This is a genomic window from Pseudomonas sp. NFPP25 (assembly GCF_900116505.1).
Classification (GTDB): domain Bacteria; phylum Pseudomonadota; class Gammaproteobacteria; order Pseudomonadales; family Pseudomonadaceae; genus Aquipseudomonas; species Aquipseudomonas protegens.
Genome location: NZ_FPBG01000003.1, coordinates 282251 through 397593, shown reverse-complemented (window position 1 = coordinate 397593; position 115343 = coordinate 282251). Strand labels below are relative to the sequence as shown.

At 63.3% G+C, this 115343-nt stretch carries 105 protein-coding genes (2 of these 105 running past the window's edge); 57 read left to right on the top strand and 48 right to left on the bottom strand.

Translation table 11 applies throughout. From position 1 onward, the window contains the following. A protein-coding gene (locus BM382_RS13860) for a cation:proton antiporter (protein ID WP_072443100.1) crosses the window boundary here: on the top strand, positions 1 to 322 show its 3' portion. Its footprint begins 1481 nt before the window's first position; the window shows 322 of its 1803 coding nt (coding positions 1482–1803); its start codon lies off the left edge, out of view; its stop codon occupies positions 320 to 322. A gap of 69 nt (positions 323 to 391) precedes the next feature. On the opposite strand, the gene BM382_RS13855 is transcribed toward BM382_RS13860, so the two are convergent. Continuing rightward, on the bottom strand, positions 392 to 805 hold the full coding sequence (locus BM382_RS13855; protein WP_019094772.1) for an acyl-CoA thioesterase: 414 nt from the start codon (positions 803 to 805) through the stop codon (positions 392 to 394). A 324-nt stretch (positions 806 to 1129) separates the two neighbouring features. Between BM382_RS13855 and BM382_RS13850 the strand changes: the two genes are divergently transcribed. Further along, on the top strand, positions 1130 to 3256 hold the full coding sequence (locus BM382_RS13850; RefSeq protein ID WP_072443098.1) for a DUF4132 domain-containing protein: 2127 nt from the start codon (positions 1130 to 1132) through the stop codon (positions 3254 to 3256). A 58-nt stretch (positions 3257 to 3314) separates the two neighbouring features. On the opposite strand, the gene rplS is transcribed toward BM382_RS13850, so the two are convergent. From rplS to ffh, 5 genes are all read right to left on the bottom strand, one after another. Continuing rightward, positions 3315 to 3665: a 50S ribosomal protein L19 gene (gene rplS / locus BM382_RS13845; RefSeq protein ID WP_009047143.1), complete on the bottom strand. Its 351-nt coding sequence runs from the start codon at positions 3663 to 3665 to the stop codon at positions 3315 to 3317. 45 nt (positions 3666 to 3710) lie between these two features. Next, positions 3711 to 4484: a tRNA (guanosine(37)-N1)-methyltransferase TrmD gene (trmD, locus tag BM382_RS13840; RefSeq protein WP_019094770.1), complete on the bottom strand. Its 774-nt coding sequence runs from the start codon at positions 4482 to 4484 to the stop codon at positions 3711 to 3713. After that, complete coding sequence (gene rimM / locus BM382_RS13835) at positions 4466 to 5002, bottom strand: ribosome maturation factor RimM (protein WP_011059444.1); 537 nt, start codon at positions 5000 to 5002, stop codon at positions 4466 to 4468. The genes trmD and rimM overlap by 19 nt, the downstream gene beginning before the upstream one ends. Positions 5003 to 5007: 5 nt before the next feature. Continuing rightward, positions 5008 to 5259 carry a 30S ribosomal protein S16 gene (rpsP, locus tag BM382_RS13830; protein ID WP_007927680.1) on the bottom strand — a complete coding sequence of 84 codons (252 nt, stop codon included), beginning with the start codon at positions 5257 to 5259 and terminating at the stop codon, positions 5008 to 5010. Positions 5260 to 5510: 251 nt separating this feature from the next. Further along, a complete protein-coding gene (gene ffh, locus BM382_RS13825; RefSeq protein ID WP_072443096.1) occupies positions 5511 to 6887 on the bottom strand; it encodes a signal recognition particle protein in 1377 nt (458 codons plus the stop codon). Between the two features lie 218 nt (positions 6888 to 7105). Here ffh and ccsA point away from each other — a divergent pair, with 218 nt between their 5' ends. The 3 genes from ccsA (at position 7106) to BM382_RS13810 (ending at position 10755) form a co-directional block, all read left to right on the top strand. Next, positions 7106 to 7909 (top strand): cytochrome C assembly family protein, encoded by an 804-nt coding sequence (gene ccsA, locus BM382_RS13820; RefSeq protein WP_169892741.1) that lies wholly within the window; start codon positions 7106 to 7108, stop codon positions 7907 to 7909. A 9-nt stretch (positions 7910 to 7918) separates the two neighbouring features. Beyond that, positions 7919 to 9148 carry a transporter associated domain-containing protein gene (locus BM382_RS13815; RefSeq protein ID WP_011059441.1) on the top strand — a complete coding sequence of 410 codons (1230 nt, stop codon included), beginning with the start codon at positions 7919 to 7921 and terminating at the stop codon, positions 9146 to 9148. 290 nt (positions 9149 to 9438) lie between these two features. Then, positions 9439 to 10755, top strand: coding sequence for an MFS transporter (locus BM382_RS13810; protein ID WP_072443094.1), 1317 nt, complete (start codon positions 9439 to 9441; stop codon positions 10753 to 10755). Between the two features lie 77 nt (positions 10756 to 10832). Here BM382_RS13810 and purT read toward each other — a convergent pair whose 3' ends face one another. From purT to BM382_RS13785, 5 genes are all read right to left on the bottom strand, one after another. Continuing rightward, complete coding sequence (gene purT / locus BM382_RS13805; RefSeq protein WP_072443092.1) at positions 10833 to 12014, bottom strand: formate-dependent phosphoribosylglycinamide formyltransferase; 1182 nt, start codon at positions 12012 to 12014, stop codon at positions 10833 to 10835. 93 nt (positions 12015 to 12107) lie between these two features. Continuing rightward, the gene (locus tag BM382_RS13800; protein WP_015634275.1) at positions 12108 to 12575 is read right to left on the bottom strand and encodes a hypothetical protein; all 468 of its coding nucleotides are present in this window, start codon (positions 12573 to 12575) and stop codon (positions 12108 to 12110) included. A gap of 132 nt (positions 12576 to 12707) precedes the next feature. Further along, on the bottom strand, positions 12708 to 12923 hold the full coding sequence (locus tag BM382_RS13795) for a DUF1289 domain-containing protein (protein ID WP_011059437.1): 216 nt from the start codon (positions 12921 to 12923) through the stop codon (positions 12708 to 12710). Then, positions 12920 to 13444 (bottom strand): gamma carbonic anhydrase family protein, encoded by a 525-nt coding sequence (locus tag BM382_RS13790; protein WP_011059436.1) that lies wholly within the window; start codon positions 13442 to 13444, stop codon positions 12920 to 12922. Before BM382_RS13790 ends, BM382_RS13795 begins: the two co-directional genes overlap by 4 nt. Positions 13445 to 13500: 56 nt before the next feature. Next, complete coding sequence (locus tag BM382_RS13785; protein ID WP_011059435.1) at positions 13501 to 14100, bottom strand: CoA pyrophosphatase; 600 nt, start codon at positions 14098 to 14100, stop codon at positions 13501 to 13503. A gap of 147 nt (positions 14101 to 14247) precedes the next feature. On the opposite strand from BM382_RS13785, the gene BM382_RS13780 reads away from it, so the two are divergent. The 7 genes from BM382_RS13780 (at position 14248) to nagE (ending at position 22773) form a co-directional block, all read left to right on the top strand. Beyond that, positions 14248 to 14799, top strand: a complete 552-nt coding sequence (locus BM382_RS13780) for an NUDIX hydrolase (protein WP_072443090.1) — start codon at positions 14248 to 14250, stop codon at positions 14797 to 14799. Positions 14800 to 14847: 48 nt separating this feature from the next. Continuing rightward, complete coding sequence (locus BM382_RS13775; protein ID WP_011059433.1) at positions 14848 to 15351, top strand: L,D-transpeptidase family protein; 504 nt, start codon at positions 14848 to 14850, stop codon at positions 15349 to 15351. A gap of 275 nt (positions 15352 to 15626) precedes the next feature. After that, positions 15627 to 16358, top strand: a complete 732-nt coding sequence (locus BM382_RS13770) for a GntR family transcriptional regulator (RefSeq protein WP_011059432.1) — start codon at positions 15627 to 15629, stop codon at positions 16356 to 16358. A gap of 27 nt (positions 16359 to 16385) precedes the next feature. Further along, positions 16386 to 17492, top strand: a complete 1107-nt coding sequence (nagA, locus tag BM382_RS13765) for an N-acetylglucosamine-6-phosphate deacetylase (RefSeq protein ID WP_072443088.1) — start codon at positions 16386 to 16388, stop codon at positions 17490 to 17492. Next, positions 17473 to 18495, top strand: coding sequence for an SIS domain-containing protein (locus tag BM382_RS13760; protein WP_011059430.1), 1023 nt, complete (start codon positions 17473 to 17475; stop codon positions 18493 to 18495). Before nagA ends, BM382_RS13760 begins: the two co-directional genes overlap by 20 nt. Before the next feature lie 26 nt (positions 18496 to 18521). Continuing rightward, the gene (gene ptsP / locus BM382_RS13755) at positions 18522 to 21044 is read left to right on the top strand and encodes a phosphoenolpyruvate--protein phosphotransferase (protein WP_072443086.1); all 2523 of its coding nucleotides are present in this window, start codon (positions 18522 to 18524) and stop codon (positions 21042 to 21044) included. Positions 21045 to 21066: 22 nt separating this feature from the next. Further along, entirely contained in the window at positions 21067 to 22773 is a 1707-nt protein-coding gene (nagE, locus tag BM382_RS13750; RefSeq protein WP_072443084.1) for an N-acetylglucosamine-specific PTS transporter subunit IIBC, read from the top strand. 123 nt (positions 22774 to 22896) lie between these two features. On the opposite strand, the gene BM382_RS13745 is transcribed toward nagE, so the two are convergent. Then, on the bottom strand, positions 22897 to 23208 hold the full coding sequence (locus BM382_RS13745; RefSeq protein ID WP_015634269.1) for a YqfO family protein: 312 nt from the start codon (positions 23206 to 23208) through the stop codon (positions 22897 to 22899). Positions 23209 to 23213: 5 nt separating this feature from the next. Beyond that, on the bottom strand, positions 23214 to 27110 hold the full coding sequence (purL, locus tag BM382_RS13740; protein ID WP_011059426.1) for a phosphoribosylformylglycinamidine synthase: 3897 nt from the start codon (positions 27108 to 27110) through the stop codon (positions 23214 to 23216). A 287-nt stretch (positions 27111 to 27397) separates the two neighbouring features. Here purL and mltF point away from each other — a divergent pair, with 287 nt between their 5' ends. Further along, complete coding sequence (gene mltF / locus BM382_RS13735; RefSeq protein ID WP_011059425.1) at positions 27398 to 28858, top strand: membrane-bound lytic murein transglycosylase MltF; 1461 nt, start codon at positions 27398 to 27400, stop codon at positions 28856 to 28858. A gap of 66 nt (positions 28859 to 28924) precedes the next feature. Here mltF and pdxJ read toward each other — a convergent pair whose 3' ends face one another. From pdxJ to lptF, 8 genes are all read right to left on the bottom strand, one after another. Beyond that, complete coding sequence (gene pdxJ / locus BM382_RS13730) at positions 28925 to 29671, bottom strand: pyridoxine 5'-phosphate synthase (RefSeq protein WP_011059424.1); 747 nt, start codon at positions 29669 to 29671, stop codon at positions 28925 to 28927. A 49-nt stretch (positions 29672 to 29720) separates the two neighbouring features. After that, the gene (gene recO / locus BM382_RS13725) at positions 29721 to 30410 is read right to left on the bottom strand and encodes a DNA repair protein RecO (RefSeq protein WP_011059423.1); all 690 of its coding nucleotides are present in this window, start codon (positions 30408 to 30410) and stop codon (positions 29721 to 29723) included. Between the two features lie 118 nt (positions 30411 to 30528). Next, the gene (era, locus tag BM382_RS13720) at positions 30529 to 31431 is read right to left on the bottom strand and encodes a GTPase Era (protein ID WP_019094760.1); all 903 of its coding nucleotides are present in this window, start codon (positions 31429 to 31431) and stop codon (positions 30529 to 30531) included. Next, positions 31424 to 32113 (bottom strand): ribonuclease III, encoded by a 690-nt coding sequence (gene rnc, locus BM382_RS13715; protein ID WP_011059421.1) that lies wholly within the window; start codon positions 32111 to 32113, stop codon positions 31424 to 31426. Before rnc ends, era begins: the two co-directional genes overlap by 8 nt. Positions 32114 to 32329: 216 nt before the next feature. Beyond that, the gene (lepB, locus tag BM382_RS13710) at positions 32330 to 33184 is read right to left on the bottom strand and encodes a signal peptidase I (protein WP_011059420.1); all 855 of its coding nucleotides are present in this window, start codon (positions 33182 to 33184) and stop codon (positions 32330 to 32332) included. Between the two features lie 5 nt (positions 33185 to 33189). Then, positions 33190 to 34989 (bottom strand): translation elongation factor 4, encoded by a 1800-nt coding sequence (gene lepA / locus BM382_RS13705; protein ID WP_011059419.1) that lies wholly within the window; start codon positions 34987 to 34989, stop codon positions 33190 to 33192. A 168-nt stretch (positions 34990 to 35157) separates the two neighbouring features. Beyond that, positions 35158 to 36219 (bottom strand): LPS export ABC transporter permease LptG, encoded by a 1062-nt coding sequence (gene lptG / locus BM382_RS13700; RefSeq protein WP_011059418.1) that lies wholly within the window; start codon positions 36217 to 36219, stop codon positions 35158 to 35160. After that, the gene (gene lptF / locus BM382_RS13695; RefSeq protein WP_072443082.1) at positions 36212 to 37330 is read right to left on the bottom strand and encodes an LPS export ABC transporter permease LptF; all 1119 of its coding nucleotides are present in this window, start codon (positions 37328 to 37330) and stop codon (positions 36212 to 36214) included. Before lptF ends, lptG begins: the two co-directional genes overlap by 8 nt. 306 nt (positions 37331 to 37636) lie before the next feature. Here lptF and BM382_RS13690 point away from each other — a divergent pair, with 306 nt between their 5' ends. The 5 genes from BM382_RS13690 to rlmF all read left to right on the top strand — a co-directional run bounded on the left by BM382_RS13690 (position 37637) and on the right by rlmF (position 44308). Further along, on the top strand, positions 37637 to 39127 hold the full coding sequence (locus BM382_RS13690) for a leucyl aminopeptidase (protein WP_011059416.1): 1491 nt from the start codon (positions 37637 to 37639) through the stop codon (positions 39125 to 39127). A 60-nt stretch (positions 39128 to 39187) separates the two neighbouring features. Continuing rightward, positions 39188 to 39616 (top strand): DNA polymerase III subunit chi, encoded by a 429-nt coding sequence (locus tag BM382_RS13685; RefSeq protein WP_015634262.1) that lies wholly within the window; start codon positions 39188 to 39190, stop codon positions 39614 to 39616. A gap of 7 nt (positions 39617 to 39623) precedes the next feature. After that, positions 39624 to 40112: a hypothetical protein gene (locus BM382_RS13680; RefSeq protein ID WP_053156481.1), complete on the top strand. Its 489-nt coding sequence runs from the start codon at positions 39624 to 39626 to the stop codon at positions 40110 to 40112. Between the two features lie 119 nt (positions 40113 to 40231). Next, a complete protein-coding gene (locus tag BM382_RS13675) occupies positions 40232 to 43078 on the top strand; it encodes a valine--tRNA ligase (RefSeq protein ID WP_011059413.1) in 2847 nt (948 codons plus the stop codon). A 204-nt stretch (positions 43079 to 43282) separates the two neighbouring features. After that, entirely contained in the window at positions 43283 to 44308 is a 1026-nt protein-coding gene (gene rlmF, locus BM382_RS13670; RefSeq protein ID WP_019094758.1) for a 23S rRNA (adenine(1618)-N(6))-methyltransferase RlmF, read from the top strand. 94 nt (positions 44309 to 44402) lie between these two features. Here the strand turns inward: rlmF and BM382_RS13665 are convergent, their stop codons facing one another. Then, positions 44403 to 44684, bottom strand: a complete 282-nt coding sequence (locus tag BM382_RS13665; protein WP_003440137.1) for an HU family DNA-binding protein — start codon at positions 44682 to 44684, stop codon at positions 44403 to 44405. Between the two features lie 394 nt (positions 44685 to 45078). Between BM382_RS13665 and yejK the strand changes: the two genes are divergently transcribed. Together yejK and BM382_RS13655 are read left to right on the top strand one after the other, a co-directional pair. Further along, on the top strand, positions 45079 to 46083 hold the full coding sequence (gene yejK, locus BM382_RS13660; RefSeq protein WP_011059411.1) for a nucleoid-associated protein YejK: 1005 nt from the start codon (positions 45079 to 45081) through the stop codon (positions 46081 to 46083). Next, the gene (locus tag BM382_RS13655; RefSeq protein ID WP_011059410.1) at positions 46083 to 46436 is read left to right on the top strand and encodes a glutaredoxin family protein; all 354 of its coding nucleotides are present in this window, start codon (positions 46083 to 46085) and stop codon (positions 46434 to 46436) included. The genes yejK and BM382_RS13655 overlap by 1 nt, the downstream gene beginning before the upstream one ends. 79 nt (positions 46437 to 46515) lie before the next feature. Here BM382_RS13655 and BM382_RS13650 read toward each other — a convergent pair whose 3' ends face one another. The 5 genes from BM382_RS13650 to BM382_RS13630 form a co-directional block, all read right to left on the bottom strand. Beyond that, positions 46516 to 47451: a glutathione S-transferase family protein gene (locus BM382_RS13650; protein WP_072443079.1), complete on the bottom strand. Its 936-nt coding sequence runs from the start codon at positions 47449 to 47451 to the stop codon at positions 46516 to 46518. 87 nt (positions 47452 to 47538) lie between these two features. Beyond that, entirely contained in the window at positions 47539 to 47859 is a 321-nt protein-coding gene (locus BM382_RS13645; protein ID WP_072443077.1) for a GIY-YIG nuclease family protein, read from the bottom strand. A gap of 54 nt (positions 47860 to 47913) precedes the next feature. Next, positions 47914 to 48384 carry a nuclear transport factor 2 family protein gene (locus BM382_RS13640; protein ID WP_072443075.1) on the bottom strand — a complete coding sequence of 157 codons (471 nt, stop codon included), beginning with the start codon at positions 48382 to 48384 and terminating at the stop codon, positions 47914 to 47916. A 99-nt stretch (positions 48385 to 48483) separates the two neighbouring features. Beyond that, complete coding sequence (locus BM382_RS13635) at positions 48484 to 49776, bottom strand: CynX/NimT family MFS transporter (RefSeq protein WP_053156472.1); 1293 nt, start codon at positions 49774 to 49776, stop codon at positions 48484 to 48486. A 13-nt stretch (positions 49777 to 49789) separates the two neighbouring features. After that, positions 49790 to 50449, bottom strand: coding sequence for a FadR/GntR family transcriptional regulator (locus tag BM382_RS13630; protein ID WP_065364583.1), 660 nt, complete (start codon positions 50447 to 50449; stop codon positions 49790 to 49792). A 165-nt stretch (positions 50450 to 50614) separates the two neighbouring features. On the opposite strand from BM382_RS13630, the gene BM382_RS13625 reads away from it, so the two are divergent. Continuing rightward, complete coding sequence (locus tag BM382_RS13625; RefSeq protein WP_011059404.1) at positions 50615 to 50926, top strand: type II toxin-antitoxin system MqsR family toxin; 312 nt, start codon at positions 50615 to 50617, stop codon at positions 50924 to 50926. Continuing rightward, positions 50923 to 51405 (top strand): type II toxin-antitoxin system MqsA family antitoxin, encoded by a 483-nt coding sequence (locus tag BM382_RS13620; RefSeq protein WP_072443073.1) that lies wholly within the window; start codon positions 50923 to 50925, stop codon positions 51403 to 51405. The genes BM382_RS13625 and BM382_RS13620 overlap by 4 nt, the downstream gene beginning before the upstream one ends. A gap of 65 nt (positions 51406 to 51470) precedes the next feature. On the opposite strand, the gene BM382_RS13615 is transcribed toward BM382_RS13620, so the two are convergent. From BM382_RS13615 to BM382_RS13600, 4 genes are all read right to left on the bottom strand, one after another. Further along, positions 51471 to 52235, bottom strand: coding sequence for an amino acid ABC transporter ATP-binding protein (locus BM382_RS13615; protein WP_011059402.1), 765 nt, complete (start codon positions 52233 to 52235; stop codon positions 51471 to 51473). A 10-nt stretch (positions 52236 to 52245) separates the two neighbouring features. Continuing rightward, positions 52246 to 53343 carry an amino acid ABC transporter permease gene (locus tag BM382_RS13610; protein WP_011059401.1) on the bottom strand — a complete coding sequence of 366 codons (1098 nt, stop codon included), beginning with the start codon at positions 53341 to 53343 and terminating at the stop codon, positions 52246 to 52248. A gap of 10 nt (positions 53344 to 53353) precedes the next feature. Then, positions 53354 to 54535 (bottom strand): amino acid ABC transporter permease, encoded by a 1182-nt coding sequence (locus BM382_RS13605; RefSeq protein ID WP_011059400.1) that lies wholly within the window; start codon positions 54533 to 54535, stop codon positions 53354 to 53356. 65 nt (positions 54536 to 54600) lie between these two features. Further along, positions 54601 to 55629, bottom strand: coding sequence for an amino acid ABC transporter substrate-binding protein (locus BM382_RS13600; protein ID WP_011059399.1), 1029 nt, complete (start codon positions 55627 to 55629; stop codon positions 54601 to 54603). 476 nt (positions 55630 to 56105) lie between these two features. Here BM382_RS13600 and BM382_RS13595 point away from each other — a divergent pair, with 476 nt between their 5' ends. The 5 genes from BM382_RS13595 to BM382_RS13575 all read left to right on the top strand — a co-directional run bounded on the left by BM382_RS13595 (position 56106) and on the right by BM382_RS13575 (position 61326). Beyond that, positions 56106 to 56762, top strand: a complete 657-nt coding sequence (locus BM382_RS13595; protein ID WP_011059398.1) for an alpha/beta hydrolase — start codon at positions 56106 to 56108, stop codon at positions 56760 to 56762. A gap of 97 nt (positions 56763 to 56859) precedes the next feature. Beyond that, a complete protein-coding gene (rhlB, locus tag BM382_RS13590; RefSeq protein WP_015634252.1) occupies positions 56860 to 58356 on the top strand; it encodes an ATP-dependent RNA helicase RhlB in 1497 nt (498 codons plus the stop codon). Positions 58357 to 58496: 140 nt separating this feature from the next. Beyond that, on the top strand, positions 58497 to 59450 hold the full coding sequence (locus BM382_RS13585; protein WP_072443071.1) for an ornithine cyclodeaminase family protein: 954 nt from the start codon (positions 58497 to 58499) through the stop codon (positions 59448 to 59450). A 33-nt stretch (positions 59451 to 59483) separates the two neighbouring features. Continuing rightward, positions 59484 to 60623, top strand: coding sequence for an NAD(P)/FAD-dependent oxidoreductase (locus BM382_RS13580; RefSeq protein ID WP_072443064.1), 1140 nt, complete (start codon positions 59484 to 59486; stop codon positions 60621 to 60623). A 73-nt stretch (positions 60624 to 60696) separates the two neighbouring features. Next, positions 60697 to 61326, top strand: coding sequence for a helix-turn-helix transcriptional regulator (locus tag BM382_RS13575; protein WP_011059395.1), 630 nt, complete (start codon positions 60697 to 60699; stop codon positions 61324 to 61326). A gap of 94 nt (positions 61327 to 61420) precedes the next feature. Here BM382_RS13575 and BM382_RS13570 read toward each other — a convergent pair whose 3' ends face one another. The 4 genes from BM382_RS13570 to moaC all read right to left on the bottom strand — a co-directional run bounded on the left by BM382_RS13570 (position 61421) and on the right by moaC (position 63582). Further along, on the bottom strand, positions 61421 to 62197 hold the full coding sequence (locus tag BM382_RS13570; protein WP_072443062.1) for an ABC transporter substrate-binding protein: 777 nt from the start codon (positions 62195 to 62197) through the stop codon (positions 61421 to 61423). A 218-nt stretch (positions 62198 to 62415) separates the two neighbouring features. Continuing rightward, positions 62416 to 62868 (bottom strand): molybdopterin synthase catalytic subunit MoaE, encoded by a 453-nt coding sequence (gene moaE / locus BM382_RS13565; RefSeq protein ID WP_011059393.1) that lies wholly within the window; start codon positions 62866 to 62868, stop codon positions 62416 to 62418. Position 62869: 1 nt separating this feature from the next. Next, on the bottom strand, positions 62870 to 63112 hold the full coding sequence (locus BM382_RS13560) for a MoaD/ThiS family protein (RefSeq protein WP_011059392.1): 243 nt from the start codon (positions 63110 to 63112) through the stop codon (positions 62870 to 62872). Beyond that, positions 63109 to 63582 (bottom strand): cyclic pyranopterin monophosphate synthase MoaC, encoded by a 474-nt coding sequence (gene moaC / locus BM382_RS13555; protein WP_011059391.1) that lies wholly within the window; start codon positions 63580 to 63582, stop codon positions 63109 to 63111. The genes BM382_RS13560 and moaC overlap by 4 nt, the downstream gene beginning before the upstream one ends. A 230-nt stretch (positions 63583 to 63812) precedes the next feature. On the opposite strand from moaC, the gene BM382_RS13550 reads away from it, so the two are divergent. The 6 genes from BM382_RS13550 (at position 63813) to ribD (ending at position 69703) form a co-directional block, all read left to right on the top strand. Beyond that, positions 63813 to 64259 carry a DMT family transporter gene (locus BM382_RS13550; RefSeq protein WP_011059390.1) on the top strand — a complete coding sequence of 149 codons (447 nt, stop codon included), beginning with the start codon at positions 63813 to 63815 and terminating at the stop codon, positions 64257 to 64259. A gap of 101 nt (positions 64260 to 64360) precedes the next feature. Continuing rightward, entirely contained in the window at positions 64361 to 65101 is a 741-nt protein-coding gene (locus BM382_RS13545) for a class I SAM-dependent methyltransferase (RefSeq protein WP_011059389.1), read from the top strand. A gap of 41 nt (positions 65102 to 65142) precedes the next feature. Beyond that, positions 65143 to 66150, top strand: a complete 1008-nt coding sequence (locus BM382_RS13540) for a formylglycine-generating enzyme family protein (protein ID WP_170866326.1) — start codon at positions 65143 to 65145, stop codon at positions 66148 to 66150. Between the two features lie 66 nt (positions 66151 to 66216). Continuing rightward, positions 66217 to 66816: a GTP cyclohydrolase II gene (gene ribA / locus BM382_RS13535; RefSeq protein ID WP_065364588.1), complete on the top strand. Its 600-nt coding sequence runs from the start codon at positions 66217 to 66219 to the stop codon at positions 66814 to 66816. A gap of 80 nt (positions 66817 to 66896) precedes the next feature. Next, positions 66897 to 68600 carry a WD40 repeat domain-containing protein gene (locus BM382_RS13530; protein WP_015634244.1) on the top strand — a complete coding sequence of 568 codons (1704 nt, stop codon included), beginning with the start codon at positions 66897 to 66899 and terminating at the stop codon, positions 68598 to 68600. Further along, positions 68597 to 69703, top strand: a complete 1107-nt coding sequence (gene ribD / locus BM382_RS13525; protein WP_011059385.1) for a bifunctional diaminohydroxyphosphoribosylaminopyrimidine deaminase/5-amino-6-(5-phosphoribosylamino)uracil reductase RibD — start codon at positions 68597 to 68599, stop codon at positions 69701 to 69703. The genes BM382_RS13530 and ribD overlap by 4 nt, the downstream gene beginning before the upstream one ends. Here the strand turns inward: ribD and BM382_RS13520 are convergent. Further along, positions 69682 to 70608, bottom strand: a complete 927-nt coding sequence (locus tag BM382_RS13520) for a LysR family transcriptional regulator (protein WP_011059384.1) — start codon at positions 70606 to 70608, stop codon at positions 69682 to 69684. The two genes, ribD and BM382_RS13520, sit on opposite strands and share 22 nt — an antisense overlap. Positions 70609 to 70654: 46 nt before the next feature. Between BM382_RS13520 and BM382_RS13515 the strand changes: the two genes are divergently transcribed. The 3 genes from BM382_RS13515 to BM382_RS13505 are packed head-to-tail and all read left to right on the top strand — an operon-like array spanning position 70655 to position 75309. After that, the gene (locus BM382_RS13515; RefSeq protein WP_011059383.1) at positions 70655 to 71068 is read left to right on the top strand and encodes a VOC family protein; all 414 of its coding nucleotides are present in this window, start codon (positions 70655 to 70657) and stop codon (positions 71066 to 71068) included. Positions 71069 to 71098: 30 nt separating this feature from the next. Then, positions 71099 to 72250, top strand: a complete 1152-nt coding sequence (locus BM382_RS13510; protein WP_015634242.1) for an efflux RND transporter periplasmic adaptor subunit — start codon at positions 71099 to 71101, stop codon at positions 72248 to 72250. Next, positions 72247 to 75309: a MexW/MexI family multidrug efflux RND transporter permease subunit gene (locus tag BM382_RS13505; RefSeq protein WP_072443060.1), complete on the top strand. Its 3063-nt coding sequence runs from the start codon at positions 72247 to 72249 to the stop codon at positions 75307 to 75309. Before BM382_RS13510 ends, BM382_RS13505 begins: the two co-directional genes overlap by 4 nt. Positions 75310 to 75368: 59 nt before the next feature. On the opposite strand, the gene BM382_RS13500 is transcribed toward BM382_RS13505, so the two are convergent. Further along, positions 75369 to 76763 (bottom strand): PhoH family protein, encoded by a 1395-nt coding sequence (locus BM382_RS13500; RefSeq protein ID WP_011059380.1) that lies wholly within the window; start codon positions 76761 to 76763, stop codon positions 75369 to 75371. Between the two features lie 346 nt (positions 76764 to 77109). Continuing rightward, positions 77110 to 78234 carry a polysaccharide deacetylase family protein gene (locus BM382_RS13495; RefSeq protein WP_015634240.1) on the bottom strand — a complete coding sequence of 375 codons (1125 nt, stop codon included), beginning with the start codon at positions 78232 to 78234 and terminating at the stop codon, positions 77110 to 77112. A 211-nt stretch (positions 78235 to 78445) separates the two neighbouring features. Between BM382_RS13495 and yaaA the strand changes: the two genes are divergently transcribed. The 13 genes from yaaA to BM382_RS13430 all read left to right on the top strand — a co-directional run bounded on the left by yaaA (position 78446) and on the right by BM382_RS13430 (position 96805). Next, entirely contained in the window at positions 78446 to 79225 is a 780-nt protein-coding gene (gene yaaA, locus BM382_RS13490; RefSeq protein WP_011059378.1) for a peroxide stress protein YaaA, read from the top strand. Positions 79226 to 80038: 813 nt separating this feature from the next. Next, positions 80039 to 81355: a nucleotide sugar dehydrogenase gene (locus BM382_RS13485; protein WP_011059377.1), complete on the top strand. Its 1317-nt coding sequence runs from the start codon at positions 80039 to 80041 to the stop codon at positions 81353 to 81355. A 139-nt stretch (positions 81356 to 81494) separates the two neighbouring features. Beyond that, the gene (alg8, locus tag BM382_RS13480; protein WP_170866329.1) at positions 81495 to 82979 is read left to right on the top strand and encodes a mannuronan synthase; all 1485 of its coding nucleotides are present in this window, start codon (positions 81495 to 81497) and stop codon (positions 82977 to 82979) included. 35 nt (positions 82980 to 83014) lie between these two features. Beyond that, entirely contained in the window at positions 83015 to 84184 is a 1170-nt protein-coding gene (locus BM382_RS13475) for an alginate biosynthesis protein Alg44 (RefSeq protein ID WP_011059375.1), read from the top strand. An 83-nt stretch (positions 84185 to 84267) separates the two neighbouring features. Next, positions 84268 to 85707 (top strand): alginate biosynthesis TPR repeat lipoprotein AlgK, encoded by a 1440-nt coding sequence (algK, locus tag BM382_RS13470; protein WP_011059374.1) that lies wholly within the window; start codon positions 84268 to 84270, stop codon positions 85705 to 85707. Between the two features lie 161 nt (positions 85708 to 85868). Beyond that, positions 85869 to 87326 carry an alginate export family protein gene (locus BM382_RS13465; protein WP_036996876.1) on the top strand — a complete coding sequence of 486 codons (1458 nt, stop codon included), beginning with the start codon at positions 85869 to 85871 and terminating at the stop codon, positions 87324 to 87326. A 26-nt stretch (positions 87327 to 87352) separates the two neighbouring features. Continuing rightward, positions 87353 to 88942: a mannuronan 5-epimerase AlgG gene (algG, locus tag BM382_RS13460; protein WP_065364591.1), complete on the top strand. Its 1590-nt coding sequence runs from the start codon at positions 87353 to 87355 to the stop codon at positions 88940 to 88942. 11 nt (positions 88943 to 88953) lie between these two features. Next, positions 88954 to 90414 carry an alginate O-acetyltransferase gene (locus BM382_RS13455; protein ID WP_011059371.1) on the top strand — a complete coding sequence of 487 codons (1461 nt, stop codon included), beginning with the start codon at positions 88954 to 88956 and terminating at the stop codon, positions 90412 to 90414. A gap of 8 nt (positions 90415 to 90422) precedes the next feature. Then, on the top strand, positions 90423 to 91538 hold the full coding sequence (locus tag BM382_RS13450) for a mannuronate-specific alginate lyase (RefSeq protein WP_072443056.1): 1116 nt from the start codon (positions 90423 to 90425) through the stop codon (positions 91536 to 91538). A gap of 186 nt (positions 91539 to 91724) precedes the next feature. Beyond that, entirely contained in the window at positions 91725 to 93290 is a 1566-nt protein-coding gene (locus BM382_RS13445) for an MBOAT family O-acyltransferase (protein ID WP_053149125.1), read from the top strand. An 11-nt stretch (positions 93291 to 93301) separates the two neighbouring features. Continuing rightward, positions 93302 to 94477, top strand: a complete 1176-nt coding sequence (locus BM382_RS13440; protein ID WP_072443054.1) for an alginate O-acetyltransferase — start codon at positions 93302 to 93304, stop codon at positions 94475 to 94477. Positions 94478 to 94492: 15 nt separating this feature from the next. Next, the gene (locus BM382_RS13435; protein WP_011059367.1) at positions 94493 to 95161 is read left to right on the top strand and encodes an alginate O-acetyltransferase AlgF; all 669 of its coding nucleotides are present in this window, start codon (positions 94493 to 94495) and stop codon (positions 95159 to 95161) included. A gap of 192 nt (positions 95162 to 95353) precedes the next feature. Beyond that, positions 95354 to 96805 (top strand): mannose-1-phosphate guanylyltransferase/mannose-6-phosphate isomerase, encoded by a 1452-nt coding sequence (locus tag BM382_RS13430; protein ID WP_011059366.1) that lies wholly within the window; start codon positions 95354 to 95356, stop codon positions 96803 to 96805. A 302-nt stretch (positions 96806 to 97107) separates the two neighbouring features. On the opposite strand, the gene BM382_RS13425 is transcribed toward BM382_RS13430, so the two are convergent. The 3 genes from BM382_RS13425 to BM382_RS13415 form a co-directional block, all read right to left on the bottom strand. Beyond that, on the bottom strand, positions 97108 to 97380 hold the full coding sequence (locus BM382_RS13425) for a DUF3077 domain-containing protein (RefSeq protein WP_019094742.1): 273 nt from the start codon (positions 97378 to 97380) through the stop codon (positions 97108 to 97110). Between the two features lie 388 nt (positions 97381 to 97768). Continuing rightward, positions 97769 to 98353 (bottom strand): putative adenosine monophosphate-protein transferase Fic, encoded by a 585-nt coding sequence (locus BM382_RS13420; RefSeq protein ID WP_065364593.1) that lies wholly within the window; start codon positions 98351 to 98353, stop codon positions 97769 to 97771. Further along, positions 98346 to 98825, bottom strand: a complete 480-nt coding sequence (locus BM382_RS13415) for a YhfG family protein (RefSeq protein ID WP_011059363.1) — start codon at positions 98823 to 98825, stop codon at positions 98346 to 98348. The genes BM382_RS13420 and BM382_RS13415 overlap by 8 nt, the downstream gene beginning before the upstream one ends. Before the next feature lie 422 nt (positions 98826 to 99247). On the opposite strand from BM382_RS13415, the gene BM382_RS13410 reads away from it, so the two are divergent. The 3 genes from BM382_RS13410 (at position 99248) to BM382_RS13400 (ending at position 101778) form a co-directional block, all read left to right on the top strand. Then, positions 99248 to 99712: a hypothetical protein gene (locus BM382_RS13410; RefSeq protein WP_015634229.1), complete on the top strand. Its 465-nt coding sequence runs from the start codon at positions 99248 to 99250 to the stop codon at positions 99710 to 99712. 36 nt (positions 99713 to 99748) lie between these two features. Next, positions 99749 to 100573 carry an SDR family oxidoreductase gene (locus BM382_RS13405; RefSeq protein WP_015634228.1) on the top strand — a complete coding sequence of 275 codons (825 nt, stop codon included), beginning with the start codon at positions 99749 to 99751 and terminating at the stop codon, positions 100571 to 100573. 176 nt (positions 100574 to 100749) lie between these two features. Next, positions 100750 to 101778 carry an SEL1-like repeat protein gene (locus BM382_RS13400; RefSeq protein ID WP_065364594.1) on the top strand — a complete coding sequence of 343 codons (1029 nt, stop codon included), beginning with the start codon at positions 100750 to 100752 and terminating at the stop codon, positions 101776 to 101778. An 82-nt stretch (positions 101779 to 101860) separates the two neighbouring features. On the opposite strand, the gene BM382_RS13395 is transcribed toward BM382_RS13400, so the two are convergent. Genes BM382_RS13395 through BM382_RS13380 form a run of 4 tightly spaced genes read right to left on the bottom strand, consistent with a single transcriptional unit; the run spans position 101861 to position 106652 of the window. Beyond that, the gene (locus BM382_RS13395) at positions 101861 to 102721 is read right to left on the bottom strand and encodes an efflux RND transporter periplasmic adaptor subunit (protein WP_011059359.1); all 861 of its coding nucleotides are present in this window, start codon (positions 102719 to 102721) and stop codon (positions 101861 to 101863) included. 10 nt (positions 102722 to 102731) lie between these two features. After that, positions 102732 to 102932 carry a DUF1656 domain-containing protein gene (locus tag BM382_RS13390; RefSeq protein ID WP_007930063.1) on the bottom strand — a complete coding sequence of 67 codons (201 nt, stop codon included), beginning with the start codon at positions 102930 to 102932 and terminating at the stop codon, positions 102732 to 102734. Further along, positions 102922 to 105129: an FUSC family protein gene (locus BM382_RS13385; RefSeq protein WP_019094736.1), complete on the bottom strand. Its 2208-nt coding sequence runs from the start codon at positions 105127 to 105129 to the stop codon at positions 102922 to 102924. Before BM382_RS13385 ends, BM382_RS13390 begins: the two co-directional genes overlap by 11 nt. Before the next feature lie 11 nt (positions 105130 to 105140). After that, complete coding sequence (locus tag BM382_RS13380) at positions 105141 to 106652, bottom strand: efflux transporter outer membrane subunit (RefSeq protein WP_015634223.1); 1512 nt, start codon at positions 106650 to 106652, stop codon at positions 105141 to 105143. 274 nt (positions 106653 to 106926) lie between these two features. Here BM382_RS13380 and BM382_RS13375 point away from each other — a divergent pair, with 274 nt between their 5' ends. Together BM382_RS13375 and BM382_RS13370 are read left to right on the top strand one after the other, a co-directional pair. Continuing rightward, positions 106927 to 107895, top strand: coding sequence for a LysR family transcriptional regulator (locus BM382_RS13375; protein WP_011059356.1), 969 nt, complete (start codon positions 106927 to 106929; stop codon positions 107893 to 107895). A gap of 327 nt (positions 107896 to 108222) precedes the next feature. Next, positions 108223 to 109197 carry a 2-hydroxyacid dehydrogenase gene (locus BM382_RS13370; protein WP_011059355.1) on the top strand — a complete coding sequence of 325 codons (975 nt, stop codon included), beginning with the start codon at positions 108223 to 108225 and terminating at the stop codon, positions 109195 to 109197. Between the two features lie 89 nt (positions 109198 to 109286). Here BM382_RS13370 and BM382_RS13365 read toward each other — a convergent pair whose 3' ends face one another. Beyond that, positions 109287 to 110234 (bottom strand): DMT family transporter, encoded by a 948-nt coding sequence (locus BM382_RS13365; RefSeq protein WP_072443052.1) that lies wholly within the window; start codon positions 110232 to 110234, stop codon positions 109287 to 109289. A gap of 154 nt (positions 110235 to 110388) precedes the next feature. Here BM382_RS13365 and BM382_RS13360 point away from each other — a divergent pair, with 154 nt between their 5' ends. From BM382_RS13360 to BM382_RS13350, 3 genes are all read left to right on the top strand, one after another. Further along, positions 110389 to 111264 (top strand): AraC family transcriptional regulator, encoded by an 876-nt coding sequence (locus BM382_RS13360; protein ID WP_072443049.1) that lies wholly within the window; start codon positions 110389 to 110391, stop codon positions 111262 to 111264. A gap of 496 nt (positions 111265 to 111760) precedes the next feature. Next, positions 111761 to 113035 carry an OprD family porin gene (locus tag BM382_RS13355; protein ID WP_072443046.1) on the top strand — a complete coding sequence of 425 codons (1275 nt, stop codon included), beginning with the start codon at positions 111761 to 111763 and terminating at the stop codon, positions 113033 to 113035. Positions 113036 to 113087: 52 nt separating this feature from the next. Beyond that, on the top strand, positions 113088 to 113915 hold the full coding sequence (locus BM382_RS13350; protein ID WP_019093376.1) for an acid phosphatase: 828 nt from the start codon (positions 113088 to 113090) through the stop codon (positions 113913 to 113915). Here the strand turns inward: BM382_RS13350 and BM382_RS13345 are convergent. Both BM382_RS13345 and BM382_RS13340 read right to left on the bottom strand, forming a co-directional pair. After that, on the bottom strand, positions 113912 to 114961 hold the full coding sequence (locus BM382_RS13345; protein ID WP_053156434.1) for a hypothetical protein: 1050 nt from the start codon (positions 114959 to 114961) through the stop codon (positions 113912 to 113914). The two genes, BM382_RS13350 and BM382_RS13345, sit on opposite strands and share 4 nt — an antisense overlap. Then, positions 114961 to 115343 carry the final stretch of a TonB-dependent siderophore receptor gene (locus tag BM382_RS13340; RefSeq protein ID WP_011059349.1) on the bottom strand. The gene runs 2053 nt beyond the window's last position, so 383 of the gene's 2436 nt are visible here — the last part of the coding sequence; its start codon lies off the right edge, out of view — the gene reads right to left on this strand; it ends in the stop codon at positions 114961 to 114963. The genes BM382_RS13345 and BM382_RS13340 overlap by 1 nt, the downstream gene beginning before the upstream one ends.

The window sequence follows — 115343 nt, the reverse complement described above, 5'->3', positions numbered from 1 at the left end:
GTTTGCCCTGGCCAACAGCCAGGAAAGCCGGCGCACCGACAAGCACCGGGCCAGCCACGAACACCGCGGCCAGTTGCTGGGCAGCGAGGCCTTGACCTACACCAAGCTGGCCAGCCTGCTGGGCCAGGGCGCGGAGCTGTACAGCACCAACCTGACCGAAGCCTTTGGCTGGAACGATTACCAGGCCCTGCACGGCGAACGCGCCACTCTGCTGTTTGCCCGCGACAGTAGCGGCTGGGTGCATGTCGTCACCCCAGACAGCAGCCTCAAGCCGGCGGCAGGCTGGACGCTGCTGGCCCTGATCCAGCCCGAGTCCCTGTAACGCTCCCCCTTGCAGGAACTGGTTTGCCAGCGAAGAGGCCCGATGGCTTATTCGCCGGCACGCCGGCTCCTACGTCGCAAACCCTGGAAGCACCGGCACCGGGCGCTTGTCATCGTCGATGGCGACAAAGCTGAACAAGCCATGGATGGCCTTTTCCCGACCATCACAGCTCATGCTCTCTACAAACACCTCGACTTCGACCTTGAGGCTGGTGTTACCCACCTTCACCACTCGTCCCACCAATTCGACGATCGAACCTGCGGCAATCGGATGGTTGAAATCAATGCGGTCGGTGGACACCGTCACCAGCGGCAGCCGGCAGAAACGGGTCGCGGCGATAAACGAAACCTCGTCCATCCAGGCCAGGGCAGTGCCGCCGAACAGGGTGTTGTGATGATTGGTGGTGGACGGGAATACCGCCTTGGTCACGCGGGTCACCGAGAGTTCGGTACGGCGCTGGATTTCTTGCTCACGAAGGGTCATCGGACTACTGCCTGAATGGATGGATCCGCGCACGGGCACGCTGCGGGCATGGCACGCCCATGAGCGCTGCAGGGCAGCGACCCAAGGCTGGATGGGAATAATCGGGGCGGCCCGCCTGTGGATAGAACCAGGCCAGGATTGCCGGGAGGATGCGACGCACCCTGGGCGTCCGTGCGGGCTGCACGGATCGGGCGATCACACTTTATTGGGCCGGCGAGTATATCGCCGCCCGGCAGGGGCCGAAAGAACCCGCCAGGGGCCAGAGGCCACAACCGGCGATAAAAAATGCGATTATCCGCGCACTGAAAAAGGAGACCCGCCGCCATGGATGCCCCGCTCGCGCCTTCGCTCGTCGCACACCTGCAACAACGCCTGAACCCCGACCGAGTGGATCATCCGAACTTCATCGGCCCGCCGCCCGACATCAGCCCATTGACGCCCGCTCAATTGGGCAGCCTGTGGCCGGCCATCCGCCGGGCCCTGCGCGACCATGCCAACCCGGCGGCACAGCAACTGGCGACCGCGATCGTGCAACAGGCCACGCAACTGGAGCTGAGCCCGGCCCTCGATCAAACCACCCTGCTGGAGGCGCTGCGCAGTTGCGTGAACTGGCAGGAAGCGCTGGAACAACTGGCCTGTTTCAGCGGAACACCGAGCCCCGCCTTGGCCGAGGAACTGCGCAGGATCCTTGCGGAGCCGGGCCCACAGTGGGCGCTGTACTACCACCAGGCGTACGTGCTGGCGCAATGGGTGGATGAAGAAACCCGCACGGCGCTGCGGCGCTGTGTGGAACAACACTACGCCGATGCGCCCTACGCCCGGCAGGAGTTCGAACTGCTTGGGCAACTGGAGCCTCGCTCACGGCAGGCCCTGGCCGGCAGCGAGTACTGGACCGGCCATCATCACCTGAGCGCCGATCCGGCCAGGGTACTGATGGATGACGCGGCGTACGTCGAATTCTCACAGCAGATCCTCAGCACTGCCGCCCAGCGCCTGGACGCTATCCACAGCGGCGCCACGCCCTATGTGGCCGATGGCGCCTTTACCACCGATGACACCCCGGTGATCGCCCGCGCCGCGCGGGTCGCCCTGCTGCGCGATGCCTCCTGGCTGCCGCCACTGATGGACATTTTGCTGCCCAAGGCCTGCGTCGCCCCGACCCAGGCCAAGACTGCGCCGTCGCAGTCCCTGGCCATTGCCCTGGGGCACTGCATCGAGCAGGTGCCAACCCCGGAAAGCGTGCAAGCACTGCGCAGCGCCCTGAGCCTGGTGCGCCATGCCAGCATCCAGAAAAAACTCACCCGCAACCTCAAACCTGCCGAACGCGGCCTGGCCCAACGCCCCGAGATCGCTTTGCGCCTGGCCCCCACCAGCACGCCCGGCAAGGCTCAGCACGGGCTTCTGGCCAGTTGCCTGGAATCCGGGCTGTGGCAAACCTTCGAGTTGTCTTACAGCGACTGGCGAGCGCAACTGGCGGACTCCGCCGTGGGCTCGCCCTTTGCCCGCTCACTGGTTTGGGTTGCCCATTGCACAGATGGCCAACGCCGCAGCTTCCTGCTGGACGCAAATGCTCAAACGCTAGACTCCCGGGGCCAACCGCTGAGCCTGGATGCCGGGTGCTGGATTTCGCTATGGCACCCGCTGTCAGCCAACGCCGCAGAGCGCCACGCCTGGCAGGCCCTGATCAGCGAACGCCGGATCAAACAACCGCTGCGCCAAGTGTTTCGCGAGTACTACCTGCCCTCTCAGCAAGAGCTGGAAAGCCGCACCTGCCAGGCATTCGCCGGATACAGCCTGTCCATCCGCCCCCTGATCGGCCTGGCCCGCCGCGAAGGCTGGAAGATCGACAGGGACAGCGGCCTGAGCCGGAACCTGGGGGATATCCGGGTGAGCTTTGCGGTGGACGCGGCACTCTATCCGGGGCTGCAGGGGCACTGCCTGTCCGGCAGCGCAAGCTTCGCTCGGCGCACCGATAAACACTGGCAGCCGATGCTGCTGCAGGATGTGCCGCCGCAGGTGTTTTCAGAAGCCTGCCGGGCCATCGACCTGCTGGTGAGCGTCAGCAGTTTCGCCATCGAAGAGCTGGCACAGAGCGCCACCGGCCAGCCCCTGCCGCAAATGCCGGCCGCCAGGCGCGAGCAACGCCTGAACCTGCTGGCCGGGCACAACCTCACCCAGATGGCTCTGATGCGCCATCACGTCCTGGGCAGGGCTTTCGCCCCACTTATCGAGCAGGGGAAATTGTCGCTGGAGGGGCGTCATGTCCGCATCGGCGACCATGCGGTGCATCTGGCCACCGGGCGCGTGACACGCGATGGCGAACCCGTGGAGATGGCCCTGGCGGCGCAAAGCGGCAAATTGACCGCCATGCCCTGGCTGCCTTATGACGAGGTACTGCTGGAACGGATCGCCAACACGGTCTGCGCCCTGCTGAACCGCTCCGGGCATTAAATGACAGGCAACAAAAAAGCAGCCCGTAGGCTGCTTTTTTCTGCATCGGAAGCTGGACTTAAGCCAGTTTTTCCTTGATGCGAGCTGCTTTACCCGACAGGTCGCGCAGGTAGTACAGCTTGGCTTTACGCACGTCACCGCGACGCTTGACAGCCATGCTGTCGATCTGCGGGCTGTAGGTCTGGAAAGTACGCTCTACGCCAACGCCGTTGGAGATTTTACGTACGGTGAACGCGCTGTTCACACCGCGGTTGCGCTTGGCGATAACTACGCCTTCGAACGCCTGCAGACGGGAACGATCACCTTCCTTCACTTTCACCTGAACGACAATGGTGTCGCCCGGGGCAAAGGCTGGGATCTCTTTGGTCATCTGCTCTGCTTCGAGTGCAAGGATGATTTTGTTGGTCATGCTGTGCTCCTAAGGTAAATCGTCGGATCTACCATCGATACGTTGTTAACTATCGTCCCGCTCGCGGAGATATTCCTCGAGCAGCTTCTTCTCTTCTCCAGAAAGCGAGCGGCTTTCCAGAAGATCGGCGCGTCGTTCATAGGTCCGACCAAGGGACTGCTGTAAACGCCAACGCCGGATGTGTGCGTGGTTGCCACTTAGCAACACGTCGGGAACACGCTGATCCGCATACACCTCCGGTCGGGTGTAGTGCGGGCAATCCAGCAGACCGTCCGTGAAGGAATCTTCCTCCGCGGAATCCACATGCCCTAAAGCTCCGGGCAGCAGTCGCGTAACCGCATCAATCAGGACCATCGCCGGCAGCTCGCCACCGGAGAGTACATAGTCGCCAATCGACCACTCTTCATCGACATGAGCATCAATAAAACGCTCGTCAATGCCTTCATAACGACCAGCAATCAGGATCAATGCATCCTCATTCGCCAACTCGCGCACCGCCGACTGATTCAGTTGGCGGCCTTGGGGCGACAGGTAGATCACCTTCGCGCCCTCCCCGGCTGCGTTTCTGGCCTGAACCAGTGCATCTTCCAGGGGCTTGATCTTCATCACCATGCCCGGACCACCGCCAAACGGGCGATCGTCCACAGTGTGATGTCGATCCGTGGTGTAGTCTCGCGGATTCCAACAGGTCAGCTGCAACAGCCCCTGTTTCACCGCGCGGCTGGTTATGCCGTACTCGCTGATGGCGGAGAACATCTCGGGAAACAAACTGATCACTTCTACGCGCAAGTTAGCCACGCTTAGAAGTCCGCATCCCATTCCACCTTCATCTCGCCCGCGGCCAGGTCGACGGCCAACACGCATTGCTCGGTATAGGGCAACAGGCGTTCGCGATCATCCAGGCTGCCAGCGCAAGGCTTGACCACCATTACATCGTTCGAGCCGGTCTCCAGCAGGTGATCGATCTTCCCGAGCAGTTGCCCGAGGCCGTCGATAACCTTGAGACCTTGCAGCTGGTACCAGTAGTACTCGCCGTCGGTCAGTTCAGGGAACAGGCTGCGCGGCACGCAGATCTCGTAACCGGCCAGAAGACGAGCTTCCTCGCGATCATCAAGACCCTTGAGCTTTGCGACCAGGAACTTGTCGTTCCCGCGTCCGCTGACCAGCTCAACCTGCTTCACGCTACCTTCGCGCTTGAGCGTCCAGGTTTTGTAGTCCAACAGGTTTTTAATCGGATCAGTAAAGGAAAAGACCTTCACTTCGCCGCGAACGCCATGAACAGAGTAGATTTTGCCGATAACGATCAAATCATCAGCAGGAGCTGGCGTCGCGTTCATAGGGTTCAGGCTGCAGCCTTAGCCGATTCCTTCAGCAACTGAGCAACACGCTCAGAAGGCTGTGCACCAACGCTCAGCCAGTAGGCTACGCGCTCTTGGTTCACGGACAGGCGGACTTCTTGACCACGAGCGATCGGGTTGAAGAAGCCAACTTGTTCTTTGTGCGAACCGTCGCGTGGATTGCGGCTGTCGGTCACGGTCAAGTGGTAAAACGGGCGCTTTTTGGAGCCGCCAAGGGCAAGACGGATTGTTAGCATGTGAACATCGTTCCTGTAGTCGGTGCTGCAAATCTAAATGCACAGCGGGCATGGGTGCCCGAAAGGCCGCATATTCTAAGGAATATCCGGACTTTTGCAAATGACTTTTTCCGGCGCCCGTCGGCTGCCATTCAGATTTGCCATGGAGCTGCCGCAAGCGACAGCGAGTGAGCGCACCCCAATCGAGGGTTTGCCCGGGATTCCACGTCCCCGTGGAAAAAAGCGCCGGCATGACGGCCGGCGCGGATTCTTCAGATCTTCGGCATGCCACCGCCGGGCAACATACCGCCCATGCCGCGCATCATCTTGGCCATACCGCCCTTGGCGGAGAACTTCTTCATCATCTTCTGCATCTGCTTGTGCTGCTTGATCAAGCGACCGATGTCCTGCACCTGGGTGCCGGAGCCCATGGCGATCCGGCGCTTGCGCGAACCGCTGATCAGCTCGGGGTCGCGGCGCTCGGCCGGGGTCATGGAGTTGATGATGGCTTCCATCTGCTTGAACTGCTTCTCTGCCGCGCCCTGGGCATTGCCCATCTGCGCCAGGTTCACGCCACCGATGTTCGGCAACTTGTCCATCAGGCCGCCGAGACCGCCCATGTTCTTCATCTGCTGCAACTGATCGCGGAAGTCTTCGAGGTCGAAGCCCTTGCCCTTCTTCAGTTTTTTAGCAAGCTTGTCGGCCTTGTCCTTGTCGAGGGTCGCTTCAGCCTGTTCGATCAGGCTGAGCACATCGCCCATGCCGAGGATGCGCGAAGCGATGCGCTCGGGGTGGAACGGCTCCAGGGCTTCGCTCTTCTCGCCCATACCGATGAACTTGATCGGCTTGCCGGTAATGGCCCGCACCGACAGCGCGGCACCACCACGGGCATCGCCGTCGACCTTGGTCAGGATCACACCGGTCAGCGGCAGCGCGTCGCCAAAGGCCTTGGCGGTGTTGGCGGCGTCCTGACCGGTCATGGCGTCGACCACGAACAGGGTTTCCACCGGCTTGATGGCCGCGTGCAGCGCCTGGATCTCGTCCATCATCTCGCTGTCGATGTGCAGGCGACCGGCGGTGTCGACAATCACGACATCGATGAACTTGAGCTTCGCTTCCTTAATAGCCGCTTCGGCGATAGCTACCGGCTTCTGGCTCAGGTCCGATGGGAAGAAGGTCACGCCAATATCATTGGCCAGGGTTTCCAGCTGCTTGATAGCCGCCGGACGGTAGACGTCCGCGGAGACCACCATCACGCTCTTTTTCTTGCGCTCTTTAAGGAAGCGCGCAAGCTTGCCGGCGGTGGTGGTCTTACCCGCACCCTGCAGACCGGCCATCAGCACCACGGCCGGTGGCACTGCGCTGAGGTTCAAATCTTCGTTGGCCGCGCCCATCAGGCTTTCCAGCTCGGCCTGGACGATCTTCACAAAAGCCTGGCCCGGCGTCAGGCTGCGGGACACTTCGGTGCCGACCGCACGCTCCTTCACCGAGTTGACGAAGTCCTTGACCACCGGCAACGCAACGTCGGCTTCGAGCAGCGCCATGCGCACTTCGCGCAGGGTGTCTTTGATGTTGTCCTCGGTCAGCTTGGCCTTGCCGGTGACATGGCGCAGCGTCTGCGAGAGACGGTCGGTTAGGTTTTCAAACATGCTCGATCCTTTCAGGCCCAAGGTAGACCGGGGGTAATGGCGGCCCAGAGCGTAATAAACAGGTGCTCGATGAGCCTGCGGCGTGGGCAGGTCGCGGATTATAGCGAAGACTGTGCGTGGCGGACACCTCGCCGTCTGCTTGCCTGGTCTTTCAGGGCTCTGGGTTCTATGCCAAACTCAGCGACTTTCGGGCCTGCCTAACAGGATTTATGCTCCCCTTGTCACCCAGTTTGCTACCCACCCTCGCCGCCGCCGTCCTTTATGCCGCTGCGACCTTCTACCAAGGCTCCCGCCTGGCCACAGGCGCCAAGGCGAACAAGCGCCTGCTGGTTACGCTCGGCATCCTGGCCTTGCTGGCCCATGCCGCCAGCCTGCTGACCCACTTGCTGACTCCGGTCGGCCTGGGCCTGGACTTCTTCAGCGCCGCCAGCCTGATTGCCGCCGCAGTCATCGCCCTGACCCTGCTGGCCTGCTGGCGCATCCCGGTGGAAAACCTGCTGGTACTGCTGTTCCCGCTCGGCGCCCTGACCGCGCTACTGGCGCAATTCGTCCCCACCGGCACAGTGCCGGTGATCGATGAGGAACCCGGGATCCTCGCCCACATCCTGTTGTCGATCCTGGCCTACGGCATGTTCACCATCGCGGTGTTCCAGGCCTTGTTGCTGCTGGTGCAGGACCATCAGCTGAAGAACAAGCACCCGTCCGGGCTGATCAGGAACTTCCCGCCACTGCAAACCATGGAAAGCCTGCTGTTCGGTTTTCTCTGGGCCGGCTGGACCCTGCTGTCGCTGTCGCTGATCTCCGGCTGGCTGTTCGTCGAGAACCTGTTCGCCCAGCACCTGGTGCACAAGACACTGCTGGCCTGCCTGGCCTGGGTAGTGTTCAGCGTGCTGCTATGGGGCCGCAATCGCCTCGGCTGGCGCGGGCACAAGGCAATTCGCTGGACCCTGGCAGGTTTCTGCCTGCTGATGCTGGCCTACTTCGGTAGCAAGCTGGTTCGTGAATACATCCTGCACATCTGACGACCGGCCATGACCGACTCCCTGCCCACCGGGCCCATGCTCGCGGTAATCGCCCTGCTCATCGTCTGGTCGGGCCTGTTCACCGCTATCGATGCCGCCCAGCAGCACCTGATGACCCTGCGCGGCAACTCGCGCAACGGCGACAAGTCCCAGGCACGCCTGGCCTTCCCCAAGGAAAGCCTGATCCTGTGCAATACCCTGTGCCGGGTCCTGGCGGTGATCATCAGTACCCTGCTGGCGCTGTTCTACTGGGCGGAAAATGGCCCCTGGCTGGCCTGCCTGATCAGCACCTGCGCCCTGCTGGTGCTGGCCGAATACCTGCCGCGGGCCCTGGCCGTGCGCTACCCGGAAGGTACCTTGGGCTTTGGCAACAGCCTGCTGCTCATCCCGATGAAAATCGTCTATCCCCTGGCCTGGCTGCTCGACACCCTCAGCCAGTTGCTGCTGCGCCCGTTTGCCCGCAAGGCCGGCGCGGTCAAGCACAGTGACGACGACCCGGCGCTGCTGGACGACGAGCCCACGCCACAGGAGCCACATGCCCTGTCCGGCATCCACGCCCTGGACAACATCACCGTCAATGACATCCTGGTGCCCCGCAGCGAAGTGGACGGCATCAACCTGGACGACCCGATCGAGGACATCATCGCCCAACTGCGCCTGAACAGACGCACACGGCTGCCGGTGTTCCACAGCGATATCAACCAGGTCGAAGCGGTTCTCAACACCCGGCAGATCCGTCACCTGCTGCCGGACGCCAGCCTGACCAAGGAGGCCCTGCTGGCGGCCTGCCACGAGCCCTACTTCGTCCCGGAAAGCACCCCGTTGCAGTTGCAACTGCTCAATTTCCACAAGCAGCAACGGCGCCTGGGCATGGTGGTGGACGAATACGGCGAAGTGCTGGGCATCGTCACCCTGGAAGACATCCTCGAAGAAATCGTCGGCGAGTTCGAAAGCGAGCACAGCCTGGACAACCCGCACATCCACCCCCAGGCCGATGGCCGCTATGTGGTGGAAGGTGCGGCATCGATCCGCGAGCTGAACAAGAGCCTGGGCTGGCACCTGCCCAGCGACGGTCCCAAGACCCTCAACGGCCTGGTCACCGAAGCCCTGGAAACCATCCCCGACAGCGCGGTGTGCCTGAAAATCGGCCGCTACCGCCTGGAAATCCTCGAAACCGAGGAAAACCGCGTCAGCCGCGTACTGATCTGGCACACCAGCAGCGTCCCCGCCCGCATCTGATCGCCTGCCGCCGCAGCCAATGGCGCCCCTGAAGGTCGAAAACCTTCTCGCCAGCCCGGCAGCCGCCAAGCCCCTTGTTGAATCGTTAGCCGCCTTTCTATAATCGATCCGCTTACCCAAGCCCTGTGCAGACCCGCGTGCTACCCGCACCCAGCGCAAACCTGCCGATAACCAGCCCTTCTGTTCGACGTCACTCCCATCCCGAGGGACGACCGCGCCAAACCCACATCCCTGGGTGCTCGACCATAATAATTCGCTCCACCGGAGCACAGACTGTCAGGGATAACCACATGACGACCAGCACCGCCTACAGCGCCACCACGCCTGCCCAACCGAGCAATTCCGCCTCGCGGGTGGCCACTGCCAGCTTTATCGGCACCGCCATCGAGTTCTACGACTTCTACGTCTACGCCACCGCCGCCGCACTGGTGATAGGCCCGGTATTCTTTCCCCAGACCTCCGGCACCGCCCAGATGCTCTCGGCGTTCCTGACCTTCGGCATCGCCTTCCTTGCCCGCCCCCTGGGCTCGGCACTGTTCGGCCACTTCGGCGACCGTATCGGACGCAAGTCGACCCTGGTTGCCTCGCTGCTGCTGATGGGCGTGTGCACCACCCTGATCGGCGTACTGCCAGGCTACGCCAGCATCGGCGCCTGGGCGCCCATCCTGCTTTGCGTGCTGCGCTTCGGCCAGGGCCTGGGGTTGGGTGGCGAATGGGGCGGCGCCGCGCTGCTGGCCACGGAGAACGCACCAGAAGGCAAGCGCGCCTGGTTCGGCATGTTCCCGCAGTTGGGCCCCTCCATCGGTTTTCTCGCGGCCAACGGCCTGTTCCTGGCCCTGGCCATGGGCCTGGATGACGAGCAGTTCCGCTCCTGGGGCTGGCGCATTCCCTTCCTGCTCAGCGCCGCCCTGGTGATGGTGGGCCTGTACGTGCGCCTGAAGCTGCACGAAACCCCGGTCTTTGCCAACGCCGTGGCACGCCAGGAACGGGTGAAGATGCCACTGGTGGAACTCTTCAGCCAGTACTGGCTGCCGGTACTGCTCGGCGCCGCGTCGATGGTGGTGTGCTACGCCCTGTTCTACATCTCCACGGTGTTTTCCCTGAGCTACGGCGTCGCTACCCTGGGCTACAGCCGGGAAACCTTCCTCGGCCTGCTGTGCTTCGCCGTGCTGTTCATGGCCGCGGCCACGCCTCTGTCGGCCTGGGCCAGCGACCGCTTCGGGCGCAAGCCGGTGCTGATTGTCGGCGGCGTGCTGGCGATTCTGTCCGGCTTCACCATGGAACCCCTGCTGACCCAGGGTTCCACCGCCGGCGTGGCGCTGTTCCTGTGCATCGAACTGTTCCTGATGGGGGTCACCTTCGCCCCGATGGGCGCCCTGCTGCCGGAACTGTTCCCGACCCGCGTGCGTTATACCGGCGCTTCGGCGGCGTACAACCTGGGGGGCATCGTCGGAGCTTCGGCCGCGCCGTTCTTCGCCCAGAAACTGGTGGCGATGGGCGGTTTGAGCTGGGTTGGGGGGTATGTTTCAGGGGCGGCGATCCTGAGCCTGATCGCGGTGCTGTGCCTGAAGGAAACGCGCAATAACGATTTGAATCGGGTCGCTTGAGCGACCGCTTCGCGAGCAAGCTCGCTCCTACAGGTTCAATCCGGACGCTGTAGGAGCGAGCTTGCTCGCGATGCTTTTTACAGCTCGACCACCACCGCTTGCGCAGTGCGGGTCGCCTTGGCCCGGGCGGCTTCGATCGACTCGTCACGCGCCAGCGCTACGCCCATGCGGCGCTGGCCATTGACTTCCGGCTTGCCGAACAGGCGCAGCGCAGTGTCCGGCTCGCTCAGGGCGGCACCGAGGTTGGCGAAGGCGGTCTGGGTGGATGTGCCTTCTACCAGGATCACCGCCGAAGCCGAAGGGCCGAACTGGCGGATCAGCGGAATCGGCAAGCCGAGAATGGCCCGCGCATGCAGGGCGAACTGGGACAGGTCCTGGGAAATCAGGGTCACCAGGCCAGTGTCGTGTGGGCGCGGCGAAACTTCGCTGAACCACACCTGGTCGCCCTTGATGAACAGTTCCACGCCAAACAGGCCGCGGCCCCCCAGGGCCTCGGTGACTGCCTTGGCCACCCGCTCGGATTCGGCCAGGGCTTTGGGACTCATGGCCTGAGGCTGCCAGGATTCCTGGTAGTCGCCCTTTTCCTGACGATGGCCGACCGGCGCGCAGAAGGTGGTGCCGCCCACATGACGCACGGTCAACAGGGTGATTTCGTAGTCGAAGTCGATAAAGCCTTCGATGATCACCCGGCCCTTGCCGGCACGGCCGCCTTCCTGGGCGTAGTCCCAGGCTTTCTGCACGTCGTCGACGCTGCGCAGCAGGCTCTGGCCCTTGCCCGAGGAACTCATCACCGGCTTGACCACGCACGGGAAGCCCAGGTCTTGCACGGCCTTGGAATAGTCTTCGAAGGTGTCGGCGAAATGGTACGGCGAGGTCGGCAGGTCCAGCTCTTCAGCGGCCAGGCGCCGGATGCCTTCGCGGTTCATGGTCAAGGAGGTGGCCCGGGCGGTGGGGATCACGGTGAAGCCCTCGGCTTCCAGTTCCACCAGGGTCGCGGTAGCGATGGCTTCGATTTCCGGCACGATGAAGTGCGGCTTCTCGGCTTCGATCACGGCCCGCAGCGCCGCGCCATCAAGCATGTTGATCACGTGGCTGCGATGGGCCACCTGCATCGCCGGAGCGTTGGCGTAGCGGTCCACGGCAATCACCTCGACACCCAGGCGTTGCAGCTCGATCACCACCTCCTTGCCCAACTCACCACAGCCACAAAGCAAGACGCGGGTCGCGGTTGGCGACAGTGGAGTTCCGATACGAGTCATCTGAAGGTCCTCAAAGGAGCGGATCATCGAGGGCCGAGCGCCAGGCGGGCGACCCATGGGGAGCGGCATTTTACATGAAGCGCGGGCTTTGGCTCAGCCGGCGCACGCCGCTTTGCGCAAACGCCAGGCCATGGCCAGCCAGACCACTGTGACACCGGCGAACTTCGAACCCAGGGCGGTCAGGATCACCCCAGGGGTCAAGGCATCGATCATGCCGAAGAAGATGAAGGTATCCAGGGGAATGCTCAGGGCCGAGCTGATCCATAGACGATCATGCAGGGGCCGCTTGGTGATACTGAACACCAGCCAGTCGATGCATTCCGAGACGGCGAATGCCGTGGCGCTGGCCAGGGCGATGGTCGGATCGGAAGTCACATAGGACAGCACCAGGGCCGCCAGCATCGCGACGATGGCGCCGTGGCCGAAACGAGTCTGCACCATGTCCCGCAGGACGAACACCAACCCGCCCCAGGCCGACCAGATGATGTCCAGATGCGGGGCAGACGAAAAGGCGTAGTTGATCAGCACGACACTGCTGATATAGGCGATCAGGAAGAACATGGGGGCCAAGGGTACCTGTCAGGAAGGTGCACAGGTTACTGCAGGCCCGGGGCTGGGCCAAGAAGCCCTTTCGCCAGCACGCTGGCACCTGCACAAGATTGCAGGAGCCGGCTTGCTGGCGAAACGAGCGGATCAACTTGCCGAGCTGGAGCCGATCATCCACAGCAAGCCGCTGGACTTGGCCCGCTCATGGCACAGGGCCAGGACCGCACGCCGCTCGGCGTTGTCCATGCGGCTCCAGCGGGTGATCTCGTCCACCGTGCGCTGGCAACCGGTGCAGATATCCTGCTCGTCCAGGGCACAGATGCTCACGCAGGGCGAAGCGACGGGTCTTTCAGGGGCTGTCATTGTTCTTGCTCAACCAGGTCTCGGGCATAACGCTGGGCATTATGAACGTAGTGCGCGGCGCTGGCTTCGAGCATTTTTTTCTGCGGCTCGGTCAACTCCCGTACCACCTTGCCTGGCGAGCCCATGACCAGCGAACCGTCGGGGATTTCCTTGCCCTCGCCGATCAGCGAGTTGGCGCCGATGATGCAGTTCTTGCCGATCTTCGCGCCATTGAGGATCACCGCGTTGATGCCGATCAGGCTGTAGTCGCCCACGGTGCAGCCGTGCAGCATGGCATTGTGGCCGATGGTCACGCCGGTACCGATGGTCAGGGGAAAGCCCATGTCGGTGTGCATCACCGTGCCATCCTGGACGTTGCTGTGCTTGCCGATCAGGATCAGTTCGTTGTCCCCGCGCAGCACGGCGTTGAACCAGACGCTGGCTCCCTCCTCCAATTTGACCTTGCCCACCAGCGTGGCATTCGGGGCAACCCAGCTCTGTGGATGGGTCTCGACTCGGGCGTCGCCCAGGCGGTATTTCATCTTATTGTCCTCATGGCTCAGGCAGCCGCGGGTTTATGCCATGCGAAGTGATGGCTTCAGGTATCGATATAGTTTTTCGGCGGGCGATGCAGGCTGATTCCGGCGTCGTACAACAGGTTGACCAGCTCGACGATCATGATCGCGGTCAGGCCCCAGATCTTGTACTCGCCAAAGCGGTAGCTGGGGACGTACCAGCTGCGCCCCTGGTAATCGATGCGATGGGTATGTTCACGGGGGTCCTGGCGAAAGAACTCCAGGGGCACGCTGAAAACGGCGGCGATCTCGGCGTCATTGGCCTGGTATTCGACATAGTCGGGAATCACCCCGACGTAAGGCGTGACCTTGATTCCGTGCAGGGAAATCAGCGGGCTCAAAGGCCCGATGACCTCCACCAGCCCCGGCGGCAGGCCGATTTCCTCCTTGGCCTCGCGCAGCGCGGTAAAGATCAGGTCCGGGTCTTCCGGATCGCGTCGGCCACCAGGGAAAGCCACCTCGCCGCCATGGGTCGACAGCCCGCTGGCACGCAAGGTCAATACCAGTTCCGGTTCTTCGCTGCGGGTGATGGGCACCAGCACCGCAGCCTCGGGAAAACGTCGGTCGGTCTCCAGCGTACGCGGCGTGTAGTGGCTTACCCGATGAAGTAGCTCGTCCAGCATGAGGCATCTCGATCTGTTGGCTACCGTGCATCATGCACCAATCCAATCTTCGGCCCAACCCCCGCCCCCGGGCATGTCGCTTAACGACAACTTGCCGACAACGGGGCTGGCGCGCCAAGATAGCCCCAGCCTTTTCGGATACCCCACATGAAATTTTGCAGCCAGTGCGGCAACCCGGTGACCCAGCGCATTCCCGAAGGCGATTCGCGCATGCGCTATGTCTGCGACCACTGCCAGACCATCCATTACCAGAACCCCAATATCGTCGCCGGCTGCCTTGCCACCTGGGAGGGCAAGGTGCTGCTGTGCCGTCGCGCCATCGAGCCGCGCCTGGGCTACTGGACCCTGCCCGCAGGCTTCATGGAAAACGGCGAGACCATCGAACAGGCGGCCATTCGCGAAACCTACGAGGAGGCCTGCGCCCGGGTGCGCGGCCTGAGCATCTACACCCTGATCGACGTGCCGCACATCAGCCAGGTGCATGTGTTCTTTCGCGCGGAGCTCGCCGACCTGGACTTTGCCGCCGGCCCCGAGAGCCTGGAAGTGCAGTTGTTCGACGAAGCCGATATCCCTTGGTCCGAGCTGGCTTTCCGCACCGTCGGCCGTACCTTAGAATGCTTCTTCGCTGACCGGCGGGCCGCAGCCTTTGAAGTGCGCTCCGAATCCATTCCGCCGCTCTCTCAGCCTGCCATCAGTTAAACAATAAAACGTGCACGGGATCTGTGTGCGCCTGGGGATATCGTGTCAATGCGCTGGTTGCTTGCCCTGCTGTGCTGTTCCGTCGTTGCTGTGTGCCAGGCCTCCACCGTGGAAACCCTGGACGGCAAGGTCATCGAAAAGGTCCTGGTGCTCAAGTCCGCCCATCAACTGCAACTGATCAACGGTGGCAAGCCACTGAAGACCTACCGCATATCCCTGGGCAAGAAACCCAAGGGTCCCAAGCTCATGGAGGGCGACAAGCGCACCCCTGAAGGCCTCTACTGGCTCGACTGGCGCAAGACCAGCGACCGCTACAACCTGGCCATGCACATCTCCTATCCGAACATCACCGATGCCGCCCGCTCGCGGCGCGAAGGGGTGGACCCGGGCGGCATGATCATGATCCACGGCACCCCGGACACCGAAGAATTCCCGGAGCAGTATTTCCACACCCTGGACTGGACAGACGGGTGCATCGCCATGCGCAACGTCGACATGCGCGAGGTCTGGGGCCTGGTCAAGGACGGCACCATGATCGAGATCCGCCCTTAATTTCCCTTCCGCAAAAAATATTTTTACCCCCGCCAGCTCTTCCACTGCGCCCATACCACTTGGCGACCCGCAAGGGGTCGCCACTCGACGCCATGGCGATGGCAGTCAGACCTGCCTAATACCACTTTAATCATTTACCCTTCAAATCACCCCGAAAACGCTGGATTTACGCCACCCCCAGCAGACCAGTGGCGTTGACATGGTATCTAAGTGGTATTAGTTTTTCGGCACTACCGGGCGACAACAACCTAATAACCGCATCGGAAAACCTACAGATGAATCACCTCCTGGCCCTGCGCCCCGACGACTCCCAACCCACTCCGCTGTACCTGCAACTGGCTCGCAACCTGGAAGCGGCAATCCATGCCGGCCAGTGGAAAGCCGAGCAGGCACTGCCGTCGGAACGCAACCTCAGCGAATTGCTGGGTATCTCCCGGGTCACCGCGCGCAAGGCCCTGGAAGTGCTCTTCGAACAGGGCTTGATCCGCCGCAGCCAGGGCTCGGGGACCTTCATCACCCCGCGCCTGGAGCAACCGCTGTCGCGGCTCTCCGGCTTCAGCGAAATGCTCCGCCTGAAGGGTTTCGTGCCCGGCTCCCAATGGCTGGAACGCACCCTCACCCCGCCCACCCATGAAGAACTGATCCGCCTCGGCCTGTCGCCCAACGACAAGGTGGCGCGGCTCAAGCGCCTGCGCAAAGCCGATGACACAGTGATGGCCATCGAGATGAGCACCCTGCCGGCCAGCATCATCGCCCAGCCGGAAGCGGTCGGGGATTCGCTCTATGAATACCTCGATGGCATCGGCAAGCCCGTGGTGCGGGCGCTGCAGCACATCCAGGCGATCAATGCCTCGGACGAATTCGCCGCCCTGGTGGGCATCGCCCCCGGCACCGCCATGTTGCTGATGACCCGGGTCGGCTACCTGGAAGACAACACGCCGATCGAGGTCACCGACACCTACTGCCGCAACGACTACTACGACTTCGTCGCTGAACTGCGACGCTGAACCCGCTTCCGGAGCCAGAGAAACGCCATGTCCGAAGACAATATCCTCACGCCCCAAGGCTGGGTCCGCGGCCGTCTGCTGCATCAGGACGGCAAGGTGATCGCCATCGAAGGCAGCCCCTGCAATCCGGCGGACAACGACCTGCCCTACCTGCTGCCCGGCTTTATCGACCTGCATGTGCACGGCGGCGGCGGCAAGGACATCATGCAAGGCCGCGATGCCTTCCAGACCATCACCCGCACCCATGTGCGCTTCGGCACCACCTCGTTGCTGGCCACCACCATGACGGCCCCCAGCGAGGAAATCCGCCAGGTCCTGGAGCAACTGGGCAGCTATGCCGAACAGCGCCCCAAAGGCTGCGCCCGAGTGCTCGGCGTGCACCTGGAAGGCCCCTACATCAATCCCGGCAAACTTGGCGCCCAGCCCAACTTCGCCCACACCGCACTGCTGGCGGAAGTGGAGCAGTACCTGGCGCTGGCGCCGATCCGCGTGATCACCATCGCCCCGGAAGTCGCCGGCCACGACGGCCTGATCCGCGAACTCAGCGCCCGCGGCGTGCGCATGCAGATCGGCCACACCCTGGGCAGCTACGAGGAAGGCGTGGCGGCCCTCGCCGCTGGCGCCACCAGTTTCACCCACCTGTACAACGCCATGAGCCCGCTGCATCACCGCGAGCCGGGGATCGTCGGCGCGGCCCTGGCCCACGCCCAGTACGCCGAGCTGATCCCGGACCTGCTGCATGTGCACCCCGGCGCCATGCGCGTGGCCCTGCGCTCGATCCCCTGCCTGTACTGCGTTACCGACTCCACCGCAGCTGCCGGCATGCCCGACGGTGAATACAAGCTGGGCAGCCACACCGTGACCAAGTGCCTGGGTGGTGTGCGCCTGGCCGACGGCACGCTGGCCGGCAGCACCCTGACCATGGACCAGGCCCTGCGCAATCTGGTGAAGATCGGCCTGCCCCTGGCCGAAGCCTCGCAGCGCCTGTCGCAATTTCCCGCCGACTACCTCGGCATCCCCCAACGCGGCCGCCTGCAACCTGGCAGCTGGGCCGACAGCGTGCGCCTGGACCGGGCACTCACACTGACCGCCGTCATGGTCGAAGGAGAAGACATTGACTTCAAAAATGCTTGAAGAGGCGCTGTCCTCGCACCTGGCCGCGAGCAACCAGTTGCAGCACCTGGACCCGGCGCTGCTCGAGGTCGCCGGCCGCCTGCGCCGCCAGCCGCCACAAGTGGCGATGACCGTGGCCCGGGGCAGCTCCGACCACGCCGCCAGCTACTTCGCCTACCTGACCATGCAGCAAGTGGGTATTCCCGTGGCCTCGCTGCCGATGTCGGTGGTGACCATGCAGCAGGCGCCCCTGCGGGTCAGCGGCCAGGCGGTGTTCGCCTTTTCGCAATCGGGGCAAAGCCCGGACCTGGTAAACAGCGTGCGCCTGCTGCGCAAGCGCGGGGCCCTCAGCGTGGCCATGGTCAACGCGGAAAACAGCCCGCTCGAAGCGGCCAGCGAATTCTTCCTGCCATTGCACGCCGGCGCCGAGCAGAGCGTGGCCGCCACCAAGAGCTTTATTGCCACCCTCAGTGCCAGCGCGCGACTGATCGGCCACTGGAATGATGACGGACGCTTGCTCGAGGCCGGCCTGGCCCTGCCCGAAGGCCTGCGCCAGGCCGCGACCCAGGATTGGAGCCTGGCCGTCAATGCGCTGCGCGATTGCCAGCGCCTGATGGTGATCGGCCGCGGGGCGGGATTCGCCATTGCCCAGGAAGCCGCGCTCAAGCTCAAGGAAACCTCGGCCATCCAGGCCGAAGCCTTCAGCAGTGCCGAAGTCCGCCACGGCCCCATGGCGCTGATCGACCACGACTATCCGCTGCTGGTGTTCGCCCCCCGCGGCGCCGAGCAGGGCGGCCTGCTGAGCCTGGCCGCCGACATGCGCCAGCGCGGCGCCAAGGTGCTGCTGGCCGCTCCGGACGACATCGGTGAACGGGACCTGACCCTGAGTCGTGCCGAACACCCGGCACTCGACCCGATCCTGGCGATCCAGAGTTTCTACGTCATGGCCGCCGGCCTCGCCCAAGCCCGCAGCATGGACCCCGACCAACCGCGCCACCTGAGCAAAGTGACCCGCACTCACTAAGCCCCATCGCCAACGAGTACTGCGCCATGCACAACAACAATAACGAACTGACGCTCGGTGCCCCGTTAAGCGGGCCAGTGCTAGCACTACGCAGCGTGCCCGACCCGGTGTTCGCCAGCGGTGCCATGGGCGACGGCATCGCCATCGATCCCCTCAACGACACCCTGCATGCGCCCTGCGCCGGCCAGGTGATCCAGGTCGCACGTACCGGGCACGCAATCACCCTGCGCGCCGCCAATGGGGCCGAACTGCTGCTGCACCTGGGCCTGGACACTGTCGAACTGCAGGGCGAGGGGTTTGCCCTGCTGGTGAAGGAAGGCCAGCAGGTGCGTGCCGGCCAGCCCTTGCTGCGGGTTGATCTGGACCACGTGGCACAGCATTGCCGAAGCCTGATCAGCCTGCTGATCCTGACCAATGGCGAGGGTTTCGACCTGCGCCCGCTGACCCTGTCGACAGTCCAGGTGGGCGAGCCATTGCTGCACATCAGCCGGCGCGCCAACGCGGGCCCGCAGCCGCTGGCGCAAGAGCAATCCGGGCAGCAGGCCAGCGCCCGGATCAAGGTCGCCCATCGCGGCGGCCTGCATGCCCGCCCCGCCGCCCTGGTGCGCCAGACCGCCCTGAGCTTCAACAGCCATTCGCAGTTGACCTTCAAGGACAAGAGCGCCCCCTGCACCAGCCTGATTGCCCTGATGAGCCTGGGCATCGGTGAACAGGAAGAAGTGCTGGTCAGTTGCCAGGGCGACGATTGCCAGGATGCCCTGCAGGCGATGCTGCAGACCCTCGGCACCGCGATGGCCGCAGATGCCCATGGCGAAACCCCGGTACCGGCCCCGGCCGCCCAAGGCCCCGTGGAAGACGGCGTGCTGCCGGGCGTCTGCGCCGCGCCGGGCCTGGTGTGCGGACCCCTGGTGCGGCTCAACGCCATGGTCCTGGCGGAGGATCATGGCCAGCATGCACCCGAGCCCCAACGGCAAGCATTGAGCACCGCGCTGGACCAGGTGCGCGGGGAAATCCGCCACACCCTGGAGCAGGCCCGGCAACGCCGCGACCAGCAGGAACAGGACATCTTCAGCGCCCACCTGGCGCTGCTCGAAGACCCGACCCTGCTGGACGCCGCCGAAGCCTCCATTGCCCAGGGCCGCGCCGCCACCCATGCCTGGAGCGCGGCGATTACCGAGCAATGCCAGATCCTGCAGCAACTGGGCAGTACGCTGCTGGCTGAACGCGCCAACGACCTGCGGGACCTGCAGCAGCGCGTTCTGCGCGCCCTGCTGGGGGAGGCCTGGCACTATGATCTGCCAGCCGGGGCGATCGTTGCCGCCGAGGAGTTGACCCCTTCCGACCTTCTGCAACTCAGCGCCCAGGGCGTGGCCGGGCTGTGCATGGCCGCCGGCGGTGCCACTTCCCACGTGGCGATCCTTGCCCGGGGCAAGGGCCTGCCTTGCCTGGTGGCCCTGGGCCCGCAAGTGCTGCGCATCGACAGTGGCCGCCAGGTGGTGCTGGATGCCAACGGCGGGCGCCTGGAACTGGAGCCCGACCCGCAGCGCATCGCACAGGTGCAACAGGCCGGCGAAACCCAGCGCCAGCGCCATGCGCTGCAACAGCAAAAAGCCCATGAGCCCGCCCTGACCCAGGACGGCCAGCAGATCGAGGTGGCGGCCAATGTGGCGTCCAGCGATGAAGCCCGGGACGCCCACCAGGGTGGCGCCGACGGCGTCGGCCTGCTGCGCACCGAGTTTCTCTTCGTTGACCGCCAGACCGCCCCGGATCAAGAAGAACAGCGCCAGGCCTATCAGGCAGTGCTCAACGCCATGGGCGACAAGCCGGTGATCATTCGCACCATCGACGTCGGCGGCGACAAACAGCTGGATTACCTGCCCCTGCCGGTGGAAGCCAACCCGGTACTTGGGCTGCGCGGCATCCGCCTGGCCCAGGCGCGCCCTGAGCTGCTGGACCAACAACTGCGGGCGCTGCTCCAGATCAGCCCCGTGCAACGCTGCCGGGTGATGCTGCCGATGGTCACCGAAGTCGCCGAGCTGCTGCACATCCGCCAGCGCCTGGACCTGTTCGCTGCCGAACTGGGCCTGAGCCAGCGCCCGGAATTGGGGGTCATGATCGAAGTCCCCGCCGCCGCCCTGATGGCCGAGCAACTGGCCGAACACGCCGACTTCCTGTCCATCGGCACCAACGACCTGTCCCAGTACACCCTGGCCATGGACCGTGACCACGCCGGGCTGGCGGCACGGGTCGACGCCCTGCACCCCGCCCTGCTGCGGCTGATCGCCCAGACCTGCACCGGCGCCCAGCGCCATGGTCGCTGGGTCGGGGTCTGTGGCGCCCTGGCCTCCGATCCCCTGGCCACACCCGTACTCATTGGCCTGGGCGTCAGCGAGCTGTCGGTCAGCCCGCCACAGGTGGGCGAGATCAAGGACCGGGTGCGCCAGCTGGACGCCAGCCAGTGCCGCCAGCTCAGCCAGCCGCTGCTCAACCTGCCCGGTGCCGCCGCAGTCCGTCAGGCCTGCGAACGGCTTTGGCCTCTGCACTCATAACAAGAATTCCAGGAGAGACGCCATGTACCAGTATTTCATCGAGGGCCTGCAACGCCTCGGCCGGGCGCTGATGCTGCCCATCGCTATCTTGCCCATCGCCGGTCTGCTGCTGCGCCTGGGCGACACCGACCTGCTGAACATCGCGATCATCCACGATGCCGGGCAGTCGATCTTCGGCAACCTGGCGCTGATCTTCGCCATCGGTATCGCCGTCGGCTTTGCCAAGGACAACAATGGCACCGCCGGGCTGGCCGGGGCCATTGGCTATCTGGTAATGATCTCGACCCTCAAGGTGCTGGACGCCAGCATCAACATGGGCATGCTCGCCGGGATCATCAGCGGGCTGATGGCCGGCGCGCTGTACAACCGCTTCAAGGACATCAAGCTGCCGGAGTACCTGGCGTTCTTCGGCGGCCGGCGCTTCGTGCCCATCGCCACCGGTTTCACCGCCGTGGGCCTGGGGGTGGTGTTCGGCCTGATCTGGCCGCCGATCCAGCACGGCATCAACAGCTTCGGCCAGTTGCTGCTGGAGAGCGGCAGCTTCGGCGCCTTTGTCTTCGGCGTGTTCAACCGGCTGCTGATCGTCACCGGCCTGCACCACATCCTCAACAACATGGCCTGGTTCATCTTCGGCAGCTTCACCGACCCGAGCACCGGCGCCGTGGTCACCGGCGACCTGACCCGCTACTTTGCCGGCGACCCCAAGGGCGGCCAGTTCATGACCGGGATGTTCCCGATGATGCTGTTCGGCCTGCCCGCCGCCTGCCTGGCGATGTACCGCAACACACCGCCGGAACGGCGCAAGGTAATGGGCGGGATCTTCCTGTCCATGGCCCTGACATCCTTCCTGACCGGGGTCACCGAGCCGATCGAATTCGCCTTCATGTTCCTTGCCCCCCTGCTGTACCTGGTGCATGCCCTGCTCACCGGGCTGGCCATGGCCCTGACCAACCTGCTGAACATCCACCTGGGCTTTACCTTTTCCGGCGGCGCCATCGACATGGCCCTGGGCTGGGGCCGCTCCACCAACGGCTGGAAGGTGTTTCCGGTGGGCCTGCTGTACGCGGTGGTGTACTACCTGGTGTTCGATTTCTGCATCCGCCGCTTCAACCTCAAGACCCCGGGCCGTGAAGACAGCCCCTCCAGCGAAAAGACTGAACTGAGCGTCGACCAGCGCGCCGCAGCCTACATCAAGGCCCTGGGTGGCGCCGGCAACCTGCTTACCGTCGGTGCCTGCACCACGCGCCTGCGCCTGGAGCTGGCAGACCGCAACCTGGCTTCGGACAGCGAGCTCAAGGCCCTGGGCGCCATGGCCGTGGTGCGCCCCGGCAAGGGCGGCAGCTTGCAGGTGGTGGTGGGGCCGCTGGCAGACAGCATCGCCGACGAGATCCGCCTGGCGTCACCCGTTTCGGCCAGGGCTGAGGTGGCACAGGCGCCTGTTGAAGACCCCCCGCAGGTCGACATTTCCATCCACGAAGCCCAGCAGTGGCTCAACGCCCTGGGCGGCCGGGACAACCTGGTGCAGATGGACTGTGTGGCCCTGACCCGGTTGCGAGTGCGAGTGAACAATAGCCGCAGCCTGTCGGAGCCGGCGCTCAAGGGGCTGGGCTGCCAGGGCATGCGGCGTATGGAGGGGGATGTTTGGCACGTACTGATTGGCGAAAAGGCCGGGGGCTTGCAGGTGGCGCTGACGGGCTTGCTGCACCAAGAGGTCGGCGCAGGTGCTTGAAGGCACTTTCGCCGGCCAGCCGGCGCCTACAAGGCTCCTGTAGGAGCCGGCTGGCCGGCGAAGGCCCACAAAAAAGCCCGCTGACCGTTGCCGGTTCAGCGGGCTTTGTGTCTGTGGATAACCTCAGAACGCTTCGAGGCGCCAGACTTCATAAGCCGGCGTTTCGTAGGGGTGGCTCTGCTTGAGGGCCAGTACCACATCGCGAATCAGTTCGTCGGCCACCACCAGCTCGACCTTCCACTCCTCCACCCGCTCCACCTGGCCGGTCTGCCCGAGAAACGGCTGGCTGCCGTCCAACGGGCGAAACTGGCCCTGGCCGAGCACCTGCCAGGCGCACTGGTCATAGGCGCCAATGCGTCCGCCGCCCGCGGCGAACACAGCGCTCTTGACCGACTCCACATGGCTGGGGGGCACGAAGAAGCTGAGCTTGTACATCAGCCTCAGTTCACCCAAACCCGAGCGTTACGGAACATGCGCATCCACGCCCCATCTTCGTTCCACTCATCCGGGCGCCAGGAGTTCTGCACGGCACGGAACACCCGCTCAGGGTGCGGCATCATGATGGTGACGCGGCCGTCGCGGCTGGTGAGGCCGGTGATCCCGCGCGGCGAACCGTTGGGGTTGGCCGGGTAGCGCTCGGTGACCTTGCCGTGGTTGTCGACGAAGCGCAGGGCCACGCAACCGGACAGGTCGGCTTCCAGCAATGCCTCTTCGCTTTCGAACTCCGCATGGCCTTCACCGTGGGCGATGGCGATCGGCATCCGCGAACCGGCCATGCCCTGCAGGAAGATCGAGTTCGACTCCTGCACCTGGACCATGGCCACCCGGGCTTCGAACTGCTCGGAGCGGTTGCGCACGAAGTGCGGCCAGAACTCGCTGCCCGGGATCAGTTCGTGCAGGTTGGACATCATCTGGCAACCGTTGCACACACCCAGGGTGAAGCTGTCGGTACGTTCGAAGAAGCCCTGGAAGGCGTCGCGGGCGCGGCTGTTGAACAGCGCCGACTTGGCCCAGCCTTCACCGGCGCCCAGTACGTCGCCGTAGGAGAAGCCACCGCAGGCAACCATGCCCTTGAAGTCGTTGAGGTCGACACGACCGGCGAGGATATCGCTCATGTGCACGTCGATGGCGTTGAAGCCGGCGCGGTCAAAGGCCGCTGCCATTTCCACCTGGCCGTTGACGCCCTGCTCACGCAGTACCGCCACCTGTGGACGCACGCCTTTCTTGATGTAAGGCGCGGCGATGTCCTGGTTGACGTCGAAGCCCAGCTTGACGCTCAGGCCCGGGTTGTCTTCTTCCAGTACCACATCGAATTCCTGCTCGGCGCAGTCGGCGTTGTCCCGCAGGCGCTGGATCTGGTAGCTGGTTTCTGCCCACTGACGCTGCAGCAGGCGGCGCTGGCCGGTGAACACGCTTTCGCCGTTGTAGGAGATGCTCACTTCACCGTTGTTGATCGGCTGGCCGATCACGGCCACGCAATCGCCCAGGCCGGCGGCGCTGAACTGGGCCAGCACGTCCGGAGTAGCGTCCTGGCGCACCTGGATCACCGCACCCAGCTCTTCGTTGAACAGGATGGCGGCGATTTCGGCGGTGTTTTCCGCCACGGCGTCGAGGCTCAGGTTCAGGCCGCAATGGCCGGCGAAGGCCATTTCCACGGCGCTGACCAGCAGGCCGCCATCGGAACGGTCGTGGTAGGCCAGCAGGTGACCGTCGGCGTTGAGGCCCTGGATCACCGCGAAGAAGGCCTTGAGGTCTTCCGCATCATCCACGTCCGGTGCCTGGCTGCCGAGCTTGCCGTGGGTCTGGGCGAGGATCGAGGCGCCCATGCGGTTCTGCCCGCGACCGAGGTCGATCAGGATCAGGTCGGTGGTGCCCTTGTCCATGCGCAGTTGCGGGGTCAGGGTCTGGCGAATGTCCGCTACGGGTGCGAAGCCAGTGACGATCAGCGACAGCGGCGAGGTGACGCTCTTGTCCACGCCCTCTTCGTTCCAGCGGGTGGCCATGGACATGGAGTCCTTGCCCACCGGGATGGTGATGCCCAGCTCTGGGCACAGCTCCATGCCCACTGCCTTGACGGTGTCGTACAGGCGCGCGTCTTCGCCCGGGTGGCCGGCTGCGGACATCCAGTTGGCGGAGAGCTTGATGTCGCTGATCTTGTTGATGCGCGAGGCCGCGATGTTGGTCAGCGTCTCACCGATCGCCATGCGGCCGGACGCCGGGGCGTCCAGCAGGGCCAGCGGCGTGCGCTCGCCCATGGCCATGGCCTCACCGGTGTAGACGTCGAAGCTGGTGGCGGTCACGGCCACGTCAGCCACCGGCACCTGCCATGGGCCGACCATCTGGTCGCGGGCCACGAGGCCGGTGATGGTGCGGTCGCCGATGGTGATCAGGAAGCTCTTGCTGGCCACGGCCGGGTGGTGCAGGACGCGCTCGATGCTCTCGGCGATATCCAGGGTGCTTGGATCGAAATCGTCACCCAACTCGTTTTCCCGTACGGCCGAACGGTGCATGCGCGGGGCCTTGCCCAGCAGCACTTCCAGCGGCATGTCCACCGGGCTGTTGCCGAAGTGGCTGTCGGTCACGGTCAACTGTGGTTCGGCAGTGGCTTCGCCGACCACCGCGAACGGGCAGCGCTCACGCTCGCAGATGGCCTTGAAACGTTCGAAATCCGCAGCGCCTACCGCCAGGACATAACGCTCCTGGGATTCGTTGGACCAGATTTCGTGCGGGGCCATGCCCGGCTCGTCGTTGGGGATGTTGCGCAGTTCGAAGCGACCGCCACGGCCGCCATCGTTGACCAGTTCCGGGAAGGCGTTGGACAGGCCACCGGCGCCGACGTCGTGGATGAAGCTGATGGGGTTGTTATCCCCCAGTTGCCAGCAACGGTCGATGACTTCCTGGCAACGGCGTTCCATCTCAGGGTTTTCACGCTGTACCGAAGCAAAATCCAGGTCCGCCGAGCTGGTGCCGGTGGCCATGGAGGAAGCGGCGCCGCCGCCCAGGCCGATGAGCATCGCCGGGCCGCCGAGCACGATCAGCTTGGAGCCGACGGTGATCTCGCCTTTCTGCACGTGCTCGTCACGGATGTTGCCCATGCCGCCTGCCAGCATGATCGGCTTGTGGTAACCGCGAACTTCATCGCCACGAGGCGTGGTAATGGATTGCTCGAAGGTGCGGAAATAACCGGTCAGGGCCGGACGGCCGAATTCGTTGTTGAACGCCGCGCCACCCAGTGGGCCTTCGATCATGATGTCGAGGGCGGTGACGATGCGCTCAGGCTTGCCGTACGGCACTTCCCACGGCTGTTCGAAGCCCGGGATCTGCAGGTTGGAAACGGTGAAACCGGTGAGGCCGGCCTTGGGCTTGGCGCCGCGCCCGGTGGCGCCTTCGTCGCGGATTTCGCCGCCGGAACCGGTGGAGGCCCCCGGGAACGGCGCGATGGCGGTCGGGTGGTTGTGGGTCTCGACCTTCATCAGGATGTGCACCGGCTCCTGTACCGCACCGTACTGGCGGGTCTCAGGGTTCGGATAGAAGCGCCCGGCAACCGAACCGACGATGACCGCGGCATTGTCCTTATAGGCGGAGAGCACACCTTCGTTGTGCATCTGATAGGTGTTCTTGATCATGCCGAACAGGCTTTTTTCCTGGCTCTGGCCGTCGATATCCCAACTGGCGTTGAAGATCTTGTGGCGGCAGTGCTCGGAGTTGGCCTGGGCGAACATCATCAGTTCGATGTCGTGGGGATTACGCTTGAGGCCCTGGAAGGCGTTCATCAGGTAATCGATTTCGTCTTCGGCCAGGGCCAGGCCCAGCTCGCTATTGGCCTGCTCCAGCGCAGCACGGCCACCGCCGAGGATGTCGATGGCGGTCAGCGGCTTGGGTTCGGCGTGGCTGAACAGGCCGGCGGCCTGTTCCAGGTTGGCCACCACGATCTGGGTCATGCGGTCGTGCAGGGCGTCGGCGATCAGTTGGGCCTCGGCCTCGCTGAACTCACCGGCCACATAGAAGGCGATGCCGCGCTCCAGGCGCTGGATCTTCGCCAGGCCACAGTTGCGGGCGATGTCGCTGGCCTTGCTCGACCACGGCGAAATGGTGCCGAAACGTGGCAGGACCAGGAACAGACGGCCGGTCGGCTCTTGTACCGGAACGCTGGGGCCGTACTTCAGAAGGCGCGCAAGCACCTGCTGTTCGTCGCCGGTCAGGACGCCGGTGACTTCGGCGAAGTGAGCGAATTCAGCATACAAGCCACTGACAGCCGGTACTTTCTGGCTCAGTTGCTCAAGGAGTTTGCTGTGGCGAAAGGCAGAAAGGGCAGGAGCGCCGCGCAGGATCAACATCTTCGGGACAGCCTCGGGAAGGGGGTGTGCTTTGAGGCCGTGCATTCTAACGTAAACCGCTGGCATCGGCACTCGAAACGCAACCCCCGGGCGCCTCCGGACGTCGGCCCGGGGCCAGCCCCCTATAACAAAGCCTCATCAGGGTCATTGCCGGTGGTTATTTTAAACGTCACATTCAGCGCCCAGGCCCCATTCCTGAGGCCTTCAGCCCGGCTCGACCATCGCTAGCAGACAAGCCCTTCGCTGTCGAGATATGGCGGCCGTTATCCTTTGCGTATACTGCGCCAATGTTTTCCCCTATGGCTTTACGTCCGCGCTGCGCCAAGTGGCTCATCGTTACCGGACTCTTCCTGATGCTCGGCGCCTGTGTTGAGAAACCCAGCACGCTCGAGCGCGTAAAGGAGGATGGTGTGCTGCGGGTGGTCACCCGTAACAGCCCTGCCACCTACTTTCAGGATCGCAACGGTGAAACCGGCTTCGAATACGAGCTGGTGAAACGCTTTGCCGACGATCTGGGGGTGGAGCTCAAGATCGAGACCGCCGACAACCTCGACGACCTATTCGACCAGCTGGGCCAGCCCAAGGGCCCGGTCCTGGCCGCCGCCGGCCTGGTGAGCAGCGAGCAGCGCAAGCAGCAGGTGCGGTTCTCCCACCCCTATCTGGAGGTCACGCCCCAGGTCATCTATCGCAATGGCCGTTCCCGCCCCACCACCGCGCAAGACCTGGTGGGCAAGCACATCATGGTGCTCAAGGGCAGCACCCACGCCGAACAACTGGCGGAACTCAAGCTCAAGTACCCCGGCATCGAATACGAAGAGTCGGACGCCGTGGAAGTGGTGGACCTGCTGCGCATGGTGGACGAAGGGCAGATCGACCTGACCCTGGTGGACTCCAACGAACTGGCGATGAACCAGGTCTACTTCCCCAATGTGCGAGTGGCCTTTGACCTGGGCGACGCCCGCAGCCAGAGCTGGGCCGTGGCCGCAGGCGACGACAACAGCCTGCTCAACGAGATCAACAGTTTCCTCGACAAGGTCGAGAAGAACGGCACCCTGCAACGCCTGAAGGACCGCTACTACGGCCATGTGGACGTGCTCGGCTATGTCGGCGCCTACACCTTTGCCCAGCACCTGCAGCAACGCCTGCCCAAGTACGAGAAGCACTTCAAGGCGTCGGCCAAGCAGGAAAAGCTCGACTGGCGCCTGCTGGCGGCGGTGGGCTATCAGGAATCGATGTGGCAGGCCGAGGTCACCTCCAAGACCGGGGTGCGCGGGCTGATGATGCTGACCCAGAACACCGCCCAGGCCATGGGCGTCTCCAACCGCCTGGACCCCAAGCAGAGCATCAGCGGCGGGGCCAAGTACCTGGCCTATATCAAGGAACAGCTGGACGACAAGATCGAGGAACCGGACCGCACCTGGTTCGCCCTGGCCGCCTATAACGTCGGCACCGGCCACCTGGACGATGCGCGTAAGCTGGCCGAGAAAGAAGGCCTGAACCCGAACAAGTGGCTGGATGTGAAGAAGATGCTGCCGCGCCTGTCGCAGAAGCAGTGGTACAGCAAGACCCGCTACGGCTATGCCCGGGGCGGCGAGCCCGTGCATTTCGTCGCCAACATCCGTCGCTACTACGACATTCTCACCTGGGTGACCCAGCCGCAGCTGGAAGGCGACCAGGTCGCCGAAGGCAACCTGCACGTACCCGGGGTCAACAAGACCAAGCCGCCGGAAGAGAATCCGCCGCTTTAAAAGCATTCGCCGGCCAGCCGGCTCCTACGCAGGTTGTGCAGGAACCGGCTGGCCGGCGAAGGCGATTCAGGCCTTGGCCGCAGCCGCCAGGATCAAGGCCTTCATCTCAGCCACCGCACCTTTGAAACCGACAAACAGAGCGTGGGCCACCAGGGCATGGCCGATGTTCAGCTCGTTGATGCCCTTGATCGCCGCCACCGCCTCGACGTTGTGGTAATGCAGGCCATGGCCGGCGTTGACGATCAGCCCCTGGGCCAGGCCAACAGCAACGCCGTCGACGATACGCTGCAGCTCCTCGGCCACTTCACTGGGCGTCTGGGCATCGGCATAACGCCCGGTGTGCAGTTCGATGGCCGGCGCGCCGACCCGCTTGGAGGCCTCGATCTGACGCTCGTCGGCGTCGATGAAAAGGGACACTTCGGAACCGATTTTCGACAGCCGCTCTACCGCCGCCTTGATCCGCGCCTCCTGCCCCGCCACATCCAGGCCGCCTTCGGTGGTGAGCTCCTGGCGGGTTTCCGGCACCAGGCAGATATGTGCCGGACGGATACGCTCGGCAAAAGCCATCATCTCTTCGGTGACGCCCATTTCGAAGTTCATGCGGGTCTGCAGCACGTCCTTGAGCAGCAGCACGTCGCGCTCCTGGATATGCCGGCGATCTTCGCGCAGGTGCACGGTGATGCCGTCGGCGCCCGCCTCTTCCGCGTCCAGCGCTGCCTTGACCGGGTCCGGGTAACGGGTGCCCCGTGCCTGGCGCAGGGTGGCAACGTGGTCGATGTTCACGCCAAGAAGAATGCGATTGCTGGTGGTCACGGAAGCGCTCCTGAATAAATGAAGATTCGGCGCACAGCATACGGGGAGACTAAGGCTTGCGAAACAACTCGCGACTGACCAGGGGCCGGCCGCCCAGGTGCACCGCCAGGGCCTGGCGCATCAGGCGCTTGGCCGCCGACAGCGCGCCGGGTGCGCTCCAGTCGGCATCGGCCATGGCCAGCAACTCGGTGCCGTTGAACAGCCCCGGCTGCAGCAGGAACACCTGCTCCAGCCCGGCATCCACCTGTAGGCGGTACAGGCCGTCGGCAGCGATGGGGGCGCCATGGATGTCGCTGTCCAGGGCAAAGCCGTAGCCCAGGTCATCCAGCAGGCGCCACTCAAAGGCCCGCAGCAGAGGCTCCAGGGGACGGCCTTCGGCCAGGGCCAGCAGCGTGGCAGCGTAGTGGTCGAATACCGCGGGATGGGGATCTTCCGCCGGCAGCAGGCGAATCAGCAGCTCGTTCAGATAGAGGCCGCTGAACAAGGCCTCGCCATTGAGCCATGCGGCAATGCCGGCACTTTCCATGCGCCCGACGTTCTTCAGTTCGCCACGGCCGCGAAACTCGACCTCCAGGGGCACGAAGGGCCGCGCCAGGGTCCCGGCCTTGCCCCGGGCATTGCGCAGCACCGCTCGCAGGCGACCTTGGGGGGTAAGAAAATCCACCAGGGCACTGCTTTCGCGGTAGGCGCGGCTGTGCAGGACGTAGGCGAGTTGGCCGACTGGGGCGTTGCTGGACATGGTTGCGGGGGATCTCAGGGGAAGAGAGGGAACCGGGTCCGGAGAAGGGGTTGCAGCTGTTCGCCGGCAAGCCGGCTCCTACAGGAAGGTGCAGGAGCCGGCTTGCCGGCGAAGTGCATCAGAGGTCGCCGTAGCCCAGCGAGCGCAGGGCGCGTTCGTCGTCGGACCAGCCGCCCTTGACCTTGACCCAGAGGTTGAGCATGACCTTGGAATCGAACAGCAGTTCCATGTCCTTGCGCGCCTCCATGCCGATGCGCTTGATCCGCTCACCCTTGTCGCCAATGATGATTTTCTTCTGGCCGTCGCGCTCGACGAGGATCAAGGCATGGATATGCAGGGTCTTGCCCTGCTGCTTGAACTCTTCGATTTCCACGGTGATCTGGTAGGGCAGCTCGGCACCGAGCTGACGCATGATTTTTTCCCGCACCAGTTCGGCGGCGAGGAAGCGGCTGCTGCGGTCGGTGATCTGGTCTTCCGGGAAGAAGTGGTCGTTCTCCGGCAGGTGCTTGGCGATCAGGCCTTCCAGGGCTTCGAGGTTGTGGCCCTGCTGGGCGGAGACCGGCACGATCTCGGCGTTCGGCAGTTGCTCCTGCAGCCAGGTCAGGTGCGGCATCAGCTCGGCCTTGTCCTCGATGCGATCGGTCTTGTTGATCGCCAGGATTACCGGGCCCTGCACGTACTGCACACGCTCCAGCACCAGTTGGTCTTCGTCGGTCCACTTGGTGCGATCGACCACGAAGATCACCACGTCGACGTCTTTCAACGCCGCCGAAGCGGTCTTGTTCATGTAGCGGTTCAGCGCCTTCTCGTTGCTCTTGTGCATACCGGGGGTATCGACGTAGATCGCCTGGATGGCGCCTTCGGTCTTGATCCCGAGCATGTTGTGACGAGTGGTCTGGGGCTTGCGCGAGGTGATCGCCAGCTTCTGGCCGAGGATGTGGTTGAGCAGCGTCGACTTGCCCACGTTGGGGCGGCCGACGATGGCGACATAGCCACAGCGTGTTGCAGTTGAATCAGTCATGGCCATTCTCCACGCCCAGGGCAATCAGTGCTGCGGCGGCCGCTACCTGTTCGGCAATACGGCGGCTCACACCCTGACCTCGGCTTTTTTCATTCAATAAGGTGACTTCACATTCAACGAAGAATGTCCGGCAATGCGGTTCGCCCTGGATATCCACCACTTCGTAACGTGGCAATTCGCAGGCGCGGGACTGGAGGAATTCCTGCAGCCGGGTCTTGGGGTCCTTGTTGGTGTCCACCAGGGTCAGGCTCTCGAACTCCGAGGCCAGCCAGGACAGCACGCGGTCACGGGCAGTCTCCATGCCGGCGTCCAGGTAGATCGCACCAATCAGGGCCTCCAGGGCATCGGCAAGGATCGACTCACGACGGAAACCGCCGCTCTTCAATTCGCCGGAGCCCAGGCGCAGGTACTCGCCCAGGTCGAAACCACGGGCCAGCACCGCCAGTGTTTCACCTTTCACCAGACGCGCGCGCAAACGCGACAACTGGCCTTCGCGGGCCTGGGGAAAGCGCTCGAACAGCGCCTCGCCGGCAACGAAGTTGAGAATGGCGTCACCGAGAAACTCCAGGCGTTCGTTGTTGCGCCCGGCAAAGCTGCGGTGAGTGAGGGCCAGCAGCATCAGCTCCTGGTCCTTGAAGGAATAACCGAGCTGACGCTCGAGACGGCTCAAAGAAACGCTCACGGTTTACCCACGCTGGTTTCGTTGCCGAAACTCGCCATCCCAGGGGCCGCGCACGAGGTGCGGGTGGCAATTAACGCTGTGTTCAAATTTACATCCTGAATATCGTTGACTGCATGCTTCTGGCGATAAGGCTGTTACGGGTCGCCCAAGGGCAAGGCCGTTTTATACAAGAGCCAGAAAAGCATTCGGCGCTGTGTTCAACAGCGCCGCGTGTGATTACTTGATCAGGCCAACCCGCGAGAAATTCGGCAGGTGGCTGAGTTTCGGTTCGGGCCAGCTCATCCAGACTGCGAAGGCCTTGCCGACGATATTCTTGTCGGGAACCATGCCCAGCAGGTCCTTGGGAATACTTGGATCGTCCCAGTAGCGACTGTCGTTAGAGTTGTCGCGGTTGTCGCCCATCATGAAGTAGTGCCCGGCCGGCACCACCCAGCGACCGTCCGGGGTCGCCCGGTAACGGCTCATTTCCTTGCGGATCAAGTGCTCGGCGGCGCCCAGTTTTTCCTTGTACAGCTCGGCGCTGCCCAAGGTGCCGGGTTCAGCCCCCACCAGTTGCTCCGCCACCGGCTGACCGTTGACGAACAGGTGCTTGTCGCTGGTGTAGCGCACTTCATCACCCGGCAGGCCGACCACACGCTTGATGTAGTTGACGTTCGGATCGCTTGGGTAGCGGAACACCATCACATCGCCGCGCTGCGGATCACCGACTTCGATGACCTTCTTGTCGATCACCGGCAAGCGGATCCCGTAGGAAAACTTGTTCACCAGGATGAAGTCGCCCACATCCAGGGTCGGCTTCATCGAGCCCGATGGAATCTGGAACGGCTCCACCAGGAACGAACGCAGCACCAGGACGATGAACAGCACCGGAAAGAACGACTTGCCGTATTCAACCAGCAGCGGCTCTTTGCTCAGTTTCTCGACCACCACCCCGTCCGGCTGGCTGACGCTGCCCTGATAGTTGGCAATGGCGGCACGCCGGCGCGGTGCCAGGAACACCAGGTCGAGCAACGCCAAGAGACCGCAAACGAAGACAGCGATGACCAGCAACAGCGGGAAATTTAGTGACATAGGACCTAACTATCCAACCTGAGCACGGCAAGGAAGGCTTCTTGTGGAATTTCCACGTTACCCACTTGCTTCATGCGTTTCTTACCGGCCTTCTGCTTTTCCAACAGCTTGCGCTTACGGCTAACGTCGCCGCCGTAGCATTTGGCCAGTACGTTCTTTCTGAGTGCCTTGACGGTTGTCCGCGCCACAATCTGCCCGCCAATGGCGGCCTGGATTGCCACGTCAAACATCTGCCGAGGAATCAGTTCTTTCATCTTTTCGGTCAGCGCACGCCCTTTGTAGTGGGCGTTGTCACGGTGCACGATCAACGCCAGGGCGTCGACCTTCTCACCGTTGATCAGCACATCCAGTTTCACCAGATTAGCCGACTGGTAACGATCGAAATGGTAATCCAGCGAAGCATAGCCGCGGCTGGTGGATTTCAGGCGGTCGAAGAAGTCCAGGACCACTTCGTTCATCGGCAGGTCGTAGGTCACCTGGACCTGGCTGCCGAGGAACAGCATGTCGTGCTGCACGCCGCGCTTCTCGATGCACAGGGTTATGACGTTGCCCAGGTGCTCTTGCGGCACAAGAATATTGGCCCGCACGATCGGCTCGCGCATGTCTTCGATCGCCGACAGATCCGGAAGCTTGGACGGGTTGTCGACGTAGATCGTTTCACCGTTCTTCAGTTGCAGCTCGAAGATTACCGTCGGTGCGGTGGTGATCAGGTCCAGGTCGTACTCGCGCTCCAGGCGCTCCTGGATGATCTCCATGTGCAGCATGCCGAGGAACCCGCAGCGGAAGCCGAAGCCCAGGGCGTCGGAGCTTTCCGGGGTGTACTGCAGGGAAGAGTCGTTCAGGGTGAGCTTCTGCAGGGCTTCGCGGAAATCCTCGAAGTCGTCGGAGCTGACCGGGAACAGGCCGGCGTAGACCTGGGGTTGGATGCGCTTGAAACCCGGCAGCACTTCAACGTCCGGGGTCGAGCTCAGGGTCAGGGTGTCACCCACGGGCGCGCCGTGAATGTCCTTGATGCCCGCGATGATGAAGCCCACTTCACCGGCCTTGAGGTCGGTGGTGGCGGTGTGTTTCGGGTTGAATACACCAACGCTGTCCACCAGGTGGATCTTGCCGGTGGACTTGACCAGGATCTTGTCGCCCTTCTTCACCCGGCCATGACGTACACGTACCAGGGACACGACGCCCAGGTAGTTGTCGAACCAGGAGTCGATGATCAGGGCTTGCAGCGGGTCTTCGATGTTGCCGGTCGGTGCCGGAATGGTGGTCACCAGGCGCTCGAGCACCTCGTCCACGCCCAGGCCGGTCTTGGCGCTGCAGGTCACGGCGTCGGTGGCATCGATACCGATGATCTTCTCGATCTCTTCCTTGACCCGCTCCGGATCGGCCTGTGGCAGGTCGATCTTGTTCAGCACCGGCATCACTTCCAGGCCTTGCTCGATGGCGGTGTAGCAGTTGGCAACTGACTGGGCTTCGACGCCCTGGCCGGCGTCCACCACCAGCAATGCACCTTCACAGGCCGCCAGGGAACGGCTGACTTCGTAGGTGAAGTCCACGTGGCCCGGGGTGTCAATGAAGTTCAGCTGGTAGGTAATGCCGTCGCGGGCCTTGTAATAGAGGGTGACGCTGTGGGCCTTGATGGTGATCCCGCGCTCACGCTCAAGGTCCATGGAATCCAGAACCTGGGCTTCCATTTCGCGCTCGGCCAGGCCGCCGCACATCTGGATGAAGCGATCGGCCAGAGTCGACTTGCCATGGTCAATGTGGGCGATGATGGAGAAATTGCGGATATGACTCAAATCACTCACGGATGAACACTCAAAAAGGCTGCAGGCATGGCCCGCCGAAAAATAGCCGGGAATTGTACCTGATACTCGGCACAAGCGTCACGCTCGCCTGTCAGCGTTTGTCAAATGCAAAAACGCCCCGATCCAAGGACCGGGGCGTTACGTCAAAACCCTGGCAAAGCCGCGGAATCAGCCGGCCCGGCGCAACAGCCAGACGCCCGCCACCGCGCAGATACCCGCAGGCACCAGCACCGCGAACAACGGTGAAAAGCCAAATACCAGGCTCGAAGGGCCCAGCAGATCCTGGGCGATGCGGAAGGTGAAACCCACCAGTACGCCGGTGAATACCCGCTGACCCAGGGTCACCGAACGCAGCGGACCGAAAATGAAGGAAATGGCCATCAATACCAGCGCCGCCGTCACCAGCGGCTGCAGGACCTTGACCCAGAACGCCAGCCAGTAGCGACCGTTGTTCAGGCCCTGGTCGGCCAGGTAGTGGATGTAGCCCCACAGGCCGCTGATGGACAGGGATTCCGGCGCCATCACCACGGTGCTCAGCAGTTGCGGGCTCAAGGCCACATCCCAACGTTCGCCGGGCACGCTGATGACTTCGGTATGACCGTCGCGGAAGTAGGTGGTGGTGACATCCGTCAGCTGCCAGTAGTCCTCGTGGAAACGGGCCTGCCGGGCGAAGCTCGACGACAGCATGTGGCGCTGGTCATCGAAGTGGTAGCGGGTCACGCCATAGAGCAGGCCATTGGGCTGCACTGCGTTGATATGGATGAATTCATCGCCCTGGCGGTGCCACAGGCCGTGCTTGGAACTCTGGGCATCGCCGGAACCCTGGGCCAGGGCCCGACTGGCCTGGGCCTGGGTCTCGGTGGCCGGCGCTACGTATTCACCCACCAGCACGCCCACCAGCATCAGCACCAGCATGGGCTTCATGACCGCCCAGACAATACGGCCCACCGATACACCGGCCGCGCGCATGATGGTCAACTCGCTGTTACTGGCCAGGCTGCCAAGGCCGATCAGGCAGCCGATCAGGCCTGCCATCGGCAGCATTTCATAGACCCGACGCGGCGCAGTGAGGGCCACGTAGCTCATTACATCCACCACGGTATACGTTTCGTTGACAGCCCCCATCTCATCAATGAAGGCAAACAGCGAGGCCAGCCCGAGGATGATCCCCAGGACCGCCAGGATAGCCATGAACACACTGCTACCGATGTAGCGATCGAGCTTAACCACGAGCCATCTCCTTCACGCTGCGACGACTCGCCATTTTCAAGCGCATCGGCTCCCAATACATCAGGCCGAGGCCAATCAACAGAAATAGTAGGTGCACCCACCACAGCCCCAAGGCCGGGGAAATCTTGCCCTTCTCCATTGCACCGCGCACGGCGATCAGGATGGTCAGGTAGGCCATGTACAGCAGGATCGCCGGGATCAGCTTGAGGAAGCGGCCCTGGCGCGGGTTGACCCGGGACAACGGCACCGCCATCAAGGTCACGATAAACACCAGCAATGGCAGGGACAGGCGCCATTGCAGCTCGGCACGGGCTCGCAGGTCATCCTTGCCGATCAGGTCAGCGGTGGGCATGGCATCGCGATCGGTGACTTCGTCGCTGACGTCCGGACGCTCCAGCAAAACACCGTAGGTGTCGTACTTGATCACCCGGTAGTTGGCCTCGCCCGGGTTGCCGTCATAGCGATAGCCGTTTTCCAGGATCAGGTAGCGATTGCCGTCGGGGCGAATGTCCTGATGGCCCTTCTCGGCCACCAGCACCGAAATGCCCTCGTCCTTTTTCTGCTGGCCCAGGCGTTTCTCGGAAATGAACACGCCGCCCAGGTTGGTTCGGTCTTCGGACAACTGCTCGGTGTAGGTGACCCGGGTACCGTCGTTGAGCGCCTGGAAGCGCCCCGCCACCAGCGTGTCGAACTCGGTCAGGGCATCCTGCTTGTTCAGCAACAGCTGGAACTGGTTGGCACCCTGGGGCGCCAGGCTCAGGCTCAGCCAGGCCACCAGCAGGGCCACCAGGGCCGCCGGGATCATGGTTATGCCCAACAGGCGTTGCTGGCTCATGCCGGTGGCCGACAGCACGGTCATCTCGCTTTCGAGATAGAGCCGGCCGTAAGCCAGGAGAATGCCGAGGAACAGCCCCAGGGGCAGGATCAGTTGCAAGAAGCCCGGTAGGCGAAACCCCATGATCAGGAACAGCGAGCCCGGATCCAGGGCCCCCGAGGCGGCTTGCGCGAGGAACTTGACGAAGCGCCCGCTCATGATGATGACCAGCAATACCGCGCTCACGGCACTCAGGGTCAGCAGGATTTCGCGGGACAGATAACGAAAGACGATCAAACCAGACACTCCAGGGTTGTCAGGCTAAGGCGGCCGAACAAGCAAACGTATCGAGCCGGCCCCAGACGCAGGGCCGCCGAAAAAAGATGGCGCATTATCCTGTGATTGCGCGCGCCTGTCACGGAGGATGCTCACCCAGCGCTCTAATGCGCCGAAACTGGCCCATGCGAGGGTTGTCAGCCGCGACCGGCGAGGTTCAAACTGGCGGCTTTGTCGTCGGCAGCATGCGGCGTCTTCTTCTATATAGATAAGCTCGGCGCAGGACAGCCTCCTGCGCTCTTTGACCATTTATTCAGGGACCCAGACATGGAACTGGTTGTAAAAAGCGTTAGCCCGGAAACGTTGAAGACCGCCACCCTGGTGGTCGCCGTCGGCGAAGGCCGCAAACTCGGCAACGTTGCCAAGCAACTCGACGAACTCAGCGGCGGCGCCATCAGCGCCGTACTCAAGCGCGGCGACCTGGCCGGCAAGGTCGGCCAGAGCCTGCTGCTGCACGGTGTGGCCAAGCTCAAGGCCGAGCGGGTGCTGCTGGTAGGCACCGGCAAGGACGGCGAACTGGGCGACCGCCCGTTCCGCAAGATCATCAGCGGCGTGCTCACCACCCTCAAGGGCCTGGGCGGCAGCGACGCCGTGCTGGCGCTGGATGAAGTCGTGGTCAAGGGCCGCGACAGCTACGGCAAGACCCGCCTGCTGGCGGAAACCCTGGTGGACGGTGGTTATGTCTTCGACCGCTACAAGAGCCAGAAGGCCGAGCCCCGCGCCCTGAAGAAAATCACCCTGCTGACCATCAAGGCCGCCGAAGCCGAAGTCCAGCGCGGCGTGACCCATGCCCAGGCCATCGCCAACGGCATGGCCTTTACCCGCGACCTGGGCAACCTGCCGCCGAACGTCTGCCACCCGACCTTCCTCGGCGAACAGGCCAAGGCCCTGGGCAAGGAGTTCAAGGGCCTGAAGGTCGAGGTCCTCGACGAGAAGAAGATCAAGGAACTGGGCATGGGCTCGTTCTATGCCGTGGGCCAGGGCAGCGACCAGCCGCCACGCCTGATCGTCATGCAGTACAACGGCGGCAAGAAGTCCGAGAAGCCGTTCGCCCTGGTGGGCAAGGGCATCACTTTCGACACCGGCGGCATCAGCCTCAAGCCGGGCGCCGGCATGGATGAAATGAAGTACGACATGGGCGGCGCCGCCAGCGTGTTCGGCACCCTGCGCGCCGTGCTGGAGCTGAAGCTGCCGATCAACCTGGTGTGCATCCTGGCCTGCGCCGAGAACATGCCCAGCGGTGGCGCCGCGCGTCCTGGCGACATCGTCACCACCATGAGCGGGCAGACCGTGGAGATCCTCAACACCGACGCCGAAGGCCGCCTGGTGCTGTGCGATGCCCTGACCTACTCCGAGCGCTTCAAGCCACAGGCCGTGATCGATATTGCCACCCTCACCGGTGCCTGCGTGGTCGCCCTGGGCGCCCATACTTCGGGCCTGCTGGGCAACAACGACGAACTGATCGGCCAACTGCTCAGCGCCGGCCAGCAAGCCGACGACCGCGCCTGGCAACTGCCGTTGTTCGACGAGTACCAGGAGCAACTGGACAGCCCGTTCGCCGACATCGCCAACATCGGCGGGCCAAAGGCCGGCACCATCACCGCCGCCTGCTTCCTCTCGCGCTTCACCAAGAACCTCAACTGGGCGCACCTGGACATCGCCGGCACTGCCTGGACCAGCGGTGGCAAGGACAAGGGCGCCACTGGCCGTCCGGTCCCCCTGCTGACCCAATACCTGCTGGACCGCGCCAAAGCCTGAAAACCATGACCGCAGGGGGCGCCGCATGAAGGCGGAGCCCTCCTCGGCTCAGGAAGCCCAATGACCAAAGTCGACTTCTATATTCTTCCCAGCGCGGACCCTGCGGCGCGCCTGGATTTTGCCTGCAAGCTCACCGACAAGGCCTGGCGCATGGGCCACCGCATCTACCTGCATTGCAGCGATGCAGAGCAACGGGACGAGCTCGATGCCCGCCTGTGGCGCTTCAAGGGCGAAACCTTCGTCCCCCACGGCCCGGCGGAAAGCGAACCCGAAAGCCTGATCGTCCTCGGCCTCGGCCAGGACCCCGGCCCCCACAATGACCTGCTGGTGAACCTGGACCTGAAAGTGCCGGCCTTCGCCCCGCGTTTTGCCCGGATTGCCGAGGTGGTGGTGGAAGACCCCGCTATTCGTCAGGCGGCCCGCGAGAGTTTCCGTTTCTATCGCGAACAGGGCTATCCTCTGCAAGATCACCGTTTACAGCGACTCTGAGCACCCGATGGACACTCCCAATCCGCTGCAAAAGCCCGCGCACCTGCTGGATGACCTCGAGTCGATCCGTAAACTGCTCGGCGATGAAAACCTGCAACCGCCACTGCTGACCGAGACCGTCAGCAGCGAAGTACAGATTCCCCTGCTGTTCGACATGGTGGGCAACCAGCAGCCGGCCGCTGCCCAAGCCGCTCCTGCCGCACCCGCCAAGGCGCAACCCGCGCCAGCCCCGGCGCAAGTGGCCACCCCCGCGCCGGCTCAAGCGGCAACACCCGCTCCAGCACCTGCAGCGGCGGCCCCCGTCGCCAAGCCTGCCACCGCCAGCAACAACGCCGATGCCTTGCTGCACCTGGACAGCGAACTGCGCGCCGCCGCACAACTGATCATGCAGGACGTGATCGACGACTTCGCGCCGCATATCGAAACCGAGATCAAGCGTCGCCTCGACGCCCGCCTGGAACGCCTGCTCGCAGCGACCACCAGCGGCAAACCATAAGCCACACGCAAAAGCCGGGCCGGGCCATCTTGTCGCTTGCCGCTGGTGGCTTGCTGCCGCCCCCCTCCGCTATACTTCCCGGCTTTTCCTGAATAAATGCCAATAGGGTCCCGCCGCGCATGGATAAGACCTACCAGCCGCACGCCATTGAAACTTCCTGGTACCAGACCTGGGAGTCCGAGAACTACTTCGCCCCGCAAGGCGCGGGCGACTCCTACACCATCATGATCCCGCCGCCGAACGTCACCGGCAGCCTGCACATGGGCCACGGCTTCAACAACGCGATCATGGACGCCCTGATCCGTTTCCGCCGCATGCAGGGTCGCAACACCCTGTGGCAGCCGGGCACCGACCACGCCGGTATCGCCACGCAAATGCTGGTGGAGCGCCAGATCGAAGCCCAGGGCCAGAATCGCCATGACCTGGGCCGGGAAAAATTCCTCGAGAAAGTCTGGGAATGGAAGGATCAGTCCGGGGGCAACATCAGCCGCCAGATCCGCCGCCTGGGCTCCTCCGTGGACTGGAGCCGCGAGCGCTTCACCATGGACGACGGCCTCTCGGAAGCGGTGAAGGAAGCCTTCGTGCGCCTGCACGAAGACGGCCTGATCTACCGCGGCAAGCGCCTGGTGAACTGGGACACCAAGCTGCACACGGCGATTTCCGACCTCGAAGTGGAAAACCACGACGAGAAGGGTTTCCTGTGGAACCTCAAGTACCCACTGGCCGACGGCGCCAAGACAGCCGAAGGCAACGACTACCTGATCGTCGCCACCACCCGTCCGGAAACCATGCTCGGTGACTCCGCCGTCGCGGTGAACCCTGAAGACGAGCGCTACAAGGCCCTGATCGGCAAATTCGTCGAGCTGCCCCTGGTGGGCCGCCGCATCCCGATCATCGCCGACGATTACTGCGACCCCGAGTTCGGCACCGGCTGCGTGAAGATCACCCCGGCCCACGACTTCAACGACTATGAAGTCGGCAAGCGCCACAACCTGCCGCTGCTCAACATCTTCGACAAGAACGCCGCCGTACTGCCGGCCTGCCAGGTGTTCAACCTGGACGGCAGCCTGAACGACAGCGTCGACGGCAAGATCCCGGCCGAGTACGTGGGCCTGGACCGCTTCGAAGCACGCAAGCAGATCGTTGCCGCGTTCGACGCCGCCGGCCTGCTGGTGAGCGTCGACGACCACGCGCTGAAAGTGCCGAAGGGCGACCGTTCCGGCACCGTCATCGAGCCGTGGCTGACCGACCAGTGGTATGTCTCCACCAAGCCGCTGGCAGAACCTGCCATCGCCGCCGTGGAAGACGGCCGCATCGCCTTCGTGCCCAAGCAGTACGAGAACATGTATTTCTCCTGGATGCGCGACATCCAGGACTGGTGCATCAGCCGCCAGCTGTGGTGGGGCCACCGCATTCCGGCCTGGTACGACGAGTCGGGCAAGGTCTATGTCGGCCGCGACGAAGCGGAAGTACGGGCCAAGCACAACCTCGGCCCGGACGTTGCCCTGCAGCAGGACAACGACGTGCTCGACACCTGGTTCAGTTCGGGGCTGTGGACTTTCTCGACCCTGGGCTGGCCAGAGCAGACCGACTTCCTCAAGACCTTCCACCCCACCGACGTGCTGGTCACCGGCTTCGACATCATTTTCTTCTGGGTCGCCCGGATGATCATGCTCACCATGCACCTGGTGAAGAACGAAGACGGCACGCCGCAGGTTCCGTTCAAGACCGTGTACGTGCACGGCCTGGTCCGCGACGGCCAGGGCCAGAAGATGTCCAAGTCCAAGGGCAACGTCCTCGACCCGCTGGACATCATCGACGGTATTGACCTGGAAACCCTGGTGCAGAAGCGCACCACCGGCCTGATGCAGCCCAAACTGCAGAAAGCCATCGAGAAGCAGACCCGCGCCGAATTCGCCGACGGCATCGCCAGCTACGGCACCGACGCCCTGCGCTTCACCTTCTGCTCCCTGGCCACCACTGGTCGCGACATCAAGTTCGACATGGGCCGCGTCGAGGGTTACCGCAACTTCTGCAACAAGATCTGGAACGCCGCGCGCTACGTACTGGACAAGGGCGAAGACTGCGGCCAGAACGGCGAAGCTTACGAGCTGTCCCTGGCGGACCGCTGGATCATCTCGCAGCTGCAGCGCACTGAAGCCGAAGTCACCCGCCAACTCGACCAGTTCCGTTTCGACCTGGCCGCCCAGGCCCTGTACGAGTTCATCTGGAACCAGTACTGCGACTGGTACCTGGAGCTGTCCAAGCCCGTGCTGTGGGACGAGAACTCGCCGGTTGAACGCCAGCGCGGCACCCGTCGCACCCTGGTGCGCGTGCTGGAAGTGGCGCTGCGCCTGGCGCATCCGTTCATGCCGTTCATCACCGAGGAAATCTGGCAGCGCCTGGCGCCGTTGGCAGGCAGCACCGGCAAGACCATCATGCTGCAACCTTGGCCGGTGGCTAACGAAACCCGCATCGACCAAGGCGCCGAGGACGACATCGAATGGCTCAAGGGCCTGATGCTCGGCACTCGCAACATTCGCGCGGAAATGAACATCGGCCCGGGCAAGCCCCTGGCCCTGTTCCTGAAGAACGTCAGCGCCGAAGACCAGCGTCGCCTGACCGAGAACGAAGCCTTGCTGAAGAAGCTGGCCCGTCTCGAGTCCATCACTGTGTTGGCTGCCGGCGACGAAGCGCCGCTGTCCGCCACGGCCCTGGTGGGCGAGATGGAAGTGCTGGTGCCCATGGCCGGCCTGATCGACAAGGGCGCCGAACTGGCGCGCCTGGACAAGGAAATCCAGCGCCTGCAAGGCGAAGTGCAGCGAGTGGGCGGCAAGCTGTCCAACCCGTCCTTCGTCGACAAGGCCCCGGCCGAAGTGATCGAGAAGGAACGCGCCAAACTGGCCGAGGCCGAACAGGCCCTGGGCAAGCTGGCGGAGCAGCACGCACGGATCTCCAGCCTGTAACGGCGATTCGCGCAGTGTGAAAGAGGGAGGCCGCAAAGGCCTCCCTTTTTTATTGGCGGCAGATCGCTTTCGCTGGCAAGCCAGCGAAAGCGTTACGCGGTGGTTTGCCAGGAGCCGGCTTGCCGGCGGCGAAGCCTCCCGCCCCAACGCCGCAAGATATGGGACAATGCCCGCCACTTTGAACCAGCCCCGAATCGATCCCCCATGACCGCCCCCAGCACCCCCAAGCCTTCGCGCAAAAAGCCCAAGCCTGCCTCCCCAGCCAAGCCCGCCACGCCCCGGGAAAAGGCCAGCCTGCATCCGCGCAATCGTCACCAGGGGCGTTACGACTTCCCGCAACTGATCAAGAGCACCCCGGAGCTGGGGCAATTCGTGATCCTCAATCCCTATGGCAAGGAAAGCATCGATTTTGCCGACCCGGCCGCCGTGCGGGTATTCAACCGGGCCCTGCTCAAGGCCTTCTACGGCATCGCCCACTGGGATATTCCGGCGGACTTCCTCTGCCCACCAGTGCCCGGTCGCGCTGACTATGTGCACTTCCTCGCCGATCTGCTGGCCAGCCACAACCAGGGTGAAATCCCTCGTGGCGCGGCCGTGCGGGTCCTGGATGTCGGCGTCGGCGCCAACTGCATCTACCCCCTGATCGGCTACAGCGACTACCGCTGGCAGTTCCTCGGCTCGGACATCGACAGCACCGCCCTGGCCGCGGCCAAGGCGATTGTCCAGGCCAACGGCTTGAACAAGGCCATCAGCCTGCGCCAGCAGGGCAATCCCAAGCAGATCCTCACCGGCCTGCTGGACAGCACCGAGCGTTTCGACCTGACGATGTGCAACCCGCCCTTCCATGCCTCCCTGGACGAAGCCACCCGCGGCAGCCAGCGTAAATGGCGGGCCCTGGGCAAGGCCGACCCCAAGCGCAAATTGCCGGTGCTGAATTTCGGCGGGCAGGCCCGGGAGCTCTGGTGCGAAGGCGGCGAGATCCGCTTTGTCAGCCAGTTGATCAGTGAAAGCGCCAGCGTCGGCCAACAGGTACTGTGGTTCAGCACCCTGGTGTCGAAGGCCTCTAACCTGCCGGCGATTGAAAGCGCGCTGAAAAAGGCCGGAGCCCTGGAAAGCCAGGTGGTGGAAATGTCCCAGGGGCAGAAACAGAGCCGCTTCGTCGCCTGGACCTTCAAGGACAAGGCACAGCAACAGGCCTGGAGCCAGGAACGCTGGATGAGGAAGAACTAAAGAGGCGGGGGATTCAAGGACGATTCACCTTGCGTGAATCGGTGTTACACAAACCGTGCCCGGAAAACTTCTGAGCACGGTTTCACTGCAAGTATTACTTGTTAACAGCGTCGGTCAGGCCTTTAGCCACAACCAGCTTGATAACTTTCTTGGCAGCGATTTCGATGGCAGCGCCAGTCGATGGGTTACGGCCAGTACGGGCAGGACGCTCGGTCACTTTCAGTTTGCCGATACCTGGCAGAGTGATTTCGCCGCCATTTTCCAATTGATCAGCAACGATCTGAGCCAGTTGGTCCAGGGCGTTACGCGCGGTGGTTTTCGGCGCGTCGATAGCTTCAGCGATATCAGCGATCAGTTGGTCTTTAGTAATAGCCATTGTGGTGTTCCTTCCCTATCAAATTCATTTGGATTGCAGAGTGCAGTGTCAGCCATCGAGCCAGATCTTGTGAATCTGGCACCCCGGTTACAACCACGACAGATCGGGGTTATAGATACCGAAATCAGGGTTTGGTTCGACCCGACAAATGCTGAATGCACGCTTAACGCTGAGACATCGCGTAAGACGGGGCAAAACTAGCACACAGACGGGGAAATATCCGCCTCTACCTAGCCATTTGGTCAGCTTTATTGCTCTAAATCGGTAAAAAAATGCATAAGCCTTACCGCCGAGCCGTTCATCACCCGGCAAACCGCGCCAAAACCAGCGGGTGCGGTACACTGGGCACTTTTTCGGGGAGCCCGCCCTCCCCCTTCAATCAGCCGAGAAGCCCATGCCGATCCGTCATTGCATCGTCCACCTGATCGACAAAAAACCCGACGGCAGCCCAGCAGTCCTGCACGCCCGCGATTCCGAACTGGCAGAGTCCGCGGCCATCGAGAACATGCTCGCCGATCTCAATGAAAGCTATAACGCCAAACAGGGCAAAGCCTGGGGCCTGTTCCACCCCGAGTCCGGTGCGTTCCCCTTCAGCGGCTGGCTGAAGGAGTACCTGGACGGCGGCCAGGACTTCACCGCGTTCAGCCGGGTGGCGGTGGAGCATCTGCAGAAGCTGATGGAAGAGTCCAACCTGTCGGTGGGCGGCCACGTACTGTTCGCCCACTACCAGCAAGGCATGACCGACTACCTGGCGATCGCCCTGCTGCACCACAGCGAGGGCGTGGCGGTGACCGACCAGCTGGACGTGACGCCGTCGCGCCACCTGGACCTGGGCCAGTTGCATCTGGCGGCGCGGATCAACATCTCCGAATGGCAGAACAACAAGCAGTCCAAGCAGTACATCTCCTTTATCAAGGGCAAGAACGGCAAGAAGGTCTCGGAGTATTTCCGCGACTTCATCGGCTGCCAGGAAGGTGTCGACGGCCCGGGCGAGACCCGCACCCTGCTCAAGGCCTTCAGCGACTTCGTGGAAAGCGAGGACCTGCCGGAAGACTCGGCCCGGGAGAAGACCAAGACCCTGGTGGACTACGCCAGCAGCCAGGCCAAGCTCGGCGAACCCATGGGCCTGGAAGAACTCTCGGAACTGATCGACGAGGATCGCCCCAAGGCGTTCTACGATCACATCCGCAACAAGGACTACGGGCTGTCGCCGGAGATCCCGGCGGACAAGCGCACCCTGAACCAGTTCCGCCGCTTCACCGGTCGCGCCGAGGGCCTGTCCATCAGTTTCGAGGCCCATCTACTGGGTTCGAAGATCGAGTACGACGAAGAAGCCGGGACCCTGATCATCAAGGGCCTGCCCACCCAGCTGACCGACCAGCTCAAGCGCCGTAACTGATGCTCCAGGGGGTATTGAAGAAGTTCCTGCTGATCCTGCTGGTGGTGGTGACCTACCAGCACTGGGGCAAGATCGAACGGCTGTTCAACCCTTCGGCAATGGTCAGCGAAGAGACCCGCGAGCATGCCCGGGTGGTGCTGTACGCCACCGACTGGTGCGGCTACTGCAAGGCCACCCGGCGCTTTCTCGATCAGAAGGGCATTCCCTTCCGGGAATTCGACATCGAGAAAGACGCCGCGGCACGCCAGGCCTACACCGCCCTGGGCGGTGCCGGGATTCCGATCCTGGACGTAAATGGCACCCTGATCCGCACCTACGATCCCGACGCGATCATGGCCGCGCTGAAGCCCTAGGAGCCGTTTCGCTTGCCGGCGAAGGGGGCGGCCGCTCTGGGAACACCTTCGCAGGCAAGCCAGCTCCTGCAGATATGCATCACTGGGCCTGGATGCGAAAGCCCAGCCGTGGGAAGTGCACGTGGACCACTCCGGCACGTGGGTCTTCACGGCGCAGGATCAGCTCTTCAGTACCGGCGAACAGCAACTCGCCCGCCACCGGGTCGACACCGTAGTCAGTCGCGGCAATCACCACCTGCTGGCCCTCCTTGAAGCCGTTGGGGTCGACGAACTGTTCATCCGGCAGCGCCGCCGGGGTGGCACTGCGCGAGACCTCGAGGGCCTCTTCGGCGCTCATTTCGGTGAAGGAGCCATGCCCGAAACCCAGGACCCGCGCCAGCCAGCCAGCAACCGCCGGGTAGTCGTCCACCAGCGGCGCGGTCACCGGCGTGCCCTTGAGGAACCACAGCGGGTGAGCCAGGGCAATATCGGCAATCGACGGTTGGCCAAACAGGAAGTCCCCGGGCTCGCGCTGCAACTGCTGCTCCAGGCGCGCCATGAGGGTCGGCCACTGATGCTTGGCCACCTCCAGAGGGAGCCGGCTGGCGCTGCCGCCACTGAACAGCCCGGCACGGTCGGCCATGAAGGCCTTGACCGCTTCCGGCGGCAGCTTGCCGAAACGCACGGCTGCGGATTCAGGCTGGAATACCAGGGTCACCGCGTGCTGGAACACTACCGAATCGACCCAGGCGGCGAAGGCCGCACTGATCATTTCCTGGCCTTCGGGAAACAGCGCAGGCGAGGATTTTTCCTGTTCCAGGCGGCGCGCGATCAAGGCCGTGTCGCAATAGATATCCGCGCCGACCTGCAACACCGGGGTCTTGCGATAGCCACCGGTCAGGGCGGTCAGGTCGGGCTTGGGCATCACCGGGGAAATCTTCACCGAGCGCCAGGACAGACCCTTGAAACCCAGCAGCAAGCGGGCTTTTTCCGCAAAGGGAGAGGTCGGGTAATGGTGGAGAATCAACTCTGACATGCTGGGGTCCGCCGGAAGAGGGAGAGCGCTGAGCTTAGCGCGCAATCCGTGGACGGCCTACAGATCCGGCTGATGAGAACCTATCAGTCAGATTGATGCCGCGGCGGTGGCCGAAGCCACCAGGCATTCCTTGGCACTCTTCCTGAGCTTCTTGATCAACCGCTCCTGGCGCAAGGCTTCGCCCTTGTCCCGGCAAGCCTCGGTATAGACCAGCGCCACCGCCGGGCTGGAGAGAAAGAAACGCGCGCCCTTGCCGCTCTGGTGCTTGGCGAAGCGCTTCACCGGGTCGTCGCTGATACCGCAGTACAGGGCACCGTTGGCCGCCCGCACCAGATACACGAACCAGGGCTTGGCGTCAGTGGCAGGCTGCGCCGTTTCGGCACTGAAGGATGAAAGAGGGCTGGTCACAAAAGGTATCGAGGCCTGTGGATAACAAGCCGCGATCTTAGCAGAGGATGGCTTTCAGCGACCGCTCTGGAAGGCCTTGAGCCCCTTGCGCGCCTGGGCTCGAACAGCATTCTTGAGCAGCGGCGTCCAGCCCAGCAGCAGGCCCTTGGTGCCCAGGGCCTGGCGCGCCCAACGCCACATGTCGAACTGATCGTGATGCTCGCAGATCTTGCCGTCGCGAAACACGAACCGGGCCTGGATATCGTTGATCACCGTATTGCCGGTCTGGCTGAACAGGTAGGTGGCAACCCAGTGCACGCCGCCGGAATTCGAGTCGGCACGCACCTGATCGAAAGTCAGGGAAAAGTCCTTGGCACGGGAGGTGAGCATGCGCCACATATCGCCGGCATCACGCCCGCGCAACTCGCCGAACGCCGGGTCACTGAACAGCACATCCTCGGTGTAGCAGGCGCTCATGGCCTCGGCATCCAGACGCTGGAAAGCCTGATAGAACTCGGTGATCAGGGCGCGATGGGCATCACTCATGAACGGACTCCGAAAGGGCAAGGGGGATGCAGCACAATAATCCGCAACCCCGGCGAACACTATCGGCATTTACCGGGCAAATAGCGCAAGCAAGGCCCGTCAGATTCTCTCGCTCTGCACCTGCACATGCAGCGAACGACCGGCGCCCAGCCCGGCAATGATCGCACCGCAGCCCAACACCGCGAAAATCCAGCCCACAGCGTTCCAGCCCCCGGTCCAGTCGTGCACCAGGCCCACCGCAAACGGCCCCATGGAAGCCAGGGTGTAGCCGATGCCCTGGGCCATGCTCGACAGGTTGGCCGCCACATGGGGGTCCCGGGAGCGCAGCACGATCAGGGTCAGGGCCAGGCTGAAGGTGCCGCCCTGCCCCAGGCCCAGCAGGACCGCCCAGCCCCACAGGCCCTCGATGGGCGCGTACAGGCAACCGAACAGGCCGCCCAGGGTCATCAGCATGACAATCACGATGGCCAGGCGCTGGTCCTTGCCCCGGGTCGCCAGCCAGGGCGCCGCCAGAGAACTGGCCAATTGCACGATCACCGAACCGGACAGCACCAGCCCGGCCTGGGTCGGGGTCAGCCCACGGCCGATCAGGATCGACGGCAACCAGCCAAACACGATGTACGCCAGGGAGGATTGCAGGCCCATGTACAGGGTTACCTGCCAGGCCAGGCGGTCCCGCAACAGGCCGCGCACGCGAAAGGCCACATGGTGAGCACCGTGCTTGTGCCCGACCTGAGGCAACCAGAACAGGGCCGCCACCAGCGCCGGCACCACCCAGAAGCCCAGCCCCATGGCCCAACTGCCCCCGAAATGCTGGCTCAGAGGCACCGTGGCCCCCGCCGCCATCGCCGCACCCAGGCACAGGGCCATGGTGTAGACCCCAGTCATGGTGCCCGCGTGCCGGGCGAAGTCACGCTTGACGATACCCGGCAGCAGCACCCCGATCACGCCGATGCTGGCGCCGGCCAGGATGCTCCCGGCAAACACTCCGACCTCACCGAAGGAACTGCGCAGCACAATGCCCAGGGCCAGGGTCATGAGGATGCCCAGCACCACCCGCTCGGCGCCGAAGCGCCGGGCCAGCAGCGGCGCCAAAGGCGCGAACAGCCCAAGGCACAGCACCGGCAAGGTAGTCAGCAGCCCGGCCTTGGCGGCCGATAGCCCCAGGTGCTGCGACACATCACTGAGCAGTGGCGCCATGCTCGACAGCGCCGGACGCAGGTTCAGCGCCACCAGGATCAGCCCCAGCAGCAACAGCCAGGGGCGCTGCAGAGGCGGTGGAGCCTGCTGCACCTCTTCATCATCAGCCTCGGCGTCGATCAGCAGCTCTTCGAGCTCGGCGGAACGCCGAGGCGAGGACGGGGTTTTCGCAGGTACCGTTTGATTGGACATGGAGGTCTCGGACTCAGGATTCGTTGATCAGCTGGCGGGAAATGTTCTTGGCCCGTTCGGGGTCGCGTTGCTCGATGGCATCCAGCAGGTGTTGGTGCCGATCGAAGACTTCCTGACGCCTGGGGGTCACGGTCAGGGTCTGGCGCAACTGGGCGCCGACCACGCTGGAGAAATAGCGATACAGCTGGCTGAGGGTCGGGTTGTGGGCGGCGTCCACCAGGCGCTGGTGAAACACCAGGTCGCAGGCGATGTAGCTTTCCAGGTCGCCATGAAAGTGCCCGCCGCTAACGGCCAGCGCATCGCTCAGGGCGTGCAGGTCCTCGTCGGTGCGGCGCAGGGCGGCCAGGCCGACGGCCTCCACTTCCAGAATGTGGCGGGTTTCCCGGGCCTGCTCCAGGGAGCACTGGGACAGTGCCTGGAGCATGTCCAAGGGATCGGCCACCGCCCGCAGGTAACTGCCGTCACCCTGGCGGATCTCGATCAGCCCGGAAAATGCCAGTACCCGCAGGGCCTCGCGCACGGTGTTGCGGCTGATGCCCAGCTCACTGGCCAGTTCCGGTTCGGTGGGCAGGCGCTGGCCCACGACCCAGGCGCCATTGGTGATGCGCAGGCGCAGTTGCTCCAGGGCCTGGTCGACCAGGGAACGTTTGATCAGGGGGGATATTTCGCTCATTGAACTCACTCTTTCATCCAATCATCGGACGAATTGCCAGGCATGGTATTCAGACCTTTCCCAGAGTTCAACGTTTTAGGCGGGTGCAGGCACTTTCGCCATTTCAAACAGGCCTTGACAAAAAACCCTTTAAGGGTAATTTCGAGTCAGCCTCAAGGGTGTCTCATGGAAAAGAAAACACCTCACTATGACCTGTCGCTGATCAAGGCACAGGTCGTTCGGCAAGGGGCGCAAGCCTTCACTCGAAGCGCGTTGCTCTGCGGCAAGGAACTCGGATTGTCCTTGGCGGCCATGCAACGAGTGATAGCCGGACTCCAGGGCAGCATGTTCTACAAATCGATGACCACCTATCACGATCACCGGGTGTGGCAGGACGTGTATTACACCGGCATCGATAACCGGACGCTCTACATCAAGATCACCCAGCGCCCCGGCATAGGGCCTCCAGTGATCTCCTTCAAGGAGGCACAAGCATGAAACGACAACAGTGCTACAGCTGCGGCGCTCCCACCGGCATGCTGGCGTTCGAGCAGCGCAGCGAGCTCATCGACTACCGGCATCTGCAGCGTCACCTCCATGGCCTGGCCGGCTGGGAATGCCAGGAATGCGGTGAAATCGAATTCGACGCACCGAGCGCAGAACGCTACGCCGCCGCGGGCGACCAATTGCTGGAGGATTACCGGCAGAGCGTCGCCGCCGACATGAAGCGCATCCGCCGCAAGCTGCACCTCTCGCAGAAGGAAGCGGTCAAACTGCTGTCGGGTGGCGGGCACAATGCCTTTTCCCGTTACGAGCGCGGCGAAGTCAGCGCGCCCCAGCCGCTGTACATGCTGATGCGCTTGTTGGATCGCCACCCGCAGTTGATGAAGGACGTACTGGAGCTCAGCGAGCCGCAACTGGCGCCCTCAGCCTTGAGCGACCAACCCGAACCACAGCTCGGCGCTGCCGGCCGTTGAACGCCGGGCAAAAATAAACCCGGAGCCAGTCCGGGTTTATCGTCAGCGCAGGCCCCGCTGCAGCATCAATGCAGGATCTGGCTCAGGAACAGCTTGGTACGGTCGTTCTGCGGGTTGTCGAAGAAGTCGTTGGGTGCCGCCTGCTCGACGATCTCGCCCTTGTCCATGAAGATCACCCGGTTGGCCACGGTGCGGGCAAAGCCCATTTCGTGGGTCACGCAGAGCATGGTCATGCCGTCTTCGGCCAGGCCGATCATGGTGTCCAGCACCTCCTTGACCATCTCCGGGTCGAGGGCCGAGGTGGGCTCGTCGAACAGCATGATCTTGGGCTTCATGCACAGCGCCCGGGCAATCGCCACCCGTTGCTGCTGGCCACCGGAAAGCTGGCCCGGGTACTTGTTGGCCTGCTCCGGAATGCGCACTCGCTCCAGGTAATGCATGGCGATTTCCTCGGCCTTGCGCTTGGGCATCTTGCGTACCCACATCGGCGCCAACGTGCAGTTCTGCAAGATGGTCAGGTGCGGGAACAGGTTGAAGTGCTGGAACACCATGCCCACTTCCCGGCGAATGGCCTCGATCTGCTTGAGGTCGTTGGTCAGTTCCACGCCGTCCACCACGATGCGCCCCTGCTGGTGTTCTTCCAGGCGGTTGAGGCAGCGGATGGTGGTGGATTTGCCCGACCCCGAAGGCCCGCACAGCACGATGCGCTCGCCTTGGCGGACGTTGAGGTTGATGTCCTTCAACACGTGGAACTGGCCGTACCACTTGTTCACACCCTGCATCTGAATAATGCCTTCAGGGCCCACAGGCTTTTTGCTCGCTTGACTCATGGAGATACTCCTAACGCTTGTGGCCTGTGTCCAACTTACGCTCCAGGTGCATGGAGTAGCGGGACATACCAAAACAGAAAATCCAGAACACCAGGGCCGCGAAGACATAGCCTTCGGTGGCCATGCCCAGCCATTTGGGGTCGGCGGCGGCCTGTTTGACGCTGTTGAGCAGGTCGAACAGGCCGATGATGATCACCAGGCTGGTGTCCTTGAACAGGGCGATGAAGGTGTTGACGATGCCGGGAATCACCAGCTTCAGGGCCTGCGGCAGAATCACCAGGCCCATGGCGCGCCAGTAGCCCAGGCCCATGGCCGCAGCCGCTTCGTACTGGCCCTTGGGAATGGCCTGCAAGCCACCCCGCACCACCTCGGCCACATAGGCCGACTGGAACAGGATCACCCCGATCAGCGCACGCAACAGCTTGTCGAAATTCATGCCTTCGGGCAGGAACAGCGGCAGCATCACCGAGGACATGAACAGCACGGTGATCAGCGGCACGCCGCGCCAGAACTCGATGAAGGTCACGCAGACCACGCGGATCGCCGGCAGGTTGGAGCGCCTTCCCAATGCCAGCAGGATTCCCAGCGGCAGTGCCCCGGCGATGCCCACGGTGGCAATCACCAGGGTCAGCATCAGGCCACCCCACTGGCTGGTGGCCACCGTGCTCAGGCCCAGGTAACCGCCGTGCAACAGGCTGTAGGCAATGATCGGGTAACCCACCAGGAAGCACAGCCCGTAGATCGCCTTGCGCGGGAAGCGCGAGATGAACAACGGTGCGGCACCGATCACCGCCAGCCACACGCTCAGGTCCACTCGCCAGCGCAGTTCCACCGGGTAGTAGCCGTACATGAACTGGCCGAAGCGCTGCTGGATGAACACCCAGCAGGCGCCGCCCCTGGTGCAGTCGGCGCGAGAGGTACCGACCCAGTTGGCGTCGAGAATCGCCCAATGCAGCAGCGGCGGCACCACCAGGTAGATCAGGTAGAAGGCAAACAGGGTCAACAGGGTATTGAGCCAGTTGGAGAACATGTTGGCGCGCATCCACGCCAGCACGCCGATACTGCGGCTGGGCGGCGGCATATCGGGCTTGAAGGTATGAGTCGTCATGGGCGCTTCCTCACCGCTCGATCAGCGCAATGCGCTTGTTGTACCAGTTCATCAGCAGGGAAATGCTGATGCTGATCGCCAGGTACACGCTCATGGTGATGGCAATGACCTCAATGGCCTGGCCGGTCTGGTTGAGCACCGTGCCGGCGAACAGCGAAACCATTTCCGGGTAGCCGATACCGGCGGCCAGGGAAGAGTTCTTCGCCAGGTTCAGGTATTGGCTGGTCAGCGGCGGAATGATCACCCGCAGGGCCTGGGGAATGATTACCTTGCGCAGGGTCGGGCCGTTGCGCAGCCCCAGGGAGCGGGCCGCCTCGGTCTGGCCGTGGCTCACCGACTTGATCCCGGACCGCACGATCTCGGCGATGAACGCCGCGGTGTAGACAGTCAGGGCCAGGGTCAGGGCCAGCAGCTCGGGAATCAGCACCCAGCCGCCGACGAAGTTGAACCCCGCCAGCTTCGGCATCTCCCAGTGCACCGGCGAGCCGAAGATCAGCGTGCACAGCGCGGGAATCACCAACAGCAGGCCCAGGCCGCTCCAGAACTTGTGAAAAGGCACGCCGGTGGCCTCAAAGCGCCGGTTGGCCCAGCGGCACATCAGCGCGATGGCGCCGATGGCCAGGACCAGGCTTGCGACAAACGCCCAGAAACCGGGGGCCATCTGCGCCGCCGGCATGTTCAGGCCGCGGCTGCTGACGAAGAACATATCGCCGAAGTTGTGGCTGTTGCGCGGCCCCGGCATGGTCAGGAATACCGCGAAGTACCAGAACAGGATCTGCAGCAGCGGCGGAATGTTGCGGAACACTTCCACATACACCGTCGCCAGCTTGCTGATGATCCAGTTCGGCGACAGCCGCGCCACACCGATGATGAACCCCAGCAGGGTCGCGAGAATCACCCCGATAAAGGTCACCAGCAGGGTGTTGAGCAGGCCGATGACGAACACCCGGGCATAACTGTCCGCTTCGGTGTAGGCAATCAGGTGTTGCGCGATGCCGAACCCGGCGCTGCGCTCGAGAAAGTCGAAACCCGAGGTGATCCCTCGGTGCTGGAGGTTGGTTTGCGTGTTGTCGAACAGAAACCAGCCCAGTGAAACCACCGCCACCAGGGTGATGATCTGGAACAGCCAGGCGCGCACACGGGGATCGCTGAGGCTGAGCCTCTGCTTGGGTGCGCCGATTGTATTTTGCATGAAGTGCCCCAGGAATAATGGAACAGAACATCACCCGGCGGTTGGCCCGCCGGGTGATAGAACCATCAGCGCACAGGTGGTGCGTATTGGATGCCGCCGTTGTTCCACAGCGCGTTCAGGCCGCGGTCGATGGCCAGTGGCGTGCTCTTGCCGAGGTTTTTCTCGAACACTTCACCGTAGTTACCTACTTGCTTGACGATCTGCACCACCCAGTCCTTCGGCAGTTTCAGGTCTTTGCCGTATTCACCGTCCGCGCCCAGCAGACGTGCAACATCAGGGTTCTTGGTGGATTTGGCTTCAGCCTCGACGTTCTTCGAGGTGACGCCCGCCTCCTCGGCGTTGAGCATGGCGAACAGGGTCCACTTGACGATGCTAAACCACTCTTCGTCGCCCTTGCGCACCACCGGGCCCAGGGGCTCCTTGGAGATGGTTTCCGGCAGAACGACATAGTCGGTAGGGGTTGCCAGCTTGCTGCGCTGTGCGTAGAGCTGGGATTTGTCGGAGGTCAGTACGTCGCATCGCCCGGACTCCAGGGACTTGGCGCTTTCGTCAGAGGTATCGAAAGTGATCGGGGTGTATTTCAGACCATTGCCGCGGAAGTAGTCCGACACGTTCAGTTCGGTAGTAGTACCGGCTTGAATACAGATAGTCGCACCGTCCAGCTCTTTGGCGCTTTTTACGCCCAGTTTTTTGTTCACCAGGAAACCGATGCCGTCGTAATAGGTGACGCCGGCGAACACCAGGCCCATGCCCGCATCGCGGGAACTGGTCCAGGTGGTGTTGCGCGACAGCACGTCGATCTCGCCGGACTGCAGCGCAGTGAAGCGCTCCTTGGCGTTCAACTGGCTGAACTTGACCTTGGTCGCATCGCCGAACACCGCAGCCGCCACCGCGCGGCAAACGTCGGCATCGATGCCGAGGATCTTGCCGGTGGCATCCGGTACCGAGAAGCCCGGCAAACCGTCACTGACGCCGCATTGCACGAATCCTTTCTTCTGTACTGCATCGAGGGTCGCACCCGCCTGTGCGAAACCGCTCATACCCAGCACCGTTGCTGCCGTGACGGCAGCCAGGGTGGATTTCAACATCTTCATTCAAACCTCCAATTTTGCTCTTGTTGTGTCGGAGCTTGAGTCCTGCCGCACCCTCATGAGGCGCTGTTGACCCGTGTCGGCTTTTTTATGGGGTCAAGCGGCTTAAGACCTTAGCTATGAGTCTAGTAGGAGAAATCCACGTAATAGGGGGCCTACATCTCACCAATCGGCCGAACGGGCTGTAGCCCTTCGCAGTTCGCAAAGCCCGTAGCGGCCAGTGGCGAACCTTCATCAGAGGAGGCTGGCTATCCCATCGCCTGCGGTAGCCTGTTAGTGTTACCGCCGGCGGACAGGGCTTTCACCTGGACTCCTCTTTCTGAGCCATAGCAAAGCCCGTACCACAGTCCCGGCTAAAGCGTTTCAGCCAGTGGTCAACAGTAAAACGTTCAACCGTGCGACATCTTCTTCACCGATCAACCGGGCGCGCCCTTCACTCACGCACTCAATCAGCGCGCACGCACACAAATGGAGCAGCCATGACCGAGCCCTTGATTCTTCAGCCCAGCAAGCCCGCAGATGCCTGTGTGATCTGGCTTCACGGCCTGGGAGCGGACCGTTACGACTTCCTGCCGGTAGCCGAGATGCTGCAGGAAACCCTGCTGAGCACGCGCTTCGTATTGCCCCAGGCGCCGACCCGGGCAGTGACCATCAATGGCGGATATGCCATGCCCAGCTGGTACGACATTCTGGCCATGAACCCGGCCCGCGCCATCAGCCGTGAACAGCTCGAGGAATCGTCTGACGAGGTCATCAGACTGATCGAAGAACAACGCACCAGCGGAATAGACGCATCGCGAATTTTCCTCGCCGGCTTCTCCCAGGGTGGCGCCGTTGTACTGCACACCGCCTTCCTCAAATGGCAGGGTCCATTGGGTGGCGTACTTGCCCTGTCCACCTATGCCCCGACCTTCAGCGATGAACTGCAACTATCGGCCAGCCAACAGCGGATTCCGGTGCTTTGCCTGCACGGCCAGTACGACGAAGTGGTGCAGAACGCCATGGGCCGTACCGCTTATGAGTACCTGAAGCAGCATGGTGTCACCGTGACATGGCAGGAATACCCAATGGAACACGAGGTGTTACCAGAGGAAATCCGCGACATCGGTACCTGGCTGAGCGAGCGCTTGCGCTAGAAAATCCGCGCGCCGTGCCCCCGGCGAGCAACAGACTACGCCGCGCCCGCTTCTTGCATTACACTGGCCGGCGTACATTCCTTAACCAATTGATGAGATGACCGTGCTCAAAGCACTCAAGAAAATCTTCGGTAAAAGCGAGGCTGAGCCGCTCGCGCCAAGCCCCAGTGCCCCCTCCCCCAGTTCCAGCAGCCGTCATGACGGCCGTCAGCCGGAACGGAGCGCACCCGCTACCGCAGCTAAAAAAGAACCGGTGAACACACCGGCCACCCCTTCCGCTCCCAAAGCCCCACGCCAAGAGAAGCCCAAGGCCGAGCAACCCAAAGCTGAGCAGCCGCGTCGCCCGCGCGCGCCGAAACCGCCGGTCAGCACCTGGAAACTCGAAGACTTCGTGGTCGAACCCCAGGAAGGCAAGACCCGCTTCCACGACTTCAAGCTCGCTCCGGAACTGATGCACGCCATCCAGGACCTGGGCTTTCCCTATTGCACGCCAATCCAGGCCCAGGTGCTGGGCTATACCCTGGCGGGCAAGGACGCCATCGGCCGGGCCCAGACCGGTACCGGCAAGACCGCCGCATTCCTGGTGTCGATCATCACCCAGCTGCTGCAGACCCCGCCGCCCAAGGAGCGCTACATGGGCGAACCACGGGCGCTGATCATCGCTCCGACCCGGGAGCTAGTGGTACAGATCGCCAAGGATGCCGCGGCGCTGACCAAGTACACCGGCCTCAACGTCATGACCTTCGTTGGCGGCATGGATTTCGACAAGCAGCTCAAGCACCTGGAAGCGCGCCACTGCGACATCCTGGTCGCCACCCCGGGCCGCCTGCTGGACTTCAACCAGCGCGGCGACGTGCACCTGGACATGGTCGAAGTGATGGTGCTGGACGAAGCCGACCGCATGCTCGACATGGGCTTCATCCCGCAGGTACGGCAGATCATTCGCCAGACACCCCCCAAGAGCGAGCGCCAGACCCTGCTGTTCTCCGCCACCTTCACCGAAGACGTGATGAACCTGGCCAAGCAATGGACCACCGACCCGGCCATCGTCGAGATCGAAGCCGAGAACGTCGCCAACGCCAACGTCGAACAGCACATCTATGCCGTGGCCGGCGCCGACAAGTACAAGCTGCTGTACAACCTGGTCACCGACAACGGCTGGGAACGGGTGATGGTCTTCGCCAACCGCAAGGATGAAGTGCGACGCATCGAGGAACGCCTGGTACGCGATGGGGTGAACGCCGCCCAGCTGTCCGGCGACGTGCCGCAGCACAAGCGGATCAAGACCCTGGAAGGCTTCCGCGAAGGCAAGATCCGGGTCCTGGTGGCCACCGACGTGGCCGGCCGCGGCATCCACATCGACGGCATCAGCCACGTGATCAACTTCACCCTGCCGGAAGTGCCGGACGACTACGTGCACCGCATCGGCCGGACCGGTCGCGCCGGTGCAGACGGCGTATCCATCAGCTTCGCCGGCGAAGACGACTCCTACCAGCTGCCATCGATCGAAGCCCTGCTGGGCCGCAAGATCAGCTGCGAAATGCCGCCCGCCGAACTGCTGCGCCCGGTGGAGCGCAAGCGCCCGCAAGCCTGACAGCCGGCGCTCCCGCAGCGCCCCGGCAACCTGAAGAAACGCAGCCCGACCACAGGCTGCGTTTTTTTTCGCCTGGATATTGCCCGTCAAAACTAAAAGTCCATAATAGACAAATTAGTTTAAATCCTGGGAGCCCTTGCATGTCCAGCACGCCTTACGTGATTGCCCGCCCCGAGGCCCGTCAATTGCTCGAACGCATCGACGTGCCGCAGATCCTGCGCAAACTGTTCCGCGACCTGGCTGCCGGGCTCGCCGTGCAACCGGCGCAGCAACTGGTGGAGTTTCCCCAGGGGGCCGGCGACTTCATCAATTACCTGGGGGTGCTGGCCGAAGACCGGGTGTACGGGGTCAAGACCTCGCCCTACATCGTCCGTACCGAAGGCGCGCTGGTCACCGCCTGGACGTTGCTGATGTCCATGGACAGCGGCCAGCCGTTGCTGCTGTGCGACGCCGCCGAACTGACCACCGCCCGTACCGCGGCCACCACAGCGGTCGCGGTCGACGCCCTGGCGCCCCCCACAACCCGGCACCTGGCGATCATCGGTAGCGGCGCGGTGGCCCAGGCGCACTTGCGCTATGTGCAGGACCTGCGCCCCTGGCAGAGCATCCGCCTCTACTCCCCGAGCCTGGCGAACAAGCCCGCCGCGGAGCTTGCCCGCCTGCAAGCCCTCGACCCGCGCTTGCAACTGGTGGCCCGGCTTGAGGACGCCACCGAGGGCGCCGACGTGATCATGCTCTGCACCTCGTCCGCCGGACCCGTGCTGGATCCGAGCAGCCTCGGCAAGCCGGCGCTGATCACCTCCATCAGCACCAATGCGCCACGGGCCCACGAAGTGCCGCCCGCGGCCCTGGCACAGATGCAGGTCTACTGCGACTACCGGCGCACCACGCCGGGCTGCGCCGGTGAAATGCTGATCGCCAGCGAACAGCACGGCTGGGACAGTGCGGCGATTCTCGGCGACCTGCCGGAGTTGCTCAGCGAACAGGCCCCGCTCCCGGATGCCGAACGCCCGGTGTTCTTCCGTTCCATCGGCCTGGGCCTGGAAGACATCGCCCTGGCCAATGCCCTGTACCACCTGCGGCGCCCGCAGTAACAACTACTGCTCGCCCCTATTGCGGAGCTTCGAATGATCCAGGCAGATTTCATCATCATTGGCGGCGGTATCGCCGGAGCGTCCACCGGCTACTGGCTGTCGCCCCATGGCCGGATAGTTGTGCTGGAGCGTGAATCCCATCCCGCCTATCACTCCACCGGCCGCTCCGCAGCGCTCTATACCGCCGCCTACGGCACCGCCCAGGTGCGCGCCCTGACCCTGGCCAGCCGGGCCTTCTTCGACCAGCCGCCGCAGGGTTTCTGCGAGCACCCGCTGCTGACCCCGCGGGGTGAAATGACCGTGGACTTCACCGGTGATCCGGCCGAGCTGAACAACCAGTACCTGAGCGCCAGGGCCACGGTGCCGGAGATGCAACTGCTGAGCGCCGACGAAGCCTGCGCGCGCCTGCCGATCCTGCGCCGGGAAAAGGTCCATGGCGCGCTCTACGACCCCAGCGCCAGCGATATTGACACCGACGCCCTGCACCAGGGCTACCTGCGGGGCATCCGCCGCAACCAGGGCCAGGTCTGCACCGACCATGAGGTGCTGGGGATCGAGCGCGACAGCCAAGGGCAGTGGCAGGTGCGAACGGCCGCTCAGGCGTTCAGTGCGCCGGTGTTGATCAATGCCGCCGGGGCCTGGGCCGACCACATCGGCACAATGGCCGGAGCCCGCGCCCTGGGCCTGCAGCCCAAGCGCCGCGCGGCTTTCATCTTCGCCGCCGCCGAAGGCCTGGACTTTCACCACTGGCCAATGCTGGTGAGCCTGGATGAATCCTTCTACATGAAGCCCGACGCCGGCATGTTCCTCGGCTCACCGGCCAATGCCGATCCGGTTGAACCCCACGATGTGCAACCCGAAGAACTGGACATTGCCCTGGGTATCCACCAGATCGAAGAAGCCACCACCCTGAGCATCCGTCGTCCAACCCGGACCTGGGCCGGGCTGCGCAGCTTTGTCAGCGACGGCGATCTGCTGGCCGGTTTCGACCTGCAGGTTCCGGGGCTGTTCTGGGTTGCCGGCCAGGGCGGCTACGGTATCCAGACCTCGCCGGCCATGGGCCAGGCCAGCGCCGCCCTGGTGCGAGGTGCCCCCTTGCCGGAACACCTGACCCGCTTCGGCCTCACGCCTGCCATGCTCTCCCCGGCCCGCCTCGACCGAACCACCGGTTGAGGCGCCCCCAACGATTGCGGCACACTCCCAGCGCCCGCTGCCGGCGGGCGCTGAAGCTGCCTGGAGTACGACCATGACCTCACCTGCAAAGGACCCTGCCCTGGACAATTTCCGGGCGATTGCCGATGCCATTGCCACCCTGTTCTTCCCCCATGCCGAGGTGGTGCTCCACGACCTGCGTACACAGAAGATCGACTACATCGCCAACAACCTGTCCAAACGCGAAGTGGGCGACGACGCAGCCCTGGAAGACCTGCTCAGTGGCGACCGCGACGAGCGCAACATCGGCCCCTATGAAAAACTCAACTGGGACGGACAGAAGATCCGCAGCCTCAGCAGCGTGCTGCGCGACAGCCAAGGCCAGCCCCAGGCGGTGCTGTGCATCAACCTGAACATCTCGCTGTTCGAAAACGCCAAGGCGGCGCTGGACCTGTTTCTGTCGCCGAGCAAACTGATTCCCCAGCCCGACTCGCTGTTTCGCGATGACTGGCAGGAGCGGATCAACACCTTCCTGCACAACTGGCTGCGCGAGCGCCAGCTGGGGCTGAACCTGCTGACCCGCGATCACAAGCGCGAACTGGTGCTGGCGCTGCACGCCGAGGGCGCCTTCAAGGGCAAGAGCGCCTCCAACTACGTGGCCAACGTGCTGAACATGGGCCGGGCGACGGTGTACAAGCACCTGAAGGAATTGAAGGGACAATAAAGGTTCGCGAGCAAGCTCGCACCTACGCGGAATTGCACAACACCTGTAGGAGCGAGCTCGCTCGCGAAGGCGTCCTCAAGAACGCCACAATGTCTCAATCCCCATAGATATCCGACTTGAAGTACTTGGCCTGGATCTTCTGATATTCACCATTGGCCCGAATACCATCGATGGCCTTGTTCAACTCGCCCACCAGTTCACTGTTGCCCTTGCGCACGGCAATCCCGGCGCCCTCTCCGACGTACTTCGGATCTTTGAGCTCAGGCCCGACAAAGGCGTAGGCGGCCCCCCGGGGCATCGACAGAAAGTCGGCCAGCGGAATGCTGTCGGCAAAGATCGCGTCCAGGCGCCCGGCCGCCAGGTCCATGTAGATCTCCTCGTTGTTGCTGTAGCGCACCACCTTGATGCCCTTGGGCTCGAACACCTCCGTGGCATAGCGGTCGGTGGTGGTGGAGCGCTGCACGCCCACGGTCTTACCCTTGAGGCTGGCGTACTGGTCGTCCACCTCGGCGCCCTTCTTCATCACCAGGCGCGACGACGTGAAGTAGTACTTGTGGGTGAAATCCACGGATTTGCGGCGCTCGGCGGTAATGGTCATGGAGGACAGCGCAGCGTCGATCTTCCTCACCTTCAGCGAAGGAATCAGGCCGTCGAACTCGCCCTCGATCCACTCGCACTTGACCTGCATCTGCGCGCACAGGGCATTGCCGATGTCGTAGTCGAAACCACCGATCTTGCCCTCGGCGGTCTTGAAGGCAAATGGCGGGTACGCCGCCTCAATGCCCAGGCGCAGGGTCTTTTCGGCCGCGAACAGGCTGCTGCACGCCAACAGGCTCAAGGCCAGGCCACTGATCAGGGGGAGTTTTTTCATGTTCGTTCTCTCGCGGGTTGTTGTTGGTTTGGCAAGACAGAAAGAAGAGGAGAAACAGGCGACGCTTTATTTGTACTTGTTAATCCATACTGGACTTTTACGTACATATCGTCAACGACGCGCGCAACGACTTATCCCCAGCGGTCGGCGGGAACAGTCGCAGTCGATTGCAGGTTGGATTGCGGCGGGCTCAGGCGCCGCCGGCAAGTATCAGGGGATCAGTCTTTCCAGCGCGCGGCCGCCGCATGGTCGCTGTCGCGACCTTCGACCCAGCGCGGGCCGTCGGCGGTGTTTTCCTTTTTCCAGAACGGCGCCCGAGTCTTGAGGTAGTCCATGACAAAGGCACAGGCATCGAACGCAGCCTGGCGATGGGCACTGGCCGCGCCGACAAACACAATGGGCTCGCCCGGCTCCAGGGCGCCGATGCGGTGCAGCACATCCAGTTGCAACAGCGGCCAGCGCTGCTCGGCTTCGGCGGCGATCTTGCCCAGGGCCTTTTCGGTCATGCCCGGGTAGTGTTCAAGAAACATGCCGTGGACATCCTGCCCATCATTGAAATCGCGCACGTAGCCGACAAAGCTGACCACCGCACCCACCCCGGTATCCGCGGCGTGCATGGCGTTGACTTCAGCCCCGGGATCGAACGCTGCTGACTGCACTCGAATCGCCATCTCAACCTCCGGTCACCGTGGGGAAAAACGCCACTTCGTCGCCGTCTTCCAGGGGTTCGTCCAGCTGGCACAGCTCTTCATTGCGGGCGCACATCAGGTTCTGCTCGGCCAATACCTCGGCCCCGTCCCGGGACAGCAACGCCTGGCGCACATCCTCGACCTGCTGGAACACGCCTTCGATCTCCAGCCCGTCAATGCCCAGGGCCTCGCGGTAGCGAGCGAAAAATTTCACCGAGATCTTCATGCCTGATCCGCCTGGTAATGGCCGCTCTTGCCGCCGAGCTTCTCCAGCACCCGAACGCTGTCGATGGTCATGCCCCGGTCCACCGCCTTGCACATGTCATAGATGGTCAGCGCGGCGACGCTGGCGGCGGTCAGCGCCTCCATTTCCACCCCGGTCTGCCCCGATAGCTTGCAACGCGCAACGATGTGCACGCAGTCCTCGCCTTCGGCACTGAGCTCGACCTTGACACTGGTAAGCATCAACGGATGGCACAGGGGGATCAGGTCACTGGTTTTCTTGGCCGCCTGGATCCCGGCGATGCGCGCCACGGCGAATACATCGCCCTTGGGGTGACCGCCGCTGACGATCATCTGCAGGGTTTGCGGGAGCATGCGTACCCGCGCTTCGGCCACCGCCTCGCGAAAGGTCACGGCCTTGTCGGTGACGTCGACCATATTGGCGCGCCCCTGGGAATCGAGATGAGTCAGCACGGCGTTACTCCTGATCTGGTGGCGGCGATTGTAAACCCGCGGGTCAGTTTTCCGCACCCTGCAGCCCCGCCCCCCGGGGGAAAACAATCCTGCCCGAGATGGTCAGCCGGCCTGTCTGGCCCAGGGTCCCAGAGGACGATCAGCGTGGCGAATACCCAGCATAAGAACAAAGAATTGGCGCCATTATATTAATAAAAGTACAACTTCCCGGAAAAAGGAAACGAAAAAACATGGCATTTCTAATATCAATCCTCCTAAGCCTCCTGGCCGGTTTCGCAGTACCACTACAAGCAGGAACCAATTCAAGACTTGGACACCTATTAGGCCATCCATTATGGGCCACCGGGGTATCACTACTTGTCAGCCTACTGGCACTTATTGCTGTAATAATCTTTATTAAAGTTCCTCGCCCCAACTTCGCAGCCGCTCAGGAAGGCCCCTGGTGGATCTGGATGGGCGGGATTGCCGGTGTGTTCTACATCACCGTCGCCCTACTGATGGCGCCACGCCTAGGGGCCCTCAACTTCATCATGACAGTGATTGTCGGACAACTGATCATTTCCTTGCTCATCGACTATTTCGGTTTGGTCGGTCTTCCACGCCAAACAATAAGCATGCAAAAACTCATTGGCGTACTAGTAGTCATTGGTGGATTCATCATTACCACTCGCGGCTAGCCATAAGAGCAACGCAACAACCAATAACAACCAGAAACAACCTGCCCAACTATTTCCTCATCGGAAAGTTAATAACACTCAGCCGACCATATAGGTGAACAATGACCAGTCAAGCTGCAACTTATGACTCCATCGGTGAACGCTTTGAAGACTTTACCGACACCGCCTCGCAACGCTCGGTAGAAACCGAAACCTTCTTCCATATGGTGGGAGCCATCCAAGGCAAATCCGTCCTGGACCTGGCCTGCGGCTTCGGCTACTTCGGCCGCGAGCTTTACCACCAGGGCGCCAGCAAGGTGGTCGGGGTGGATATTTCCTCATCGATGATCGAACTGGCACGCAAGGAATCGGCACGCAACCAGGAGGCCATCGAGTATCACGTCGCCAACGTCTGCGACATGGGCGTACTGGGGCACTTCGACCGCGTCACTGCGGCCTGGCTGTTCAATTACGCGCAATCGCCACAAGAGCTGGAAAAGATGTTCAAGGTGGTGGCCAGGAACATGGTCCCCGGCGGCAAACTCATCGCCTACACCGTGGACCCGGGCTTCGAGTTGCAACGCGGCAACTTCACCAAGTACGGCGTCCACGTACTCAGCGAAGAACCCCATGCCGGTGGCTTCCGCCATCACGCCGAGTTCGTTACCCAACCGCCCAGCGCCTTCACCTTCCACCGCTGGAGCCGCGACACCTACGAGCACGCCATCCTCAAGGCCGGCTTCTCCAAGCTGCAGTGGCAGAAGCCAATCATCTCCGTCGCCAATCGTGCCAAGCATCCCGTCGGCTACTGGGACGATTTCGAGCGCAACTGCCTGCAAACCGGGCTGATCTGCACCCTGTGACCGCCCCTCTCCCCTCAACCAGATGCAGGACAAGAAGTACTATGAATTCCAAGGGTTTTGCTCACTGGCCAGTGTTCGACGGCCCCCTGACAGCCGAAATGACCGACAGGCAATTGATGGGCCTCGCGGAACACTTTCAGCCAGGCATCGAGCTTTCGCTGCCCCTGGCAGTCTGGCGGCAGTTGTCCGACAAATCGGCGGAGCAGTTGGCCCTGGGGGTGGAAAACCCTGACGCTCCCCTGTCATGGCGTCTGGCCTCGGCACGGCTGCTGGCACAGACCATGGACCCACGCCTGGATGTACTCAACCCGCCGATGATCACCATCGAAGGCGGCCAGGTCGAGATCGGCCTGGAGGAGTCGGCCATCGACCAGGTGCTGCAGCGCATGCAGGGCCTGGGGCTGGACCGCAGCTGGATCGAGAAGGAGGCCCCGCGCCACCGGGTCGAGCTCAAGCCCTACGCCATTGGCAAGTACCCGGTAACCAACCTGGAATACCGGGCATTCCTGGAGGATTCGCAGTACCCCGCCATCCCCGGCAACTGGCTTTTCGGCCAGTTCCCCAGCGAACGCGCCAACCATCCGGTCTATGGCCTGAGCGCCGGCGATGCCGACGTCTACTGCCAGTGGCTGGCGGCCCGTACCGGTCGCTCGTTCCGCCTGCCCAGCGAAGCGGAATGGGAGTTTGCCGCCGCCGGCCATGAAAACCTCGAATACCCCTGGGGCGACCAGTTTCTGCCCCTGCACGCCAACACCGCGGAAATGGGCCTGTTCGCCACCACCCCGGTAGGTGCCCTGCCCGAGGGCGCATCGCCCTTCGGCTGCATGGACATGGCCGGAAACGTCGAAGAATACGTGGCCGATGACTACGCCCCCTACCCCGGCGGCAACGCCGTCATCGACGACCTGGTGACCGTGGTCGGCACCCACCGGATTGCCCGCGGCGGCAGCTTCACGCGCTTTCGCGACTTGACCCGCAACTGCCGTCGACACGGCAAATACCCCAGGGAGATCTACGTGATGGGCTTCAGGCTCGCCGAGAGCCTCTGACCCGGCATTTCTACTTTTGCAACCAAACAATTACACGTTCAACGTCAAAGAACGGAAGGGATTTCCATGAACACACTCAGCATCAGAAACCAGGTCGACATCCCCCTGAACGACTCGCCCACCCCCGGCACTTTCTACAGTTTCAGCGGCCTGGAAGCGGCCCATGAACACATCCTGATCAAGCTGGGCCCCGCCAGCGAACACAGCCCCCTGGTGCGCATTCATTCCGAATGCCTGACCGGCGATGTCTTCAACTCCCAGCGCTGCGATTGCGGCCCGCAACTGAGCGAGTCCATCTCGCGCATGCAGGAAGAAGGCGGCTACCTCATCTACCTGCGCCAGGAAGGCCGGGGCATCGGCCTGTACGCCAAGCTGGATGCCTACCGCCTGCAAGACGGCGGCATGGACACCTTCGAAGCCAACAGCCACTTGAACTTCCCCGAGGACGGCCGGGACTTCTCCATGGCCGCCAGGATGCTCAAGGCCCTGGGCGTGCAGCACTGCCGCCTGATTACCAACAACCCGGACAAGGTCCAGGCCCTGAAGGACAACGGCATCATCGTGGACAGCACCATCCCCACCGGGGTCTTCCTCACCCGGCACAACGGCCACTACCTGCAAGCCAAGAAGGACAAGAAGCACCACCTCATCGATCTCATCAAATAGAAGAGCCTGCCTCCCCCGGAGCCCGCGGGCCGGGGGACGGCTGCCCGTCATCCGCCAACGCATTATTAAGGACAATAATCATGAGACATTTCGGGCCCATCAGCGGCATCGCCACGTTCAAGGACACCTATGTCGCCACCGCCGGCTACGACAACCAGGTGATCCTCTGGGATGCCAGGACCCGGACCCCGATCCAGCGGGTCCTTCACGATCACCTGGCCAACCAGTGCGCATTCAACGCCGCCGGCACGCTGCTGGTAAGCGCCAGCAGCGACTACACCGCGCGGGTCTGGGAAGTGCCGTCCCTGCGCCTGAAGACCGTGCTCATCGGCCATGACGACGACATCGAGATGGCCGCCTTCTCCCCGGACGGCCAGACCATCGCCACCTGCTCCCGGGACCACAGCATCCGCCTGTTCAACCTCAGCGGCCAGACCCTGCGGATCCTCCACGGCCACACCGCCGACGTGATCTCGGTGTGCTGGTCGGCCGATGGCCAGACCCTGGTGTCGAGCAGCGATGACGGTTCGATCCGGCGCTGGGATGCCAATACCGGGCAACAGCTGGAAACCATCGACCTGGGCGGCGTGGAAACCGACACCGTGGCCCTGTCCCGCGAGGGCATCATTTTCGCCGGCGACGACGAAGGCAAGATCTCCATCATCAGCCCCCGCGGCACCCTGCTGCAGCCCGCCCACAGCGCCGGGATCAAGCGCATCATCTGGGACGACAGCCAGCGCCTGCTGATCAGCCTCAGCTACGACCGCTCGGTCATGCTCTGGCACCTCAAGCAGGACGGCACCCTGGTCAAGACCGCGGAAACCTCCCTGCCGAGCATCATCTGGCCACGCAGTTGCGCGCTGCTGGGCAGCCATCGCATCGCCTTCGTCACCTTCGGCTCACGCTATGCCACCTGGGATTTCGCCACCCAGACCTGGGACCTCAGCGGCATCGAACCGGCGGTCAGCCTCAACGCCGTGGCGGTGGTCGGCGAAGACGTCTACAGCATCGGCGACGCCGGCATCCTGCACATCAACGGCCAACCCAGCATCAAGGCCGGCAGCCTGTGCAACTTCCTCCTGCCCTTTGGCGACAGTGTGTTGACCGGCGGCCAGATGGGCACGGTGTTCGACGCCCGCACCGGCGCCACCCTGTACCAGCACCGCTCGCCCCTGAACTGCGGCACCACCTTCATCAAGGACGGTGCCTTGCACGCAGCCATCGGCACCTACACCGGCGAAGCGCTGATCTTCTGCCTGGACCAGCAGCAGCCGCGCTTCGTCACCCAGGTGCGCATGCATGAGAACGCCATCAAAGGCATCGCCGCCGATGAAACCTACATTTTCAGCGTGTGCGCCACCGCAGCCGCGGCCTTCTTCCGGATTGCCGACTTCGGCCTGGAAACCTACCTGGACAAGGCCCACGAGCGGATCTCCAACGGCTGCACGCAGATCCAGGGCGGCTTCGCCAGCATCGGTCGCGACCTGAAACTGCGCCTGTGGCGCGATGGCGCCAGCGAGGTGTTCGACACGCCCCACAGCCACTCGATCAAGTGCATCGCCATCTCCCGGGACCGCTCGATGATCGCCACCGGCAGCTACGGCGGCACCGTGGCCGTCTTCGATCTGAAAAAGCGCGTCTGGGCCAGCGTGGAGAAACCCACCGCCAGCGGCATTTCCTGCCTGATCCATGACGCCAGCGGCGAAGGTTTCCTGGCCAGCGCCTACGACGGCCGGATCTACCCGATCACGCCCCCGGCCGCTGTCCAGTCGGCGCGCCCATGACCTACTTCAGCGAAGTCGACTTCCAGCACATGCAGCACGCCCTGTCCCTGGCAGAACGGGGCAGCCACTCCACCTGGCCCAATCCGCGGGTGGGTTGCGTGATCGCCCATGGCTCGCAAGTGGTCGGCGAAGGCTGGCATCGGCGGGCCGGCGGGCCCCACGCCGAGGTGTTCGCCCTGCGCCAGGCCGGTGGCCTGGCGCGGGGTGCCACCGCCTACGTGACCATGGAACCCTGCAGCCATGTCGGACGCACCGGTGCCTGCCATCAGGCCCTGATCGACAGCGGCGTGCACAGCGTGGTGGTGGCCCATCAGGACCCGTTCGAACAGGTCAACGGCCAGGGCATCGCCCAACTGCGCAACGCCGGAATCGAGGTGCGGGTCGGCCTGCTGGAATCGGCGGCCCAGGAGTTGAACCGCGGCTTTCTGTCCACGGTGCGGCGCCAGCGGCCCTGGGTGCAACTGAAAATGGGCATGAGCCTGGACGGGCGCACGGCCCTGGACAATGGGCGCTCGAAGTGGATCACCAGCACCCGGGCCCGGGCCGACGTGCAATATTGGCGGGCCCGCAGCTCGGCGATCCTCACCGGCAGCGGTACCGTCCTGGCGGACGACCCACTGCTCACGGTACGCCAGCTGTCCTCCCCGGAGGCCCTGGCGCCAGTACGTGTGGTGCTCGACAGCCAGGGCCGGGTGCCCGCCACGGCGCGGGTGTTCAACGACCAGGCGCCGAGCCTGCACGTGGTGCACCGGGAGTGCCCGCTGGCCAGCAGCGACAGCGAGCAGGTCATGGCGCTGCCCGGGGACGACCAGGGCCTGCACCTTGAGCAGTTGCTGCACAACCTCAGCCAGCGCGGCCTGCACGACCTGCTGGTGGAAGCCGGCCCGACACTGGCCGGCAACCTGCTCAAGGCGCATCTGGTGGATGAGTTGCTGTTGTACGTGGCTCCGCGCCTGCTGGGGGATCTGGCCCGGCCGCTGGTGCACCTGCCGTGCTTCGACCGCCTGGAGGAGGCCCTGGACTTTGCCCTGTATGACGTCAGCCAGCTGGGGCCGGACCTGCGTCTGCGCCTGCGGCCGGCTCAGCCGCCGAGCGCGCTATGAGCGACCACCTGCTTGACCTGTTCGCGCAACCAGACATGGGCCGGTTCATTGTCGAAACGCTGATGCCAGATCTGCACGAAGGGAAACGGCGGAATCGGCAACGGCGGTCGCAGCTGGATCAGGTCCTGGTTAAGCAGCGCTTCGTCCAGGGTGCGAGTGGCCACCGTGAGAATCAGGTCGGTGTTGTGAATCATGCTGGGGGCAGTGCGCCAATGGGGCACGCTCACGGCTATCCGCCGCTGCAGCCCTTCGTCGCGCAGCAGGCTGTCCACTTCGCCGTTGGCGCTGCCATCCATCGACACCAGGATGTGTGGCCGGGCCAGGTAGCTGTCCAGGTCCAGCGTGCCGTCGGCCGGCAACGTGCGTCGGTCGAGGAGGCAGGAGAAGGTTTCCTCGAACAGTACCTCGGTGGAAATGTCGCCGGACAGGTTGGGAAACACCCCCAGGGCCAGGTCGATCTTGCCCTGAGAAACCTGCTCGAACATTCCGTGCCGGGTGTCCTGGGTCACCACCAAGGTGGTGTTCGGCGCATCGCGGCGCAAACGCACCATCAGGTTGGGCAGCACCAACGCGGCGCCGTAGTCGGACATCGCCAGGGTGAAGATGCGCTGGGAACTGGCCGGGTCGAAGTCGATGGACTTGCCGAACAGGGTTTCGATCTGGCCGAGGATTTCCCGCAGCGGCTGCTGGATGTTCTGGGCCAGGGAACTGAGCACCAGTTCGCTGCCCCGGCGAATCAGGATCGGGTCATCCAGCAACCCGCGCAACTTGCTCAACGAGTGGCTGATGGCCGGCTGGCTCAAGTGCAGGCGCAAGGCCGTGCGGGTGACATGTTTTTCTGTCAGCAGGGCATCAAGCACCACCAGCAGGTTCAAATCGATATTGCGCAGTAAGACCGTGACCATCCTGTCATTTCCAACTCAGGGAGCAAGGTCCCAAAAGGAGCAACACATGCTGCAACTCAAACGAATTATTGAAACAGCCCTTTATGTGAACGATCTCGACATCGCGAAAGAATTCTACGCAAAAACCTTCCAGCTGGAAGTCATGGTCGAGAGTGATGTCCTCGTGGCGCTGAACATCGGCGGCCAGAATACCCTGTTGCTGTTCAAGCGGGGCGCCTCGCTGCACACCAAATACCTCAGCGGCGGCGAGATCCCGCCCCACGACGCCAGCGGGCGGATCCATGTGTGCTTTGCCATCGACAAACAGGACCTGCCCGGCTGGAAGGAACGCCTGGCCCGCTCCGGCATTCCCCTGGAAGGTCGTACCGAATGGCCCAAGGGCGGCTCCAGCATCTATTTCCGCGACCCGGATGAAAACCTCGTCGAGCTGCTCACCCCCGGTTGCTGGCCGATCTACTGAAACTGCAACTGACGTCAAGGAGTGAATGTCATGGTGTCCGTCGGTGTAACCAAGCCCCCCTCCCTGCGCGCATGGCTGGCGCTGATCGCGGCGCTGCTGACCGTCGGCCTGCTGGCCGGGTGGCTGTGGCACGGGGCCCGGCCCGGCCCACAGGCCTATGCACAGGCACCGGTCAAGGTCGCCGTGGCCACGGCCAGTACCCTGCCCTTCCCCAACTACCTGGAAGCCATCGGCGAACTGGAGGCGATCCAGCAAGTCAGCGTGCCGGCGGAAATCGGCGGGCGCATCGTCAACCTGCCGATCCAGTCAGGGCAGCGGGTCGAACGCGGCCAGGTCCTGGTCCAGCTCAACGACGCGCCCCAGCGCGGCAACCTGGTGCGCCTGCAAGGGGAAATGGAAAACGCCCGGATCCGCCTCGAACGCTCGCGGCGCCTGGTGTCGGTCAACGCCACCTCCAGGGAAGCCTTCGACAATGCCCAGACCGAGCTGTCCACCGCCAAGGGCGCCTTGCAGGCGCTGACCGCGGAAATCGAGCAGCGCACCATCCGCGCGCCCTTTGCCGGCACCCTGGGCATTCGCAAGGTGCACCTGGGGCAATACGTGAACCCCGGGGACGTACTGATCAACCTGATTGGCGACAAGGGCCTGTACGTCAACTTCAGCGTGCCCGAGCAGGCGCTGGCCCAGGTCACGCCAGGGGCGACCCTGGAAGTGCTTCTCGACGCCCTGCCCGGGCAGGTGCTCAGCGCCAAAGTGAGCGCTGTCGATCCGTTTCTCGATCGCACCCGCACCCTGAGCATCCAGGCGCGCCTGCAAGACCCGCCAGCCAGCGCCCTGCCCCATATGTTCGCTCGTGTGCGGCTGGCCCAGCCGCTGCCCAGCGGCACCTTGAGCGTGCCGGAAACCGCGGTGACCTATAACGCCTACGGCGAAGAGTTGTTCGTGGTCCAGCCGGCCAAGGATGCCCAGGGCGCGCCGACGGTGCAGCGGGTATCGGTGAAAACCGGCGCGCGGCATGCCGGCCGGGTGGTGATCGACAGCGGCCTGGCGCCGGGCGCGCAAGTGGTGACGTCCGGGCAGATCAAGCTCAGTGACGGCGCCCCGATCGAACCGCAGCAGCACAGCGTGCTCAGCGATGCCGGCGGCAGTGCGACGACCCTGGCCGCAGGAGAAGAGCCGTGAAGTTCACCGATCTGTTTGTCCGCCGCCCGGTGCTGGCGCTGGTGGTCAGCCTGCTGATCCTGCTGGCGGGGCTCAAGGCCTACAGCAACCTGCCGGTGCGCCAGTACCCGTTGCTGGAAAGCTCGGTGATCAGCGTCACCACCGACTACCCCGGGGCGCCGGCTGAGCTGATGCAGGGCTTTGTCACCCAGCCGATCAACCAGTCCCTGGCCTCGGTGGAGGGGGTGGACTACGTCAGCTCGTCCTCGGTCCAGGGGCGCAGCCTGATCACCCTGCGCATGGCCCTCAACCAGGATTCGTCGAAGACCCTGAGCGAGGTGATCGCCAAGGTCAACCAGGTCAAGTACCGCCTGCCCGAGCAGGCCTACGACCCGGTGATCGAGCGTTCCGCCGGGGACGCCACCGCCGTGGCCTATGTCGGTTTCGCCAGCCGCTCGCTGTCCGCCTCGGCGCTGAGCGACTACCTCAGCCGGGTGGTACAGCCGCTGTTTTCCAGCATCGAGGGCGTGGCCAAGGTCGAGACCTTCGGCGGCCAGCGCCTGGCCATGCGCCTGTGGCTGGACCCGCAGCGCATGGCCGGCCACGGCGTCAGCGCGGCCCAGGTGGAACAGGCGATCCGCGCCAACAACTTCCAGGCCGCCCCCGGGCAGATCAAGGGCCAGTACGTGATCTCGTCGATCCAGGTCAACACCGACCTGAGCAACCTCGACGAGTTTCGCGACATGGTCATCAGCAACCGTGGCGACCACCTACTGCGCCTGCGGGACATCGCCCGGGTCGAGCTGGGCTCGGCGTCCTATGAAACCAGTGCGCTGATGGACGGCAAGCCGGCGGTGCACCTGGGCCTGTATGCCACGCCCAAGGGCAACCCGCTGCTGATCGTCGCCGACATCAAGCGCCTGCTGCCGGAGATCCAGAAGACCCTGCCGCCGGGAGTGGAGGTGGCCCTGGCGTTCGAGACCGCCCACTTCATCCAGGCCTCGATCATCGAGGTCATCGAAACCCTGATCGAAGCCATCCTGATCGTGGTGGCGATCATCTACCTGTGCCTGGGCTCGGCCCGCAGCGTGCTGATCCCGGTGGTCAGCATTCCGCTGTCGATGGTCGGCGCACTGGCGCTGATGCACCTGTTCGGCTTCAGCATCAACCTCCTGACTCTGCTGGCCATGGTCCTGGCCATCGGCCTGGTGGTGGACGATGCCATCGTGGTCATGGAGAACATCCACCGCCACCTCAAGGAGGGTCGCACGCCGTTGCAGGCGGCCTTTGTCGGGGCGCGGGAAATCGCCTCGCCGGTGATCGCCATGACCATCACCCTGGCTGCGGTGTACATGCCCATCGGCCTGATGAGCGGGCTGACCGGCGCGCTGTTCAAGGAGTTCGCCCTGACCCTGGCCGGCGCGGTGCTGATCTCCGGGGTAGTGGCCCTGACCCTGACCCCGGTGATGTGCGCCAAGCTGCTGCCGGCGGGGCAGCAGGAAGGCCGCATGAGCCGCTGGGCCGAGCAGTTCTTCCACTGGCTGGCACGTCTCTACCAGCACGGCCTGGTGCGTTCCCTGCGCTGGCGCGGCGCGGTCCTGGCGTTTGCCGCCCTGGTGCTGCTCAGCCTGCCGTGGCTCTACGGCCACGCCAGCAAGGAGCTGGCGCCCAACGAAGACCAGGGCAACCTGCTGCTGGCGATCAAGTCGCCGCAGCACGCCAACCTGGACTATGTCGAGCGCTATGCCTACCAGCTGGACGCGATCCTCCAGGGCCTGCCGGAAACCGTCAGCACCTGGATCATCAATGGCAGCGACGGCGTGGCCGCCAGTTTCGCCGGGGTCAACTTCAGCGAGTGGTCGCAACGCCAGCGCAGCGCGGCCAGCATCCAGCAGCAGTTGCAGCAGGAGGTCGATGCGGTCGAGGGCAACTCGATCTTCGTCTTCCAGTTGCCGCCGCTGCCGGCCTCCACCGGCGGCCTGCCGGTGCAACTGGTGATCCGCAGCACCGAGGACTACCGCTCGCTGTTCCAGGCCATGGAGGAGATCAAGCAGCAGGCCCGGGCCAGCGGCCTGTTCGCGGTGGTGGACAGCGACCTGGAGTTCAACAACCCGGTGACCGAGGTGCGCATCGATCGCAGCAAGGCCAACAGCCTGGGCATCCGCATGCAGGACATCGGCACCACCCTGGCGGTGCTGATCGGCGAGAACTACACCAACCGCTTCGCCCTGCAAGGCCGCTCCTACGACGTGATTCCCCAGAGCGCCGCGGCCCAGCGCCTGACACCCCAGGCCCTCAACGGCTTCTACGTGGAGACCGACAGCGGCACCCAGGTGCCGTTGTCCACCGTGGTCAGCCTGCATGACAGCATCCAGCCCAACAAGCTCAAGCAGTTCAACCAGCAGAATGCCGCGACCTTCCAGGGCATCCCCGCCCCGGGGGTCAGCCTGGGCCAGGCGGTGGCCTTCCTGCAGCAGCAAAGCCAGGCCCTGCCCGCCAGTTTCAGCCATGACTGGCAGGCCGATTCGCGGCAGTTCATCCACGAAGGCAATGCCCTGCTGCTGACTTTCCTGTTCGCCCTCATCGTGATCTACATGGTGCTGGCCGCGCAGTACGAAAGCCTGAGCGACCCGCTGATCATCCTGATCACCGTGCCGCTGTCGATCTGTGGCGCGCTGATTCCCCTGGCGCTGGGGCTGGCGACCATCAATATCTACACGCAGATCGGCCTGGTGACCCTGATCGGCCTCATCAGCAAGCACGGCATCCTGATGGTGGAGTTCGCCAATGAACTGCGCGCCGCCCTGGGCTGCACTGCGGCCCAGGCGATTATCCGCGCGGCACGGATCCGCCTGCGGCCGATCCTCATGACCACCGCCGCCATGGTGGTGGGGCTGGTACCGCTGCTGTTTTCTTCCGGCGCCGGCGCCAGCAGCCGTTTCGGCCTGGGGCTGGTGATCGTCATCGGCATGCTGGTGGGCACCCTGTTCACCCTGTTCGTGCTGCCGTCGATCTACAGCCTGATGGCACGCGCCCACAGTCGCTCCAGCGAGCTGGAGGAACTGCAGCAACTGGCCTGAGCCTGCGCCAGAAGTGCAACGGGCGGCCCAAGGGCCGCCCGTTGTGTTCCAGGGTGAGGTTACAAGTGGCTTTCGGCGTATTCCGCCAGGATCGAGCGCGGCACCCCTTGCAGGGTGATGTGCACGCCGTTGGGGAAGTCCTTGAAACGTTCGGTGAGGTAGGTCAGGCCAGAACTGGTGGCCGACAGGTAGGGGGTATCGATCTGTGCCAGGTTGCCCAGGCACACCACTTTGGAACCGGCGCCGGCACGGGTGATGATGGTCTTCATCTGGTGCGGAGTAAGGTTCTGGCATTCGTCGATCAGGATCAGGCTCTGCTGGAAGCTGCGGCCGCGGATGTAGTTCAGGGATTTGAACTGCAACGGCACCTTGCTGAGGATGTAGTCGACGCTGCCGTGGGTGTTCTCGTCATCCATGTGCAGGGCTTCGAGGTTGTCGGTGATGGCGCCCAGCCAAGGTTCCATCTTCTCCGCCTCGGTGCCGGGCAGGAAGCCGATCTCCTGGTCCAGCCCCTGCACGCTGCGGGTGGCGATGATGCGCCGGTAGCGCTTGCTGACCATGGTCTGCTCGATAGCGGCGGCCAGGGCCAGGATGGTCTTGCCCGAGCCCGCGGCGCCGGACAGGTTGACCAGGTGGATATCCGGATCGAGCAGCGCGTACAGCGCCAGGCCCTGGTAGATGTCCCGCGGTTTCAGGCCCCAGGCTTCCTGGTGCAACAGGGGCTCCTGATGCAGGTCGAGGATCAGCAGCACATCGGCGCGGATTTCCTTGATCCAGCCGACAAAGCCCTGTTCGTCGATGATGAATTCATTGATGTGCACCGCCGGCAGGTTGTCGATCAACTGCACCTGGTGCCAGGTACGGCCATGGTCCTGGCGGGTTTCCACCTTGCTTACGCGGTCCCAGAACGAGCCGCTCATGTTGTGGAAACCATTGGGCAGCAGGGAAACATCGTCCACCAGCTGGTCGGTGCTGTAGTCCTCGGCGGCGATCCCGCAGGCCCGCGCCTTGAGGCGCATGTTGATGTCTTTGGTCACCAGCACCACGGGCAGGTCCTTGTTGCGCGCGTGCAGGTCGATCAGCTGGTTGATGATGATGTTGTCGTTGAGGTTGTCCGGCAACAGGCTGGTGGGCTCGTTGCGCTTGCTCATGAGGATCGACAGCAAGCCCTTGGGCCCGCTCTTGCCACGCTGGATCGGTACGCCCAGCTCGACGTCCTCGGGTGAGGCTTCACCCAGGGTCTTGTCGATCAGGCGGATGGCCTGGCGGCATTCGGCGGCCACGCTGTGATGCCCGCTCTTGAGCTTGTCCAGCTCTTCGAGGACGGTCATGGGGATGGCGACGTGGTGTTCTTCGAAATTCAGTAAGGCGTTTGGATCGTGAATCAATACATTGGTATCGAGTACATAAAGGATTGGCTGGTTGGAAGAAGAGCTACGTCCGTGGTCATCCATACTCGGTCACCTTATGTGGGAGCCAGTCGACGCAATACCATGGGGTATCGCGCCTCGAAGGGCCACCGAATTCACCCGCGGGGGTTCAGGTGACCTGCACACACAAGGAGTCTTGGGAGACGCCACCTGTGTCGCAGGTTTCGGCGGTCTGAGTTCGTAATACTCCAAAAACCGTGACAGGAAAAAGCACTTTGACGCTTTTTTGATGTTTATTTTGCAGAGTGACGAATAGCCCTTGGCGAGTGGCCCGGGCACCGTTAAAGTCGGAAGTCCGCCTGCCTCGAAATCCCGCTATTTTTCCCCTCTTCAGCCGCCATTTCTCCCTGTTTGCGCAGGCTGTTTCGTTTCAGCGAAATGCATCCTGGCAGTCTTCCCAACCGATGCCGCTCTGCGCGGTCTGGGCCAGCAACCAAGGCAGGCTGCTCTTGACCCCATCCTGCTTGGCATTGAAGGCGATCACCCCGCGTCGCCACAGCAGCATCAAGGTCAACACTCTCTGCCCGCTGTCCTCGGCCTTGAGCTTGCCGGCGCCGTCCTGGGCGTCGATGTCCCATAGCGCCACCTGCATGCCCTGGGCATTGAAGAAGCCCTGGGCGTCGGCGCGACGCTGGCCATAGGGCGGGCGGAACAGCGGCACGTAGTTTTCCGGCAGCTTGCTTTTCACCAGGTCGGCGCTGCGCTGGATCGAGTACTGCCAGTCCTGCCAATGGCTGTGGGAACGGAATTCCCACCCCTGGACCCCAACGCACTGCCGGGAATACAGGGATTGCAGGCTGGCCACCGACGCCTTGTCGAGACGGTTCTGGATATCGTTGCCAAGAACGAAGAAGGTGCCGCTGAGGTTGGCCTTGCGCAGGTAGTTGGTGAGCCAGGGCGTGTTGTCCGGCGCCAGGTTGGCGGCGCTGTCGAAGGTCAGCAGAAACAGCCGGTCATTGAGCTCGTCGCCATTGCGCTCGTAGTCGCCAAAGCGCAGCACTTCGCTGCTGGTCTGCGGTGACAGCGCGGCCTTGCGCAGCAATTCGTCCAGGTACTGCTCGTGGAAGGTCCGGCTCGGCTCGCCCCAGCGCGCGTAGTAGGAGTCCTGCGCCAGATGGAACTTGCCGGCCTGCTTGCGCAACTGCTGCATGTTTTCCACCAGGTAACAGAAGGACGCGTCCTGGTCGCAGCTCTGCTGGGCGAAGTTGTAGTTATCCAGCAGGCGCTGCCACAGATGCTCGCGCAGCTCAAAGATCGCCTCCATATTGATCATCCGCAGGCCCAGGCGCTGCTTCATCGAGGCTTCGTCCCAGGCTTCGCTGATCAGCAAGGCGCGAGCGAAGGAGAGGATCTCGGCCCGCGAGGCGACGTCGAACAGGGTCGGATTGTCGAGCTTTTCCGGCCAGGTGCTGCGGTCCAGGGTCGCCACATCATTGGGCGCTGCCAGCACGCTGAAACTCAGAAGCCAGGCCGAGAAGAGAAACGCGATACGCAAAAGGGATGCCTCCAGAACAAAACCCGCGCCGCACTATAGCCGATCTGTGCCAGGAATCAGGGCCCCTTCGCCGGCAAGCCGGCTCCTACAGGCTCGTGCGGGAGCCGGCTTGCCGGCGAACCGCGATCAGCGGTCATGACTATCGCCATCATAGGTGGAGTCCGGGCGCCCGAGCCCCTAGAATCCCCCGACGCCAAAAGGAGACGACCCCATGCTGATGGTGATTTCACCCGCCAAGACCCTCGATTACGAAACACCGCCGGTTACCCAGCGCTTCACCCAGCCGCAATACCTCGACCACTCCCAGGAACTGATCCAGCAACTGCGGGAACTGACCCCGGCGCAGATCAGCGAGCTGATGCACGTATCCGACAAGATCGGCGGGCTCAACGCCGCGCGCTTCGGTAGCTGGACCCCGGCCTTCACTCCAGACAACGCCAAGCAGGCGCTGCTGGCGTTCAAGGGCGACGTCTATACCGGGCTCAACGCCGAAACCCTCAGCGAGGCGGATTTCGACTACGCCCAGCAGCACCTGCGCATGCTTTCCGGCCTGTACGGCCTGCTGCGCCCCCTGGACCTGATGCAGCCCTATCGCCTGGAAATGGGCACCAAGCTGGCCAACGCCCGGGGCAAGGACCTGTACGCCTTCTGGGGCACCCGTATCAGCGAATGGCTGAACGAGGCCCTGGCCGAGCAAGGTGACGACCTGCTGCTGAACCTGGCTTCCAACGAGTACTTCTCGGCGGTCAAGCGCACGGCCCTGAACGCGCGGATCATCAATACCGAGTTCAAGGACCTGAAGAACGGCCAGTACAAGATCATCAGTTTCTATGCCAAGAAAGCCCGTGGCCTGATGAGCCGCTTCGTCATCCAGGAGCGCATCAACGACCCCGCTCAGCTCAAGCAATTCGACGTCCAGGGCTACCGCTTCAGCGCGGAGCAGTCCAAAGCCGACAACCTGGTATTCCTGCGCGACCACGCACCGGAATAAAGCGTTCCCCTGCCGCGCTCGCTTCCAACCGGCGAGCGCGCCAGAATGTGATCATCCGCACATTCCCCGCCTTTAATAAGCCAATTTTCTGGCGCCATAGAACTTTCAGCGTTTTGCCTAACTTTTATTTCACTCGACAGCCCTGATTTTTTTCAGTAGTGGCACCACTTTTTTTATTCGGTAGTGGCACAAAAATATCCCCTCGCTTCAACTCCCCATAACTAAAGGCTCAAACCGTTAGTGCTATCAGTTTGAGAGCAGTGCCATCTTTCTCAATATTTCAAGAAATTTCGAAAAACAGGATGAGCGGGCAGGAACTATGCCTTCAGACACCGCTCATACCACCGGTAACGATTCTCAACGAGGTTGTAGGAGATGACTTACACGTACTCATGAGGAACTAATCAAGTTTCAACATTGATTTGACCAACGAGTCACAAACTTGAACTAAAGGGTAAACAAACGGAGATAAGGCACCTCAACTATCCCCTAACGAGCCAAGGAACAGCTGGCCTTCAAGGCCCCCGAAAACAACTGGAGAGCCCGTACTACGTGGCATCCAGCCATCCACAGGAACGCGGATGGTTTTTCTCGAGGGACCTGCAGCAGGAGCCGCCGGCAACATTCAAGGGCAAGTCAAAACAACATGGATCGGTTGCGCACAACTTGAGTGCATTTATTTAGTCACTCGGAACTTAGTCTGCCTGCACACGGTACTACAGCGTACTTCGCTGGACTTCCGAGTGCGCAACAACAGCTGGCAAACATTAACTCCGGCCATCTAATGGCGTGAATAACACAGAGGTAAATGCGATGCGCATCAGCATATTTGGTTTGGGTTACGTCGGTGCAGTATGTGCCGGTTGCCTGTCCGCACGGGGCCATGAAGTGGTTGGCGTAGATATCTCCAAAGACAAGATCGACCTGATCAACGCCGGCAAGTCGCCGATCGTCGAACCGGGCCTGGGCGAACTTCTGGCGCAAGGAATCCAGACCGCTCGTCTGCGTGGCACCACCAACTTCGCCGAGGCCATTCGCGATACCGACCTGTCGATGATCTGCGTCGGTACCCCGAGCAAGAAGAACGGCGACCTGGAACTGGACTACATCGAATCGGTGTGCCGCGAGATCGGTTTCGTCCTGCGCGACAAGGCCACCCGCCACACCATCGTGGTGCGCAGCACCGTGCTGCCGGGCACCGTGAAGAACGTGGTGATCCCGATCCTCGAAGACTGCTCGGGCAAGAAGGCCGGGGTGGATTTCGGCGTCGCGGTGAACCCCGAGTTCCTGCGTGAAAGCACCGCGATCAAGGACTACGACTTCCCGCCCATGACCGTGATCGGCCAGTTCGACCAGGCCTCCGGTGATGTGCTGCAAGCGCTGTACGAAGAGCTCGATGCACCGATCATCCGCAAGGACATCGAAGTCGCCGAGATGATCAAGTACACCTGCAACGTCTGGCACGCCACCAAGGTCACCTTCGCCAACGAGATCGGCAACATCGCCAAGGCGGTGGGCGTGGACGGCCGTGAAGTGATGGACGTGGTCTGCCAGGACAAGACCCTCAACCTGTCCCAGTACTACATGCGCCCGGGCTTCGCCTTCGGCGGCTCGTGCCTGCCCAAGGACGTGCGCGCCCTGACCTACCGCGCCGGCTCCCTGGACATTGAGGCGCCCCTGCTCAACTCGCTGATGCGCAGCAATGAATCCCAGGTGCAGAACGCCTTCGACATCGTTTCCAGCCATGACAAGCGCAAGGTCGCCCTGCTGGGCCTGAGCTTCAAGGCCGGCACCGACGACCTGCGCGAGAGCCCGCTGGTGGAACTGGCGGAAATGCTCATCGGCAAGGGCTTCGACCTGAGCATCTACGACAGCAACGTCGAGTACGCCCGGGTTCACGGCGCCAACAAGGACTACATCGAGTCGAAGATCCCCCACGTTTCGTCCCTGCTCAACTCGGACTTCGACGCGGTAATCGGCAACTCCGACGTGATCATTCTCGGCAACCGCGACGAGAAGTTCCGCGCCCTGGCCGAAGACGTGCCCCACGGCAAGCAGGTCATCGACCTGGTGGGCTTCATGTCCAAGGCTACCTGCAGCAAAGGCCGTACCGAAGGGATCTGCTGGTAAGGGTTCGCCAGCCAGCCGGCTCCTACCCCATCCCCGTAGGAGCTGGCTGGCCAGCGATCTGGCCCTCCCAGATCTCCATGCCTGCCTTAACCCCCCTCGGGCCACCCCACAGGCTCGCCCGAGACCTTGATGGACGCAGATTATGCACAGGCTAAAGCACGGCCTGCTTCAGGCCGCCGGTTGGCTGTTCTACTCGAGTTTGCTGATGGGCATGGCCTTGTTGCTGCCCGCCTCGACCTTCGACTCACAGTCCAAGGACTTCATTTTCCTGATTGGCGCCGTGGGCATCTGGCGCTACTCGATGGGTGCCACGCACTTCGTGCGCGGCATGCTGTTTCTCTACGTGGTCTACCCGCACCTGCGGCGCAAGGTGCGCAAGCTCGGCAGCGCGGCGGACCCGTCCCGTGTGTACCTGATGGTCACCAGCTTCCGGATCGACGCGCTGACCACCGCCCAGGTCTACGGCTCGGTCATCCGTGAAGCCATCGACTGCGGCTTCCCCACCACCGTGGTCTGCTCGATCGTGGAAATGTCCGACGAGCTGCTGGTGAAAAGCCTGTGGGCGCGGATGAACCCGCCGGAGCGGGTCAAGCTGGACTTCGTGCGCATCCCCGGCACCGGCAAGCGTGATGGCCTGGCCTTCGGCTTTCGTGCCATCTCCCGCCACCTGCCGGACAGCCGCGCCGTGGTAGCGGTGATCGACGGTGACACCGTGCTCGGCGAAGGCGTGGTACGCAAGACCGTGCCCTGGTTCCAGCTGTTCGGCAATGTCGGCGGCCTGACCACCAACGAATTCTGCGAAGTGCGCGGCGGCTACATCATGAGCGAATGGCACAAGCTGCGCTTCGCCCAGCGCCACATCAACATGTGCTCCATGGCCCTGTCCAAGCGCGTGCTGACCATGACCGGGCGCATGTCGGTGTTTCGCGCCACCGTGGTCACCGACCCGGACTTCATCGCCGACGTGGAAAGCGACTCCCTGCAGCACTGGCGCCTGGGCCGCTTCAAGTTCCTTACCGGCGACGACAAGTCCAGCTGGTTCAGCCTGATGCGCCTGGGCTACGACACCTTCTACGTGCCTGACGCGGCAATCAACACCGTGGAGCACCCGCCGGAGAAGAGCTTCATCAAGGCCAGCCGCAAGCTGATGTTCCGCTGGTACGGCAACAACCTGCGGCAGAACTCCCGGGCCCTCGGCCTGGGCATGAAACGCCTGGGGCTGTTCACCAGCGTGGTGCTGTTCGACCAGCGCGTGTCGATGTGGACCTCGCTGCTGGGCCTGACCGTGGCGATCATCGCCAGCTTCAAGTACGGCACCGCCTTCATCCTGGCCTACCTGCTGTGGATCGGCATTACCCGCCTGATCCTGACCCTGCTGCTGTCCTGCTCGGGGCACCGCATCGGCCCGGCCTACCCCTTGATTCTCTATTACAACCAGATCGTCGGCGCGCTGGTGAAGATCTACGTGTTCTTCCGCCTCGACCAGCAATCCTGGACCCGCCAGGACACCAAGCTGACCCGCGACCTGGCCAGTTTTCAACGTTGGTTCAACACCTGGTCGTCTCGGACCATGACCTTCTCGGCCGGCAGCGTGTTCGTCGCTGTCCTGCTGCTGATGGTCTGAACCGCCTTGCCTGAATTAACTAGGAAATCGACTCTATGAACACCGCCGTGAACGTCAATGTAGTGCATGAATCCGAAGCCCAACGCCAGCACGCCCGGGTCAAGATCCCGGCCAAGCTGCGCTTCTTCGGAACCGAGGCCAAGCCTCTTGAAGTGCGGGTCCACGACCTCTCCGCCGGCGGCCTGAGCTTCAACGCCGGGCAGCAGATGCTGACCGTGGGCGAAGTGCACAAGGGCCGCCTGCAATTTGTCATCGACAACCTCGGCCTGGCCATGGACGTCGAGCTGCAGGTCCGCTCCTTCGATCGCCAGAGCGGCCGGGTCGGTTGCCAGTTCCAGAACCTCGAACCCCAGGACATCTCCACCCTGCGCCACCTGATCACCTCGCACCTGGCCGGCGACATCGTCAGCATGGGCGACGTGCTCGCCACCCTGCAGCGGGACAACTTCACCAAGGCGCGCAAGAACAAGGACAGCGGCAGCGGCATGACTCCGCTGGGGCGCCTGCGGGCGGTGACCTTCAGCGCCGGGATCTTCATCGTCGGCCTTGCCGCCTTCGGTTTCATCCTCAAGTCGGTGTACGGCATGTACTTCGTCAGCCACGCCGAGGCCGGCCTGGTCAACGTTCCGGGGATGAACGTCACCATGCCGCGCGACGGCACCGTGCAGAGCCTGGTGCAGACCGATGGCAGCGTCGCCAAAGGCGCGCCCCTGGCCAGCTTCAGCACCAGCATGCTGGACGTGCTCAAGGGCCACCTGGACGAAAACCAGCTGCAACCGGCCAAGGTCGAGGAACTGTTCGGCAAGCAGATGACCGGCACCCTGACCTCCCCCTGCGACTGCACCGTGGCCCAGCAACTGGTGGCCGACGGGCAGTACGCCAGCAAGGGCGACGTGATCTTTCAGCTGGTGCCGCGCAATAGCCTGGCCAATGTCGAGGCGCGGTTCTCCTACCGCCAGTTCGGCGACGTGCGCCCGGGCACCAAGGTCAACTTCCAGATCGCCGGCGAGGATGAAGTGCGCACCGGCACCATCGTCAGCAGCGCCAGCCTCAACAGCAACGACCTGTCCTCCGACATCCGCGTACAGATCAAGCCCGACGCGCCCCTGAGCAGCGCCTTCGCCGGCCGCCCGGTGGAAGTCAGCAGCGACCGCGGCCCGTCGATGAACTGGCTGATCGACAAAGCCATGGCTGCGGGTCTGTAACCATGAGAGTGCCTACCCAGCTCCCTGTAGCCGCTGCCGCAGGCTGCGCCCGGCCGCGCAGCGGACGCCATCCGGCCGACTCGATGCTCCCCGACAACCAGCACGAGCGCTTCGCGCTCGATCGCAGCCTGCGGCAGCGGCTACAGGGTTCGGTGTTGCCTTTGGTCGCGGCGCTGGCCCTGGCCGGTTGCGCCGGCCTGCCGGACCAGCGCCTGGCCAACGAGGCCCTGAAGCGCGGCGACACCGCCCTGGCCCAGCAGAACTACCGCCAACTGGCAGACCTGGGCTACAGCGAAGCGCAAGTGGGCCTGGCCGACATTCAGGTGGAAAGCCGCGACCCGGCGCAGATCAAGCAGGCCGAGGCCACCTACCGCGCCGCGGCCGACACCTCGCCCCGTGCCCAGGCGCGCCTGGGGCGCCTGCTGGTGGCCAAGCCCGGCTCCAGCGAGGCCGAGCAGCACGAAGCCGAAGGCCTGCTGAAGAAAGCCTTTGCCAATGGCGAAGGCAACACCCTGATCCCCCTGGCGATGCTGTACCTGCAATACCCCCACAGCTTCCCCAACGTCGACGCCCAGCAGCAGATCAGCCAATGGCGCGCCGCCGGCTATCCGGAAGCCGGTCTGGCCCAGGTCCTGCTGTACCGCACCCAGGGCACCTACGACCAGCACCTGGACCAGGTGGAAAGCATCTGCAAGGCCGCCCTCGACAGCACCGACATCTGCTACGTCGAGCTGGCCACCGTCTACCAGAAACGCGGCCAGCCAGAACAGCAGGCCGAGCTGATCAAGCGACTGCAGGCCGGCTACAGCCGTGGCAGCGTCAGTGCCCAGCGGGTCGACAGCGTGGCCCGGGTACTGGGCGATGCCAGTCTTGGCAAGCCGGACGAAAAGACCGCCCAGGCCCTGCTGGAGCAGGTCGCCCCCGGCTACCCGGCCTCCTGGGTCAGCCTGGCGCAACTGCTCTACGACTTCCCCGAGCTGGGTGACGTCGACAAGATGATGGAATACCTGGAGAACGGCCGCGCCGCCGACCAGCCCCGGGCCGAACTGCTGCTGGGCAAGCTCTACTACGAAGGCAAGTGGGTGCCGGCGGACGCCAAGGTGGCCGAGGCGCACTTCCAGAAAGCCGTGGGCCGCGAAGTCGCCGCCGACTACTACCTGGGGCAGATCTACCGCCGTGGCTACCTGGGCCAGGTGTACCCGCAAAAAGCCCTGGACCACCTGCTGACGGCTGCCCGCAACGGCCAGAACAGCGCCGACTTCGCCATTGCCCAGCTGTTTTCCCAGGGCCGCGGCACCGCGCCCAACCCGGTCAACGCCTACGTCTTCAGCCAGTTGGCCAAGGCCCAGGACACCCCACAGGCCAACGAACTGGCCCAGCAGCTGGATCAACAACTGCCCCCCGGCCAGCGCGCCGAAGCCCAGCGCCTGCTGCAACAGGAGCAGGCGGCGCGCGGTGCCCTGACCCAGAACACGCTGCAACTGCACGCGCTGCAGGAAGAAGACGGCGAGGAATCCCTATGAAGTCCATCCCATTCAACACCGCCCCTGTAGCCGCTACCGCAGGCTGCGACCAAGCGCGAAGCGCTCGCCACGCCTGCCCTCGCGAATCGCGGCCGCTGCGCGAACGGGCACACCCCGCCGCCACAACCACAGGCAAGCGCTTGTGCCTGTCGAAACTGGGCATGGCCCTGGGTTTTGCCATGATCTGGTCCAACCCGACCCTGGCGGCCATCACCGACACCAAGAACTTCGGCCTGGAAGTGAAGATCACCGGCCAGTCCGAGGACGATCGCGACCTGGGCACCCAGGGCGGTGGCGACGTCAACGGCATCGGCCTCGACCTGCGGCCCTGGGTCTATGGCGAAAGCGGCAACTGGAGCGCCTACGCCATGGGCCAGGCAGTGACCGCAAGCGACGTGATCGAAACCGACACCCTGCAACAGTCCGGCGACGACGCCAGCCAGCAGTCCAGCAACGATGACCGCAAGACCAAGAAGAACTACCTGGCCATGCGCGAGTTCTGGGTCGGCTACAGCGGCTTCACCGCCTACCCCGGCGAGCAGTTGAAGTTCGGCCGCCAGCGCCTGCGCAACGATGACGGGCAATGGCGCGACACCAACATCGAGGCGCTGAACTGGACCTTCGACACCACCCTGCTGCGGGCCAACCTGGGGGCCGCCGAGCGCTTCAGTGAATACCGCACCGACCTCAAGGAGCTGGCGCCCAAGGACAAGGACCGCCTGCACCTGTACGCCGACGCCGCCTACCAGTGGACGCCCGGCCAGTGGGTGGGCATCCGCGCCCACCATACCCACGACGACGGCAAGCTCGACTATGCCCAGCCCGGCGTGGCCAGCGACCCGCTGGACAAGAAGGAAAACGGCGACCTGACCTGGCTCGGCCTGGAAGCCAACAGCGACGCCTTTAACTGGCGCAACACCAATACCGTCAACTACTGGGCCAGCCTCACCGGCATGCGCGGCGACCGCGATACGGTCAACCCGCTGAACGCCGATGGCAGCCGCCCGACCCAAGCCAAGCGCGGGGACAACCTCAACGGCTGGGCCACCGACCTGGGCGTGCGCCTGCGCCTTGACCCGAACTGGCAAGTGGGCGCGGCCTATGCCCGGGCCAGCGCCGAGTACGAACAGAACGGCCTGCAAAGCAACCGCTCCAACTACACCGGTACTCGCTCCCGGGTGCACCGCTTCGGCGAAGCCTTCCGGGGCGAAATGAACAACACCCAGAGCGCCACCCTGTTCGGTTCCTGGCAACTGCGCGAGGACTACGACGCCAGCCTGGTCTACCACAAGTTCTGGCGTGTGGACGGCAACAAACCGGTGGGCAGCAACGGCATCAACGCAGTGGACAACAACTACGACGACACCACCGGCGCCCTGCTCAGCAGCACCTCGCTGCCGCTCATGGATGGCAAGAAGGACCTCGGCCAGGAGATGGACCTGGTGGTCACCAAGTACTTCAAGCAAGGCCTGTTGCCCGCGGCCCTGAGCCAGTCGATCGATGAACCTTCGGCCCTGGTGCGTTTGCGCGGTGGCGTGTTCAAGCCCGGCGACGCCTACGGCAAAGAGGTCGACTCCTACATGCACCGCGCCTTTATCGACGTGATCTGGCGCTTCTGATGCAAGCCGCTAAAGGAGTGCCCGACATGCCTACTCAAACTCTCCAGAGCCCGTTGTCCAGAGGCTCCCTGAGCCTCCTGGCCGGCGCCCTGCTGCTGGCCAGCAGCAGCGCCTTCGCCACTGCCGAGACGGCCAAGGCGCCGATCATCGCCAAGGAGCTGCAACAGGCCAAGACCTACACCGTCAGCAGTGCTCCCACCGAGCCCCTGGCCCTGGCCAAGCCGACCCTGCCCGACCTCTCCGGCTACACCGCCGAGGCGGCCGCGGCGAAGATCGTGCGCAGCAAGCCGGGCAAGATCAGCGTGCGCCGGATGATGCAGGAAGACGCCCTGAAGGACTTTATCGGCGGTGACAACAAGATGGCCGAATGGGTGGTGCGCCAGCACGGCATACCCCAGGCGATCTTCATCGACGACGGCTACGTCAACCTCAAGGAACTGGTAGGCAAGCTGCCCAAGCAGTACATCAGCGAAACCGCGCCCGGGGTCTACCTGGCCCGCCTGCCCATCGTCGTCGGCCGCCACGGCATCCTGGAAATCGACAAACAGACCCAGGAGCTGCGCCTGTCCCAAGAAGGCGGCTCGTTCCTGGTCAACGATGGCCAGCTGTTCGTGCGTGACACCAAAGTCACGGGCTGGCGCGAAAAGGACAACGGCCCGGCGACCTTCCGCTCGCCCAAGGAGTTCCGCCCGTTCCTGCTGGCCTGGGGCGGCACCGAGACTTACATCGTCAACAGCACGATGGCCAGCTTCGGCTACGCCAACTCCAAGTCCTACGGGGTGAGTATTTCCCAGTACACGCCGAACATGGCCAAGGTGCTCAAGCGCCCCGAGCCCACCGGCTGGATCGTCGGCTCGACGTTCTCGGACATGTGGTACGGCTTCTACTGCTACGAGACCCGGGACTTCGTGCTCAAGGGCAACACCTACAAGGACAACATCGTCTACGGCATCGACCCCCACGACCGTTCCCATGGCCTGATCATTGCCGACAACACCGTCCACGGCACCAAGAAGAAGCACGGCATCATCATTTCCCGGGAAGTGAACGACAGCTTCATCTTCAACAACCGCAGCTACGACAACCACCTCTCCGGGCTGGTAATCGACCGTAACAGCGTCAACAACCTGATCGCCTACAACGAGATCTACCGCAACCACACCGACGGCATCACCCTCTACGAGAGTGCCGACAACCTGATCTACGGCAACAAGGTGATCAGCAACCGCCGCCACGGCATCCGCATTCGCAACAGCGTGAACATCCGCCTGTACGAAAACATCGCCATGGCCAACGGCCTGACCGGGGTCTACGGCCACATCAAGGACCTTTCCGACACCGACCGCGACATCAAGCTCGACCCGTTCGACGCCCAGGTCTCGCTGATCGTGGTCGGCGGCGAGCTGGCCGCCAACGGCAGCGGGCCGATGTCCATCGACTCCCCCTTGAGCGTGGAGCTGTACCGGGTCTCCATGCTGGCGCCGACCAAAAGCAGCGGCATCAGCTTCTCCGGGGTCCTGGGCGACCGCCAGGATGAAATTCTCGACCTGCTGGTGCGCCAGCAGAAAGCCGTGTTGATCGACCCCGTCGAACGCCAGACCGAATTGCGGGATTGAGGATGACTTTCATGCACCCACACTGGATCAAACTCCTGGGCCTGTCGGCCCTGACCGCGGGGATTCTCGCCGCCAGCGCCGGCGCCCGTGCCGACGAAACCAGCGCCACAAGCGCCGCGCCGAACTTCAAGGCCGAGCCGTGCTGCAACCTGTGCCCGGCCGCCCACGACGCAAAGAACTACGTGACCCGCTACCAGCAGAACTTCACCACCCTGGTGCAAGCCCAGGGCGACTGGTTGTTCCGTACCCAGGAAGATTTGCGCACCGAGTTCAACACCACTCCCGAAGGCTACCGCCGCCTCAAGCAGTTGCACGAAGCCTTCAAGAGCAAGGGCGTGGAACTGGTGGTGGTCTATCAGCCGACCCGCGGCCTGGTGAACCGCAACAAGCTCAACCCGGCGGAGAAAGCCCGTTTCGACTATGACAAGGCGTTGAGCAACTACAAGGCCATGCTCGGGCGCTTCGCGCAGATGGGCTACGTGGTGCCGGACCTCTCGCCGCTGACCAACGAACAACTGCCCGATACCCTGCCGGCCCACGACTTCTACTTCCGCGGCGACCAGCACTGGACCCCTTATGGCGCCCAGCGCACGGCGAAGATCGTCGCCGACAAGGTCAAGCAGTTGCCGGCCTTTGCCGACATTCCACGGCGTGAATTCGAAACCCACAAGTCCGGGCGCATGGGCAAGACCGGCACCCTGCACAACATGGCCGGCCAGTTGTGCGGCACCAGCTACGCCATCCAGTACATGGACCAGTTCACCACCGAGCCCAAGGGCGAGGCTGGCGACGGCGACCTGTTCGGCGACTCCGGCAACCCGCAGATCACCCTCGTGGGCACCAGCCACAGTGGCAAGAACTACAACTTCGCCGGCTTCCTGGAAGAGGCCATCGGTGCCGACATCCTCAACGTCGCCTTCCCCGGCGGCGGCCTGGAAGGCTCGATGCTGCAGTACCTGGGCAGCGACGAGTTCCAGAAGAGCCCGCCGAAAATCCTCATCTGGGAATTCTCGCCGCTGTACCGCCTGGACCAGGAAACCATCTACCGGCAGATGATGGCCCTGCTGGACAACGGCTGCGAGGGCAAGGACGCGCAGATGACCGGCAGCACCACCCTCAAGCCCGGCAAGAACGAATTGCTGGTCAACAGCAAGAACATGGACCTGCGCAACAGCGGTCATCAGGTCGACATCCGCTTCGCCGACACCTCGGTGAAAACCCTGCAAGCCACCCTCTGGTACATGAACGGGCGCCACGAGGACATCAAGATCGAAAAACCGGAAACATCCGACACCGACGGGCGCTTCGCCTTCGAACTGCGCACCGACGAAGACTGGGCCTCGCAGAACCTGCTGGCGGTCGAGATCCAGGGCCCGGAAGCGGGCACTGCGGGGCAGAAGGTCGAAGCGAAAATTTGCAAACGCAACGTATTCCCGAGCGCCGAGCAACGCACCGCGCAGATCGGGCAATGAGGTTACCTATGCAAAGCACAGACTTGAAACGCTTGTTGATACCCAGCCTGCTGGGGCTGGCCATCGTCACCGGCAGCGCCCAGGCCGCCGCGCCGCTGCGCCCGCCCCAGGGCTATTACGCCCCGGTGGACAAGTTCAAGAGCGGCGACAACAGCGAGGGCTGCGACGCCATGCCGGCGCCCTACACCGGCGCCCTGCAGTTTCGCAGCAAGTACGAAGGCTCGGACAAGGCCCGGGCGACCCTCAACGTGCAGTCCGAACAGGCCTTTCGCGACACCACCGCGGACATCACCAAGATCGAGCGCGGTACCAGCAAGCGGGTCATGCAGTTCATGCGCGACGGCCGCCCTGAACAGCTGGACTGCACCCTCGCCTGGCTCAGTGCCTGGGCCCAGGCCGATGCGCTGATGTCCAAGGACTTCAACCACACCGGCAAGTCGATGCGCAAATGGGCCCTGGGCAGCATGGCCTCGGCCTACCTGCGGCTGAAGTTCTCCGACTCCCATCCCCTGGCCACCCACCAGGAACAGGCACAGAAGATCGAGGCCTGGTTCAGCAAGATGGCCGACCAGGTGGTCAGCGACTGGGACAACCTGCCCCTGGACAAGACCAACAACCACTCCTACTGGGCCGCCTGGTCGGTGATGGCCACCGCCGTGGCCACCAACCGCCGCGACCTGTTCGACTGGGCGGTCAAGGAATACAAGGTCGGCGCCAACCAGGTCGATGCCGACGGCTTCTTGCCCAACGAACTCAAGCGCCAGCAGCGAGCCCTGGCCTACCACAACTACGCCCTGCCGCCGCTGGCAATGATCGCCAGCTTCGCCCAGGTCAACGGCGTCGACCTGCGCCAGGAGAACAACAGCGCCCTCAAGCGCCTGGGTGAGCGGGTGCTGGCCGGGGTCAAGGACCCGGACACCTTCGAGAAGAAGAACGGTAAGCAGCAGGACATGACCGACCTCAAGATCGACTCGAAATTCGCCTGGCTGGAACCCTACTGCAGCCTCTACACCTGCGCTCCGGAGACATTGGAGCGCAAGCACAAGATGCAGCCGTTCAAGACTTTCCGCCTGGGTGGCGACCTGACCAAGGTCTACGACCCGGCCCATGAAAAGGGCTCCTGATTCGAATCGTTGGAACGTCCCCCTGTAGGAGCTGGCTGCCAGCGAAGAGGCCCTCAAGAGCGCCTTCGCCGGCAAGCCGGCTCCTACAGGGGGCGCGCTGCACGCAGTACCGCTTTCCCGGTTTTTCACGGGGGGGTTTGGGGGGGCTCCGGCCTCTGACTATTGGTTAAACATGGAGAGATCGGGATGGTTTTCTCATCCAATGTGTTCCTGTTCCTGTTCCTGCCGATCTTTCTCGGCTTGTACTACTTGAGCGGGCAACGCTATCGCAACTTGCTGCTGCTGATCGCCAGCTATGTGTTCTATGCCTGGTGGCGCGTGGACTTCCTGGCGCTGTTCGCCGGGGTCACCCTGTGGAACTACTGGATCGGCCTGAAAGTCGGCGCCGCCGGTGTCAGGACCAAACCCGCCCAGCGCTGGCTGCTGCTGGGGGTGGCGGTGGACCTGTGCATCCTCGGCTACTTCAAGTACGCCAACTTCGGCGTCGACAGCATCAACGCCATCATGACCTCCATGGGGCTTGAGCCGTTCATCCTGACCCACGTGCTGCTGCCGATCGGCATCTCGTTCTACATCTTCGAGTCCATCAGCTACATCATCGACGTCTACCGCGGCGACACCCCGGCCACCCGCAACCTGATCGACTTCGCGGCGTTCGTGGCGATCTTCCCGCACCTGATCGCTGGCCCCGTGCTGCGCTTTCGTGACCTGGCGGACCAGTTCAACAACCGCACCCACACCCTGGACAAGTTCTCCGAAGGCTGCACGCGGTTCATGCAGGGCTTCATCAAGAAAGTGTTCATCGCCGACACCCTGGCGGTGGTCGCCGACCACTGCTTCGCCCTGCACAACCCCACCACGGGCGATGCCTGGCTCGGCGCCCTGGCCTACACCGCGCAGCTGTACTTCGACTTCTCCGGCTACAGCGACATGGCCATCGGCCTGGGCTTGATGATGGGTTTTCGCTTCATGGAAAACTTCAAGCAGCCCTACATCAGCCAGTCGATCACCGAGTTCTGGCGGCGCTGGCACATCAGCCTCTCTACCTGGCTGCGCGACTACCTGTACATCACCCTGGGCGGCAACCGCAAAGGCACCCTGATCACCTACCGCAACCTGTTCCTGACCATGCTCCTGGGCGGCCTGTGGCACGGCGCCAACTTCACCTACATCGTCTGGGGCGCCTGGCACGGCATGTGGCTGGCCATCGAAAAGGCCCTGGGCATCAACACCACGCCGCGCAGCCTGAACCCGGTGCGCTGGGCCCTGACCTTCCTGCTGGTGGTGATGGGCTGGGTGATCTTCCGCGCCGAGAACCTGCACGTAGCAGGCCGCATGTACGGCGCGATGTTCAGCTTTGGCGACTGGTCGCTGTCGGAACTCAACCGCGCCAGCCTCACCGGCCTGCAAGTGGCGACCCTGATCCTGGCCTACGCCACCCTGGCGTTCTTCGGCCTGCGTGACCTGTACCGCAACCCGGCGCCGGTCAAGGCCAAGCCCGAGGTCACTACCGCCGCCGACGGCCCGGCCAGCGCCCAGCCCGGCCTGATCAAGGCGGTGCCCGGGGACAACCCCGGCAGCATTCACCAGCCGGGCTACATCGTCGGCACCGAGGCCCAGGTGCAGCCAGCCTACTGGACTGCCGACTGGTCGCGCTACGCCATGCGCGCCCTGGTGCTGCTGCTGTTCATTGCCTCGATTCTCAAACTCTCGGCGCAAAGCTTCTCGCCGTTCCTTTACTTCCAGTTCTGAGGGATCTGCCCATGACCCGCTCATTACGTGTGTTCTACATCGCCCTGTTCCTGCTGACCCTGCTGGTGCTGGGGGTGTGGTCGGCGCGCAGCTTCTTCGGTTTCAGTACCAACAACGACGCCACCGTGCTCAACGGGCGCTGGGCCAAGGCGGTGGAAACCCACTACGACGACCAGTTCCCGATCAAGCGCCTGGGCACCAACCTCTGGGCCGCCCTGGACTTCAAGCTGTTCAACGAAGGGCGCCCGGGGGTGGTGCTGGGCCGTGACCAGTGGCTGTACAGCGATGAAGAGTTCAACCCCGTGGTCAACGAGGAGCTCAACCTGCAGGGCAACTACGCCCTGGTGGAAGGCGTGCGCCAGACCCTCAAGGAGCACGGGGTGAAACTGGTGATGGCGATCGTTCCGGCCAAGGTGCGCCTGTACCCGGAACACATGGACGAAGTGCGCCCGGCGCGCATCCACGCCAACCTCTACCAGGACTTCCACGCCCGGGTCGCTGCCGACAAGATCCTTGCCCCCGACCTGCTTGGCCCCCTGCAACAGGCCAAGCAACAGGGCCAGCAAGTGTTCCTGCGCACCGACACCCACTGGACCCCCGCCGGCGCCGAGATCGTCGCCCGCCAACTGGCCCTGACCATCGCCGCCAAGACCCCGCTCAGCGGTCAGCCACAGCGCTTCGTCACCGAGACCGAAGAGACCGTGGAACACAAGGGCGACCTGCGCCGCTTCCTGCCCCTGGACCCGCTGTTCGAAAACCTGATGCCGGCCGAAGAGCCCCTGCAAAAGCGCGTGACCCGGGCCAGCGAAGAGCAGCCGGCCGCCGACGACGCGCTGTTCGCCGACCGCGAAGTGCCGGTGACCCTGGTGGGCACCAGCTACAGCGCCAACCCCAGCTGGAACTTCGTCGGCGCCCTGAAACAGGCCCTGCACAGCGACGTGCTGAGCTACGCCGAAGACGGCCACGGCCCGATCCTGCCGATGCTCAGCTACCTGAAAAGCGACGACTTCAAGAACAACCCGCCCCAGGTGCTGATCTGGGAATTCCCTGAACGCTATCTGCCTGTGAACAACGAAATCGGCGACGCCGACACGCAGTGGGTCGCAGAGCTCAAGCAAGCCGGTGCTCGCCAACAGAACGTAGCTGCACTCAACAAATCCGAGACGCCCGACCGGGCGCAAAACTGAAAAGAGGTAACACTCATGACTTTCACTACTACTCCTCGTCGTCTCGCTGCCAAATCCCTGAAAGCTGCCGTATTGGCCGCGGGCCTGGGCCTGCTATCAGCTCCGGTATTCGCCGGTGGCGATGCCGCCCTGTACGGCCCCACCGCGCCCAAGGGCTCGACCTTCGTGCGCCTGTACAACGCCAGCAACAGCGAAGTCAGCGCCACGGTGGGCAGCACCAACGTCAATGACGTCGCGCCCCTGGCCAGCAGCGACTTCAGCTTCATGCCCGGCGGCGACTACACCGCCAAGGTGGGCAGCCAGAGCGTACCGGTAAAACTGGCCGCCGATCACTATTACACCCTGGTCAACAACGCCAGCGGCCAGCCGCAACTGATCGAAGAACCGCCGTTCAAGAACAAGCAGAAATCCCTGGTGCGGGTGCAGAACCTCAGCGACCAGGCCCTGACCCTGAAGACCGCCGACGGCAAGACCGATGTGGTCAAGGCCGTGGCCGCCAAGGGCCGCGGCGAGCGCGAAATCAACCCGGTGAAGGTCAGCTTCGCCCTGTATGACGGCGAGAAAAAGGTCAGCGACCTCAAGCCCGTGGCCCTGGAGCGCGGCGAAGCAGCGGTGCTCTACGTCACCGGCAACGGCAGCAACCTGTCGCCGGTCTGGGTCAAGCGCCCGGTTTCCACCCGCTAATGAATTTCCGGAAGGCTGCTCCCCGCCTCTCGTAGGAGCTGGCTTGCCAGCGAAGGCGTCCTCACGGGCCCCTTCGCCGGCAAGCCGGCTCCTACAGAAGGTGGGCAGCGCATCCGGTCACGCAACAAAAACAAGAGTGAAACGACAGAACGCAGTAGCTCTAACCCATACGATGTTTGAAGGAGTAACAACATGATTCCGGTGATCTTGTCAGGTGGTAGCGGCTCACGTCTTTGGCCGCTTTCGCGCAAGCAATTCCCCAAGCAGTTCCTCGCCCTGACCGGCGAACACACTTTGTTCCAGCAGACCCTGGAGCGCCTGGTGTTCGAAGGCATGGATACCCCCATCGTGGTCTGCAACAAGGACCACCGCTTTATCGTCAACGAGCAACTGGCGGCCCGTAAGCTCGAATCCCAGCGCATCCTCATGGAGCCCTTCGGCCGCAACACCGCCCCGGCCGTGGCCCTGACCGCGATGATGCTGGTCAACGAAGGCCGTGACGAGCTGATGCTGGTACTGCCCGCCGACCACGTCCTGGACGACCAGAAAGCCCTGCAACGGGCCCTGGCCCTGGCCACCGTGGCCGCCGAGCGTGGCGAAATGGTGCTGTTCGGGGTCCCGGCAACCAAGCCGGAAACCGGCTACGGCTACATCAAGTCCACCAACGATGCGCTGCTCCCGGAGGGGGTCAGCCGGGTCTCGCACTTCGTCGAAAAGCCCGACGAAAAACGCGCCACCGAGTTTGTCCAGGCTGGCGGCTATTTCTGGAACAGCGGCATGTTCCTGTTCCGCGCCAGCCGCTTCCTCGAAGAGTTGAAGAAACACGACCCGGACATCTACGACACCTGCCTCTTGACCCTGGAGCGCAGCCAGCAGGACCCGGACACCGTGACCATCGACGAAGCCACCTTCGCCTGCTGCCCGGACAACTCCCTCGACTACGCGGTGATGGAGAAGACCCAGCGCGCCTGCGTGGTCCCCCTGAGTGCCGGCTGGAGCGATGTCGGCTGCTGGTCGTCGCTGTGGGACGTGCATGAAAAAGACGCCAACGGCAACGTCAGCAAAGGCGATGTGGTGATCCAGGACAGCAAGAACTGCATGATCCACGGCAACGGCAAGCTGGTGTCGGTGATCGGCCTTGAAAACATCGTCGTGGTGGAAACCAAGGACGCCATGATGATCGCCCACAAGGACAAGGTCCAAGGGGTGAAACAGATGGTCAACACCCTCAACGAACAGGGCCGCAGCGAGACCCAGAACCACTGCGAGGTCTACCGCCCGTGGGGCTCCTACGACTCGGTGGACATGGGCGGGCGTTTCCAGGTCAAGCACATCTCGGTCAAGCCGGGGGCCTGCCTGTCGTTGCAGATGCACCACCACCGCGCCGAACACTGGATCGTGGTCAGCGGCACCGCCGAAGTCACCTGTGACGAGAACGTGTTCCTGCTCACCGAGAACCAGTCCACCTACATCCCGATTGCCTCGGTGCACCGCCTGCGCAACCCGGGCAAGATCCCGCTGGAGATCATCGAAGTGCAATCGGGCAGCTACCTGGGCGAAGACGATATCGAGCGCTTTGAAGATATCTACGGCCGCTCCACCCCGGTGGAACGTGGCGTCTCAGTGAAGACCATCGCCCAGTAACAGCGACAGGCTTCAAGCGGCAAGCTGCGAGCAAAGGCAGAGCGCCGTTATCAGCGAGTCCTTTCAACCCCCTTCCAGGCGCCTGCGTCCCCTATCCGCAGGCGCCTGGACAGGGGGATTTTTTTGTAGCCGCTGCCGCAGGCTGCGAAAAGGGCCGAAGGACCTTCAGCGGTCTTGAGCCCCCTGCGCCCCCTGCGCGGTCGTTCGCAGCCTGCGGCAGCGGCTACAAGAAGCAAAAAAGCGCTGCGTCCCTCCCACGAAGACGCAGCGCCCTTTCGACTCCTTCCATCAAGAAACATCGATCAGGCCTGCAACACCTCTTCCTTCATTCCCAATCCCACGTCATCGATCACCGCCTTGCCCATTTCCGCCAGAAAATGCGCGGCCCAGGCGTAGCGCTCGCCCTGGTCTTCCATGGCCGCATCCAGGGTGAGTTTCTTGGCGTAATACAGCAGGGTCGACGCGTGCTCCAGCGCCTGCTGCAAAGGCACATCGGCATTGACGCGGAACAGGGACTGATCGGCGTCACCACAGGAACCGAAGGTGACGAAGCCCGAGGTCTTGATAGCGCACATGGTTGAACCTCCCGTATCAAAGTGAGAGCTGCCACGTTCGTTACCAAGCGAATGGGTGGCAGCCGTGCGCAGGTTGGTAAACCGGAGATACAGGAACCCGGCAGGGACGAGCCCTCCCACGCACAGCCGCCATTGCACGGAAACGCGGGCGCAAAAAAAACGCCTGCAATCGTCAAGGGGCGCTGTTGCGCCTGTATCAACACGGGTTACCAAGCCCGGCCGCTGAGTTGGCAGCGACGCTCAAAGGCTAGTCCCGGGTTCGACACGGAGCAACGACAAAGGCGTCGCAGTTTATGTCCAAGCCACGGGTGTTGGGAATGTTCAGGATGGTGGCACGCCGTAGCACGCCAGAACCAGCAGGCCATTGCGGCCAACTTCGATAGGGGTTTTAGGCAGTGACGATGCGCTTGAAGATATCTGCCATGGGCGTGTAGTTCACATAGACGCCATTGATATTCGCTTCAAGCCACTCATCCTGGCTGAGCTCTTCCCAATCCAGTTCGTAACCTGCCGATAGCGCGAGGTGTTCAAAGAAGATCCGCTGGACTCGGCCATTGCCCTCGCGAAACGGATGAATCATGTTCAGCTCGCAGTAGAATTCCGCCAACTTTTCACAGAAATCGTTTCGTTCAAGTCCACTCAGCCAGTTGTTTTCTTGAAGATTGGAAAAAATCTTCAGGGCTTCCGCCTCGATTCTTCCGCAGTTACAGAAACGCGTTCCGCCCTTGGAGATATCAACATTTCTTATCTCTCCCGCCCAGGCATAGAGGTCGGAAAACAACTGGCGATGCAGCAGCTTGAAATTCTCCAGGCTGTAGGGCGGAGCGACATAGCGAACCCGACTGACGGTCAGCGCGGTGATGTCCCTCTCCGCTGCCTCAAGGGCGGCCATTTCCTGGATATTCAGCTTGTTTTTAAGCACTGAGGAGGCGGGGTAGCAGTAATGATCATGAGAGGCGTCGTATTTATCCATTCAACGGTCTTCCATGCTTGGCCAGGATTTTTTCCAACGAAGCTTTTTCGTCGAAGATCGGTATATCTATGCCTTCCAGTCTTGAACTGCTGACAAAGTTTTTAAGCTTGTTCTTTTCGAAACGCTCATAAGGATCAAACGCTGGACGAACAGCGCATTTCGACAACAGGGACAAAGCGCCTCTAAGTTCTGCAACATTCCTGGCGCACATCCTGAAGCCGATTCTTTTTGAAACTTCATTGCGCACGGCCGGATAGGGCAACGCATCAATAAGCACGCGTTCGCACTCTCGCCCCTCTTCTGCGAGGGCACTCAGGCGCTTTAACTTCAAAGATAAAGAGCTCCAGCCATTTGCCCCTAATTTCAGATGAAGCTGAGTTTCGACAAAGCGTTTGACCTCAAGAAACGTCCCCAGCTTCTTCAGATCGCTGATCTGTGCAGTTTGCAAAATCTGCTGCAGTGATACGTCCATCATCGCCCCATGATTGATGCCAAAGCCCGGAGATTATACACCTCATAGATCGCCACCACGGGCACGTCTCGTCCTTGGCACCAGCACGCTTCACAGTCAAGAGCGGAGCCCACCCCTTCAGCTAGCATTCGCCTCGTTCGATGCTTGTAGCCCTGAGAACCTGAGCATTTTCCAGTCCCGGTAAAGGTGTTCCAGAAATGGATAGATAACCCCGGAGCATGCCAGCCACCTGCTCGGGCGGGCACCAGAGTGGACCACATGATGTCCACTATCGGCATAAATCCGCTTTAACAGACCTTCTGTTGTCCCTAACGCCCCCATCAAAACCTGGCCTGTGGATAACGTCACAACAGCCATCCTCCATCGCCAACCCCACCTACGCTTAGGTAGGATGTCCCCTCCTTTTCCCCGAGGCTCGCGTCATGTTCATCGGCGTTCTGCTGGTCATTACCTGGCTGATCCTGCTTCTGCGCTACCCCGCCAAAGCCCTCCCCGTGTCCCTGGCTGCCGCGTTCGGCCTGGCCCTGGTGGCCTGCTGGGTGGTCTGGCTGGACAACCGCGAAGCCCAGCAACTGGCGCGCCTGGAGCTGCGCCTGAGCTACGCCCCGGAGCACTGCCCCGCCGACCGTCCATTGCAGGTCAAGCTGAACAACGGCAACAAGGTGCCCCTGGTGGAATTGCGCTGGCGGGTCGCCGCCTATGCCCCGGGGGATACGGTCAACCTCGCCGACAACCAGTACAGTGCCCCGCGCTACCGTGGCCCCGGCGAGTTGCAGGCCGGCGCCAACTGGCAGGACTGCTTGCCCCTGCCGCCGCTGCGCCCCGGCTATCGCCCGCAAACCCTGGAGTTTCGCGCCGAGCGTTTACAGGGTAGTTTCTCCGACTGATTCACCCCCTCCCTCACCCAGCACAAGGACCGCGCCATGCCCGTAGCGTTGATCACCGGTTGTTCCAGCGGCATCGGCCGCGCCCTGGCGGACACCTTCAAGGGCGCCGGTTTCACCGTGCTCGCCACCGCCCGCAAGGCCGAGGACGTCTCTGCCCTGCAAGCGGCCGGTTTCAAGGCCGTGCAACTGGACGTCAATGACGGCCCGGCCTTGGGCGCCCTGGGCGAGGAGATCAACCAGCAGTACGGCGGCCTGGATGTGCTGATCAACAACGCCGGCTACGGCGCCATGGGCCCGCTGCTGGACGGCGGCGTGGAAGCGATGCAACGCCAGTTCGAAACCAATGTGTTCTCGGTGGTCGGGGTGACTCGGGCGATGTTCCCGGTGCTGCGCCGCAGCCGCGGCCTGGTGGTGAACATCGGCAGTGTGTCCGGGGTGCTGGTGACGCCTTTTGCCGGAGCCTACTGCGCCTCGAAAGCCGCGGTGCACGCCTTGAGCGATGCCCTGCGCATGGAACTGTCGCCGTTCGGCATCCGCGTCATGGAAGTGCAGCCCGGGGCCATTGCTTCAAGTTTTGCCAAGAACGCCGGGCACGAAGCCGAACAGCTGCTCAACGAACAATCGCCCTGGTGGCCGCTGCGCGAGGGCATCCGCTCCCGGGCCAAGGCCTCCCAGGACAAGCCGACCCCGGCCAGCGAATTTGCCGCCGGCTTGCTCAAGGCCGTGCAGCAGGACAATCCGCCACGCCTGGTACGGCTGGGCAATGGCAGCCGCGCCCTGCCGCTGCTGGCCAACCTGCTGCCCAAGGGTCTGCTGGAGAAGGGACTGATGAAGCGCTTCGGCCTGAGCGCCAGGCTCTGACCCCTACGCACGCAAGCCATCCAGGGTGTACCGCGTGCCTCCCGTAGGAGCCGGCTTGCCGGCGAAGAGGCCCGCGAGCCAAGTGCAAATCTTGCGACCACCTTCGCTGGCAAGCCAGCTCCTACCGCGGTGGCGCAGTGCGCCTTTGTTCATTCGCCAATCAAGGATCTGCCCCATTGAAATATCGTAGTGCGCTGACGTTGACCCTGTTCGCCTTGCTGCTGGGCTGCCATGCCTCGTCACCGGACGAAAAACTCAATGCCACCCTGCCGGAGCTGAGCCTGGAACAGATCCTGCCCAAGGTCGAGGCCAACCCGTACTGCTCGCCGGAGATGGACAGCGAACGGCTGGTCGGCCTCGGCATCCGCCTGATGAATGAGGACGAGGTGCTGCATGGCGCAAGCCGTACCTTGCTGGCGAGCAAGGCCATACAAATGGCCCGCGGCTGCCTGATCATGGCCGCCCCCCGCGATACCATGAGCCTGTGCATCCTGGGCGGGATTGTCGGCTCCAGGCAGAAGGACTATGACAAAAGCGAAGCCTTCAACTACATCGCTTACGCCGCCCAGCACAATGAATCCTGCGCGGAAGCGGGCCTGTACGACATCTACAACCTTGGCAAGTTGGACCAGCCGGCGAACAAGGCATTGGCCATGGCCTGGCTGGAACGCGCCGCTCGGCACGGCGACGAGGACTCGCAACAAGAGATGCTGCGCAGCAGCGAACAGGACAATTTGCCACTGGCCTACGCCTGGGCCCGAACCCTCGATGACGCCCAAAGGCTCGAAGCGCTGAAACGCAAGATGAGCCCTCAGCAAACAGCTGAAGGCGAACAGCACTACACCCGGCTACTCAGCCAGCTCCCCTCCAAACAGGATCTTGAGCAGGCGCTGCGCCAGAACGTCATCCTCCTGGGCACAGGGGATATCTACTACGACTACCCGGAAGTGTTCGCGGGCATGTCCGCTGAGCAACAGCATGCTTTCGTCGCCCAGTTGGTGGACATGCAGGACCGCTACCCGAAGTTCCACACCCGCGGCCAACTGGTGGCCTACGCCTTGATTTCCCGCCTGGTGCAAAGCACCGGGCCGGCCGTGGACCTGTGGCAAGACCCGGCGCTGCAGGCCGTGCTGGAGGACGATGACCTGAGCGTGGAAGACAGCGTGGCCAAGGCCAAAATCCTCCTGGCCAAGCGCACGCCATAACTGGAGCGGCAGGCGCTACACCTTTGATCGCCCCTGATGCAGGCGCCTTCGCTGGCAAGCCAGCTCCTACATAGGGTGGCGCCTACAAAGGCTCGGGGTTGACGATGACGGTGCAGGTGATGCCGGCCGCCAGCAGGACGCCTTCAGGCACTTCATCGATGTGGATGCGCACCGGTACGCGCTGGGCCAGGCGCACCCAGTTGAAGGTCGGGTTGACGTCGGCGATCAGTTCGCGGCTTTCCGGGTTGTCGCGGTCGTAGATGCCCCGGGAAATGCTTTCCACATGGCCCTTGAGCACTTCGCCGCTCATCAGTTGCATGTCGGCCTTATCCCCGACGCGCACGTGGGGCAGCTTGGTTTCCTCGAAGAAGCCGTAGACCCAGAACGAGTTCATGTCGACCACCGCCATCTTCGCTTCGCCGATGCGTGCGTAGTCGCCACGGTGCACGTTGAGGTTGGTGACATAGCCATCCACCGCCGCCCGCACCTGGGTGCGCGCAAGGTTGAGTTGCGCCGCTTCCAGCTGGGCCTGGGCGTGCTGGTAGTCGGCCAGGGCCGAGTCGGCGATGTTGCCGGCGTCGTCGCGGTTTTCCTTGGAGATCACCAGGTTGTCCATGTCGGCGCGGCGCCGGGCGTTGACCTTGCGCATCTCCCAGGTGGCCTTCTTCGACGCCACCAGCGCTTGCGCCTGCTTGACCGCGATCTGGTAGTGCTCGGGGTCGATCTGCATCAGCAGATCGCCCTTGCGCACCAGCTGGTTGTCCTTGACCGGCACGTCCACCACTTCGCCGGTGACATCGGCGGCGACGTTGATGATGTCCGCGCGCACCCGGCCGTCACGGGTCCAGGGGGTGTACATGTAGTGCTCCCACAGGGTACGGCCGATCCACAGGGCCAGGGCCAGCACGAGCAGGGTGGCGAGCAGGCTGAAAAACTTTTTCATTGCGGGGGTCTCAACGGTAGACAGTGAGCGCCATGGCGCCGAACAGACAGCAGAACAGGCTCAGGCGCAGCAGCGCCGGGTGCCAGAAGAAGCGATACAGGTCATAGCCGGAAATGAACCGGTCCAGGGCCCAGGCCAGGGCCGCGGCGATGAAGAACATCAGGGTCATGGTGGGCATGTAAACGCCGTGGAAGGCGATTTCACGAGGCATGGTCAAGTCCTTGGGGTGCAGGCGCCGTTGGCTTGGCCACGGCATAGGCCGCCAGCGGCGATTGCGGGTCGAGCAATGAAGTACGGATGAAGTGCAGGTAACTCTTGACCCGGCGCAGGGCCGAGGTGTCGAAGTGCGGGGCAAAGGGCTCGTCGGTGGCCTGGACCCGGCTGATGGCGTGGTCCACGGCGATCAGGCCGCGCTCCAGATTGCTCTGGCTGGGCTGCAGGAACAGCCGCACCAGGGAGCGGCCCATGACCCGGATCGCCTGGCGCCAGGGCTGGGATTCGGCATAGGCCGGGTGCACCGGGAGGATCGCCTGCTCCTTGCGCAGCTCGATGATGGCGTGGCCGACTTCCAGCACCACGAACATCCAGCGCAGCAGCTCGCTCTGCACCTTGGGCTGGCCCACCGCCAGGCCATAGGCCTGGTGCAGCAGGTCGCGGGTACGGCTCTCGAAGCTCGACGCCAGGCCCTTGAGCTTGCCGCTGATGGCGTACACCACCTGACCGCGCAGGTCCTGCTCCAGGCGCCGCCACAGCCAGCGGCTGTTGGGCGGCAGGATGATCGCCCCGGCTGCGGCGCAGACCAGCATGCCCATGACCATGGCGATGTAGTCGTTGATGAAGGTGTAGGGGTTGTAGATGGTCAGGTTGTCCGGCACCGAACCGGTGCTGAAGAAGATCAGCAAACCCAGGCCGACCCCGGCGTACTTGGGCCTGGACGCAAGGAACGAACCGAGCACGATCACCGGCGCCAGCATCAGGCACAGCAGCGGGAAGCCGTCGATCCAGGGGAACACGAAGAACATTTCGACGAAGCCCACCAGGGCGCCGATGAAAGTCCCGCAGGCCATCTGGAACGCCATGCGCTTGGGGTTCGGCGTGGCGGCCGAGAGGCCGATGGTGGCGGCGGCGATCAGGGTCATGGTGGCGCCGCTGGGCCAGGCCGTGGCCACCCAGTAGCTGCCCAGCACCACCAGCACGAAGGCCGCGCGGATGCCCGAGGCGGCGCAGGCCAGCCAGTTGGTCTGCGGGGTGTAGGGCTCGTCCCAGCGCTCGCGCTCGTGGCTGTGGTCGGCCAGGGACGCGTGGGTCTGGGCGTAGCTGTGCATCTCGTCGACAAAGCGGTAGAGCAGCTCGTAGGCGGTGTGGAAATCCAGCTGCTCGGCGTCGCTCGGGCCGCTCTCCTGGAAGGCCGTGCGCAGGCTGCGCACCCGCGCCGGCAGCTCGGCCTTGTAGGCCGCCAGGGCCGTGGCCAGGCGCGCCGCATCGGGGCTGGTCAGGGCACGGCCGGAGAAGCCGTCCAGCAGTTCCGCCAGGTCCTGCAGGCCGGGCTTGATCGCCGCCACCACGTGATCGGCGCCGCTGCTGCGCAGGCGTTCGAGCAACTGGTGCAGGGCGTTGAAGCGCGTGGTGATGCCCATGAACTCGCTGTTCAGGCGGCTCAGGCGGCCGTTGCGCCGACGCATGTGCGGGTCTTCGAACACGGTGACGCTGCGCAGCCCTTCCAGGCCCACGGCCTCGGCGATGAAGCGCACGTTGCTGCTTTCGAAGCTGTCGCGCTGGCTGCGCCCGCGCAGGCCGTCGGTGACGAACAGGGCGAACACCCCGAAGCGCTGGTACAAGGCGTTGCGCATGGCAGCGCTGGCGGTCTGGGGCAGGATCGCGGCGCTGACCAGGGTCGAGCAGAGAATCCCCAGGGAGATCTCCAGTACCCGCCACACCGCGGCCATGAAGGCCCCTTCCGGATGGGCCAGGGCCGGCAGGCCGACCATGGCCGCGGTGTAGCCGGCGAGGACGAAACCGTAGGCGCGAAAGTTGCGGTAGCGCGCCGCGCCGGCCGAGCAGATGCCGACCCAGATCGCCAGCGAGCCGAGGAACAGCTCGGTGTTCTGGGCGAACAGGGCGATCAGCGCCACCATCACCGCCGAGCCCGCCAGGGTGCCGAGAAAGCGGTAGAAGCTCTTGGCAAACACCTGGCCGCTCTGCGGCTGCATGACGATGAACACGGTGATCATCGCCGTGCGCGGTTGCGGCAACTCCAGGCGCATGGCCAGCCACAGGGTGAGGAACGCGGCGGCCAGGACCTTGAAGATATAGACCCAGGTCACGCCGTCGCTGCGCGCCCAGTCGAAGAAACCCCGGCGCCATTCAAGGGAGTACAGCCAGCGCAAAGGTGCGGGCAAGGAAGTCATGGGTGCCTGCTTCAATGGTCGAACACGGCCAGGGCCGCGGGGGTCTTGGGTGCCTCAAGGCGGTCTTGCGCGGGAACGTCGCGGCCGGCTTCAAGCCCGCCGCCCAGGGCCGTGACCAGGTCCGCCTGGACCGTCAGGCGTGCGGCCTGCACCTGCTGCTGCACCTGTTGCTGATGGAACAGCAGGCTCTGGGCGTTGAGCACATTCAGGTAGTCGGTCAGGCCGCGCTGGAAGGCCACGGTGGCGATGTCGTAGGTCTTCTGCGCAGCGGCCACCGACTCGGCGGCGAAGGCTTGCTGCTTGTCCATGGACTCGCGGCGGATCAACTGGTCGGAGATGCTTTTCAGTGCATCCACCAGGGTCTGGTTGTACCTGGCCACGGCCATGTCGTAGCCGGCCGAGGCTTCACCCAGCTCCGAGCGCAGGCGCCCGCCGTCGAAGATCGGCAGGCTGATGGCCGGGCCGACGTTGTAGTTGAGCTTCTTGCCGGTGAGGAACTCCAGGGCCCCACCGCCGGTGGCCATGAAGCCGATGCTGCCCACCAGGTCGACGTTGGGGTAGAAGCCGGCGTGAGCCACATCGATACCGCGAGCCTGGGCCGCCACTTGCCAGCGGCTGGCGACCACGTCCGGGCGCTGCCCCAGCAGTTCGGCGGGCAGGGCCGAGGGCAGTTTCAGCGCGGCGCCCAGGGACAGGCTTGGCCGCTGCAACTGCGCGCCCTCCCCCGGGCCCTTGCCGGCCAGGGCCGCCAGCTGGTTGCGGGTCAGGGCGATTTCTTCGTCCAGGGCGTCCAGCTGGCGATGGGTTTCCGGCAGCGGCGCCTCGGCCTGGCTGACTTCGAAATGGGTGCCGATGCCGCCGTCCAGGCGCCGTTGCGCCAGTTCGAGGATCTGTTGCTGCTGCTTGAGGGTGGCCGCGACGATATCGCGCTGGGCGAAGTGCAGGGACAGCTGGATATAGCTGCGCACCACGTTGTTCACCAGTTCCAGCTGGGCCTGACGGGCTTCGGCCACGCTCATGTGGGCCAGGTCCACGGCACGCTCGGTGCTGTTGCTTTCCCGGCCCCAGAGGTCCAGGGCATAACTCAAGCCCAGGGCGGCGTTGTTGTCCCAGGTGGTGCTGTTGGACAGGGCGCCGGGGCCGTAGAACTGATCGGTGGGCCAGTTGTGGCGCTTGAGGGTGGCGTCACCCTTGATCTGCAGCGACTCGGCCGACTCGGCGATGCCGGCCAGGGCCTTGGCCTGGCGGACCCGGGCGGCGGCCATGGCCAGGCTCGGGCTGCCTTGCACCGCAAGGCTGATCCAGCGGTCCAGTTGCGGGTCGCCATAGGCCTGCCACCACTGGGCGCTGGGCCAGTGGGCGTCCTGCGCGGCGCTCTTTATCGCCTCATCCGTGGCCAATGTATTAGCGGGAAGTGTCTTGCCCTGTGGGGCAATGCCTCCGGTTCCGATGCAGCCGCTGATTGCTAACGATAAAGCCCAAACACTGAGGGTCTTGAACCCTCTGCTGATGCGACGCGGCACTGCTGCGAATTCCTGAGATCGGGGGGGAGTATTTCTCTCGTAGGAGCTGGCTTGCCGGCGCAGCGATACGCCTGCTACACCGCGTTGCGCGGATCGCCGGCCTGCCGGCTCCTAGGGATCGGCGCAATTCTAGGGGGCGGTCGTTGTGGCGATAAGCTGGGATTCCTGTGAATCTTTGTTACCGTAAACGCGATAATCCCTTGGTCGTATCCCTGTACGCCTGTAAAAACAGAAACTTCGTGTCACAATTTGCAATCTCCCTTGAGAGCACCCCATGGACACCTTGCAAAACATGCGCGCCTTCAGTTGTGTTGCCGAAGCCGGTAGTTTCACGGCCGCCGCGGTGCAGCTGGACACCACCACCGCCAACGTCTCGCGCGCCGTCTCCAATCTAGAGGCGCACCTGCAAACCCGCCTGCTCAACCGCACGACTCGCCGCATCGCCCTGACCGAGGCCGGCAAGCGCTACCTGCTGCGCTGCGAGCAGATCCTGGCCTATGTCGAAGAAGCCGAGGCCGAGGCCAGCGACGCCCACGCCCGCCCCGCCGGGCAGTTGAAAGTGCACACCATGACCGGCATCGGCCAGCACTTCGTGATCGACGCCATCGCCCGCTACCGCAAGACCCACCCGGACGTGACCTTCGACCTGACCATGGCCAACCGTGTGCCGGACCTCCTGGACGAGGGCTACGACGTGTCCATCGTCCTGGCCCGGGAGCTGCCGGATTCGGGGTTCGTCTCCCAGCGCCTGGGGATGACCTACAGCATCGTCTGCGCCTCGCCGGCCTATGTGAAAGCCAACGGCTGCCCGCAAAAGCCCAGCGATCTGCTGAACCATGCCTGCCTGCGCCTGGTGAGCCCGGTGATTCCCCTGGAGAAGTGGACCTTCGACGGCCCGGAAGGCCAGGAAATGGTCACCATCAACAGCTCGCCGTTCCTGGTGAACTCCGCCGATGCCATGAAGACTGCGATCATCAGCGGCATGGGGGTCGGGGTGTTGCCGGTATACGCGGCTATAGAGGGTTTGCGCACCGGCACCCTGGTGCGGGTGATGCCCAAGTACCGCTCCCAGGAGCTGAACCTGTACGCCATCTACCCGTCGCGCCAGTACCTGGACGCCAAGATCAAGACCTGGGTCGAATACCTGCGCGGCTCTCTGCCGGAGATCCTCACCGCGCACCAGACTGAACTGGCGGCCTATGAACTGAGCGGCAGCCTGACCGGCGCACGCCTGGCCACCTGACCGCGGGGCTCCCCGTCCAGACCACCGTCCCACCTGTAGGAGCCGGCTTGCCGGCGAAGAAGCCCGCACATCCTGCGCAAGCCTGGATGCCGCCTTCGCTGGCAAGCCAGCTCCTACACGATGTACGCCCCTCCCCCAAACGCCGGCCCATCCCCCGTAGGAGCCGGCTTGCCGGCGAAGAAGCCCGCACGTCCTGTGCAAACCTGGATGCCCCCTTCGCTGGCAAGCCAGCTCCTACACATGCAGGCTCGTGGCGGGGTGCTTTGGTGGCGGCGGCAAAAATGTTAGCTTGCTTGGCATTCTCCCCGCCTGACGAGCCTTCGCGCGATGAAAAAGACTGTACTTGCCTTCAGCCGCATCACCCCCGAGATGACCGAACGCCTGCAACAGGATTTCGAGGTCATAGTGCCCAACCCCAAGCACGGGGACATCGCCGCGCAATTCAATGAAGCCCTGCCCCAGGCCCACGGCCTGATCGGTGTCGGCCGCAAGCTGGGCCGTGCGCAGCTGGAAAACGCCGCGCGCCTGGAAGTGGTGTCGAGCATCTCGGTGGGCTACGACAACTACGACCTGGCCTACTTCAACGAACGCGGGCTGATGCTCACCAACACCCCGGACGTGCTCACCGAAAGCACCGCCGACCTGGCCTTCGCCCTGCTCATGAGCAGCGCCCGCCGAGTGGCCGAGCTGGACGCCTGGACCAAGGCCGGGCAATGGCAGGCCAGCGTCGGCCCGGCGCTGTTCGGCTGCGACGTGCACGGCAAGACCCTGGGCATCGTCGGCATGGGCAACATTGGCGCGGCCATCGCCCGCCGTGGGCGCCTGGGCTTCGGCATGCCGATCCTCTACAGCGGCAACAGCCGCAAGGCGGCCCTGGAGCAGGAGCTGGGGGCGCAGTTTCGCAGCCTGGAGCAACTGCTGGCGGAGGCGGATTTCGTCTGCCTGGTGGTGCCGTTGAGCGAAAAGACCAAGCACCTGATCAGCCACCGCGAACTGGCGCTGATGAAGCCCAGTGCAATCCTGGTGAACATTTCCCGCGGGCCGGTGGTGGATGAACCGGCGCTGATCGAAGCCTTGCAGAAGGGCCAGATCCGTGGCGCCGGCCTGGATGTGTACGAGAAGGAACCGCTGGCGGAGTCGCCGCTGTTCCAGCTGAAGAACGCAGTGACCTTGCCGCACATTGGCTCGGCCACCCATGAAACCCGCGACGCCATGGCCGCGCGCGCCATGAGCAACCTGCGCAGTGCCCTGCTGGGTGAGCGGCCGCAGGACCTGGTCAACCCGCAGGTATGGAAGGGCTGACCACCCACGGCCTATCCCCTCTGTAGCCGCTGCCAAGCCTGCGAGGCTGCGAAAAGGTCCGCAGGACCTTCAGCGATAGCCCGGCAGAATCAGGTCGCCCGGTTTTGCGACGGCTGCGCCGCCGTTCGCAGCCTCGCAAGCTCGGCAGCGGCTACAGAGGCAGGCACAGCCTTGGGTTTACGGAACACCAGGACGTTGCCCAGCATCACCAGCACCAGCCCGGCCAGCGCCGGGGCGGTCCATTGGTAGCCTTCGACAAAGGCCGAGACGTTCAACGCCACTACCGGGAACAGCACGGTGCAGTAAGCCGCGCGCTCCGGGCCCATGCGCCCCACCAGGGTCAGGTAGGCGGTAAAGCCGATGACCGAGCCCGGAATCACCAGGTACAGCAGTGAGCCGATGTAGCGGGTGCTCCATTCCACATCGAAGGCGATGCCCTGGAACAGGCAATACACCGCCAGCATCGTCGCGCCGTAGGCCATGCCCCAGGCATTGGTGGTCAACGGCTTGAGCCCGGCTTTTTGCTGCAGGCTGGACAGCATGTTGCCCGCCGAGAAGCACAAGGTGCCCAGCAGGGCCAAGCCCAGGCCCAGCAGGGTTTGCGGGCTGGCACTGTGGCCCACCAGCTCCGGCCAGAACAGCAGCCCCAGCCCCAGCAGCCCCAGGCCACCGCCCAGCAGCACGTTGCGAGCGATCTTCTGGCCGAAGAACACTCGCGCATTGAGGGCGTTCCACAGGGTCGCAGTGGAAAACACCACCGCTACCAGGCCACTGGGAATCCATTGGCTGGCGTGCAAAAAGCACATGAAGTTGATACAGAACAGGCACAACCCCTGGGCCACGCAGATCAGGTGACCACGACGGTTCATCGGCTGCAGCTTGCGGCTGAGCAGCAACAGGACGAACAGCACCAGGGCCGCCAGGGCGAAGCGATAGACGATGGACACCGGAATCGCCACCACCCCCAGTTGCAGTTTCAGGGCGATCCAGGTGGTGCCCCAGATCAGCACGGTCAACAGGTACAGCGATAGGTTCATGGCGCGACTCCTTTGTCAGGAGTGCAGTGTCACGCCCCGCCGGCCTTGCGCGCTTGCACAAACTTGCGCTTTTTATCCGCCCGGGGCTGGCAGCACACGGGCTACAGAGTAGCATGCAGAACACCGGCAGCCGCACCCATGTTGACGCCCCACCATGCACGCACTGGATACCCTGCAAGTCTTCCAAGCCCTGAACCGCTCGCCCAATGCTCGCCTGGAGCACAGCGCCGAGCTCGGTGACGGCTTGTCCGTAGCCTTGTGGAGCAACCATCACGACGCCCAGGAGTACGAGGCCCCCAGCCATCACACCCTGTCCTGCTACCTGGCCGGTGGCACCGGGACCTTCCGCCGCGACCAGCCGGGCAGCAAGGGCGGCCCGGGCAAGTTGTGCATCCTGCCCGCCGAGCACCAGTCGGCCTGGGTGATCAACGGTGATATTCGCCTGGCCCATCTGTACTTCAGCCCGGAGCAGTTCGCCCTGGGCTGCGTCACCCTGCTGGATCGCGAGCCCCGGGAACTGCAACTGCGCGAAAGCACCTTTCTCGACGACCCCGAGCAGACCCAGCGCTTTGCGCAGTTGGTCCGCCTGAACTGGGACGAACCCGGCGAGCGCCTGCTGACCAGCAGCCTGGCCCACGAGATGCTCAGCCATGCCCTGCTCAATCAAGTGGGCCAGCGCCAGGGGGCCCGGCTCAAGGGCGGGCTGGCCGCACACCAGCGACGGCTGCTGGTGGACTACATCGACAGCCAGCTGGACGCGCCCCTGAGCCTGGGCCAGCTGGCGGGGTTGTGCGCCCTCTCCGAATACCACTTCGCCCGCATGTTCCGTGCAAGCTTCGGCCTGCCGCCCCACCAATACCTGCTAGCCCGACGCCTGAGCCGGGCCCGGCACCTGCTGCGCACCACCGCCCAGCCCCTGGGCGAGATTGCACTGGCCTGTGGTTTTGCCAGTGCCAGCCACTTCAGCAATCGCTTCCGGCACACCCTGGGGGGCACGCCGGGAGACTACCGCCTGGCGTTCCTGCGCTGAGGCCAGGGTTACCCAAAACCCGCCTCTGCATGCTCCTTCTTATGCCAAAGCCCAGGCTGACACGCCTGAGTCAGTGAACGGTTAAAGTTCCTTACTTAAATAAGACAATTCTTACAAGCCAATTAAAAACCCCCTACATATCTCTCTCAGAAAGATCACGCCCGGCAAGTTCTTATATGACACTCAAGAACATAACCAGGTAATTATTTTAATATTTTATTTATCACTTCATTCATGGAGCTGATGATTATTGTTTAAGCCCAGTTTCAACTTAGTCTTCGAACCTTGAGTGCCAGGCATTCCATAAATATCCACCCCCCTTACAGGAGCCAATTACCTGAAATATCCGACAGACTCTTGCCCACAACAATTGACACACAACTTTCACCACACCCCTGAGGCAACCCAACCTTCGACCATTGGTCGTTGAACAAACCAGCAACAACTAAGCCGTTAATCGCCTTACTCCAAAACAACAAAAACAGAGGACGATGAAATGCTTTCACAAAGTTTGCCACGGCAGTGGGTCAGACACTCGCCCCTGCTGTGTGCCTCGATACTGGCCATTCCGGTAAAAGCCGAACTGCTCGAGGACAGCAGCGCACGCCTGGAACTGCGCAACTACTACTTCAATCGGGACTACCGCGAAGGCACTGCCCCTACCCGTGAAGAATGGGCGCAAGGTTTCCTCTTGCGCCTGGATTCGGGGTTCACCGAAGGCCGCCTCGGCGTCGGTGTCGACGCCATCGGCATGCTCGGGATCAAGCTGGATTCCGCTCCTGGCCGGACCGGCACCGGGCTGTTGAAGGTGGCGCGCAATGGCCGGGCAGAGGATGACTATTCGAAACTGGCCCTGGCCGGCAAGCTCAAGACCAGCAAGACCCTGTTCAAGTTCGGAACCCTGGTACCGCCGGTACTGCCGACACTGAGACCCAATGACGGCCGCCTGTTTGCGCAGATGTTCGAAGGCGGGCTGCTGACCTCCAATGAAATCGAAGACGTGGAGTTTACCGCCGGGCGTCTGAGCCGGGTCCTGCAGCGCAACGCCACGCAGTACACACCGCTGACCCTGAGCCCCTTGAACCGGCGCTTCGAGAAACTGGGGGCCACCGCGGAACACTTCGACATGGCGGGCCTCGACTATCGGTTCCGCAAGCAATGGCTGGCTCGCGTGCATGTCGCCCAGCTGCAGGATATCTACCGCCAGCAGGTCTTCACCCTGGTCAACAAGAGCCCCTGGGGAGCGGGGACGTTCAGCAGCGATCTGCGCTTGAGCCTGATGAACGACTACGGCAATGCCAAAGGCGGCAAGATCGACAACCGCGCCCTGCAGGGGTTGCTCGGCTATGCCTATAAAGGCCACAGCCTTGGCCTGACTTATCAGCGAATGTTGGGGGACACCGGTTATGCCAACATCCTGGGTACCGATGCCAACTTGATCAACTTATCCGTACTGGGTGACTTCGCCAATGCCAAGGAGCGCTCCTGGGCACTTCGTTATGGCTATGACTTTGCCAACCTGGGCTTGCCGGGCCTGACTATCAATAGCCGCTATATATCCGGCAGCCATGCCGAGATAACCGGCAGCCAAAGAATTGGCAAGTCATGGGAGCTGGATAATGAATTGCGTTATGTCGTGCAACAAGGCCCGCTGAAGAACTTAAGTGTACGCCTGCGCAGTGCGCTCTATCGCTCCAACTACGCCAAGAACTTCATTCGCGACACTGATGATACGCGACTGATGTTCAACTACACCTGGAATATCAAGTAACCAGACCACCAGAACCGATGTAACGGATCAAATGCCTAGAGGTACTATCTCCATGCAACGTCTATTATCGAAAAGTTTGGCCAGCCTGTTGTTTTTAAGCCTGTTCAACCCGGTCGCGGCGAAACAGCCCCTGCAAGCGCAAAGTGTCCCGGAGTTCCGACCGGGTTACTTGATCGGTTATCTGAAACAGCAGGATCTGCCCGACAGTCTGTCGCTGTTGCCGCCCCCTCCTGCGGTGGGGACCCCAGCCTTCGCTCTGGACCAGAGCATGGCCGAGAAAAACCAGGCCTTGCGGGGCAGCAAACGCTGGGAGTTGGCCGTCAGCGATGCCAACCTGAAGTTCCCTGCCGCCGCGCAGACATTCTCCTGTGCCCTGAATGCCCCGATCAGCGAACAGCTGACACCTACGCTGTACAGAGTCCTGCGGCGGACCCTGGCCGACGCCGGGCTGGCCACCTACAGCGCAAAGAAGCGCTACCAGCGCACCCGGCCCTTCGTCTACAACCAGCAACCCAGCTGCACCCCGGAAGACGAGGCGAAACTGGCCGCAGATGGTTCCTACCCATCGGGCCACAGCGCAATCGGCTGGGCCTGGGCGCTGTTGCTGAGCGAACTGTCCCCCGAGCACGGCAATGCGCTCTGGGCCCGCGGCCGGGCCTACTCGCAAAGCCGCATGGTGTGCAACGTGCACTGGTACAGCGATATCCGTGAAGGCCGTGAAATAGGCGCGACCACCGTGGCACGCTTGCACGCCGACCCGACCTTCCAGGCCGATTTCGCCGTCGCCCGGCAAGAGTTGCTGGCCGTTCGGGCCCAGGGCCTGACCGCCGGCGCTGACTGTGCAGCGCAAGCGCAGGCCCTGGCACTTGACGCCGACTAGGGTGCCAGGGTGAGGACCTTGAAGGTATTGGCATGAAACAGCGGGTCCGGCTTGGGTTCGGCCGGGCTCGCGGCCGGTTGGGTGAAGTCCATTGCCGCCAGGTAGACCCGCCGGGTACGCGGGTCGAACGCCATGTTGTAGGCCATGGGCTGGGTGCTGACGCTACCCAGGAGCTGGTAGCGGTCGGCATCGAGCTGGGCGACGACGCTGAGGTTGGCGTCCACCCCGCTGGCGATCAGCAAGCGCTGGGCCTGCGGGTCGTAGGCCAGGGCGTTGACGTCCCGGGTGATCGGCAGGCTGGCCTTCAGCGCACCGTTGTCGCGGTCGAGCACCAGCAGCACTGGCCGCTCACCACGGCAAGCGACGAACAACCGCCCCCGTTGTTCATCCTGGGCCAGGGCACTGGGCCGCGGGCAGTCGGGATACTGCCAGCGGTCCAGGACCTTGAAACTGCTGGAGGACAACCGCGCGACGATGCCCTCATCGCGCATCGGCAGAAAGAAACTGCCATCGCCCTTGAGCAGCAACGGGTCGATCTTCTTCACCGCCAGCTCATGGGCGGCGGTGATGCGCTCTTCTTTGGGATCGAAGACGAACAGGGTGGAACGGTCGGCCCGGCGCCCGCTGACAATGATCACCTGCCCGGTGCGCGGCTCGTACACCGCGCTGTTGAGGTTGCTCTGGGTCACGGTGATGCGCTTGAGCGGCTTGAATGTGGATAACTCCACCACCCCCAGGCTGCCGTCGGTGTTGAGCACCAGCAGGCGGTCCAGCTCCGGTACCAACACCACACCATTGGCGCCCCGGGACTGTTCGAGGGTGCGCACCGGGCGCTGCTTGTCCACATCGAACACGCTCAGGCCGTTTTCCCGGCGGGCCAGGAACAGGTAGGGCCGGGTCGGGTCCAGGGCGATGAAGCCCCAACTGCTGCCGGAGCCCGGCAGCTGCACTTGCTGTTCGCGGTGGTACAGGCGCTCATCCGCCGGCGCAGCCGCCTGGGCCACGCCACAGAACGCCAGGAGCACACTCAGGGCCAGGGCTTTCATCAGAACTCCAGGGTGCTGGAGAGCGACACTTGGCGAGCATCCCCCAGGGACACGAAGTACTTGCTCACCGAGGAGGTGTAGTAGGTCTTGTCGAACAGGTTCTTCACGTTGAGCTGAAACTTGACCTTCTGCCCTTCGACCTTGGTGTCGTAGGTGGCGAAGGCATCGGCCACGGTGTAGCCCGGCAGGTCGAAGCTGTTGGGCGCATCCCCGGCGCGCTCACCGACATAACGGGCACCGGCGCCGACCCGCAGGCGGTCGCCGCCGATCAGGCTGCCGAAGTCGTAGACCGCCGACAGCGAGCCGGTGTTCTTGGCCACGTTCTGCAGTTGCTTGCCCTTGTACTGGGTGTCCTTGGTCACTTCGGCGTCGGTGTAGGCGT

Coding starts and splice junctions, on each gene's coding strand:
- BM382_RS13675 (WP_011059413.1), top strand. CDS start 40,232: ATGGATAAGACCTACCAGCCGCACGCCATTGAAACTTCCTGGTACCAG.
- BM382_RS13465 (WP_036996876.1), top strand. CDS start 85,869: ATGGCCCTGGGTTTTGCCATGATCTGGTCCAACCCGACCCTGGCGGCC.
- BM382_RS13405 (WP_015634228.1), top strand. CDS start 99,749: ATGCCCGTAGCGTTGATCACCGGTTGTTCCAGCGGCATCGGCCGCGCC.
- BM382_RS13500 (WP_011059380.1), bottom strand. CDS start 76,763: ATGGATGACCACGGACGTAGCTCTTCTTCCAACCAGCCAATCCTTTAT.
- BM382_RS13855 (WP_019094772.1), bottom strand. CDS start 805: ATGACCCTTCGTGAGCAAGAAATCCAGCGCCGTACCGAACTCTCGGTG.
- algK (WP_011059374.1), top strand. CDS start 84,268: ATGCTCCCCGACAACCAGCACGAGCGCTTCGCGCTCGATCGCAGCCTG.
- ffh (WP_072443096.1), bottom strand. CDS start 6,887: ATGTTTGAAAACCTAACCGACCGTCTCTCGCAGACGCTGCGCCATGTC.
- BM382_RS13475 (WP_011059375.1), top strand. CDS start 83,015: ATGAACACCGCCGTGAACGTCAATGTAGTGCATGAATCCGAAGCCCAA.
- BM382_RS13790 (WP_011059436.1), bottom strand. CDS start 13,444: ATGAAATACCGCCTGGGCGACGCCCGAGTCGAGACCCATCCACAGAGC.
- BM382_RS13425 (WP_019094742.1), bottom strand. CDS start 97,380: ATGTGCGCTATCAAGACCTCGGGCTTCGTCACCTTCGGTTCCTGTGGT.
- BM382_RS13445 (WP_053149125.1), top strand. CDS start 91,725: ATGGTTTTCTCATCCAATGTGTTCCTGTTCCTGTTCCTGCCGATCTTT.
- era (WP_019094760.1), bottom strand. CDS start 31,431: ATGACTGATTCAACTGCAACACGCTGTGGCTATGTCGCCATCGTCGGC.
- BM382_RS13775 (WP_011059433.1), top strand. CDS start 14,848: ATGCGCTGGTTGCTTGCCCTGCTGTGCTGTTCCGTCGTTGCTGTGTGC.
- BM382_RS13655 (WP_011059410.1), top strand. CDS start 46,083: ATGCTCCAGGGGGTATTGAAGAAGTTCCTGCTGATCCTGCTGGTGGTG.
- BM382_RS13650 (WP_072443079.1), bottom strand. CDS start 47,451: ATGTCAGAGTTGATTCTCCACCATTACCCGACCTCTCCCTTTGCGGAA.
- BM382_RS13515 (WP_011059383.1), top strand. CDS start 70,655: ATGCTGCAACTCAAACGAATTATTGAAACAGCCCTTTATGTGAACGAT.
- BM382_RS13690 (WP_011059416.1), top strand. CDS start 37,637: ATGGAACTGGTTGTAAAAAGCGTTAGCCCGGAAACGTTGAAGACCGCC.
- BM382_RS13745 (WP_015634269.1), bottom strand. CDS start 23,208: ATGTACAAGCTCAGCTTCTTCGTGCCCCCCAGCCATGTGGAGTCGGTC.
- BM382_RS13570 (WP_072443062.1), bottom strand. CDS start 62,197: ATGAAAAAACTCCCCCTGATCAGTGGCCTGGCCTTGAGCCTGTTGGCG.
- BM382_RS13595 (WP_011059398.1), top strand. CDS start 56,106: ATGACCGAGCCCTTGATTCTTCAGCCCAGCAAGCCCGCAGATGCCTGT.
- BM382_RS13815 (WP_011059441.1), top strand. CDS start 7,919: ATGACCGACTCCCTGCCCACCGGGCCCATGCTCGCGGTAATCGCCCTG.
- BM382_RS13375 (WP_011059356.1), top strand. CDS start 106,927: ATGGACACCTTGCAAAACATGCGCGCCTTCAGTTGTGTTGCCGAAGCC.
- BM382_RS13410 (WP_015634229.1), top strand. CDS start 99,248: ATGTTCATCGGCGTTCTGCTGGTCATTACCTGGCTGATCCTGCTTCTG.
- BM382_RS13435 (WP_011059367.1), top strand. CDS start 94,493: ATGACTTTCACTACTACTCCTCGTCGTCTCGCTGCCAAATCCCTGAAA.
- rimM (WP_011059444.1), bottom strand. CDS start 5,002: ATGAACGCGACGCCAGCTCCTGCTGATGATTTGATCGTTATCGGCAAA.
- BM382_RS13540 (WP_170866326.1), top strand. CDS start 65,143: ATGAATTCCAAGGGTTTTGCTCACTGGCCAGTGTTCGACGGCCCCCTG.
- BM382_RS13545 (WP_011059389.1), top strand. CDS start 64,361: ATGACCAGTCAAGCTGCAACTTATGACTCCATCGGTGAACGCTTTGAA.
- BM382_RS13780 (WP_072443090.1), top strand. CDS start 14,248: ATGAAATTTTGCAGCCAGTGCGGCAACCCGGTGACCCAGCGCATTCCC.
- nagE (WP_072443084.1), top strand. CDS start 21,067: ATGTACCAGTATTTCATCGAGGGCCTGCAACGCCTCGGCCGGGCGCTG.
- trmD (WP_019094770.1), bottom strand. CDS start 4,484: ATGGGATGCGGACTTCTAAGCGTGGCTAACTTGCGCGTAGAAGTGATC.
- BM382_RS13810 (WP_072443094.1), top strand. CDS start 9,439: ATGACGACCAGCACCGCCTACAGCGCCACCACGCCTGCCCAACCGAGC.
- BM382_RS13615 (WP_011059402.1), bottom strand. CDS start 52,235: ATGAGTCAAGCGAGCAAAAAGCCTGTGGGCCCTGAAGGCATTATTCAG.
- lepB (WP_011059420.1), bottom strand. CDS start 33,184: ATGTCACTAAATTTCCCGCTGTTGCTGGTCATCGCTGTCTTCGTTTGC.
- BM382_RS13440 (WP_072443054.1), top strand. CDS start 93,302: ATGACCCGCTCATTACGTGTGTTCTACATCGCCCTGTTCCTGCTGACC.
- BM382_RS13600 (WP_011059399.1), bottom strand. CDS start 55,629: ATGAAGATGTTGAAATCCACCCTGGCTGCCGTCACGGCAGCAACGGTG.
- yejK (WP_011059411.1), top strand. CDS start 45,079: ATGCCGATCCGTCATTGCATCGTCCACCTGATCGACAAAAAACCCGAC.
- BM382_RS13560 (WP_011059392.1), bottom strand. CDS start 63,112: ATGAAGATCTCGGTGAAATTTTTCGCTCGCTACCGCGAGGCCCTGGGC.
- purT (WP_072443092.1), bottom strand. CDS start 12,014: ATGACTCGTATCGGAACTCCACTGTCGCCAACCGCGACCCGCGTCTTG.
- rpsP (WP_007927680.1), bottom strand. CDS start 5,259: ATGCTAACAATCCGTCTTGCCCTTGGCGGCTCCAAAAAGCGCCCGTTT.
- BM382_RS13510 (WP_015634242.1), top strand. CDS start 71,099: ATGGTGTCCGTCGGTGTAACCAAGCCCCCCTCCCTGCGCGCATGGCTG.
- BM382_RS13360 (WP_072443049.1), top strand. CDS start 110,389: ATGCACGCACTGGATACCCTGCAAGTCTTCCAAGCCCTGAACCGCTCG.
- moaE (WP_011059393.1), bottom strand. CDS start 62,868: ATGGCGATTCGAGTGCAGTCAGCAGCGTTCGATCCCGGGGCTGAAGTC.
- ribD (WP_011059385.1), top strand. CDS start 68,597: ATGACCTACTTCAGCGAAGTCGACTTCCAGCACATGCAGCACGCCCTG.
- BM382_RS13485 (WP_011059377.1), top strand. CDS start 80,039: ATGCGCATCAGCATATTTGGTTTGGGTTACGTCGGTGCAGTATGTGCC.
- BM382_RS13635 (WP_053156472.1), bottom strand. CDS start 49,776: ATGTCCAATCAAACGGTACCTGCGAAAACCCCGTCCTCGCCTCGGCGT.
- BM382_RS13580 (WP_072443064.1), top strand. CDS start 59,484: ATGATCCAGGCAGATTTCATCATCATTGGCGGCGGTATCGCCGGAGCG.
- yaaA (WP_011059378.1), top strand. CDS start 78,446: ATGCTGATGGTGATTTCACCCGCCAAGACCCTCGATTACGAAACACCG.
- BM382_RS13395 (WP_011059359.1), bottom strand. CDS start 102,721: ATGAAAAAGTTTTTCAGCCTGCTCGCCACCCTGCTCGTGCTGGCCCTG.
- BM382_RS13850 (WP_072443098.1), top strand. CDS start 1,130: ATGGATGCCCCGCTCGCGCCTTCGCTCGTCGCACACCTGCAACAACGC.
- BM382_RS13365 (WP_072443052.1), bottom strand. CDS start 110,234: ATGAACCTATCGCTGTACCTGTTGACCGTGCTGATCTGGGGCACCACC.
- recO (WP_011059423.1), bottom strand. CDS start 30,410: ATGTCCAGCAACGCCCCAGTCGGCCAACTCGCCTACGTCCTGCACAGC.
- algG (WP_065364591.1), top strand. CDS start 87,353: ATGCCTACTCAAACTCTCCAGAGCCCGTTGTCCAGAGGCTCCCTGAGC.
- BM382_RS13585 (WP_072443071.1), top strand. CDS start 58,497: ATGTCCAGCACGCCTTACGTGATTGCCCGCCCCGAGGCCCGTCAATTG.
- BM382_RS13520 (WP_011059384.1), bottom strand. CDS start 70,608: ATGGTCACGGTCTTACTGCGCAATATCGATTTGAACCTGCTGGTGGTG.
- BM382_RS13370 (WP_011059355.1), top strand. CDS start 108,223: ATGAAAAAGACTGTACTTGCCTTCAGCCGCATCACCCCCGAGATGACC.
- BM382_RS13385 (WP_019094736.1), bottom strand. CDS start 105,129: ATGACTTCCTTGCCCGCACCTTTGCGCTGGCTGTACTCCCTTGAATGG.
- BM382_RS13355 (WP_072443046.1), top strand. CDS start 111,761: ATGCTTTCACAAAGTTTGCCACGGCAGTGGGTCAGACACTCGCCCCTG.
- rplS (WP_009047143.1), bottom strand. CDS start 3,665: ATGACCAACAAAATCATCCTTGCACTCGAAGCAGAGCAGATGACCAAA.
- ribA (WP_065364588.1), top strand. CDS start 66,217: ATGAACACACTCAGCATCAGAAACCAGGTCGACATCCCCCTGAACGAC.
- BM382_RS13345 (WP_053156434.1), bottom strand. CDS start 114,961: ATGAAAGCCCTGGCCCTGAGTGTGCTCCTGGCGTTCTGTGGCGTGGCC.
- BM382_RS13550 (WP_011059390.1), top strand. CDS start 63,813: ATGGCATTTCTAATATCAATCCTCCTAAGCCTCCTGGCCGGTTTCGCA.
- BM382_RS13770 (WP_011059432.1), top strand. CDS start 15,627: ATGAATCACCTCCTGGCCCTGCGCCCCGACGACTCCCAACCCACTCCG.
- BM382_RS13610 (WP_011059401.1), bottom strand. CDS start 53,343: ATGACGACTCATACCTTCAAGCCCGATATGCCGCCGCCCAGCCGCAGT.
- BM382_RS13785 (WP_011059435.1), bottom strand. CDS start 14,100: ATGCTGGACGAGCTACTTCATCGGGTAAGCCACTACACGCCGCGTACG.
- BM382_RS13415 (WP_011059363.1), bottom strand. CDS start 98,825: ATGGACGTATCACTGCAGCAGATTTTGCAAACTGCACAGATCAGCGAT.
- BM382_RS13800 (WP_015634275.1), bottom strand. CDS start 12,575: ATGTTCTTCCTGATCGCCTATATCAGCAGTGTCGTGCTGATCAACTAC.
- BM382_RS13390 (WP_007930063.1), bottom strand. CDS start 102,932: ATGCCTCGTGAAATCGCCTTCCACGGCGTTTACATGCCCACCATGACC.
- rlmF (WP_019094758.1), top strand. CDS start 43,283: ATGACCGCCCCCAGCACCCCCAAGCCTTCGCGCAAAAAGCCCAAGCCT.
- mltF (WP_011059425.1), top strand. CDS start 27,398: ATGTTTTCCCCTATGGCTTTACGTCCGCGCTGCGCCAAGTGGCTCATC.
- BM382_RS13665 (WP_003440137.1), bottom strand. CDS start 44,684: ATGGCTATTACTAAAGACCAACTGATCGCTGATATCGCTGAAGCTATC.
- BM382_RS13680 (WP_053156481.1), top strand. CDS start 39,624: ATGGACACTCCCAATCCGCTGCAAAAGCCCGCGCACCTGCTGGATGAC.
- ptsP (WP_072443086.1), top strand. CDS start 18,522: ATGCACAACAACAATAACGAACTGACGCTCGGTGCCCCGTTAAGCGGG.
- rhlB (WP_015634252.1), top strand. CDS start 56,860: ATGACCGTGCTCAAAGCACTCAAGAAAATCTTCGGTAAAAGCGAGGCT.
- BM382_RS13795 (WP_011059437.1), bottom strand. CDS start 12,923: ATGACAGCCCCTGAAAGACCCGTCGCTTCGCCCTGCGTGAGCATCTGT.
- BM382_RS13685 (WP_015634262.1), top strand. CDS start 39,188: ATGACCAAAGTCGACTTCTATATTCTTCCCAGCGCGGACCCTGCGGCG.
- BM382_RS13605 (WP_011059400.1), bottom strand. CDS start 54,535: ATGCAAAATACAATCGGCGCACCCAAGCAGAGGCTCAGCCTCAGCGAT.
- BM382_RS13530 (WP_015634244.1), top strand. CDS start 66,897: ATGAGACATTTCGGGCCCATCAGCGGCATCGCCACGTTCAAGGACACC.
- nagA (WP_072443088.1), top strand. CDS start 16,386: ATGTCCGAAGACAATATCCTCACGCCCCAAGGCTGGGTCCGCGGCCGT.
- BM382_RS13430 (WP_011059366.1), top strand. CDS start 95,354: ATGATTCCGGTGATCTTGTCAGGTGGTAGCGGCTCACGTCTTTGGCCG.
- BM382_RS13625 (WP_011059404.1), top strand. CDS start 50,615: ATGGAAAAGAAAACACCTCACTATGACCTGTCGCTGATCAAGGCACAG.
- BM382_RS13350 (WP_019093376.1), top strand. CDS start 113,088: ATGCAACGTCTATTATCGAAAAGTTTGGCCAGCCTGTTGTTTTTAAGC.
- purL (WP_011059426.1), bottom strand. CDS start 27,110: ATGTTGATCCTGCGCGGCGCTCCTGCCCTTTCTGCCTTTCGCCACAGC.
- BM382_RS13620 (WP_072443073.1), top strand. CDS start 50,923: ATGAAACGACAACAGTGCTACAGCTGCGGCGCTCCCACCGGCATGCTG.
- BM382_RS13420 (WP_065364593.1), bottom strand. CDS start 98,353: ATGGATAAATACGACGCCTCTCATGATCATTACTGCTACCCCGCCTCC.
- BM382_RS13455 (WP_011059371.1), top strand. CDS start 88,954: ATGCACCCACACTGGATCAAACTCCTGGGCCTGTCGGCCCTGACCGCG.
- BM382_RS13575 (WP_011059395.1), top strand. CDS start 60,697: ATGACCTCACCTGCAAAGGACCCTGCCCTGGACAATTTCCGGGCGATT.
- BM382_RS13450 (WP_072443056.1), top strand. CDS start 90,423: ATGCAAAGCACAGACTTGAAACGCTTGTTGATACCCAGCCTGCTGGGG.
- BM382_RS13640 (WP_072443075.1), bottom strand. CDS start 48,384: ATGAGTGATGCCCATCGCGCCCTGATCACCGAGTTCTATCAGGCTTTC.
- BM382_RS13630 (WP_065364583.1), bottom strand. CDS start 50,449: ATGAGCGAAATATCCCCCCTGATCAAACGTTCCCTGGTCGACCAGGCC.